This window comes from Bradyrhizobium sp. USDA3516, assembly GCF_057651995.1.
In genome coordinates this window covers 1-112686 of record NZ_JBYGYN010000007.1, presented here as the reverse complement: position 1 = coordinate 112686, position 112686 = coordinate 1, and the positions used below count along the sequence as shown (strand labels likewise).

At 64.9% G+C, this 112686-nt stretch carries 108 protein-coding genes and 1 tRNA gene (1 of these 109 only partly in view); 48 read left to right on the top strand and 61 right to left on the bottom strand.

All coding sequences use genetic code 11. The features are described 5' to 3' along the window. The 7 genes from AC24YW_RS22295 to AC24YW_RS22265 all read right to left on the bottom strand — a co-directional run. Positions 1-903: the 5' portion of a PhoH family protein gene (locus AC24YW_RS22295; RefSeq protein ID WP_487484721.1), read on the bottom strand. It extends 93 nt beyond the left edge of the window; only the first 903 of its 996 coding nucleotides appear in the window; it begins with the start codon at positions 901-903; its stop codon lies beyond the left edge, outside the window. Between the two features lie 64 nt (positions 904-967). Continuing rightward, positions 968-2362: a tRNA (N6-isopentenyl adenosine(37)-C2)-methylthiotransferase MiaB gene (gene miaB / locus AC24YW_RS22290; RefSeq protein WP_487484720.1), complete on the bottom strand. Its 1395-nt coding sequence runs from the start codon at positions 2360-2362 to the stop codon at positions 968-970. A gap of 192 nt (positions 2363-2554) precedes the next feature. Further along, on the bottom strand, positions 2555-3241 hold the full coding sequence (locus AC24YW_RS22285; RefSeq protein WP_487484719.1) for an HAD family hydrolase: 687 nt from the start codon (positions 3239-3241) through the stop codon (positions 2555-2557). 4 nt (positions 3242-3245) lie between these two features. Then, the gene (locus AC24YW_RS22280; protein WP_487484718.1) at positions 3246-3701 is read right to left on the bottom strand and encodes a Fur family transcriptional regulator; all 456 of its coding nucleotides are present in this window, start codon (positions 3699-3701) and stop codon (positions 3246-3248) included. 38 nt (positions 3702-3739) lie between these two features. Further along, on the bottom strand, positions 3740-4225 hold the full coding sequence (gene rimI / locus AC24YW_RS22275; protein WP_487484717.1) for a ribosomal protein S18-alanine N-acetyltransferase: 486 nt from the start codon (positions 4223-4225) through the stop codon (positions 3740-3742). Then, the gene (gene tsaB / locus AC24YW_RS22270) at positions 4222-4917 is read right to left on the bottom strand and encodes a tRNA (adenosine(37)-N6)-threonylcarbamoyltransferase complex dimerization subunit type 1 TsaB (RefSeq protein ID WP_487484716.1); all 696 of its coding nucleotides are present in this window, start codon (positions 4915-4917) and stop codon (positions 4222-4224) included. Before tsaB ends, rimI begins: the two co-directional genes overlap by 4 nt. A 118-nt stretch (positions 4918-5035) precedes the next feature. Next, complete coding sequence (locus AC24YW_RS22265) at positions 5036-5677, bottom strand: carbonic anhydrase (protein ID WP_487484715.1); 642 nt, start codon at positions 5675-5677, stop codon at positions 5036-5038. A gap of 102 nt (positions 5678-5779) precedes the next feature. Here AC24YW_RS22265 and AC24YW_RS22260 point away from each other — a divergent pair, with 102 nt between their 5' ends. Beyond that, positions 5780-6661 (top strand): HpcH/HpaI aldolase/citrate lyase family protein, encoded by an 882-nt coding sequence (locus AC24YW_RS22260; RefSeq protein WP_487484714.1) that lies wholly within the window; start codon positions 5780-5782, stop codon positions 6659-6661. Positions 6662-6812: 151 nt separating this feature from the next. Here AC24YW_RS22260 and AC24YW_RS22255 read toward each other — a convergent pair whose 3' ends face one another. Beyond that, positions 6813-7568 (bottom strand): SDR family NAD(P)-dependent oxidoreductase, encoded by a 756-nt coding sequence (locus tag AC24YW_RS22255; RefSeq protein WP_487484713.1) that lies wholly within the window; start codon positions 7566-7568, stop codon positions 6813-6815. A 210-nt stretch (positions 7569-7778) separates the two neighbouring features. Here AC24YW_RS22255 and AC24YW_RS22250 point away from each other — a divergent pair, with 210 nt between their 5' ends. Further along, complete coding sequence (locus AC24YW_RS22250; protein WP_487484712.1) at positions 7779-8672, top strand: AraC family transcriptional regulator; 894 nt, start codon at positions 7779-7781, stop codon at positions 8670-8672. Positions 8673-8683: 11 nt separating this feature from the next. After that, positions 8684-9457 carry an N-acyl homoserine lactonase family protein gene (locus AC24YW_RS22245; protein WP_487484711.1) on the top strand — a complete coding sequence of 258 codons (774 nt, stop codon included), beginning with the start codon at positions 8684-8686 and terminating at the stop codon, positions 9455-9457. Between the two features lie 10 nt (positions 9458-9467). Here AC24YW_RS22245 and AC24YW_RS22240 read toward each other — a convergent pair whose 3' ends face one another. From AC24YW_RS22240 to AC24YW_RS22225, 4 genes are all read right to left on the bottom strand, one after another. Then, positions 9468-9887: a hypothetical protein gene (locus tag AC24YW_RS22240; protein WP_487484710.1), complete on the bottom strand. Its 420-nt coding sequence runs from the start codon at positions 9885-9887 to the stop codon at positions 9468-9470. A gap of 231 nt (positions 9888-10118) precedes the next feature. Then, positions 10119-10904: a glycosyltransferase family 32 protein gene (locus tag AC24YW_RS22235; protein WP_487484709.1), complete on the bottom strand. Its 786-nt coding sequence runs from the start codon at positions 10902-10904 to the stop codon at positions 10119-10121. Between the two features lie 80 nt (positions 10905-10984). Beyond that, positions 10985-11590, bottom strand: a complete 606-nt coding sequence (gene leuD / locus AC24YW_RS22230) for a 3-isopropylmalate dehydratase small subunit (protein ID WP_027573022.1) — start codon at positions 11588-11590, stop codon at positions 10985-10987. Between the two features lie 159 nt (positions 11591-11749). Continuing rightward, a complete protein-coding gene (locus tag AC24YW_RS22225; RefSeq protein ID WP_487484708.1) occupies positions 11750-12148 on the bottom strand; it encodes a metallopeptidase family protein in 399 nt (132 codons plus the stop codon). A 157-nt stretch (positions 12149-12305) separates the two neighbouring features. Between AC24YW_RS22225 and AC24YW_RS22220 the strand changes: the two genes are divergently transcribed. The 3 genes from AC24YW_RS22220 (at position 12306) to AC24YW_RS22210 (ending at position 13561) form a co-directional block, all read left to right on the top strand. Continuing rightward, on the top strand, positions 12306-12581 hold the full coding sequence (locus AC24YW_RS22220; RefSeq protein ID WP_487484970.1) for a hypothetical protein: 276 nt from the start codon (positions 12306-12308) through the stop codon (positions 12579-12581). 26 nt (positions 12582-12607) lie between these two features. Further along, on the top strand, positions 12608-12868 hold the full coding sequence (locus tag AC24YW_RS22215) for a hypothetical protein (RefSeq protein WP_487484707.1): 261 nt from the start codon (positions 12608-12610) through the stop codon (positions 12866-12868). Between the two features lie 180 nt (positions 12869-13048). Continuing rightward, entirely contained in the window at positions 13049-13561 is a 513-nt protein-coding gene (locus AC24YW_RS22210; protein WP_487484706.1) for a hypothetical protein, read from the top strand. Between the two features lie 136 nt (positions 13562-13697). Here the strand turns inward: AC24YW_RS22210 and leuC are convergent, their stop codons facing one another. The 6 genes from leuC to ffh form a co-directional block, all read right to left on the bottom strand. Beyond that, entirely contained in the window at positions 13698-15104 is a 1407-nt protein-coding gene (leuC, locus tag AC24YW_RS22205) for a 3-isopropylmalate dehydratase large subunit (protein WP_487484705.1), read from the bottom strand. Positions 15105-15428: 324 nt separating this feature from the next. Beyond that, complete coding sequence (rplS, locus tag AC24YW_RS22200) at positions 15429-15809, bottom strand: 50S ribosomal protein L19 (RefSeq protein ID WP_130221017.1); 381 nt, start codon at positions 15807-15809, stop codon at positions 15429-15431. 110 nt (positions 15810-15919) lie between these two features. Beyond that, positions 15920-16663, bottom strand: a complete 744-nt coding sequence (gene trmD / locus AC24YW_RS22195; RefSeq protein ID WP_487484704.1) for a tRNA (guanosine(37)-N1)-methyltransferase TrmD — start codon at positions 16661-16663, stop codon at positions 15920-15922. Positions 16664-16790: 127 nt separating this feature from the next. After that, positions 16791-17348 (bottom strand): ribosome maturation factor RimM, encoded by a 558-nt coding sequence (rimM, locus tag AC24YW_RS22190; protein ID WP_487484969.1) that lies wholly within the window; start codon positions 17346-17348, stop codon positions 16791-16793. 6 nt (positions 17349-17354) lie between these two features. Next, positions 17355-17687 carry a 30S ribosomal protein S16 gene (gene rpsP / locus AC24YW_RS22185; RefSeq protein ID WP_212082134.1) on the bottom strand — a complete coding sequence of 111 codons (333 nt, stop codon included), beginning with the start codon at positions 17685-17687 and terminating at the stop codon, positions 17355-17357. Positions 17688-17786: 99 nt separating this feature from the next. Continuing rightward, the gene (ffh, locus tag AC24YW_RS22180) at positions 17787-19334 is read right to left on the bottom strand and encodes a signal recognition particle protein (RefSeq protein WP_487484703.1); all 1548 of its coding nucleotides are present in this window, start codon (positions 19332-19334) and stop codon (positions 17787-17789) included. Positions 19335-19766: 432 nt separating this feature from the next. Here ffh and AC24YW_RS22175 point away from each other — a divergent pair, with 432 nt between their 5' ends. Further along, a complete protein-coding gene (locus AC24YW_RS22175; protein WP_487484702.1) occupies positions 19767-20831 on the top strand; it encodes an MBL fold metallo-hydrolase in 1065 nt (354 codons plus the stop codon). A 162-nt stretch (positions 20832-20993) separates the two neighbouring features. Here the strand turns inward: AC24YW_RS22175 and AC24YW_RS22170 are convergent, their stop codons facing one another. Beyond that, positions 20994-21701 carry an SIMPL domain-containing protein gene (locus AC24YW_RS22170; RefSeq protein WP_487484701.1) on the bottom strand — a complete coding sequence of 236 codons (708 nt, stop codon included), beginning with the start codon at positions 21699-21701 and terminating at the stop codon, positions 20994-20996. A gap of 5 nt (positions 21702-21706) precedes the next feature. Beyond that, positions 21707-22465 carry a GyrI-like domain-containing protein gene (locus AC24YW_RS22165; protein ID WP_487484700.1) on the bottom strand — a complete coding sequence of 253 codons (759 nt, stop codon included), beginning with the start codon at positions 22463-22465 and terminating at the stop codon, positions 21707-21709. Between the two features lie 259 nt (positions 22466-22724). Between AC24YW_RS22165 and dapF the strand changes: the two genes are divergently transcribed. Together dapF and mtaB are read left to right on the top strand one after the other, a co-directional pair. Continuing rightward, the gene (dapF, locus tag AC24YW_RS22160; protein ID WP_487484699.1) at positions 22725-23600 is read left to right on the top strand and encodes a diaminopimelate epimerase; all 876 of its coding nucleotides are present in this window, start codon (positions 22725-22727) and stop codon (positions 23598-23600) included. Further along, positions 23600-24853, top strand: coding sequence for a tRNA (N(6)-L-threonylcarbamoyladenosine(37)-C(2))-methylthiotransferase MtaB (mtaB, locus tag AC24YW_RS22155; RefSeq protein WP_487484698.1), 1254 nt, complete (start codon positions 23600-23602; stop codon positions 24851-24853). Before dapF ends, mtaB begins: the two co-directional genes overlap by 1 nt. Before the next feature lie 169 nt (positions 24854-25022). On the opposite strand, the gene AC24YW_RS22150 is transcribed toward mtaB, so the two are convergent. Both AC24YW_RS22150 and AC24YW_RS22145 read right to left on the bottom strand, forming a co-directional pair. Then, entirely contained in the window at positions 25023-26132 is a 1110-nt protein-coding gene (locus AC24YW_RS22150) for a DUF2336 domain-containing protein (protein ID WP_487484697.1), read from the bottom strand. A gap of 301 nt (positions 26133-26433) precedes the next feature. Further along, positions 26434-27135 carry an RluA family pseudouridine synthase gene (locus tag AC24YW_RS22145; RefSeq protein ID WP_487484696.1) on the bottom strand — a complete coding sequence of 234 codons (702 nt, stop codon included), beginning with the start codon at positions 27133-27135 and terminating at the stop codon, positions 26434-26436. Between the two features lie 57 nt (positions 27136-27192). Here AC24YW_RS22145 and ftsY point away from each other — a divergent pair, with 57 nt between their 5' ends. From ftsY to AC24YW_RS22130, 3 genes are all read left to right on the top strand, one after another. Beyond that, the gene (ftsY, locus tag AC24YW_RS22140; RefSeq protein ID WP_487484695.1) at positions 27193-28137 is read left to right on the top strand and encodes a signal recognition particle-docking protein FtsY; all 945 of its coding nucleotides are present in this window, start codon (positions 27193-27195) and stop codon (positions 28135-28137) included. A gap of 122 nt (positions 28138-28259) precedes the next feature. Beyond that, positions 28260-28862, top strand: a complete 603-nt coding sequence (locus AC24YW_RS22135) for a septation protein A (protein WP_487484694.1) — start codon at positions 28260-28262, stop codon at positions 28860-28862. Between the two features lie 304 nt (positions 28863-29166). Continuing rightward, on the top strand, positions 29167-30363 hold the full coding sequence (locus AC24YW_RS22130; RefSeq protein ID WP_487484693.1) for a hypothetical protein: 1197 nt from the start codon (positions 29167-29169) through the stop codon (positions 30361-30363). Between the two features lie 33 nt (positions 30364-30396). Here AC24YW_RS22130 and AC24YW_RS22125 read toward each other — a convergent pair whose 3' ends face one another. The 5 genes from AC24YW_RS22125 to ccmA form a co-directional block, all read right to left on the bottom strand. Next, positions 30397-30990 carry a DsbE family thiol:disulfide interchange protein gene (locus AC24YW_RS22125; RefSeq protein WP_487484692.1) on the bottom strand — a complete coding sequence of 198 codons (594 nt, stop codon included), beginning with the start codon at positions 30988-30990 and terminating at the stop codon, positions 30397-30399. Continuing rightward, positions 30987-31172, bottom strand: a complete 186-nt coding sequence (ccmD, locus tag AC24YW_RS22120) for a heme exporter protein CcmD (protein WP_487484691.1) — start codon at positions 31170-31172, stop codon at positions 30987-30989. Before ccmD ends, AC24YW_RS22125 begins: the two co-directional genes overlap by 4 nt. Further along, positions 31169-31942: a heme ABC transporter permease gene (locus AC24YW_RS22115; RefSeq protein ID WP_487484690.1), complete on the bottom strand. Its 774-nt coding sequence runs from the start codon at positions 31940-31942 to the stop codon at positions 31169-31171. Before AC24YW_RS22115 ends, ccmD begins: the two co-directional genes overlap by 4 nt. Positions 31943-32033: 91 nt before the next feature. After that, positions 32034-32702: a heme exporter protein CcmB gene (ccmB, locus tag AC24YW_RS22110; RefSeq protein WP_487484689.1), complete on the bottom strand. Its 669-nt coding sequence runs from the start codon at positions 32700-32702 to the stop codon at positions 32034-32036. 280 nt (positions 32703-32982) lie between these two features. After that, positions 32983-33585, bottom strand: a complete 603-nt coding sequence (gene ccmA / locus AC24YW_RS22105) for a heme ABC exporter ATP-binding protein CcmA (RefSeq protein WP_487484968.1) — start codon at positions 33583-33585, stop codon at positions 32983-32985. Positions 33586-33827: 242 nt separating this feature from the next. Between ccmA and acnA the strand changes: the two genes are divergently transcribed. The 3 genes from acnA to AC24YW_RS22090 all read left to right on the top strand — a co-directional run bounded on the left by acnA (position 33828) and on the right by AC24YW_RS22090 (position 38483). Continuing rightward, positions 33828-36548 (top strand): aconitate hydratase AcnA, encoded by a 2721-nt coding sequence (gene acnA, locus AC24YW_RS22100; RefSeq protein ID WP_036008823.1) that lies wholly within the window; start codon positions 33828-33830, stop codon positions 36546-36548. Between the two features lie 230 nt (positions 36549-36778). Then, the gene (locus tag AC24YW_RS22095) at positions 36779-37555 is read left to right on the top strand and encodes a DUF1223 domain-containing protein (protein ID WP_487484688.1); all 777 of its coding nucleotides are present in this window, start codon (positions 36779-36781) and stop codon (positions 37553-37555) included. Positions 37556-38111: 556 nt separating this feature from the next. Further along, entirely contained in the window at positions 38112-38483 is a 372-nt protein-coding gene (locus AC24YW_RS22090) for a DUF2794 domain-containing protein (protein ID WP_487484687.1), read from the top strand. 110 nt (positions 38484-38593) lie between these two features. Here the strand turns inward: AC24YW_RS22090 and AC24YW_RS22085 are convergent, their stop codons facing one another. From AC24YW_RS22085 to AC24YW_RS22070, 4 genes are all read right to left on the bottom strand, one after another. Next, the gene (locus AC24YW_RS22085; RefSeq protein WP_487484686.1) at positions 38594-39124 is read right to left on the bottom strand and encodes an N-acetyltransferase family protein; all 531 of its coding nucleotides are present in this window, start codon (positions 39122-39124) and stop codon (positions 38594-38596) included. 231 nt (positions 39125-39355) lie between these two features. After that, a complete protein-coding gene (locus AC24YW_RS22080; RefSeq protein WP_275519134.1) occupies positions 39356-40147 on the bottom strand; it encodes a Bax inhibitor-1/YccA family protein in 792 nt (263 codons plus the stop codon). Between the two features lie 281 nt (positions 40148-40428). Further along, entirely contained in the window at positions 40429-42996 is a 2568-nt protein-coding gene (locus tag AC24YW_RS22075; protein WP_487484685.1) for an ABC transporter permease, read from the bottom strand. After that, positions 42993-43712: an ABC transporter ATP-binding protein gene (locus AC24YW_RS22070; protein WP_057026565.1), complete on the bottom strand. Its 720-nt coding sequence runs from the start codon at positions 43710-43712 to the stop codon at positions 42993-42995. Before AC24YW_RS22070 ends, AC24YW_RS22075 begins: the two co-directional genes overlap by 4 nt. A 55-nt stretch (positions 43713-43767) precedes the next feature. Here AC24YW_RS22070 and AC24YW_RS22065 point away from each other — a divergent pair, with 55 nt between their 5' ends. The 12 genes from AC24YW_RS22065 to AC24YW_RS22010 all read left to right on the top strand — a co-directional run bounded on the left by AC24YW_RS22065 (position 43768) and on the right by AC24YW_RS22010 (position 57834). Then, entirely contained in the window at positions 43768-44403 is a 636-nt protein-coding gene (locus AC24YW_RS22065; protein WP_487484684.1) for an arylesterase, read from the top strand. Positions 44404-44576: 173 nt separating this feature from the next. Further along, on the top strand, positions 44577-45113 hold the full coding sequence (gene thpR, locus AC24YW_RS22060) for an RNA 2',3'-cyclic phosphodiesterase (RefSeq protein ID WP_027572985.1): 537 nt from the start codon (positions 44577-44579) through the stop codon (positions 45111-45113). Between the two features lie 179 nt (positions 45114-45292). Next, entirely contained in the window at positions 45293-46480 is a 1188-nt protein-coding gene (gene zapE, locus AC24YW_RS22055; RefSeq protein ID WP_487484683.1) for a cell division protein ZapE, read from the top strand. A gap of 247 nt (positions 46481-46727) precedes the next feature. Further along, entirely contained in the window at positions 46728-47696 is a 969-nt protein-coding gene (mdh, locus tag AC24YW_RS22050; RefSeq protein WP_027572983.1) for a malate dehydrogenase, read from the top strand. A 204-nt stretch (positions 47697-47900) separates the two neighbouring features. Beyond that, positions 47901-49100, top strand: coding sequence for an ADP-forming succinate--CoA ligase subunit beta (sucC, locus tag AC24YW_RS22045; RefSeq protein WP_036008785.1), 1200 nt, complete (start codon positions 47901-47903; stop codon positions 49098-49100). Between the two features lie 4 nt (positions 49101-49104). After that, positions 49105-49584 carry a DUF1579 family protein gene (locus tag AC24YW_RS22040; RefSeq protein WP_487484682.1) on the top strand — a complete coding sequence of 160 codons (480 nt, stop codon included), beginning with the start codon at positions 49105-49107 and terminating at the stop codon, positions 49582-49584. Positions 49585-49619: 35 nt separating this feature from the next. After that, a complete protein-coding gene (gene sucD / locus AC24YW_RS22035) occupies positions 49620-50504 on the top strand; it encodes a succinate--CoA ligase subunit alpha (RefSeq protein WP_487484681.1) in 885 nt (294 codons plus the stop codon). Positions 50505-50641: 137 nt separating this feature from the next. Continuing rightward, positions 50642-53599, top strand: coding sequence for a 2-oxoglutarate dehydrogenase E1 component (locus tag AC24YW_RS22030; RefSeq protein WP_487484680.1), 2958 nt, complete (start codon positions 50642-50644; stop codon positions 53597-53599). Positions 53600-53760: 161 nt separating this feature from the next. Continuing rightward, complete coding sequence (odhB, locus tag AC24YW_RS22025) at positions 53761-55002, top strand: 2-oxoglutarate dehydrogenase complex dihydrolipoyllysine-residue succinyltransferase (protein ID WP_487484679.1); 1242 nt, start codon at positions 53761-53763, stop codon at positions 55000-55002. Between the two features lie 54 nt (positions 55003-55056). Continuing rightward, the gene (locus AC24YW_RS22020) at positions 55057-55818 is read left to right on the top strand and encodes an SDR family oxidoreductase (RefSeq protein ID WP_487484678.1); all 762 of its coding nucleotides are present in this window, start codon (positions 55057-55059) and stop codon (positions 55816-55818) included. 50 nt (positions 55819-55868) lie between these two features. After that, positions 55869-57269 carry a dihydrolipoyl dehydrogenase gene (lpdA, locus tag AC24YW_RS22015; protein ID WP_487484677.1) on the top strand — a complete coding sequence of 467 codons (1401 nt, stop codon included), beginning with the start codon at positions 55869-55871 and terminating at the stop codon, positions 57267-57269. A gap of 34 nt (positions 57270-57303) precedes the next feature. Further along, the gene (locus AC24YW_RS22010) at positions 57304-57834 is read left to right on the top strand and encodes a hypothetical protein (protein WP_487484676.1); all 531 of its coding nucleotides are present in this window, start codon (positions 57304-57306) and stop codon (positions 57832-57834) included. A gap of 136 nt (positions 57835-57970) precedes the next feature. Here the strand turns inward: AC24YW_RS22010 and AC24YW_RS22005 are convergent, their stop codons facing one another. Beyond that, the gene (locus AC24YW_RS22005) at positions 57971-58558 is read right to left on the bottom strand and encodes a DUF4337 domain-containing protein (RefSeq protein WP_487484675.1); all 588 of its coding nucleotides are present in this window, start codon (positions 58556-58558) and stop codon (positions 57971-57973) included. Between the two features lie 117 nt (positions 58559-58675). Between AC24YW_RS22005 and AC24YW_RS22000 the strand changes: the two genes are divergently transcribed. Further along, positions 58676-59245: a hypothetical protein gene (locus AC24YW_RS22000; protein ID WP_487484674.1), complete on the top strand. Its 570-nt coding sequence runs from the start codon at positions 58676-58678 to the stop codon at positions 59243-59245. A gap of 3 nt (positions 59246-59248) precedes the next feature. Here AC24YW_RS22000 and AC24YW_RS21995 read toward each other — a convergent pair whose 3' ends face one another. After that, the gene (locus AC24YW_RS21995; protein ID WP_487484673.1) at positions 59249-60214 is read right to left on the bottom strand and encodes a tyrosine recombinase XerC; all 966 of its coding nucleotides are present in this window, start codon (positions 60212-60214) and stop codon (positions 59249-59251) included. Positions 60215-60327: 113 nt separating this feature from the next. Between AC24YW_RS21995 and AC24YW_RS21990 the strand changes: the two genes are divergently transcribed. Beyond that, on the top strand, positions 60328-62532 hold the full coding sequence (locus AC24YW_RS21990; protein ID WP_487484672.1) for a primosomal protein N': 2205 nt from the start codon (positions 60328-60330) through the stop codon (positions 62530-62532). Positions 62533-62747: 215 nt separating this feature from the next. On the opposite strand, the gene AC24YW_RS21985 is transcribed toward AC24YW_RS21990, so the two are convergent. Then, on the bottom strand, positions 62748-63245 hold the full coding sequence (locus tag AC24YW_RS21985; RefSeq protein WP_487484671.1) for a septal ring lytic transglycosylase RlpA family protein: 498 nt from the start codon (positions 63243-63245) through the stop codon (positions 62748-62750). A 658-nt stretch (positions 63246-63903) separates the two neighbouring features. Between AC24YW_RS21985 and AC24YW_RS21980 the strand changes: the two genes are divergently transcribed. The 5 genes from AC24YW_RS21980 (at position 63904) to AC24YW_RS21960 (ending at position 69074) form a co-directional block, all read left to right on the top strand. After that, positions 63904-64464, top strand: a complete 561-nt coding sequence (locus tag AC24YW_RS21980; RefSeq protein ID WP_260373365.1) for a F0F1 ATP synthase subunit delta — start codon at positions 63904-63906, stop codon at positions 64462-64464. Next, positions 64464-65993, top strand: coding sequence for a F0F1 ATP synthase subunit alpha (gene atpA, locus AC24YW_RS21975; RefSeq protein ID WP_487484670.1), 1530 nt, complete (start codon positions 64464-64466; stop codon positions 65991-65993). The genes AC24YW_RS21980 and atpA overlap by 1 nt, the downstream gene beginning before the upstream one ends. Before the next feature lie 173 nt (positions 65994-66166). Further along, positions 66167-67039: a F0F1 ATP synthase subunit gamma gene (locus tag AC24YW_RS21970; RefSeq protein WP_487484669.1), complete on the top strand. Its 873-nt coding sequence runs from the start codon at positions 66167-66169 to the stop codon at positions 67037-67039. Between the two features lie 83 nt (positions 67040-67122). Further along, positions 67123-68556, top strand: coding sequence for a F0F1 ATP synthase subunit beta (gene atpD / locus AC24YW_RS21965; RefSeq protein WP_025032831.1), 1434 nt, complete (start codon positions 67123-67125; stop codon positions 68554-68556). A gap of 110 nt (positions 68557-68666) precedes the next feature. Beyond that, a complete protein-coding gene (locus AC24YW_RS21960; RefSeq protein WP_487484668.1) occupies positions 68667-69074 on the top strand; it encodes a F0F1 ATP synthase subunit epsilon in 408 nt (135 codons plus the stop codon). A 165-nt stretch (positions 69075-69239) separates the two neighbouring features. Here AC24YW_RS21960 and AC24YW_RS21955 read toward each other — a convergent pair whose 3' ends face one another. From AC24YW_RS21955 to proB, 10 genes are all read right to left on the bottom strand, one after another. Then, the gene (locus tag AC24YW_RS21955; protein ID WP_487484667.1) at positions 69240-69743 is read right to left on the bottom strand and encodes an RNA pyrophosphohydrolase; all 504 of its coding nucleotides are present in this window, start codon (positions 69741-69743) and stop codon (positions 69240-69242) included. 105 nt (positions 69744-69848) lie between these two features. Beyond that, positions 69849-70355: an RNA pyrophosphohydrolase gene (locus tag AC24YW_RS21950; RefSeq protein ID WP_487484666.1), complete on the bottom strand. Its 507-nt coding sequence runs from the start codon at positions 70353-70355 to the stop codon at positions 69849-69851. Positions 70356-70431: 76 nt separating this feature from the next. Then, positions 70432-71652, bottom strand: a complete 1221-nt coding sequence (locus tag AC24YW_RS21945) for a divergent polysaccharide deacetylase family protein (RefSeq protein ID WP_487484665.1) — start codon at positions 71650-71652, stop codon at positions 70432-70434. Positions 71653-71795: 143 nt separating this feature from the next. Then, positions 71796-73157, bottom strand: coding sequence for a S41 family peptidase (locus tag AC24YW_RS21940; protein ID WP_487484664.1), 1362 nt, complete (start codon positions 73155-73157; stop codon positions 71796-71798). After that, complete coding sequence (locus tag AC24YW_RS21935; protein WP_487484967.1) at positions 73154-74569, bottom strand: murein hydrolase activator EnvC family protein; 1416 nt, start codon at positions 74567-74569, stop codon at positions 73154-73156. The genes AC24YW_RS21940 and AC24YW_RS21935 overlap by 4 nt, the downstream gene beginning before the upstream one ends. A 32-nt stretch (positions 74570-74601) precedes the next feature. Continuing rightward, the gene (rlmH, locus tag AC24YW_RS21930; RefSeq protein WP_036008734.1) at positions 74602-75084 is read right to left on the bottom strand and encodes a 23S rRNA (pseudouridine(1915)-N(3))-methyltransferase RlmH; all 483 of its coding nucleotides are present in this window, start codon (positions 75082-75084) and stop codon (positions 74602-74604) included. Between the two features lie 93 nt (positions 75085-75177). Continuing rightward, positions 75178-75534 (bottom strand): ribosome silencing factor, encoded by a 357-nt coding sequence (rsfS, locus tag AC24YW_RS21925; RefSeq protein WP_024338888.1) that lies wholly within the window; start codon positions 75532-75534, stop codon positions 75178-75180. 208 nt (positions 75535-75742) lie between these two features. Continuing rightward, complete coding sequence (locus AC24YW_RS21920) at positions 75743-76387, bottom strand: nicotinate-nucleotide adenylyltransferase (RefSeq protein WP_036024650.1); 645 nt, start codon at positions 76385-76387, stop codon at positions 75743-75745. A gap of 19 nt (positions 76388-76406) precedes the next feature. Further along, positions 76407-77714 (bottom strand): glutamate-5-semialdehyde dehydrogenase, encoded by a 1308-nt coding sequence (locus AC24YW_RS21915; protein ID WP_487484663.1) that lies wholly within the window; start codon positions 77712-77714, stop codon positions 76407-76409. A gap of 163 nt (positions 77715-77877) precedes the next feature. Continuing rightward, a complete protein-coding gene (proB, locus tag AC24YW_RS21910) occupies positions 77878-78999 on the bottom strand; it encodes a glutamate 5-kinase (protein WP_487484662.1) in 1122 nt (373 codons plus the stop codon). Between the two features lie 216 nt (positions 79000-79215). On the opposite strand from proB, the gene AC24YW_RS21905 reads away from it, so the two are divergent. Next, a complete protein-coding gene (locus AC24YW_RS21905; protein WP_487484661.1) occupies positions 79216-80181 on the top strand; it encodes a Bug family tripartite tricarboxylate transporter substrate binding protein in 966 nt (321 codons plus the stop codon). Positions 80182-80315: 134 nt separating this feature from the next. Here the strand turns inward: AC24YW_RS21905 and AC24YW_RS21900 are convergent, their stop codons facing one another. The 3 genes from AC24YW_RS21900 to AC24YW_RS21890 all read right to left on the bottom strand — a co-directional run bounded on the left by AC24YW_RS21900 (position 80316) and on the right by AC24YW_RS21890 (position 83776). After that, positions 80316-81950, bottom strand: a complete 1635-nt coding sequence (locus AC24YW_RS21900; RefSeq protein WP_487484660.1) for an alkaline phosphatase family protein — start codon at positions 81948-81950, stop codon at positions 80316-80318. 217 nt (positions 81951-82167) lie between these two features. Then, positions 82168-83208 carry a GTPase ObgE gene (gene obgE, locus AC24YW_RS21895; RefSeq protein WP_487484659.1) on the bottom strand — a complete coding sequence of 347 codons (1041 nt, stop codon included), beginning with the start codon at positions 83206-83208 and terminating at the stop codon, positions 82168-82170. Between the two features lie 85 nt (positions 83209-83293). After that, positions 83294-83776: a MaoC family dehydratase gene (locus AC24YW_RS21890; RefSeq protein WP_487484658.1), complete on the bottom strand. Its 483-nt coding sequence runs from the start codon at positions 83774-83776 to the stop codon at positions 83294-83296. 271 nt (positions 83777-84047) lie between these two features. On the opposite strand from AC24YW_RS21890, the gene AC24YW_RS21885 reads away from it, so the two are divergent. Further along, positions 84048-84962: a DMT family transporter gene (locus AC24YW_RS21885; RefSeq protein WP_275519167.1), complete on the top strand. Its 915-nt coding sequence runs from the start codon at positions 84048-84050 to the stop codon at positions 84960-84962. A gap of 31 nt (positions 84963-84993) precedes the next feature. Here the strand turns inward: AC24YW_RS21885 and AC24YW_RS21880 are convergent, their stop codons facing one another. From AC24YW_RS21880 to rplU, 3 genes are all read right to left on the bottom strand, one after another. Then, a complete protein-coding gene (locus AC24YW_RS21880; protein WP_487484657.1) occupies positions 84994-85587 on the bottom strand; it encodes a GNAT family N-acetyltransferase in 594 nt (197 codons plus the stop codon). Positions 85588-85735: 148 nt separating this feature from the next. After that, complete coding sequence (gene rpmA, locus AC24YW_RS21875) at positions 85736-86005, bottom strand: 50S ribosomal protein L27 (protein ID WP_197962363.1); 270 nt, start codon at positions 86003-86005, stop codon at positions 85736-85738. 103 nt (positions 86006-86108) lie between these two features. Next, positions 86109-86489, bottom strand: coding sequence for a 50S ribosomal protein L21 (rplU, locus tag AC24YW_RS21870; protein WP_487484656.1), 381 nt, complete (start codon positions 86487-86489; stop codon positions 86109-86111). 332 nt (positions 86490-86821) lie between these two features. Here rplU and AC24YW_RS21865 point away from each other — a divergent pair, with 332 nt between their 5' ends. Then, the gene (locus tag AC24YW_RS21865) at positions 86822-87952 is read left to right on the top strand and encodes an ROK family protein (protein ID WP_487484655.1); all 1131 of its coding nucleotides are present in this window, start codon (positions 86822-86824) and stop codon (positions 87950-87952) included. Between the two features lie 377 nt (positions 87953-88329). Beyond that, a tRNA-Ser gene (locus AC24YW_RS21860) sits at positions 88330-88419 on the top strand. Positions 88420-88452: 33 nt separating this feature from the next. On the opposite strand, the gene AC24YW_RS21855 is transcribed toward AC24YW_RS21860, so the two are convergent. Beyond that, positions 88453-89364, bottom strand: a complete 912-nt coding sequence (locus tag AC24YW_RS21855; RefSeq protein ID WP_487484654.1) for a LysR family transcriptional regulator — start codon at positions 89362-89364, stop codon at positions 88453-88455. A gap of 111 nt (positions 89365-89475) precedes the next feature. Here AC24YW_RS21855 and AC24YW_RS21850 point away from each other — a divergent pair, with 111 nt between their 5' ends. The 4 genes from AC24YW_RS21850 (at position 89476) to AC24YW_RS21835 (ending at position 94408) form a co-directional block, all read left to right on the top strand. Further along, the gene (locus tag AC24YW_RS21850; RefSeq protein WP_487484653.1) at positions 89476-91116 is read left to right on the top strand and encodes an FAD-dependent oxidoreductase; all 1641 of its coding nucleotides are present in this window, start codon (positions 89476-89478) and stop codon (positions 91114-91116) included. A gap of 47 nt (positions 91117-91163) precedes the next feature. After that, on the top strand, positions 91164-92144 hold the full coding sequence (locus AC24YW_RS21845) for a Bug family tripartite tricarboxylate transporter substrate binding protein (RefSeq protein WP_487484652.1): 981 nt from the start codon (positions 91164-91166) through the stop codon (positions 92142-92144). 381 nt (positions 92145-92525) lie between these two features. Further along, the gene (locus AC24YW_RS21840) at positions 92526-93797 is read left to right on the top strand and encodes a DUF2157 domain-containing protein (protein ID WP_487484651.1); all 1272 of its coding nucleotides are present in this window, start codon (positions 92526-92528) and stop codon (positions 93795-93797) included. Continuing rightward, a complete protein-coding gene (locus tag AC24YW_RS21835) occupies positions 93794-94408 on the top strand; it encodes a GDYXXLXY domain-containing protein (protein WP_487484650.1) in 615 nt (204 codons plus the stop codon). Before AC24YW_RS21840 ends, AC24YW_RS21835 begins: the two co-directional genes overlap by 4 nt. A 79-nt stretch (positions 94409-94487) precedes the next feature. Here the strand turns inward: AC24YW_RS21835 and AC24YW_RS21830 are convergent, their stop codons facing one another. Continuing rightward, a complete protein-coding gene (locus tag AC24YW_RS21830; protein ID WP_487484649.1) occupies positions 94488-95381 on the bottom strand; it encodes a DUF7946 domain-containing protein in 894 nt (297 codons plus the stop codon). A 149-nt stretch (positions 95382-95530) separates the two neighbouring features. On the opposite strand from AC24YW_RS21830, the gene AC24YW_RS21825 reads away from it, so the two are divergent. Then, complete coding sequence (locus tag AC24YW_RS21825) at positions 95531-99217, top strand: class I SAM-dependent DNA methyltransferase (RefSeq protein WP_487484648.1); 3687 nt, start codon at positions 95531-95533, stop codon at positions 99215-99217. A 36-nt stretch (positions 99218-99253) separates the two neighbouring features. Here the strand turns inward: AC24YW_RS21825 and AC24YW_RS21820 are convergent, their stop codons facing one another. Both AC24YW_RS21820 and AC24YW_RS21815 read right to left on the bottom strand, forming a co-directional pair. Beyond that, positions 99254-100561, bottom strand: coding sequence for a phosphoribosyltransferase (locus AC24YW_RS21820; protein WP_487484647.1), 1308 nt, complete (start codon positions 100559-100561; stop codon positions 99254-99256). A gap of 3 nt (positions 100562-100564) precedes the next feature. Beyond that, a complete protein-coding gene (locus AC24YW_RS21815; protein ID WP_487484646.1) occupies positions 100565-101614 on the bottom strand; it encodes a hypothetical protein in 1050 nt (349 codons plus the stop codon). Positions 101615-102143: 529 nt separating this feature from the next. Between AC24YW_RS21815 and AC24YW_RS21810 the strand changes: the two genes are divergently transcribed. The 3 genes from AC24YW_RS21810 (at position 102144) to AC24YW_RS21800 (ending at position 104948) form a co-directional block, all read left to right on the top strand. Further along, on the top strand, positions 102144-103262 hold the full coding sequence (locus tag AC24YW_RS21810; RefSeq protein ID WP_487484645.1) for an FAD-dependent oxidoreductase: 1119 nt from the start codon (positions 102144-102146) through the stop codon (positions 103260-103262). 424 nt (positions 103263-103686) lie between these two features. Beyond that, positions 103687-104547 carry a DMT family transporter gene (locus AC24YW_RS21805; protein ID WP_487484644.1) on the top strand — a complete coding sequence of 287 codons (861 nt, stop codon included), beginning with the start codon at positions 103687-103689 and terminating at the stop codon, positions 104545-104547. Positions 104548-104663: 116 nt separating this feature from the next. Continuing rightward, entirely contained in the window at positions 104664-104948 is a 285-nt protein-coding gene (locus AC24YW_RS21800) for a hypothetical protein (protein WP_487484643.1), read from the top strand. Between the two features lie 15 nt (positions 104949-104963). Here the strand turns inward: AC24YW_RS21800 and AC24YW_RS21795 are convergent, their stop codons facing one another. After that, positions 104964-106178 carry an EAL domain-containing response regulator gene (locus AC24YW_RS21795; RefSeq protein WP_487484642.1) on the bottom strand — a complete coding sequence of 405 codons (1215 nt, stop codon included), beginning with the start codon at positions 106176-106178 and terminating at the stop codon, positions 104964-104966. Positions 106179-106638: 460 nt separating this feature from the next. After that, positions 106639-107802: a hypothetical protein gene (locus tag AC24YW_RS21790; protein ID WP_487484641.1), complete on the bottom strand. Its 1164-nt coding sequence runs from the start codon at positions 107800-107802 to the stop codon at positions 106639-106641. A 334-nt stretch (positions 107803-108136) separates the two neighbouring features. Between AC24YW_RS21790 and AC24YW_RS21785 the strand changes: the two genes are divergently transcribed. Next, positions 108137-108778 (top strand): helix-turn-helix transcriptional regulator, encoded by a 642-nt coding sequence (locus tag AC24YW_RS21785; RefSeq protein ID WP_487484640.1) that lies wholly within the window; start codon positions 108137-108139, stop codon positions 108776-108778. Between the two features lie 56 nt (positions 108779-108834). Here the strand turns inward: AC24YW_RS21785 and AC24YW_RS21780 are convergent, their stop codons facing one another. The 5 genes from AC24YW_RS21780 to AC24YW_RS21760 all read right to left on the bottom strand — a co-directional run bounded on the left by AC24YW_RS21780 (position 108835) and on the right by AC24YW_RS21760 (position 111360). Beyond that, positions 108835-109083 (bottom strand): hypothetical protein, encoded by a 249-nt coding sequence (locus AC24YW_RS21780; protein ID WP_197955230.1) that lies wholly within the window; start codon positions 109081-109083, stop codon positions 108835-108837. 150 nt (positions 109084-109233) lie between these two features. After that, a complete protein-coding gene (locus tag AC24YW_RS21775; protein ID WP_487484639.1) occupies positions 109234-109608 on the bottom strand; it encodes an Hpt domain-containing protein in 375 nt (124 codons plus the stop codon). A 156-nt stretch (positions 109609-109764) separates the two neighbouring features. Then, a complete protein-coding gene (locus AC24YW_RS21770) occupies positions 109765-110463 on the bottom strand; it encodes a Crp/Fnr family transcriptional regulator (RefSeq protein WP_487484966.1) in 699 nt (232 codons plus the stop codon). A gap of 187 nt (positions 110464-110650) precedes the next feature. After that, on the bottom strand, positions 110651-110971 hold the full coding sequence (locus AC24YW_RS21765) for a Crp/Fnr family transcriptional regulator (protein WP_487484638.1): 321 nt from the start codon (positions 110969-110971) through the stop codon (positions 110651-110653). 20 nt (positions 110972-110991) lie between these two features. Beyond that, entirely contained in the window at positions 110992-111360 is a 369-nt protein-coding gene (locus tag AC24YW_RS21760) for a hypothetical protein (protein ID WP_487484637.1), read from the bottom strand. 393 nt (positions 111361-111753) lie between these two features. On the opposite strand from AC24YW_RS21760, the gene AC24YW_RS21755 reads away from it, so the two are divergent. Then, entirely contained in the window at positions 111754-112176 is a 423-nt protein-coding gene (locus AC24YW_RS21755) for a response regulator (RefSeq protein WP_487484965.1), read from the top strand. Positions 112177-112686 lie beyond the last annotated feature (510 nt).

The following is a 112686-nucleotide window of genomic DNA, read 5'->3' as shown; positions in this document are numbered from 1 at the left end:
GAAATGAACCTGGGCGATGCCCTCGACGCCGCTCAGGAGGCGGGTCGCCTCGGCCAGGCCCGAGGTCTGGCCGTTCGGCAGGTCGATCTGTGAGGGATCGCCCGTCACGATCATGCGGCTGTTCTCGCCAAGACGCGTCAGGAACATCTTCATCTGCATCGACGTGGTGTTCTGGGCCTCGTCCAGGATGATGGCGGCGTTGGTCAGCGTGCGGCCGCGCATGAAGGCGAGCGGCGCGATCTCGATCTCGCCGGTCTGCAGCGCGCGCTCGACGATGCGCGCATCCATGAGATCATAGAGCGCATCGTAGATCGGCCGCAGATAAGGATCGACCTTTTCGCGGAGATCGCCGGGCAAGAAGCCGAGCCGCTCGCCGGCTTCCACTGCCGGGCGCGACAGGATGATCTTGTCGACCTCCTTGCGCTCGAACAGCTGCGCGGCATGCGCAACCGCAAGCCAGGTCTTGCCGGTGCCGGCCGGGCCGATGCCGAACACCAGCTCGTGGCGCTTGAGCGCGCGGATGTAGGAATCCTGCGCCGCCGTGCGCGCCCGCACCGGACGCTTGCGCAAATTGATGCTGTCGAAGGCTGATTTGGCCGATTTGGCGTCGAACTCGAACAGCGAGCCTTGGGCGATCACGGCGCGGATGGCGCCCTCGACCTCGCCCTGGTCGAGATCGTGGCCCTTCGCGGCCTGCGCGTACAGCATCTCCAGCACGCGGCGCGCGGCGTCGCAGCCGTCGCGGGTGCCGCCGATCGTGATGTGGTTGCCCTTGGAATCGACGACCACGCCGAGCCGCCGTTCGATCTGCGCCAGATGCTGGCCGTACGGGCCGACCAGCGCGGAAGCGGCGCGGTTGTCGTCGAAGTCGATGACGACCTGAGTCTCGGGCGGAACTTGCATGTCGCGGTCAAATTTGCGGCTGGGAGCGAACGAAGACGAATCCGATGCGCTTTTGGGCAAGGGTTCAGGCTCCACTGGCTTGCGATAAAGCGGGCTCGCGCGCCTTGCGCGGCGTCACGAGCTCGCCGAGAAAACTGTAGCGCTCGAGGCTGTCGATTCTGACAGGCAGGATCTGTCCGATGATGTCGGGCGGGGCCATCACATGGGCGGGCTGGAGGTAGGCAGTGCGGCCCACGATCTGGCCGTCTTTGCGCGCCGGACGCTCGAACAGCACGTCGACCGTTGAGCCAATCGCGGCCTTGTTGAAGGCCGATTGCTGGCTGTCGATCAGTTCCTGGAGCCGCTCCAATCGCTGGTCCATCTCGGCGGGGGACACCGTCTCCTGCATATCCGCGGCCGGCGTTCCCGGCCGGGCGGAGTATTTGAACGAATAGGCCGCAGCGTAGCCGATTTGCGTGACAAGCGCGAGGGTGGCGAGAAAATCTTGCTCGCTCTCTCCGGGGAAGCCGACGATGAAATCCGATGAAAAAGCAATGTCTTGGCGTGCGGACCGGAAACGGTCGATGACCCCGAGGTAATCATCGGCGGTATGTTTGCGGTTCATGGCCGCCAAAATGCGGTCCGAGCCCGACTGCACCGGCAGGTGCACGAAGGGCATCAGGGCACCGAGATCGCGATGGGCCGCGATCAGGCTGTCGTCGACGTCGCGGGGGTGGCTGGTCGAATAACGCAGCCGCGCAATGCCGCGAATCGTCGCCAGATGTTCGAGCAGCCGCCCGAGCGGCCAGGTTTTTCCGTCCGGCCCCTCGCCGTGATAGGCGTTGACGTTCTGCCCGATCAGCGTGAGCTCGCGCACGCCGTTGTCAGCGAGCCGCTTCACGTCGTCGACAATCTTCGCCACCGGGCGCGAGACTTCGGCGCCGCGCGTATAGGGCACGACGCAGAAGGTGCAGAACTTGTCGCAGCCTTCCTGCACCGTGACGAAGGCGGAAATGCCGCGGGCGCGGATCGCGTCCGGCTTCGGCTGGGCCAGGAAGCCGAACTTGTCCGCGGCGGGAAATTCGGTCTCGATCGCGCGGCCTTCGCCCTCGGCGCGCTTCAACAGCTCCGGCAGATGATGATAGCTCTGCGGGCCCACCACGACGTCGACGACAGGCGCGCGGCGCACGATCTCCTCGCCCTCGGCCTGCGCTACGCAGCCCGCCACCGCGATTTTCATCGTGCGGCCCGCACGCGCGGCCTCGTCCTTGGCGACGCGCAGGCGGCCGAGCTCGGAATAGACCTTCTCGGAGGCCTTCTCGCGGATATGGCAGGTGTTGAGGATGACGAGGTCGGCATCCTCCGCGCTATCAGTCTCCACGAATCCTTCCGGGGCCAGCGTGTCCACCATGCGCTGGGCATCGTAGACGTTCATCTGGCAGCCATATGATTTGATGTGCAGCTTGCGCGGCGGCGTCATGGAACCCGAAATGGAGGTGGGAGGACGGCCCTCAAATATAGGCTGGGGGGCCAAAAATCCAGCGAATGGAGCCATTTCCACCCGTCATTCCGGGGCGCGACGCAGTCGTGACCCCGGAATCCAGAGGTTTTATTGCGAGATTCCGGGTTCGCACGCGTCGCACGTGCCCCGGAATGACCCAAGTGCCCGAAATTACCCCGGTAGGGCGTCGGCGTCGGTCTCGACCCGTCGCACCAGCTCCGGCAATTGCCGCATATCGTCGAAGGTCAGGTTGGCGCCTGCGGCGCGCAACCGTTCGGCGTGGCCCGGCGGGCAGTGGCCGCCGCCGTGAAAGCCGAGCACGATCATCCCGGCGGCGCGCGCGCCTGTCACCCCGGGGACGCTGTCCTCGACCACGAGGCACCGCTCCGGTGCGACCTTCATCTGCGCGGCGGCGAACAGGAACAGATCGGGCGCAGGTTTGCCGCGCGCGACTTGGCTCGCGGAAAAGATGTTCGGGGCGAGCAGGTCGTAGAGCCCGGCGCAAGTCAAGCCGTGGTGGATCTTGTCCGGCGTGCCGCTCGACGCAACGCATTTGGGCAGATCGATCGCGGCGATGGCTGCCGCGACATGGATGATCGGCTGCAGATCGCTGGCGTAGAACTGCAGCGTGGCCGCATTGATCTGCTGCTCGAGATCGTCGGGAAGACTGCGGCCGATTTCCTGTTCGACCATCCGCCGCGCGTCTTTCTCGGACACGCCGAGGAATCGGATCAGCACCTGCTCCGACGTGATCGGATAGCCGTGCCGCGTCAGCACGTCAGCATGCGCGCGACAGGAGATCACCTCGCTGTCCACGAGCACGCCGTCGCAATCGAAGATGATGAGGTCGATGGGCACTAAATCAATTCGTTGGCTTGTCGTCGTCGAGCGGGACGCAATAGAGCTCGAGCCGGTGATCGACCAGGCGATAGCCGAGCTTGCGGGCGATCTCCGCCTGCAGCTTCTCGATCTCCTCCGAGGTGAACTCGATCACCTTGCCGTCGCGCAGATTGATCAGGTGGTCGTGATGGCTGTCGCGCATCTGCTCGTAGCGCGCGCGCCCTTCGCGGAAATCATGGCGCTCGATGATGCCGGCGTCCTCGAACAGCTTCACGGTGCGGTAGACCGTCGAGATCGAGATCTTGTCGTCGACCGCGACGCAGCGCCGGTACAGTTCCTCGACATCGGGGTGATCGGCCGCCTCCGCCAGCACGCGGGCGATGACGCGGCGCTGCTCGGTCATGCGCATGCCCGTGGCGGCGCAGCGCGCCTCGATATCGGACGCCTTGGATGCAGAAGAATGTTTCAGTGTGGTCATAGCGTTGTCTGCCTGGCGGGCGCTTTCTGCCACCGATGTTACGACAAGTCGCGTCGCATCAGAAGGGCGTTCAATTGTTCCCCGTCGGGCTGCTTATAGTAGCGATCGCGGCGCCCGACCACCACGAATCCGGCTCGATCGTAAAGCCGCCGCGCCGGCTGGTTGTTTTCCTCCACTTCCAGAAATATCGTGCGCACACCGCGCCCGGCGAGGTGGCCGAGATGGGTCATCAGCAGCGTACGGGAGAGGCCGCGGCCGCGATAAGCTCCGTCCACCGCGATCGAGAGGATTTCCGCTTCGTCCGCGCCGATCCGCGACACCGCAAAGCCGATCGTTTTCCGGCCGAGCCGCAAGCGATGCACCAGCGTGTTGCGCTCGCTCATCATGCTCTCGAACTCGCCTTCGCCCCAGCCGTGCGCGAACGAGGCGCCGTGCAGCTGCGCGAGGCGCGCGGCATCGCGCATGGTCGCGGGCTCGACGGCGGCGGTGCCGCCGCCCCACCACTCCCACAGCCATCCCATCATGATGTCGCGGCTCGTGCGGCGAGCGGCGTCGGTGCCGCCGGCTTGGCGTCGGGCGCTTTCAGATAGAACGGCCGCGCCGGATTGGTGTCGGGATTGGCCGCCGCGCCGAGCCAGGCGACCCAGCCGATGTCGGGCGCGGGCTGCGCGTCGACCGCGACCGGTTGCGGTCCGTCCTTCGGCCAGCGATCCGCGAGGATCCCGGCGGCATTGCCGACCAGATGCGGCGCGCCGAATTGCGAGGCCGCGATCGCCGCGTCGATGGAGGCGACAGCCGGCCGCACCAGCTGGCTGCCGTCGCCGGCGACGATCTGGAAATAGACGTGGTCGTGCCGGGCATCGATCGCAGAGATCACCGGCGCCGTTCCGCTCTGGCCGACGACACCGGCGGCATAGGCCGACAGCGTCGTCAGCCCGACCGCCGGCCGTTTCGCCGCCAGCGCAAGGCCACGCGCCGCCGAGATGCCGACGCGCAGGCCGGTGAAGCTGCCGGGCCCGACGGTGACGGCGATGCGGTCGAGCGAAGTGAAGGCGAGGCCGGCGGATTGCATCACGCGCGCGATCATCGGCATCAGCGCCTCGGCATGGCCGCGCTTCATCAGCTGCGATTCCCGTGCGAGGAGCGCGCCGGCGTCGGTATCGAGAACGGCGGCCGCGCAGGCTTCGAGCGCAGTATCGATGGCAAGGATCAGCATGATGGAGCAAATGGCGAGTGGCGATTGGAGATCAGTCTAGCGAACCAGGCGCCTGTCCGCCATTCGTCACGCACGATTTGCAGGCCCCGACATGTCCTGTTTCGCCCGGCGAGCAGGATTATCCCTCGCGTGCGTTCCTGAATTCCTTGGCCGCCTTGTCCAGCACGAACAGCGATCCCTCCGCCACGCCGAAATAGGCGCCGTGGGTCTCCATCTGGCCGCTCTCCACGGCCTTGCGCACGAACGGGAAGGTCATCAGGTTTTCCAGGCTGCGGAACACGGCGGCCTTCTCGATGCGCTCGACGAATTGCGCCATGGTCTCGTGATCGCGCTGTTCGACCACTTCGCCCGGCTTGATGAACATCTGCATCCAGCGGCCGATGAAGTCACCGGGCGTGAGCGGCTCGATCTTGTCGATGAAGGCGCGGATGCCGCCGCATTGGGCGTGGCCGAGCACCACGATGTGCTTCACCTTCAGCACCGTCACCGCAAATTCGAGCGCGGCCGAGACGCCGTGAGCGCCTTCGTCAGGCTGATAAGTCGGCACCAGATTGGCAATGTTGCGGACGACGAAGAGCTCGCCCGGCCCCGCGTCGAAGATCACCTCGGGCGAGACCCGGGAGTCGCAGCAGCCGATCACCATGGTCTCGGGCGACTGCCCTTTCACCGACAGCTCGCGGTAGCGGTTCTGCTCGGTCGGCAGCCGCTGGGTGGCGAAGGCCTTGTAGCCTTCCAGCAAATGCGTCGGGAATGTCGTCATGGCCCATGCCTAATCACATACCGCCAAGGCCGACAAGCCTTTCGAATGGGCAGGCCAAATGCTATCGGCTGGGGGGACGACAGACCAGGAAGGAACGCCCGCATGACCCGCCCGCGCCGCAGCCATCTGTTCATGCCTGGCTCCAACCCGCGCGCGCTGGAAAAGGCGCGCAATCTGGCCGCTGACGGCCTGATTCTCGACCTCGAGGATTCCGTCGCCCCGGAGGCCAAGGCGGCGGCGCGGGACGGCATTGCGGCGGCGATCGCCGCCAAGGGCTTTGGCCGGCGCGAGATCCTGATCCGGACCAACGGCCTCGACACGCCGTGGTGGCCGGACGACGTCGCCATGGCCGCCAAGGCCTCGCCGGACGGCATCCTGGTTCCAAAAGTCTCGAGCGTCGAGGATCTCCAGACCATCGGCCATCACCTCGCCGAGCTCGGTGCCGGGCCGACCGTGAAAGTCTGGGCCATGATCGAGACGGCGCGCTCGGTGCTGCACGCCGAGGAGCTGGCGACCGCCGCCCGCGATCCGAAGACGCGCCTCACCGGTTTCGTGTTCGGCCCCAACGACATCTCGCGTGAGACGCGGATCCGGATGCTGCCGGGCCGCGCCGCGATGATCCCGATGATCACCCATTGCATCCTGGCGAGCCGCGCCCACGGCCTCGAGATCCTCGACGGCCCCTACAGCGACATCGCCAATTCCGATGGTTTCGCCACCGAATGCGCGCAAGGCCGCGACCTCGGCTTCGACGGCAAGACCCTGATCCACCCTTCCCAGATCGAGGCCTGCAACGCCATCTTCACCCCGCCGGAGGAGGAAGTGGCCCGCGCGCGAAAGATCATCGCGGCGTTCGAACTGCCGGAGAACGCCGCGCGCGGCGCGATCCGCCTGGATGGTGCGATGGTGGAACGCCTGCACGCCGACATGGCCCGGCGCACGATCGCGATTGCCGACGCGATCGCGGCGATGGGGAAGGGCTGAGGGCAGGGCCATCGCATATGGTGCACACGGTGCGGCGGCATCGGCACTGGGCTCCCTCCCCGGCTTGCGGGGGAGGGTTGGGGAGAGGGCTTCTTCCGCGTCGGGATTGCGGAAGATTTCCCTGCGTGGCGAGAGCCTTCACCCGCAGCACTCAGATCGTCTGGCCGCCGGACACCTCGATCCGCTGCCCCGTGACCCAGCGATTGTCCGGACCGAGCAGGCTTGCGACCATCGGTCCGATGTCGTCGGGCACACCGACGCGGCCAAGCGCGGTCATTTGCGCGAACTGCTTGTTCAAATCCGGCATGTCGCGGACGGCGCCGCCGAGGAAGTCGGTCTCGATCGCGCCCGGCGCGACGACGTTGGCGGTGATGCCGCGCGCGCCGAATTCTCTTGCCATGTAGACGGTCAGGACCTCGACGGCGCCCTTGGCGGCGGAATAGGCCGAGAAGCCGGGGAAAGACACGCGCGTCAGCCCGCTCGAGAAGTTGACGATCCGGCCATTGTCGCCGAGCAGCGGCAGCAAGGCCTGGGTCAGGAAGAACGGCCCCTTGACATGGGTGTCGAACAGCGCGTCGAACTGCTGCTCGGTCGTCTCGGCAATGGCGGCCATTTCGCCCTGGCCGGCATTGTTGACGAGATGATCGAACCTCTCGGTGTGCCAGTGCTCCGCCAGCACCGACCGGACTTTTGCGGCGAACGCCGGAAAGCTCGATACGGCGGTGACGTCGAGCTGGAGCGCGACCGCTTTTCGGCCGAGCGCCTCGATCTCGGTGACGACCTCGCGGGCGGCGGCGGCGCCGCTGCGATAGGTCACGATGACGTCGCCGCCGTGACGCGCGATGGCGATTGCGGTATTGCGGCCAAGGCCCCGGCTGGCGCCGGTGACGAGCGAAATGGTGGGCATTTGCGGCTTCCTCATGAAGTTTCAGTGGGGCCTTTCTGCCTGTGATCGCGCATCCGATGTTGCCGGATCCTGTGATCGTCTTGCCTAATCCTCCAGGACTGCGGCCGGCGACAGGTGCGACCCACCTCAGACTTGCCTGGAGCTCTCGACTTCTTGCCCGATCGCCCCTCGGCAATTGCCCGCGTGCCTGGCTCGGCCTAGATTGGGCCCGTGACCGAAACACTGCTCCAGATCGCCAGCAATTACGCCGCAGCTCGCGCCGACGACAAAGGCGTTGCGTCCACGCCGTTCGCCGGCATCTCGATCATCCGTGAGACCGCGCCGAGCGCGCTCCAATTTGCGATCTGCAAGCCCCTGGTCGCCCTGGTGCTGCAAGGCGCCAAGCGTGTTGCGGTCGGTGCGACGTCGTTCGACCTCGGTGCGGGCGATTCGCTGGTGATCTCGAGCGACGTGCCGACGGTCAGCCAGATCACGCGCGCCACAGCCGCGGTGCCCTATCTGTCGCTCGTCGTCGAGCTCGATCCCATCGTCATCGAGGGGCTGGTCGTCGAGATGGGGGCGGCGCCTTATGTTCCGTCCCAACCGCTGCGGGTCGAGCCGACGGAGCCGGATGTGCGCGACGCGGCGCTGCGGTTGTTGCGCCTGATCGACCGGCCCTCGTCCGCCTCGATCCTCCAGAGCCAGGTGCTGCGGGAGCTGCACTATTGGCTGCTGGCCGGTCGGCACGGTGGCGCCATCAGGGCGCTCGGTATCGCCGACAGCCATGCGCAGCGGATCGGCCGTGCGGTTGCGGTCATTCGCACCGATTATGCCAGGCCTTTGCGTGTCGACCGGCTCGCCAAGGCCGCGGGCATGAGCCAGTCGGCCTTTCACCTGCATTTCCGCAGCATCACGTCGCTGACCCCGCTTCAGTTCCAGAAGCAGCTTCGTCTGATCGAGGCGCGCCGCACCATGCTGGCCGATGGCGCGAGCATCGCAGTCGCCTCGCATCGGGTCGGTTACGAAAGCGTCACGCAGTTCACGCGGGAATATTGCCGGTTGTTCGGCATGCCGCCCGGGCGCGACATGCGCGAGGCGAAGCGGCGCGTCGAATCGGCGGCCTGAAGAGTTCTGAAATGGCGACAATCGACAGGATCTACATCCTCGACGGAGGCATTGCCGAGGTCGAAGACGGTTCGATCTATTCTCCCGGCATCAATGTCGGCATTCCCATGACGCTGAGCTGCAATGCCTATCTCATCCGTCACCGCGGTGAGTGGCTGATCTGGGATACGGGAATAGCGGATGAGCTGGTGCAGTATCCGGAAGGGCGGATCATCGCACACGGCATCCGCGGCATCGTGCGCCGCCCTCTCGCGGATCAATTGGATGAAATCGGGGTGCGGCCCCGCGATATCGGCACGATCCTCCTCTCTCACGCGCATTTCGATCACGTCGGCAATGTCCACCTGTTCGAAAACGCAAGATGGATCGCTCAAGCCGCCGAGTTCGGAGCCATGTTCGGGCCGGAACCTGACGAGTTCGGCTACTCGCTTCAGCACTACAGGATGTTGAAGGAACGGCCTTACGAGATCGTCGATGGTGATCACGACATATTTGGCGACGGCGCAGTGCGCATGATTTTCACGCCGGGCCATACGCTGGGGCATTGCTCGCTGATGGCAAGGCTGCCGCGGCGCGGCGCCGTGCTGCTGAGCGGCGACGTCGCGCACAACCGGGACAACCTCCGGCACATGCGCGTGCCCTCGTTCAATGCCGACCCGCAGGCGACGGTTGCGTCGATGGCCAAGGTGGTCGGGCTGCTACGCGCCGAGAACGCCGAAATCTGGATCAATCACGATACGGCGCAAAGCCAGGGGATGGCTTACGCGCCGAAGTGGATCGAGTAACGCAGGTGCCTCACCGCGGCGCGAGGTCGGTACGCTCGAGCGTCTCCAGCGTCGAGGCGTTGGCGCAATAGCCGTGGTAGTTCTCCGCGGCGGTGCCGTCGGCGAGATCGCGGTCGCACCGTCCCTTGCTAATGCAGAGCGCGCAGGTCCGCTCCATGTCGCGCAGCAGCAGGGGCTGCGCGCGGCCGAGCGCCTCAGTGCTGATGCCGAGCTGCTCGAGCATCTTCGGCAGCTCGTCGGCGGCGTGCCGGCCGTGACGGACCAGCTCCTCCAGATCGTCGGGCGCGATCCTGAGATCATTGGCGATCCGGTCGAAATCGGTGCGGTCGAGCTGCCGCATCTCGTTGATCTCGCGGCGGTGCTTCAGCCAGTTGGCAAAGGACTCGATGAGATCCTGGACGATGGGATAGGGCCTGGTTGCGGTGCTCATGGAAAGCTCCATTCGGACGAGCGGAATTGAAGCGAGATAAGCACAATGATGCAGACGCGCGTTGCGCTGGATCAAATGGGAAATGCGGTCAGGACATGGCTCTCGTGCCCCGGACGCGGCGCAGCACGGAGTGGTGCGCCGCTGAGCCGGGGCCCATCGCGCCGCTTGCTGGGTCCCGGCTCAGCGGAGCAGCGTTACACGCTGCACCGCGTCCGGGACACGAGCGAAAGCTTATCTGAACCGCTCCGCCGCCCAGGCATACAGGCTGCCCGGTATCGGCTTCTCGCCGCCGCGTCCCTTGGGCGAGATGTGCAGGCCGATGATGGCGGGGTCGGTGACGAGCCCGAGATAACTCGACGGATCGAAGAACAGCGTTGGCTCGGCGTGCACGGCGTAGAACGACTGCTTCGGCAACGCGTTCTGCAATTCACCGGTGCGGCGCGCCAGCGCGGTGAGCGCCGCGGGCCCGTAGATCGCGACGCGAATATCCGCGAGCCGGTTCGAGCCGCCGCGCAGGCGGCGCATCATGAAGGTGATGCGGTGGCGCAGCGACAGCCAGTCCGGCGTCAGCTCCTCCTGCTCCATCAGCTCCGCGAAGGCGGCAACGATGCCGTGCGCGGGCGGCAGATAGAGCACGGAATTGCCGAGCTGGCGCGGCCGCTCCCAGGCGAAATAGGGCTTGGCCGGATCGATCTCGACGGGCCTCAGCAGCAGCACGTCGGCGTCCAACCAGAGGCCGAGGCCCTTTGCCATCAGCTTCATGCGGAAGAAGTCGCTGAACTGCAGAATGGTCCAGTCGCGCCAGCTGCCGTTTGGCTGCGGCGGCCGCAGGCGCTCGGAGAAGGCGTGCGGCAGGATCGCCTCGGCCTCCGCGTTCGCGACGCCTGCGGGCAATCCGGGAATGGGATCGAAGCTGTAGACCGTGACCTTGTGGCCGGCAGCCAATTGCGAGCGCAGACAGGTCTGGCGCAGCGCGTCCATCGGGCCATGCCAAAAGGTGACGATCTCGGGCAGCATGCGTGCAGCTATACGGGATAAGCCAGGCAAACAAAAAGCCCCGGCGCTTGCGGCACCGGGGCTCGAACGGAAATCTGATATCAGGCCCAGGCGCGCTCGCGCTTGAGCTTGTCCTCGTAGGAGTCGATCGAGGCCTTCTTCTCCATGGTGAGACCGATGTCGTCGAGGCCGTTGATCAGGCAGTGCTTGCGGAACGGATCGATCTCGAACTTGACCTTGCCGCCGTCGGGACCGCGGATCTCCTGGTTCGGCAGGTCGATCGTCAGCGTCGCATTGGCACCGCGCTCGGCGTCGTCGAACAGCTTGTCGAGGTCCTCTTGGCTGACGCGGATCGGCAGAATGCCGTTCTTGAAGCAATTGTTGTAGAAGATGTCGCCGAACGAGGTCGAGATCACGCAGCGGATGCCGAAGTCGAGCAGCGCCCAGGGCGCATGCTCGCGGCTGGAGCCGCAGCCGAAATTGTCGCCGGCGACCAGCACCTTCGCATTGCGATAGGCGGGTTGGTTGAGCACGAAGTCCGGGTTCTCGCTGCCGTCATCCTTGTAGCGCTGCTCGGAGAAGAGCCCCTTGCCAAGGCCGGTGCGCTTGATGGTCTTGAGGTACTGCTTCGGAATGATCATGTCGGTGTCGACATTGATGATCTTCAGCGGCGCCGCGACGCCTTCCAGCGTGGTGAACTTGTCCATGGTTGCGCTTTCTGGTTCAGGGAACCGGCTATTTATCGCGATCGAGGGGCGAATCCTAGGCCGAATTCGGCAGGTCTCGTCTGCCTTGAGAGATCAAGCCACGGGATGATGCGCTCCCTCCCCCGCGCGCGGGGGAGGGAGCGCACCGCCGCTGTGGCGTTACTCCGCCTTTGCCTCCATCGCCTCCATATCGCCGTCCGACAGGCCAAAATGGTGGCCGATCTCGTGGATCAGGACGTGGCGGATGATGTGGCCGAGGCTTTCGTCGTGTTCGGCCCAATAGTCCAGGATCGGGCGGCGGTAGAGCCAGACCATGTTGGGCAGCCGTGCCACGTCGCCGAAGCTCTGCTGCGGCAGGCCGACGCCCTGGAACAGGCCGAGCAGGTCGAACTCGCTCTCGCATTCCATCTCGTCCAGGACCTCCTCGGTCGGGAAGTCCTCGACGCGGACGATCACGCCCTCGCAGAGTTTACGAAATTCCGCCGGCAGGCGCTCGAACACATCGTGAGCCATCGCTTCCATCTCGGCGAGCGAAGGCGCTTTCAATTCCGTCCACATGAGCACCTCTTAGCGCGGGTTTCCCGCTGATGCATCTGGCTTTATAAGCGCGGCGAGGTTGACGGGCGCCGCCAAAACGGGGAGCGTGGGGCGATCGATGGGACGGTTCAGGGTGGGCGGAAAAATGCGAGTGAAAACAGCGCTGACTCTACTGTGCATGGGGTTGTTTTCGCAGTTTTGCGCCGGTGCCGAGGCGCAGGCCGCCAGTTCCGAAATCCGTATGGCCCAACTGGTCGCGCCGGACGATGTCCCCCCGCCGCGCAAGCGGCCGCGCCTGCGCGTCACGCCCTATTACAGCCCGGACGGGGTCTATCCCCGCTACAATCCCGGCCCCGACGCGGTTCGGGTCTGCAACGCCACCTATGTGCAGGAGTACCGGCCGAGCGGCACGGTGATCGTGCCGCGCGTGAGCTGCTACTGGCGCCGGGGCTGACGTCGCGGCGACCTCGTGAGGGTGTGATGGCGAGATGGATCGCATTGGCAATTGCCGTCGCGCTGGCCGCCGGACTGCCTCGCGCATCCGCCGCGCCAAGGGCGATCATCCCGGAGGCATCGGCAAGGATCGCGGTTTTCGATGTGCGACGACACGGGCGGACATACGACATCGCACGGCCTGCCGTGCGCCGCGATCCGCGCTACTACGTGCGGCCTGTCCACTATCGTCCCTATCCCTACGGCGTCCCCGCACCGTTCGTCTTCACCTACGGGCCCTTCTGGTAAGACGCCGCGCCGGCTTTGCGATCGCGCGAGGCACGGCGTCGCATCGCGGCGCTGCGCTCGTTCATTCATGGCGCGTTCACATCGATGTCCGCAACTTGGCCCCGGGAGCGACGGCAATTGAACGGCAATGCCGCGGCGCGAGGCGTCGCAGCTCTGCCGTCCGGATTCAGGGAGGATTCCATGCTGAGGATGTTTGGCCGCCGGGCTGTCCCGATGCGCCTGCTCGGGCTTGCGGCCGCCGCGACGCTGATGCTGTCGGCCGGCACCGCGCGTCGCGCTGAAGCGCTGAGCTTGATCAATCCGGCGACGTCACCCGCGGCGAAGGCCGCGACCGACGATCTCGTCACGCAGGTTCGCCGTGGCGGGCACGGCGGACATGGCTTTCACGGCGGAGGTTTCCGTGGAGGAGGCTTCCATCGCGGCGGCTTCCGCGCCGGGCCGGCCTTCCATCACAGGCATGTCGGTTATCGCCATCACGGCTTCCGCTACGCTGGGCATGGCGGCTATCACCGTCACTGGCACCATCACCGCCCGTATGTCCGCCATCGCCACTTCTACCGGCCATATTATGTCGGCGGCTATTATCCCAGGTCCTATTATCCGCGCCGCTGCCGGATCATCTGGACCTATTACGGCCCCCGCCGCGTCTGCCACTGGCCCCGCTGGCACTATCCGCGCCGCTACTATTGGTGATGTGAGCTAGTCGAGACGCGTCATGGCCGGGCATAGCCGTCCGAAGGACGGCGTCGCTTCCGCTCGCCTATGTCCCGGCCATCCACGTTCTTGGAGCGGCATAGGTCCCGTGGATGTCCGGGGCAGTTGAACCGGCTCAGCGCCAGTCCCTGACGTCGACGAAATGACCCGCGATCGCCGCCGCCGCCGCCATCGCCGGCGACACCAGATGGGTGCGGCCCTTGAAGCCCTGGCGGCCCTCGAAATTGCGGTTCGAGGTCGAGGCGCAGCGTTCTTCCGGCCTCAGCTTGTCCGGGTTCATGGCAAGGCACATCGAGCAGCCCGGCTCGCGCCATTCGAAGCCGGCCTTGATGAAGATCTTGTCGAGGCCCTCGGCCTCGGCCTGCTCCTTCACGATGCCGGAGCCCGGCACGACCATGGCGTTGACGTTGGCATTGACGGTCTTGCCCTCGGCAATCTTCGCCGCGGCCCGCAAGTCCTCGATGCGGCCGTTGGTGCAGGAGCCGATGAAGACGCGGTCGAGCTTGATGTCGGTGATCTTGGTCCCCGCGGTGAGGCCCATGTATTTCAGCGCGCGATGCTTGGAGATCCGCTTGGCCTCGTCCGCGATCTTGTCGGGGTCGGGCACGATGCCGGTCACCGAGATCACGTCCTCAGGGCTCGTGCCCCAGGTCACGATCGGCGGCAGCTTTGCAGCATCGAGGCGCAGCTCGTGGTCGAAATGCGCGCCCTCGTCGGAGCGCAGTTTCTCCCAATAGCGCATCGCCGCGTCCCAGTCCGCGCCCTTCGGCGCCTTGGGACGATCGCGCAGGAAGTCGAACGCCTTCTGGTCGGGCGCAACGAGGCCGGCGCGCGCGCCGCCTTCGATCGACATGTTGCAGACCGTCATGCGGCCTTCCATCGAGAGCGCGCGGATCGCCTCGCCGGCATATTCCAGCACGTAGCCGGTGCCGCCGGCGGTGCCGATCTCGCCGATGATGGCCAGGATGATGTCCTTGCCCGTCACGCCATCAGGCAACTTGCCGTCGACCGTGACGCGCATGTTCTTCGCCTTCTTCTGGATCAGCGTCTGCGTCGCCAGCACATGCTCGACCTCGGACGTGCCGATGCCGTGCGCGAGCGCGCCGAACGCGCCATGCGTCGAGGTGTGGCTGTCTCCGCAGACGATGGTGGTGCCGGGCAGGGTAAAGCCCTGCTCGGGGCCGATGACGTGGACGATGCCCTGGCGCTTGTCGAACTCGTTGTAATATTCGATGCCGAATTCCTTGGCGTTCTCGGCCAGCGCCTTGATCTGCTCGATGCTTTCAGGGTCGGGATTAGGCTTGGTGCGGTCGGTGGTCGGCACGTTGTGGTCGACGACGGCGAGCGTCTTCTCGGGCGCGTGGACCTTGCGCCCCGTGGCGCGCAGGCCTTCGAACGCCTGCGGCGAGGTCACCTCGTGCACCAGGTGGCGATCGATGTAGAGCAGGCAGGTGCCGTCCTCGGCTTCGTGCACCAGATGGTCGTTCCAGATCTTGTCGTACAGGGTGGTCGGCTTGGACATGAGCGTCAGCTCCGGAGAATGTGTGTCAGCGATGAGCGCGGCAGGCCGCGCGGGCAACAAAATCGTCAGCGCAGCTTTCAGGCTGCGCAGCTAAGCTCTGACGTTGCCGAGGTCGCGAAGCGTCCGAAGAACCGGCCAGGCAGCCGCGAGCGATCGTCGATGACGATGCGCTGGATGGGGGCGAAGCTGGTCGGATCTGGAAACATTCTAGGAATATATAGCAGGCCGAATTGGAAGCGCGAGAGCTTTGACATGCACGGCTGACGCAACAAAAAAGCGCGGAGCCGAGCCCCGCGCTTTCGAAAGCTTGCCTGGTGGCGGAGCTTACTCGCCGACGGCGGCCTGGCGGTCCTGCTTCTCGACGATGCGGGCCGACTTGCCGCGCAGGTTGCGGAGATAATAGAGCTTGGCGCGACGCACCTTGCCGCGGCGCACCACCTTGATCGAGTCGATCATCGGGGAGAGGAGCGGGAACACGCGCTCGACGCCCTCGCCATAGGAGATCTTGCGGACGGTGAAGCTCTCGTTGAGGCCACCGCCGGACCGGCCGATGCAGACGCCTTCATAGGCCTGCACGCGGGTGCGGTCGCCTTCGACGACCTTCACGTTGACGATCACGGTGTCGCCGGGGGCGAATTCCGGGATGTCCTTGCCGGCGGACAGCTTGTCGAATTGCTCCTGCTCGAGCTGCTTGATCAGGTTCATGGGTAAATCTCCATCGGCGCGCCCAGCCCTGGAAACGGGGGGCTGCGCAAAATTCGTCTATCCAGCCATTGCGGATTTGGCCGCTCCTATAAGGCAAGCCGGAGCGTTTGTCACCCGTCTGTCTTGGTTTTTGGCGTTTTTTGGCCGCTTCCCCGATTCGCGGCCTTTTCCCACAAATCCGGGCGCCGGGCGGCCGTCAGGGCCTCGGATTCGGCCCGCCGCCACGCCGCCACCTTGGCGTGGTCGCCGGAGGTGAGGACGGCAGGGATCGGAACCCCCTCGAACAGCTGCGGGCGGGTGTATTGGGGGTACTCCAGCAGGCCGTCCGAGAAACTTTCCTCGGTTCCCGAGGCCTCCTTGCCCATCACCCCCGGCAGCAGCCGGACGCAGGCGTCGATCAGAGCCAGCGCCGCGATTTCGCCCCCGGACAGCACGTAATCGCCGATCGAGACCTCCTCCAGGCCCCGTCCGTCGATCACCCGCTGATCGATGCCCTCGAACCGCCCGCAGACGATGAGCGGGCCGGGACCCTGGGCGAGCTCTGTAACGCGAGCCTGGGTCAATGGCCGACCCCTCGGACTCATCAGCAGCCGCGGCCGATCAGGGGCGATCTCGGCGGCATCGATCGCCGCCGCCAGAACGTCCGCCCGCAGCACCATACCCGGGCCACCGCCGGCCGGCGTGTCATCGACGCTGCGGTGGCGGTCGGTCGCGGAGGCCCGGATGTCCCGCGCCTCGATCTGCCAGAGCCCGGACGCGAGCGCCCGCCCCGCCAGGCTCACGCCGAGCGGCCCCGGAAACATCTCCGGAAACAGCGTCAGCACCGTCGCGCGCCAGGGTGAGGGGTTGGTCATTCGATCTCGGTTCTCGTCGTCCCGGACAAGCGCGCCTCAACCGCGCGCAGATCCGGGACCCATAACCACCGCAGCCCGTTTTGCGATGGCTGGAGCGATCAGCTTAGCGAAAAATTCCGGCCTGTGGTTATGGGTCCCGGCCTTCGGCGGGACGATTCGCGGAGGGATCTTCGTCCCGATCGCCCTCGATCTCCTGCGGCAGCGCGATCACGACGCGGCCGCCCTTAAGATCGACCTCCGGCACCACCGCATTCGAGAACGGCAGCAGCATCGTCGGGCCGTTGAGGGGCGCGATTTCGATGATGTCGCCGGCGCCGAAATTATGGATCGCGACGACGCGGCCGAGCGCATCGCCATCTGTGGTGACGGCGGCGAGCCCGATCAGATCGGTGTGGTAATATTCGTCCTCGTCCGTCGCGGGCAGTTTTTCGCGCGCGACGTAGAGCTCGATGCCGTTGAGACGCTCGGCCTCATCGCGGGTCGCGACACCCTTGAACGTCGCGACCAGATGATCTTTGGCCTCGCGCACCGCTGCGATCTCGAACTGGCGCCTGCCGTCCTTGGACGACAGCGGACCGTAGCGTCTGATGGCAAAGGGATCCTCGGTGAAGGTCCACAGCTTGACCGCACCGCGCACCCCATGCGCGGCGCCGATCCGCGCGACGCAGACCAGCGCCGACATGATCTAGCCTTAGCCCTTGGCGGCGGCTTCGGCCTGCGCCTTGCGCTCCTTGCGCGGCACGGCCTTCTCGGGGTTGTTGCGGGCTTCGCGCTTCTTGACGCCGGCAGCGTCGAGGAAACGCGCGACGCGATCGGACGGCTGCGCGCCCTTGGCGAGCCAGGCCTTCACCTTGTCCATGTCGAGCTTGAGGCGGGTCTCGTTGTCCTTCGGCAGCAGCGGGTTGAAATGGCCAAGACGCTCGATGAAGCGGCCATCGCGCGGAAAGCGCGAATCGGCGACGACGACGTGATAGACGGGACGCTTCTTGGTGCCTGCGCGGGCGAGGCGGATAACGACGGACATTCAGTTCTCCTTGAAAGTGTGGTTTGCAAAGTACGTTTTGTTCGGTTGATTGGTATTCCGCGTTGCACGAGATGCTGACGATCCCGTGCGACGAATTCCTCATTTCTTTTTGCCGGGAAAACCGCCCAGACCCGGAAGAGTCGGCTTGCCGCTGAGGCCCGTAAGCCCCGGCAAATTCGGTAGGCCCGAGCGAAGCCCAGGCGGCAGATCCTTCGGCAAATTCGGCAGGCCCTGCCCGCCCCCGCTCTGCATCTTTTCCTGCATCGCCTTCATCTCTTCGGGCGAGGGCATCTTCATGCCGCCGCCAAAGCCCATCGCCTGCGCGATGCCGGCGAGCGGGCCGCGCTTGCCTGAGCCCATGGCCTTCATCATGTCGGCCATGTTCCGGTGCATCTTCAAGAGCTTGTTGACCTGCTCGACGCTCTGGCCGGAACCTGCCGCGATGCGCTTCTTGCGGCTCGCTTTCAGCAGGTCCGGATGACGGCGCTCGTCGCGCGTCATGGAATCGATGATCGCGACCTGGCGTTTCAGAATCTTGTCGTCGATGCCGGCCGCCGCGATCTGGTTCTTCATCTTGGAGATGCCGGGCATCATGCCCATCAGCCCGCTGATGCCGCCCATATTGGCCATCTGCAGCAGTTGCTCGCGCATGTCATTGAGGTCGAACTGACCCTTGCGCATGCGCTCGGCGGTGCGCGCGGCCTTCTCGGCGTCGATATTGGCGGCGGCGCGCTCGACCAGCGAGACCACGTCGCCCATGCCGAGGATGCGGCCGGCGATACGGTCGGGGTGGAAGTCCTCCAGCGCGTCGGTCTTTTCGCCGGTGCCGATCAGCTTGATCGGCTTGCCGGTGACGGCGCGCATCGACAGCGCGGCGCCGCCGCGGCCGTCGCCGTCAACGCGTGTGAGCACGATGCCGGTGAGGCCGACGCGCTGATCGAACGAGCGCGCCAGATTCACCGCGTCCTGGCCGGTGAGCGAGTCCGCAACCAGCAGCACCTCATGCGGATTGGCCGCGGCTTTGATTGCAGCCGCCTCCGCCATCATCTCTTCGTCGAGCGTGGTGCGGCCGGCGGTGTCGAGCAGCACGATGTCGTAGCCGCCGAGCTTGCCGGCTTCCAGCGCGCGTTTCGCAATTTGCGGCGGCTGCTGGCCCGCCACGATCGGCAGCGTCGGAATGTCGAGGTCGCGGCCGAGCACGGCCAGCTGCTCCATCGCCGCCGGGCGGTAGACGTCGAGCGAGGCCATCAAGACCTTGCGCTTGTCGCGCTGGACCAGGCGGCGGGCGAGCTTGGCGGTGGTGGTGGTCTTACCGGAGCCCTGCAGGCCGACCATCATGATCGGCACCGGCGGCACGGAATTGACGTCGATGGTCTGGCCTTCGCTGCCGAGCGTGCTGACCAGCTCGTCATGAACGATCTTGACCACCATCTGGCCGGGGGTGACCGACTTGACGACGGTGGCGCCGATCGCCTGCTCGCGCACGCGCTCGGTGAAGCTGCGCACGACTTCGAGCGCGACATCAGCCTCCAGCAGCGCGCGGCGCACCTCGCGCATCGCGGCGTCGACGTCCTTTTCGGTCAGCGCACCGCGCCCCGTCAGACGATCGAGAATGCCACCAAGCCGTTCCGACAGATTGTCGAACAATGCCGTTGTCCTTTTTTACCTCTCCCCGCCTGCGGGGAGAGGTCGCCGCCCTCTTGGGCGGCGGGTGAGGGGGTACGGGACCATCGACGCGCACCCTGCGCGGAGAGAGCCCCTCACCCCGACCCTCTCCCCGCAAGAGCGGGGCGAGGAAGAAGAAATCCAAACACCTTTGCGCCCGAGGGCGCACAGCGCTGTCGGGCGTTGACCTCCGGCCCTAAGGCCGGTCGGCGGGTCGAAAAGAAAGCCTTTCCGAGAAAGTGGCGGGGTTAAACGCCGCTCCCGCCCAAAAGTCAAGGAAAGTTAGGGCGCCGGCTCGCCCTTGGTAAGGCAAGGTTTTGAAAACGTGATCCTTTTGTCGCGGTTCCTTTTCCGCCCGCCCCGCCCATATAGGCGGTGATGTCTTACCACCTCCACCATCCCTAGAAGCCCGCCGTGCCGATCACCCGCCGCCGCCTGTTCGGATTGCTTGCCGGAGCCGGTGCGCTGGTCGCCGTCCCCTCCCTCTGGATATCCCGCATGAAAACCTATGACGGTCCCGTCTCCGACCATTTCGACGGCATGACCTTCTTCGATCCGGACGGGTCCCCGCCGAAATCGCTGCGCGAGGTGCTGCGTTGGCAGCTCGGCGGCAGGCGGAAGCGCGCCGAATGGCCCGACTGGGCGCCCAGCCCCCATGCCGATACCCCGCCGGCGCGGGTCGATGGCGACAAGGTGCGGCTCTCCTTCGTCGGCCACGCCAGCTGGCTGATCCAGACCGGCGGCCTCAACATCCTCATCGATCCGGTCTGGTCGGAGCGGGTCTCGCCGGTCGCCTTCGCCGGGCCGAAGCGGCACAATGACCCCGGCATCGCCTTCGAGAAGCTGCCGAAGATCGATGTCGTGCTGGTCTCGCACGGCCACTACGACCATCTCGATATCGCGACGCTGTCGCGGCTCACCAAGAATTTCGCCCCGCGCGTCGTCACCCCGCTCGGCAACGACGTCACCATGCGCAGCTGGGATTCCACGATCAAGGTGGAAGCGTTCGACTGGCACGATCGCGTCGAGCTCGGCCAAGGCGTCGCGGTGCATCTGGTGCCGACAAGGCATTGGACTGCGCGCGGCCTGTTCGACCGCAACAAGGCGCTGTGGGCGAGCTTTGTCCTGGAGACGCCGGCCGGAAAGATCTACGTGGTCTGCGATTCCGGCTACGGCGATGGCCGCCATTTCCGCCGCGTCGCCGAGAAGCACGGCAAGCTGCGCCTGGCGATCCTTCCCATCGGCGCCTACGAGCCGCGCTGGTTCATGCGCGACCAGCACATGAATCCGGAAGACGCGGTGAAGGCGTTGGCCGATTGCGGCGCGGAAGCCGCACTCGGGCATCATCACTTCACGTTCCAGCTGACGGACGAAGCGATCGACGCGCCGGCCAAAGCGCTGGTGGAAGCGCTCGATGCGGCGAAGATTCCGCAGGAAAGATTCGTCGCGATGCTGCCGGGGCAGGTGGTGGAGATTTAGGTCTCGCCGCGCACGCCGCTCGTGCCCCGGACGCAGCGCAGCGTCACTTTGACGGTGCGCTGCAGAGCCGGGGCCCATGTCGCCGTGTCGCACCGTGCAATATTCTGGGTCCCGGCTCTGCGCAGCAGCGTTTCACGCTGCAGCGCGTCCGGGACACGAGACCTATTGCTCTTTCGGCTTGATCGCCCAGCTCACATTCACCGTCACCGTCAGCGTCTCCTCGCCCGGCGCGACCGCGGCCTGCGGGGCTGCGGCCATTGGTGCTGCCATGCGGCCCTTGAACAGCGGCACAGGGCCGCCGCCCTCGGTGACGCTGAGCGGCGCGCCCAGCGTCACACCGGCCGCCTTGGCGTAGATCTCCGCCTTTCGTCGCGCATCCGCCACCGCCTGCTCGCGCGCATCATCCAGCAGCTTCGAGGCCTGCGTCACCTCGAACGAGATATTGCCGATGTCGTTGGCGCCGGCGCTGACCAGCGTGTCGATGATGCCGGCGACCTTTGTCACGTCGCGGATCTTGACGGTGACGCGGTTGCTGGCGCGGAAGCCGACCACCGGCGAGGCGCCGGTGGATTTGTTCTGGCCGTATTGCGGCTGCAGCGACAGCCGCGAGGTCTGGTAATCCTTCTCGGCGATGCCTGCGCCCTTCAGCGCCAGCAGCACCTTGCCCATCGCGGCGTTGTTGGCATCGGAAGCCTCCTTCGCCGTCTTGGCGTCGCTGGCGACGCCGGCATCGATCTGCGCGAGATCGGGCGCCGCGGACACCGAGGCTTCGCCGCTCACCGAGATCGCGGAAGGAAAATCCTCGGCGCGCGCGGGCGCGGCGAGCAGCGTGGCGGCGAGGACGGCGGCAAGCAGGGCAGGCTTTTTCATCAGTTTCACTTCAGTGGCACGAAAACATTGATCACGAGCTTGTCCTCGGCCGTCTTCAGGGGATCGGTGAGGTACTCCTCGATGAAGGTGTCCTTGGCTTCCAGCCTCTTGTCATCGAGGTGGTTGGTGATCGCCTCATAGGTGTTGTCCATGTTGTCGTAGGAGCCGCGATGGACGAATTTCAGCGCCTTGCCTTCCGGCGATTTGCCGATGCTCATGTCCTTGGACAGGTTCTTCGGGTCCTGATCGACCGGAATCTCGGCAAGGAAGGTGAAGCCGGTATCGTCGGTCGAGGTGTAGACGATCATCGAATTGCCCGATGGCTTGATGCCCTGCTTGTCCAGCAGCGCGTTCAACGCCTTGAAGGCATCGATCAGCGTGTCGAAGGCGGAGTCCCAATTGGCGGTGCCCTTGACCATCACGACCTTCTTCGGCTCGAGCGTGGTCTCGAGGCCGAAGGGATCGGCGGTCTGAACCGGGGCCGGGGTCGCGGCGGCCGCCGGCGGCGGGCTAGGCGAGGCACTGGCGGCGGGCGCTGGCGATGCTGCAGGAGCGGGTGAGGCGCTCGCGGCAGGCGAGGGGGTTGCCGCGGGAGCGGGCGAGGCACTTGCAGCCGGAACGGGCGAAGCCGACGGGGCCGGCGACGGACTTGCCGATGCGGCCGGCGCCGGGCTCGCGGTCTGCGCCAACGCACCGGATAGCCCATGCGACAAGGCCGCAGCCGGGATCAGCGCGGCCAGCACAAGACGACGAAAAGTGTTCATTTTATTCTCCCCGAGGCCCGGCGTCGTCGGGCCTCAATTCATCAAGGCCTTACCCACCAAGGCCTTAACCCGGCCGCGCGTCCCGGTTCGCGCGATCCGCGCCGTTCTAACACGCGAGCGCCGAATTCGTCCCATGACAGATGCGTCATGGCACGTTCCCTTGGCAGGCACGTTGGCCCATGTCCCGGTCCGTGGCGGCAAATCACTGGCCAAGCGGCCGAGGATCGCCATATAAGGCAGGCGAAATTCGGGAATTTTCATGAGCGCGCTGGCCAACCACGCATTTGCCAAGATGAACGGCATCGGCAACGAGATCGTCGTCGTCGACTTGCGCGATTCGGCGGCCAAGGTCACCCCCGACGACGCCCGCGCCGTGGCGTCCCCGAACGGCGGCGTGGCTTACGACCAGCTCATGGTGCTGCAAAAGCCCCGGCTCGACGGCACCGAGGCCTTCATCAGCATCTACAACAATGACGGCTCGGAGGCCGGCGCCTGCGGCAACGGCATGCGCTGCGTCGTGCGCCGCATCTTCGAGAAGACCGGGCAGACCAGTGCGACCTTCGAGACCGCCGCCGGCCTGCTCAATGCCTGGCAGGGTCCGGCTCCCGATCTCTACACCGTCGATATGGGCGCGCCGAAATTCGGCTGGCAGGACATTCCGCTGGCGGAAGAGTTTCGCGACACCCGCTACATCGAATTGCAGATCGGGCCGATCGACAATCCGATCCTGCATTCGCCCTCGGTGGTGAGCATGGGCAATCCGCACGCGGTGTTCTGGGTCGACAACGTCAACGCCTACGATCTCGGCCGCTTCGGTCCGCTCCTGGAAAACCATCCGATCTTCCCCGAGCGCGCCAACATCACTCTCGCCCACATCGTCGATCGCGAACACATCACGATCCGGACCTGGGAGCGCGGTGCCGGCCTGACCAAGGCCTGCGGGTCGGCCGCCTGCGCCACGGCGGTCGCCGCCGCGCGGCTGAAGCGCGCCGAGCGCAAGGTCGAGATCACCTTGCCCGGCGGCAAGCTCGGCATCGAATGGCGCGAGCGCGACGACCACGTGCTGATGACGGGCACCGCGACCTTCGAATATGAGGGCAGCTTCGATCCGGCGCTGTTCGCGCCGGTGGCCTGATGGCCGTCGACATCGTCACCTTCGGCTGCCGCCTCAACGCCTTCGAGGCCGAGGTGATCCGCAGCAAGGCGGAAGCCGCGGGTCTTTCCGACACGATCGTCATCAACAGCTGCGCCGTCACCAACGAGGCGGTGGCGCAGGCGCGCCAGTCGATTCGCAAGCTGAAGCGCGAGCGCCCCGAAGCGCGCATCGTCGTCACCGGCTGCGCGGCGCAGACCCAGGCTGCGATGTTCGCCGACATGGCCGAGGTCGATCGCGTCGTCGGCAATGACGACAAGATGCGCGGCGAAGCGTGGCAGGAGACGCGCGACGCTTTCGATCTTGGCGCCAGCGAGAAGATCGCCGTCAGCGACATCATGGCCGTGAATGAGATGGCGCCGCATCTCGCTGGCGGCTATGCGAGCGGCCTGCCGCGCGTCTTCGTGCAGGTGCAAAACGGCTGCGACCATCGCTGCACCTTCTGCATCATCCCGTTCGGCCGCGGCAATTCGCGCTCGGTGCCGATGGGCGCGGTGGTCGAACAGGTGCGCACCCTGGTCGAGCGCGGCCATGCCGAGATCGTGCTCACCGGCGTCGATCTCACCAGCTACGGCGCGGACCTGCCCGGCGCGCCGAAGCTCGGCCTGTTGACGAAGCAGATCCTGCGCCATGTGCCCGAGCTGAGGCGCCTGCGTATCTCCTCGATCGATTCGATCGAGGCGGATGACGACCTGCTCGATGCCATCGCCGAGGATGCGCGGCTGATGCCGCATCTGCACCTGTCGCTGCAGTCGGGCGACGACATGATCCTGAAGCGCATGAAGCGGCGGCATTCGCGCAGGGACGCCATCGCGTTCTGCGAGCAGGTGCGCCGGCTGCGTCCCGATGTCGTCTTCGGCGCCGACATCATCGCGGGCTTCCCGACCGAGACCGAGGAGATGTTCTCGCGCTCGCTCGACCTCGTCGAGCAATGCGACCTGACCTTCCTCCACGTCTTCCCCTATTCCCCGCGGCCCGGCACGCCGGCCGCACGGATGCCGCAGGTGGCGGGAGGCCTGATCAAGGAGCGTGCGCGACGGCTGCGTGCGGCCGGCGCAGCGGCGTTGCGGCAGCGCCTGCAAGCCGAGATCGGCGCGATGCGCGAGGTGCTGATCGAGAGCGACGGGCAGGGCCGCACGGAGCACTATCTGCCGGTGGCGATTGCGGGCGAGCAGGTCGGAAGCATCGTGCCACGATTGATTGCCGGCGTTAATCGCGAGCGGCTGACGACGTAAGCAGCTGCTCTTTTCCTTCTCCCCTTGTGGGAGAAGGTGGCGCGAAGCGCCGGATGAGGGGTTGCTTCAGCGTACTCAAACTGGAGTGTGGACTGGCGGACAGAGACCCCTCACCCGGCTCGCCGCTATCGCGGCGAGCCACCCTCTCCCACAAGGGGAGCGGGAAAAACTACAGCGCCCTTACCTGCCAGAACCGCAGCGTCCTCTTGGCGTTCTCCGCCGTCATTCTCGCAAAATGCTCCTGCGCCCTGGCGATGTCCGCGGGCTTCATCGCGCCTGTCGCGAAACGGCATTCGAGCACGGCCATGGTGGTCTCCCAGCTGAGCTGTGCGGCCTTGCACGGTACCAGCAGGCCGTCCTCGCGGAGGCTCTGCATCAGCGGTCGGATCACTTCGACCGTCGACCCTGATAATGCCGCCAGCGCCGCCGCCGTCTCCTCATAGCGCCGCTGTCTGGCGAAGCCGAGCAGCGTCGCCTCGTGGAGCTGACCGGTGGCTTTGAGGCCCGCAATAGCGCGTTTGGCACCTTCGAAATCGCGCGCCGCCGACATTTCGCGCTCGGCGCCGATGGCGACGGCGGCGATCGCGCTCTGGATCTCCTCGAACAGATGCGGCGGGGCGCGCGACAACAGGCGTGTGCGCACGGCGTCCGTCGCCGAGCGCAGCAATTGGCGGCGCAGCTCCGAGGGCAAGTCGACGCGGACGCCGACGCTGACCGCGAGCTCCGGATCGCTTTCGGCCTGGCCGATGATGATGGCAAATCCCTTTGCGGAGACGCGCGCGCCGGGATTGGCGGCCAGCCGCCGGCTGACGCTGGGATAGCGGCGCGCCAGCAGCGCGTCGGTGACGATTTCCTTCAGCCACCAGCGGCCGGCGACCGCGAGCAGATGCGGCTCGCCCTTGGCTGATGCGATCTTCACCAGCTCGCCGTCGTCGAGGCGTGCGGATTCCTGCAGCACGGGTCCGGCGATGCGGATCTCGTCATTGTTGGCGAGGCGGCGGATCACCGACGGCGGCGCCTGCGCGATCGGCGCCAGCTGCGCGCTGATCTCGGCCAGCGCGACGCGCGCGGCCACGTCGGCGATGGCGCGCAGCTCGATGGTGCCGATCAGGCGCTCGAGCACGTCGTCGAACAGCGCGATCTGCTCGTCGTCGAAATTGCCGGCGGAGGAGAGGAACAGCTCGGTGACGCGCCGGGCCGTCGCCAGGCCCCTTTCCGGCGAGCCGATCCGCAGTGCGGATTCGACCTCGTCGACGATCGATAGCCCGGCCTTGGTCATCGCGCGCGGCTCGTCCTGAGCGGTTACGGAAGCTTTTTCTAAGCAACCGTTATCATTAGAGACGAGCGCTGAAGGTTTGGTAAACCATGGGCGGGACGCGTCATTGCAGCGAGATGCCGCTGCGAATGCGGTGCGCTCCCGCCCCCGCCTGCGCAGGAGGGCTGGGGAGAGGGTGTCTCCACAACGGGACAATCCCCCAGAGGAGAGAGCCCTCACCCGCGCCGGAGCCTGTCATCGGGCGCGCCTTCGGCGCGACCCGGTGGGCGCGACCTCTCCCGCAAGCGGGAGAGGTGAACAGCGCCTACTCCCCATTCCACCCGCAGGCCCGGAGCTTCTCATGCATGTGCGGCGGGGCCGGCGCCACCACGCGGACCGGCTCCTTGTTCCGGGAGATCGGCACCACGATCTCGCGCGAATGCAGGTGCAGGCGCGGCTCGCCGAAGCGTGGGCCGTTGCCGTAAATGTTGTCGCCGAAGATCGGCCAGCCGCTCGCGGCCGCATGCACCCGCAATTGATGGGTCCGCCCGGTCACCGGTTCCATGGCAAGCCAGGTGAAATCGTCGCCCCGGCCCATCACCTTCCAGTTCGTAATCGCCTTCTGCCCTTCCGGATCCGGCTTCTGCCACCAGCCGCGCTCTGCGTTGAGCCGGCCGAGCGGCATGTCGATGGTGCCTTCTTCCTCGGCAGGCCCGCCTTCGACAACGGTCCAGTAGGTCTTGCCGATCTTTCCGTGCTTGAACAAAAGGCCCAGCGATGCCGTCGCCTTGCGGTGGCGGCCGAGCACGAGGCAGCCCGAGGTGTCCTTGTCCAGCCGGTGGGCCAGCACCGGCGGCCGCGGCAGGCCGAAACGCAGCGCGTCGAAGCAATCCTCCAGATTGGGGCCACCCTTGGGGCCGCGATGCACCGGCAGGCCGGCGGGCTTGTCGATCACCAGCATCAGTCCGTCGCGGTGGAGCACGCGGCCCAGGATTTCATCGGCGGTCAATTGGGGAACATCGAGCAATCGCAGGACTTTCGGTCAAGGCTTTCGTTTACGGGCCGGAACGGCTAACACGCCACCATGAATGATACCACCTCCGAGACCCCCAAGCTGAGCTGGTGGCGCCGCCTGTCCAACGGGCTGAAGCGCACCTCGTCCTCGCTCGGGACCGCGGTCGCCGACCTCGTCACCAAGCGCAAGCTCGACCGCGCCATGCTCGACGACATCGAGGACGTGCTGCTGCGCGCCGACCTCGGCACGTCAGTCGCGGTGCGCATTGCCGATGCCGTCGGCGCCGGGCGCTACGACAAGGCGATCTCGGCGGACGAGGTCAAGGACGTCGTTGCGACGGAGGTCGAGAAGGTGCTGTCGCCGGTGGCAAAACCGCTCGTGATCGATGCGGCCAGGAAGCCGTTCGTGATCCTCGTCGTCGGCGTCAACGGCTCCGGCAAGACCACCACGATCGGCAAGCTGTCGCAGAAATTCGCCTCCGAAGGCCGCAAGGTGATGCTGGCCGCCGGAGACACGTTTCGCGCCGCCGCCATCGAGCAGCTCAAGGTCTGGGGCGAGCGGACGAAGACGCCCGTCATCGCGGGCGCGCAGGGCTCGGATTCGGCGAGCCTTGCCTTCAACGCGCTCACCGCGGCGAAGGAGCAGGCCATCGACGTGCTGCTGATCGACACGGCCGGCCGCTTGCAGAACAAGGCCGAGCTGATGAACGAGCTCGAGAAGGTCGTGCGCGTGATCCGCAAGGTGGATGACACTGCGCCGCATGCCGTGCTGCTGGTGCTGGATGCGACCGTCGGTCAGAATGCGCTGTCGCAGGTCGAGGCCTTCCATCGCACCGCAGGGGTCACCGGCCTCGTGATGACCAAGCTCGACGGCACCGCGCGCGGCGGCATCCTGGTGGCGCTCGCGGAGAAGTTCAAGCTGCCGGTGCACTTCATCGGCGTCGGCGAAGGCGTCGACGATCTCGCGCCCTTCACCGCGCGCGACTTCGCCCGCGCCATCGCCGGAATCGAATAGCGTCATCCTTCGAGACGCCGCTTGCGCGGCTCCTCAGGATGAGGTCGTGCCACACCTAAGGTCCTCATCCTGAGGAGACCGCGAAGCGGTCGTCTCGAAGGATGGGAGAGACGGAAGAGAGAATGGACAAGACCCAGCCGCATCCGCTGTTCAAGCTCGCGACCGAGCTCGGTCCGCTGCTCGTGTTCTTCTTCGTCAACGCAAAGTTCAATCTGTTCGCCGCGACCGGTGCCTTCATGGTCGCGATCGCGGTCGCGATGGCCGCCTCCTACATTGTGACGCGTCACATCCCGATCATGGCGATCGTCACGGGCGTGATCGTGCTGGTGTTCGGCACGCTGACCCTGGTGCTGCACGACGAGACCTTCATCAAGCTCAAGCCGACCATCATCTACGGCCTGTTCGCCGCAATCCTCGGCGGCGGCCTGTTGTTCGGCCGCTCCTTCATCGCCGTCATGTTCGACCAGGTGTTCAACCTGACGCCGCAGGGCTGGCGTATCCTCACCTTGCGCTGGGCGCTGTTCTTCGCCGGCATGGCGGTGCTGAACGAGATCGTCTGGCGCACGCAGAGCACGGACTTCTGGGTGAACTTCAAGGTGTTCGGCGTCACCCCGATCACGATGATCTTCGCCATCGCCCAGATGCCGCTGACCAAGCGCTATCATCTCGCGCCGGCCTCGCTGGAGAGAAGCGAGGCCGAGGCGGGGGATGTGAGCAAGGGATAGAGCGTTTTCGAGCGAAGTGGACGCCGGTTCGCGTCAAGAAAACGCGTCAAGACAGGAATCTAGAGCCCCGTTCCGATTCCATCGGAACGGGGCTCTAGTCGCCGGGGCGGCACCTGCCGCATCGCCTATTCACGCTAACGTGCACTCCGCGCCGCTGCCGGTCGGATCGCGCGCCGAAGCCGGACCGGCTACTTCATTGCTCCGTAACCGCAAGCCGAGATTATTCAGCGCTTTACCTTGCTGAAAGGTCGAGGGCGATAGCCTTTCCCCGTGAAGAGAGGATGGCACGCCGGAGGGCCCGGTGGTGAGCGCAAGACAGGACCAGACCGCTGAACACCTGATTCAGTATCTCCGGCAACTCGCGCCGCAGGTTCGGCGCCGCCTGCTTGCCGAGCTGGAGCGGCTGCATCTCCTCGGCGAGGACATTCCGCATTCCGAGCCGTTGATTGCGGCGCTGCGTGCCGAGTTTCGCAACACCGGCCAAAATCACTATCGCGTCGGAAACCCGTCACGCTACTTCTTCGAGCCGCTCGAGCCGGTGCTGGTGGACAGCGCACCGGAGCGCGCCAATAGCGGGCAGATCGCCCGCGGATCACTCGCACCGATCTGGAGCCTCGTGACGGAGCAATTGCTGCGCAGCATGGCGGCCGACTACATCGCCAATGCGACCAAGGCCATCTCTGCCGACAAGCAGGCCGAGGCGCGGCAGATGGCCCAAGCCTTCCAGAAGAAGGTCCTGACCTCGCTCAACGGCCAGCTCGGGTCCGCCGAGGGCGCAGCCCGCATCCACGATGGGCTGATGGCCTATACCAGCGCGCATGCGACGTTCGACGACCTGAAGAAGATGCTGCGCTACCTCGACATGCAGCGGGAGCTCGACGATTTCGGCCGTGCGCTCGCACCGAAGATCGCCCGGCTCGAGGGCGCGAGCCTCGACAAGGTCCTCGGCCAGTTGAGCACGCTGAGGGCCAAGCGTCCCGATGCCGTGCCGTTCGCGCTCACGATCCTGGCAAAGCATCTGGAGACCCCCTGGGAGCTGCTGTCCGTCGCGATCGCTCCCGTCGACGACCGGGCTGCGGCGCGGGTCGCGGCGGGCCCCTTCGCGATCGCGGTGCCGATGGTGCTCGATCAGATCGAGGAGAACCATCACCTCTTGCTCTTTGCGCTCAGGAACAACCGTCCGGTGCGAGCCAAGGAGATCGTCGGCGAGATCTACCGGATCGAGCAGGCGCTGAGAGCTCAGATCGAGCTCAAGGGGTCGGGCTGGGCGCAGCGCCTGGATGACCTGATGACGGAAGTCCACGCCGCCGTCGCGGCGGAGGTCAGCACGATCCCCGGCGATCACCGCCACTTGACGCACATTCTGGAATCGCCGCGGCTGCGCCCGGACGATTCCTTCGGCCACAAGGTCGGCCAAATGTTCGGGAAGGGCTGGGATGCCGTCGCGGGCTTGCTCGCTGGCCACGCCGACACGACCAATCGCGGCGACGGCGCTTCGTGACTTCGCTCCGTGGCGCGGCTCGTGCGCAGCAGATCAGCTTCCTGCCTTCAGCGCCTTCTCCAGCTCCGGCATCAGCACGGCCTTGAGATTTTGCGGCGTGATCGGCCCGACCAGCTTGTAGACGATGGTGCCCTCGCGCCCGACGACGAAGGTCTCCGGCACGCCATAGACGCCCCATTCGATCGAGGCGCGGCCGTTGGCGTCCACGCCGACGTGGCCGAACGGGTTGCCGTAGCGGCCGAGGAAGCGGCGCGCATTGTCGGCCGCGTCCTTGTAGTTGATGCCGACCAGCTGGAAGCGCTTGTCTTTTGCCAGTTCGGTCAAAAGCGGCGCTTCGTCATGGCAGGGCACGCACCAGGACGCCCAGACGTTGACGAGGCTGATTTGGCCCTTGAAGGCGGCGGGATCGAGTCCCGGCACCTGCGCGCCGTTGTCCTGCAACCCCTGGAGCGGCGGCAGCACGGTCTGCGGTGCGGGCCGGCCGATCAGCGCGGAGGGAATCCGCGAGGGATCGCCGCTGCCAAGCCGGAACCAGAACAGAAGCGCAAGGCCGATGAAGACGATCAGCGGCAGCATCACCAGGAAGGTGCGGCGCTGCGGCGGAGCGGTGGCAGGTTGGTCGCTCATCGCGGCTTCGTCGCGCTGCGGACCGACCGGCGGGTGATGCCGCGCTGCTCCAGCTCGCGCAGGCGCTGCGTCTGGCTGCGGTAATCGAGCATGACCCAGCCGATCAGGATCGCAACCACGAGGGCGGCAGCTGCGTAAGACGCCACGATGAAAGAGGCATAAGGACCGAGCGACATCGTCATGCAGCCCCAGCTTCTTTTGACGCGGTTTCCACTTCGCTCGAAAACGCCATGCGACTGGCCTGCATCATCTGCAGCGAGCGGACACGGCGGCGCAAGATTTCGTTGCGCATCGCGGCGAGGTGCAGCGTGACGAACAGCAGCGTGAAGGCGACCGCCATCACCAGCAGCGGAATCAGGAACGACTTGTCCAGCGCCGAGCCGCCCATGCGCATCACCGAGGCGGGCTGGTGCAGCGTGTTCCACCAATCGACCGAGAACTTGATGATCGGCAGGTTGATGGCGCCGACCAGGGTCAGCACCGCGGCGGCGCGCGCCGCACGCGAGGGATCGTCGACGGCGCGCCACAGCGCCATCAGGCCGAGATACATCAGGAACAGGATCAGCACCGAGGTCAGCCGCGCGTCCCATTCCCAATAGGTGCCCCACATCGGCCGGCCCCAGAGTGAGCCCGTGAGCAGCGCGAGGAAGGTGAAGGCGGCGCCGATCGGCGCTGCGGCCTTGGCGGCGACGTCGGCGAGCGGATGGCGCCACACCAGCGTGCCCAACGATGCGATGCTCATCACGCCCCACACGAACATCGCGAGCCAGGCATTGGGAACGTGGATGAACATGATCTTGACGGTGGCGCCCTGCTGATAGTCGTCGGGCGCGAGCGCAGCTTGATAGAGACCGATCGTGAGCAGGATGATTGTCGCGGCCGTCAGCCACGGCAACACCCGCGTTGTCAGCGCGAGGAACCGCGTGGGGTTGGCGAGGTCGATCAGCGTCATGGTATCCTGATAATCACCGGGGGCCGCTCAGGCAATCAGCACGAAAGTCCGTGGCGAAAGTTGATCGGGGTCAAGGCCGGCCCGGTCCATTTCAATCGAGACCATGCCGCAGGCTCGCTGCCGCCGCGAACGGGCCGATCACGAGGCTGACCAGCGACAGCGCGCACAGGATCGAGAACGGGGCGCCGAAGGTCAGGGGGCCGACGATCACCGCCTGCGAGGCCGCAACCCCGAAAATCAGCACGGGAATCGACAGCGGCAGCACCAGCACCGCCATCAACAGGCCGCCGCGATGCAGCGTCACCGCCAGTGCCGCGCCGATCATGCCGGTGAAGGTTAGCGCCGGCGTGCCTGCCAGCAGCGTCAGCGCCACCGCGGCCGTGGCGACCATGTCGAGGTTGAGCAACAGGCCGAGCACGGGGGTTGCGACAATCAGCGGCAGGCCGGCGGCGAGCCAATGCGCCAGCGCCTTGGCGGCGCAGGCGAGTTCGAGCGGCGTCCGGCTCATCGTGATCAGGTCGAGCGAGCCGTCCTCATGGTCGGCCATGAACAGCCGGTCGAGGGTCAAAAGGCTCGCCAGCAGCGCGCCGAGCCAAAGGATCGCAGGTCCCAGCCGCGATAGCAGCGCCAGATCCGGCCCGACCGCGAACGGCATCAGCACCACCACGGTCAGGAAGAACAAGACCCCGATCAGCGCTCCGCCGCCGACGCGAAGCGCAATCCTGATGTCCCGGCGGATGAGGGCGGCAAGGGCGGTCATGGGGGGCTCCCCTTGTGCCTCGAAGGCGGTGCGCTCCCTCCCCCGCTTGCGGGGGAGGGCGGGGGAGAGGATCTCTCGACGACGAAGAGTCCCCCAGACGAGAGAACCCTCACCCGGCGCCATAGCCGATGCAAAGCATCGGCGCTTTTAAGGGACGGCGGCCGAGGGCCGTCTATGCCGGCCTCTCCCGCAAGCGGGAGCGAGGGAGCCCGCGGCACTGGCTGCGCACTGTATATGAGAGCCGCGCGCGGCCGCTTGGAAAGCTGAGGGTGCAGCGGAATCACGCCGCACCCCCGATCCGCAGCTCCCGCGATTCGATCCCGAGCGGGGCATGCGTCGCCGCGACGATCATGCCGCCGGCGGCCAGATGCGCGCGCATCAGGCCGGCGAACATGTCCTGACCGGCGACGTCAAGCGCATTGGTCGGCTCGTCCAGGAGCCAGACCGGGCGGCGGACGGTCAGCAGCCGCGCCAGCGAGAGCCGGCGGCGCTGTCCCGCGGACAGGAATCCGGCGGGCAGATGGGTGGCGTGGTCGAGGCCGACCTCGGCGAGGCTCTCGGCCGCGTCGAAACGCTCCCCGCCGAGAAAATCAGCCCAAAACGTCAGGTTTTCGGCCACGCTCAGCGCCGGCTTCAGGGCATCGCGATGGCCGAGATAGTGGCACTGCTCGGCCAGGGTCAGCTCACTATGGCCCCCCTCCAGCGTGATCGTCCCGTCGGCCGGCACGAGCAGGCCCGCGATCAGCCGCAGCAGCGAGGTCTTGCCCGATCCATTGCGCCCCATCACCGCCACCGCCTCGCCCGAGTCGGCCGCGAAATCGAGCCCGGCGAACACCTCGCGCCCGCCCCGCACGCATCTCAGCCCGTGACCTGACAGCCGCATCTCGCCTTGGTTCAGTCCGCTCACAGCCGGGCCTCAGGAAATCTTGGGGTAGCGCATGGGAATTTTTGGCTCGCGAATTGCTGCGGCACGATAGTGGCTGTGGCGGCGCGGTTAGAAAGCTTCTATAAGCCCGGAACTACTTGATGCAGCAACTCAACCTGCCCCCTGCAAGCGGCCCAGCCTGATACGCTAACGGTGTTAAAATACCCTGCCGGGTATAACTAACAATTGGGATCTCCTACATGACCTCGCTCGACAGCTTCAAATGCAAAAAGACTCTCAAGGTCGGCGCCAAGACCTATGTCTATTACAGCCTGCCCACCGCCGAGAAGAATGGTCTGAAGGGAATTTCGAAACTTCCCTATTCGATGAAGGTCCTGCTCGAGAATTTGCTGCGCAACGAGGACGGCCGCTCGGTCAAGAAGGAAGACATCGTCGCGGTGTCGAAATGGCTGCGCAAGAAGTCGCTGGAGCATGAGATCGCCTTCCGCCCGGCGCGGGTGCTGATGCAGGACTTCACCGGCGTGCCCGCGGTGGTCGACCTCGCCGCGATGCGCAACGCGATGCAGAAGCTCGGCGGCGAGCCTGAGAAGATCAACCCCTTGGTGCCGGTCGACCTCGTCATCGACCACTCCGTGATCGTGAACTTCTTCGGCGACAACAAGGCCTTCGGCAAGAACGTCACCGAGGAATACAAGCAGAACCAGGAGCGCTACGAGTTCCTGAAGTGGGGCCAGAAGGCCTTCTCGAACTTCTCCGTCGTGCCGCCCGGCACCGGCATCTGCCACCAGGTCAATCTCGAATATCTGGCCCAAACCGTCTGGACCAAGAAGGAGAAGATGACGGTCGGCAAGAAGACCGGCACCTTCGAGGTGGCCTATCCCGATTCGCTGGTCGGCACCGATTCGCACACCACCATGGTGAACGGCCTTGCCGTGCTCGGCTGGGGCGTCGGCGGCATCGAGGCGGAAGCCTGCATGCTCGGCCAGCCGCTGTCGATGCTGCTGCCCAACGTCGTCGGCTTCAAGCTGAAGGGCGCGCTGAAGGAAGGCGTCACCGCGACCGACCTCGTGCTCACCGTGACGCAGATGCTGCGCAAGCTCGGGGTGGTCGGCAAGTTCGTCGAGTTCTTCGGCCCCGGCCTCGACCACCTCTCGGTCGCCGACAAGGCGACGATCGCCAACATGGCGCCCGAATACGGCGCGACCTGCGGCTTCTTCCCGGTCGATGCCGCCGCGCTCGATTATCTCAAGACCTCCGGCCGTGCCTCGGCCCGCGTTGCGCTGGTGCAGGCCTATGCCAAGGCCCAGGGCCTGTTCCGCACCGCCAAGTCGCCCGACCCCGTGTTCACGGAAACGCTGACGCTGGACCTCGGCGACGTCGTGCCGTCGATGGCCGGACCGAAGCGCCCCGAGGGGCGCATCGCGCTGCCCACCGTCGCGGACGGCTTCTCGCTCGCGCTCGCCAGCGAGTACAAGAAGGCCGAGGAGCCGGCCAAGCGCTTCCCCGTCGAAGGCAAGAACTTCGACATCGGCCACGGCGACGTCGTGATCGCCGCGATCACCTCCTGCACCAACACCTCGAACCCGAGCGTCCTCATCGGCGCCGGCCTGCTCGCGCGCAATGCGGCTGCGAAGGGCCTCAAGGCCAAGCCGTGGGTGAAGACCTCGCTCGCCCCGGGCAGCCAGGTGGTCGCCGAATATCTCGCCAATTCCGGTCTGCAGCCCGATCTCGACAAGGTCGGATTCAACCTGGTCGGCTTCGGCTGCACCACCTGCATCGGCAATTCCGGTCCGCTGCCCGAGGAGATCTCGAAGTCGATCAACGACAACGGCGTCGTCGCGGCCGCCGTGCTCTCCGGCAACCGCAACTTCGAGGGCCGCGTCTCGCCGGACGTGCAGGCGAACTATCTGGCCTCGCCGCCGCTGGTGGTCGCCTACGCGCTCGCGGGCAGCGTCACCAAGAACCTCGCCACCGAGCCGCTCGGCGAGGGCAAGGACGGCAAGCCGGTGTATCTGAAGGACATCTGGCCGACGACCAAGGAGATCAACGCCTTCATGAAGAAGTTCGTGACCGCGTCGATCTTCAAGAAGAAATATGCCGACGTGTTCAAGGGCGACACCAACTGGCGCAAGATCAAGACGGTCGAGAGCGAGACCTATCGCTGGAACATGTCTTCGACCTATGTGCAGAACCCGCCCTATTTCGAAGGCATGAAGAAGGAGCCGGAGCCGGTCACCGACATCGTCGAGGCGCGCATCCTCGCCATGTTCGGCGACAAGATCACCACCGACCACATCTCGCCGGCCGGCTCGATCAAGCTCACCTCGCCCGCCGGCAAATATCTCAGCGAGCACCAGGTGCGCCCCGCAGACTTCAATCAGTACGGCACGCGCCGCGGCAACCATGAAGTGATGATGCGCGGCACCTTCGCCAACATTCGCATCAAGAACTTCATGCTGAAGGGCGCGGACGGAAACATCCCCGAGGGCGGCCTGACCAAGCACTGGCCCGACGGCGAGCAGATGTCGATCTACGACGCCGCGATGAAGTACCAGGAAGAGAAGGTGCCGCTGGTGGTGTTCGCCGGTGCCGAGTACGGCAACGGCTCCTCGCGCGATTGGGCCGCCAAGGGCACGCGCCTGCTCGGCGTGCGCGCCGTGATCTGCCAGAGCTTCGAGCGCATCCACCGCTCCAACCTGGTCGGCATGGGCGTGCTGCCGCTGACCTTCGAGGAAGGCACCTCCTGGCAGTCGCTGGGGCTGAAGGGCGACGAGAAGGTGACCATCCGCGGCCTCGTCGGCGACCTCAAGCCGCGCCAGAAGCTGACCGCGGAGATCGTCTCCGGCGACGGTTCGCTGCAGCGCGTTTCGCTGCTCTGCCGCATCGATACGCTGGACGAGCTCGACTACTACCGCAACGGCGGCATCCTGCACTACGTGCTGCGCAAGCTCGCGGCGTAAACGCGGATTTGTGAATGATGGCTCACTGCGAAGTGAGTAGAAGCCTTAACGAAGGCGGCCTATCAAAGGCCGCCTTCGCGCGTTTGCGGTACGCTTCAGATGGGCCCGCCCGGCGGAAAACCTCCCTTTGGACGGTGGCCCGGATGGATGAATGTACCGCGCCCCGTAAGACTACGGTGACCATCCGGCGATAAGATTCCCCTCGATAGCAACGGTGTGCGGCGTTCGACATGACGACAATGACGGCTTCCCCTCTGATTCCACGTTGGTCCGGTGCCCTCTGGTCGGGAGCTCTCGGCATATGTGCGATCATCGCCGTCATTCGTCCTGCCGAGGCTGAACCCCGCGCCGTTGTCGAATTGTTCACCTCGCAGGGCTGCTCCTCCTGCCCGCCCGCCGACCAGATCATCGGCGATCTCTCCAAGGATCCCTCCGTCATCGCGCTGAGCATGCCGATCGATTATTGGGACTATCTCGGCTGGAAGGACACGCTGGCGGATTCGCGCTTCTCTGCACGGCAGCGTGCCTATTCGCGCATGCGTGGCGACCGCGAGGTCTACACGCCGCAGGTCGTGGTCAACGGCTCCAAACACGTCGTCGGCAGCGACCGTGCCGGCATCGAGCGCGCTATTGGCGCGGCCGACAAGGGTGCCGGCGTGATGAGCGTGCCGGTGACGATGTCGCTCTCGGGCAAGCAGATCAACGTGTCGGTGGCCGCAAGCAAGGAGCCCACGGTCTCGCGCGGCGAGGTCTGGATCTGCTCGATCGCGAAGTCGGTGCCGATCGCGATCACCCGCGGCGAGAACAAGGGACAGCAGGTCACCTATCACAACGTGGTGCGCAGCCTGCTCAAGGTCGGCGACTGGACCGGCCGTCCGGAGAGCTGGACGGTGCCGATCGAGAACCTCACGCGCGACGGCGTCGACGGCGCGGTGGTCTATGTCCAGGACGGCAGCCGGGAGAAACCGGGCCCGATGCTGGGTGCGGCGTACACGTCGCTGCACTGAAGCAAGCAGAACGTATCAGCGATTGATGCTCGTCATTCCGGGGCGCGCCTCTTGGCGCGAACTATGGTGCGCAATTGCGCACCTGAGAATCCATGGCTTAGCTTGTAAAATGGATGGATGGATTCCGGGCTCGCGCTTCGCGCGCCCCGGAATGACAGCGCGCCGGAAACATCGTGGCACAAACAAAAAAGGACCAACTTGCGTTGGCCCTCCTTGTCGTGCGTACAGACCCGATCCTGTTCGACCCCGGGGGGCTGGGGGCTGAGGAATCCGGAACCGAAAGGACCGGGTCAACGCACGTCAGTCTTTTCGCAGCGCAGGGCGGCAGGCGGTTGGCGGAAAAGCGGCGATACTATGATTCCTGCTAACGATCCCGTGACGGTTTGCCGCGACGGAGTTCCACCCCTGCGTGTGCCTCGATGCGCTTTCGATTCGATGGGTCGAGCCCCCTTGCGATGCGGAACGGTTGGCGCAATCATGCAATTGTCATGAACGCGGTTCCGGGGACGGTCTTTGCGGACGCGGGTCATAGCCGTGCGATGAGGAGGCGCTTCCCATGAGTCTGACGTCGGAGGATGCCGACCCGAGCGAGCAGCGCGCGGCGGCGCGTCCCGCCGCGGCGCATGCGCAGCCGAACCGGGTGACGTTCGACCGGCTCGAGCTGCACCGGATTCTCAATCTCTACGGCCGGATGGTCGCCGACGGCGAGTGGCGCGACTATGCCATCGACTTCCTGAAGGACCGCGCCGTGTTCTCGGTCTATCGCCGCGCCTCGGAAGTGCCGATCTATCGCATCGAGAAGGACCCGCGCCTCGCGCGCAAGCAGGGCATGTACAGCGTGATCTCGGCGACCGGCCTGATCCTGCGCCGCGGCCACGAGCTCGAGCGGGTGCTGCTGGTGATCGATCGGAAATTGGCGGTGGTGTAGCGACACGAGCGGTGCCGTAGGGTGGGCAAAGCGAAGCGTGCCCACCACCAGAGATCGGAAACAGATCGTGGGCACGGCGCGTTGCGCCTTCGCCCACCCTACGAGACTGACTATTTCCCCGGCACCGTTCTCGCGCCCTCGCCGAGGTCGCGCTGCATCATCACCGTGTCCAGCCAGCGGCCGAATTTCAGCCCGACACTGGGATGCGTGCCGATCATCTTGAAGCCGCACCTTGTGTGCACGCCGATCGATCCGGCATTGGCGGAATCGCCGATGACAGCGATCATCTGGCGAAAGCCGCGCGCCTCGCATTCGGCGATCAGCCGTTCCAGCAGCTTCGAGCCGACGCCGCGGCGGTGGAAGGAGGGATCGAGATAGATCGAGTTCTCCACCGTGAAGCGATAGGCCGGCCGCGGCCGGTAGGCGCCGGCATAGGCATAGCCGGCCACGCGCCCGTCCAGCATGGCGATGAAATAGGGGTAGCCGCCGTCGATCAGCGCGCGATAGCGGCGCGTCATCTCGGTGAGGTCGGGCGGCTCCAGCTCGAACGTCGCCGTGCCCTCGCGGACGGCCTGCTGGTAGATGGCGGTGATGGCGGGGAGGTCGGCCTCGGTGGTGGGCCTGATATCGGGTGCAGACATGGCGGGGAAGATTAGAGGCTTCGCGAGGCCGCTGGAAGGGGGACTCGGCGCATCCCACATCCTCCGTCCTAGCGAGGAGCCCTTGCGACGAAGCAATCCAGAAATGCATCCGCGGAGGGACTCTGGATTGCTTCGCTGCGCTCGCAATGACGGTTTGCGGCCGTCACCGCGTCCCAAACAAAAACCCCGGCCTCTCGGCCGGGGTTCGTGTCCGTTCTCTCGTCTCAGAGCTTACTCGCGCTGGCCGAGGAGCTGCAGCAGCAGCGTGAACAGGTTGATGAAGTTCAGGTACAGCGACAATGCACCGGTGATGGCCGAACGCTCTGCGATGTCACCGCCGGCCGAGGCATAGCCGTAGATGTAGTCGTTCTTCAGCCGCTGGGTGTCCCAGGCGGTGAGGCCCGAGAACACCAGCACGCCGACCACCGACACGATGAACTGCAGCATCGAAGAGGCCAGGAACAGGTTCACCAGGCTGGCAAGAACGATGCCGATCAGGCCCATGAACAGGAACGAGCCCATCCCGGTCAGGTCACGCTTGGTGGTGTAGCCGTAGAGGCTCAGCGCACCGAAGGTCGCCGCGGTGATGAAGAACACCCGCACGATCGAGGTGTGCGTGAACACCAGGAAGATCGACGACAGCGAGATGCCCATCAGCGCCGCGAACACCCAGAACAGGATCTGGGCGGTCGAGGGGGCCAGACGGTTGATGCCCGCCGAGATCGCGAACACCATCGCGAGCGGCGCCAGGATGAACAGCCACTTCAGGGGGCTGACGAACATGGCGTAGCCGAACGGCGTCAGGAACACCTTGCCGACGCGGACGGCGTCCGCCGTCGGAACGTCGGTCACGGCGGCCATGTAGACGCCGAGCGCGGCAAGGCCGGTGATCGCCAGGCCAATGGTCATGTAGTTGTAGATGCGCAGCATATAGGCGCGCAGGCCGGCATCGACCGTCGCGGCGTCAACACGCCCGGCGGCCCTGCCGAAAGGAGAAGCGTAGTTACGGTCTAGGTCCGACATGGTCGAATTCCCGTTGGTTGGTCCGGTCCGGCAAGAGGGTCGCCATGCCGCCCGGTTCGTCAAATTCTATCTCGGAGACCGCTGCCAGCCGACTTAACTTTGGCTCACAATCGGGACTCCGAACCCATCCGATATGTGGGAAACTAACACATTCGCCGCAACCTTCCACGCGCGGCTGAATGTCGCCCTCGGCGTCAATCCTGACGCGAAGCTGACGTGCGACGTGGTTAATCGCGGAAACCGGGCCGATTCCGGCCGGCCCGATCGGCCGCTACATTTTGTCACAAATTTCGCAACACCGTGGCGGGCTTTTTGTTCAATGCCAGCAGCGTGCCGGCAAGCCCCAGCCCGACGGTGACGACCAGCGCGGCGGCGACCACGCCGGCGGCGCTGCCGGCCTGCCAGACGAAGCTCAGCGTCATCAGCCGCGTCACGATCAGCCAGGCAGCTAAGCTGCCCGCGATCACCCCGAACACTGCGGTGGCAAGGCCGATCAGCAGGTATTCGAGGGCATAGGCGCCGAGCAGCCGCAGCCGCGTCGCGCCCAGGGTCTTCAGGATCACCGCGTCATAGACCCGGTGGCGGTGGCCGGCGGCGAGCGCCCCGCCCAGCACCAGGATCGCCGAGATCAGCGTCACGGCGCTGGCGCCGCGGATCGCCAGGGCCAGATTGGTCACCACGGAGCCGACCGTCTCCATCACCTCGCGCACGCGCACGCTCGTCACCATCGGATAGGCGTCAGCGACCTCCTTGATGATCTTGCCGTCGCCCGCCTTTCCGCCCCCTTCCGTCAGCGTCGCGATGTGGGTGTGCGGCGCGCCCTTGAAGGCGTTGGGCGAGAACACCAGGACGAAATTGATGCCGAGCCCCTGCCAGTCGATCGTGCGCAAATTGCTGATCCTCGCCGGGATGTCGCGGCCGAGCACGTTGACCACCACCTCGTCGCCGAGCTTGAGGCCGAGCCCGTCGGCGATCTTCTTCTCCATCGAGACCAGCGGCGGGCCGGAATAATCGGCGCGCCACCATTCGCCCTCGACCACCTTGGAGCCCTTCGGCAGCTCGGCGGTGTAGGTCAGGCCGCGGTCGCTCTGCAGCACCCATTCGGAATCCGTGGTCGGCTTGAGCTCCTCGGCGCGCACCCCGCGCGCGGCGACGATGCGCCCGCGCAGCATCGGCACGTCCTCGATCCTGGCGCCGGGGGCGATCTGGCGCAAATACGCGTCGAACTGCTCGGCCTGCGCGCTCGGAATGTCGATGAAGAAGAACGATGGCGCCTGGTCGGGAAGCGCCGCCAGGAACTGCCGGCGCAGATTGCCGTCGATCTGGGTGATGGTGACGAGCACGGCGAGCCCTAGGCCCAGCGACAGCACGACGGATGGCGTCAGCGCGCCCGGCCGGTGAATGTTGGCGATCGCAAGCCGCAGCATCGGCAGCCGCGTGCGCGGCAGCCGTCGTGCGATCGTCATCAGCAGAGCGGCGATGCCGCGCAGCAAGGCGAACACGACCACTGAGGACGCCACGAACACCGCGGCGATGCGCCGGTCGAACGACAGGCCGATCACGACCGCGATGAGAAGTGCGATCACGACGGCCATGAACACGAGATAGCTCGCGCGTGGCCGGTGCCATTCGGAGCTGACGGTGTCGCGGAACAGGGCCGCCACCGGCACGTCGTGCGCGCGCGCGAGCGGCCACAGGCCGAAGGCGAGCGCGGTGAGGAGGCCGTAGAGGAAGGACAGCGCGAGCTCGTCGGCATGCACGGCCGGCACCACCGGCAGCGGCAACAGCTTGCCGAACAGGCCGACGATGGCAAAGGGCATCGCGGCGCCGAGCGCCAGGCCGATCACGGACCCGATCGCGGCCAGCAGGACCACCTGCGCCAGGTAGATGCCGAACACGTCCCGGCCGGTGGCGCCGACGGCCTTGAAGGCGGCGATCACCTCGAGCTTGCGGTCGATGTGACTCTTGACGGCATTGGCGACGCCGACGCCGCCGACCAGCAGCGCGGCAAGGCCGACCAGGGTCAGGAACTGCGTGAAGCGGCTGATGTTGCGTTCGAGCTGCGGCGAGGCGTTGGAGCGGCTGCGGATCTCCCAGCCGGCCTGCGGCGCGGCGCTGCGCGCATCCGCGATGAAGGTTTCGGTGGCGCGCTCGTTGTTCGCGGCCTCCGGCAGCTTGACCCGGTAGACCCAGCGCACCAGGCTACCCGGCTGGATCAGGCCGGTGGCGCGCAAGGCCGCCTCGCTGATCAGAAAGCGCGGCCCGAAGCCGATGCCGCCGGCGAGCTTGTCGGGCTCGGCCTCGACGGTGGAGCGGATCTGGAACGTCGCCGACCCGATGGTGACGCGGTCGCCGGTCTTGAGAGAGAGCCGCGCCAGCAGCGTCGGATCGGCGGCGGCGCCGAACGCGCCGTCACGTTCCGCGAGCAGATCGGTCATCGGCAGCTTTGGTGCCAGCGTCAGCTGTCCCAGCATCGGATAGGTGTTGTCGACCGCCTTCATCTCGACCAGCGCCAGCTTGCCGTCAGCCGAACGTGCCATGCCGCGCAAGGTCGCGGCGGCCGACAGCGTGCCGCGCGAGCGCAGGAACGCGACCTCTTCCGGCTTGGCCTCGCGCTGGAACAGCACGAAGGAGACGTCGCCGCCGAGCAGCGTGCGGCCTTCGCGCGCGAGACCGTCGCTCAGGCTCGCGGACACCGAGCCGACGCCGGCGATCGCCATCACGCCGAGCGCGATGCAGGCGATGAAGACGTAGAAGCCGCGCAGGCCGCCGCGCAATTCACGCAAGGCATAGCGCAGCGACAGCGCGACGGCGTTCGGCTTCGCGAACGATTCGGCCACGGCGCTCATGCCGGTGCGGACTGGGTGTCGATGCGCCCGGAGCGCAGGCGGATGACGCGATCGCAGCGATGCGCGAGCGAGGAATCGTGCGTCACCAGCACCAATGTCATGCCGCGCTCGGCGTGCTTGCTGAACAACAGATCGACGATCTGCTTTCCGGTCGCTTCGTCGAGATTGCCGGTCGGCTCGTCGGCGACGAGGATCGCGGGATCGGGTGCCAGCGCCCGTGCGAGGGCGACGCGCTGCTGCTCGCCGCCGGACAGCTGCGTCGGATAATGATGCAGGCGGTCGCCGAGCCCGACCGATTGCAGCTCCTCTGCCGCGCGCTTGGCGGCATCGGGGTTGCCGGCGAGCTCGAGCGGCACCGCGACGTTCTCCAGCGCCGTCATGGTCGGGATCAGGTGGAAGGACTGGAAGACGATGCCGACCTGGCGGCCGCGGAAGCGCGCCAGCGCGTCCTCGTCGAGGGCATTGAAAGGCGTGCCATTCACCACCACCTCTCCGCTATCAGGACGCTCCAGCCCCGCCATCACCATCAGCAGCGTGGATTTGCCCGAGCCTGACGGGCCGATCAGGCCGATCGTCTCGCTCCGGCCGACCCGCAGGCTGATATCCTTGAGGATGTGAACGCGTGCCGCGCCCGTGCCCAATGAGAGGTTGACGTTGGAGATGGCGATGGTGTCCGCGGTAGCGGCGAGCGAAGAGGGATCGATGCGAGTGTCCATGGTCCGGTCATATGGCAAGTCCGCACGCGGGGTCGAGAGGCGTTACGGATTGTTCATGCACATAGCCGTGTTGATGCTCGCCGTCATGACGATGGCGAACTCGGCTTGGGCTGGCGCGACAAAACCGGTCAAGCTCGTCGTCCTCGGCGATTCCCTGAGCGCGGGCCTTGGCCTTCCGGCCCAGCAGGCGTTCCCCCAAAAGCTTCAAAAAGCCTTGCAAGCCAAAGGCATAGAGGTCGACATGACCAATGCCGGGGTGTCCGGCGACACCACCTCGGGCGGCCGCGACCGGCTCGACTGGTCGGTGCCCGATGGAACTGACGGCGTCATCGTCGAGCTCGGCGCCAACGACGCGCTGCGCGGCATCGATCCCGACGTGGCACGCGCCGCGCTGACCGACATCGTCCAGCGGCTCAAGGCGCGAAAGATTGCAGTCATGCTCTGCGGCATGCTGGCGCCGCCGAATTACGGCGCCGAATATGCCGCGCGCTTCAATTCGATTTATCCGGATCTGGCCAAGACATTCGACGTGCCGCTCTATCCGTTCTTCCTCGAGGGCGTCGCGGCCGAGGCCAAGCTCAACCAGGCCGACGGCATTCATCCGACCGCTGAAGGCGTCGACATCATCGTCGGCAGGATCATGCCCATGGTGGAGGCATTCATTGGCACGATCGCTGAGCAACGGCGTTGAAAACCAGGCAACGCCAACCCTAATTCCCAGGGTTTTACCGGGGTGAGGCGCGGTGCGCTTCGCAGGGTCACACAACTGCGATAGGAATCAGGGTACCGGTGATTCGTCGCCGGCTCTAATTTGGATATGATCCTGCTCTAAGGATCGTAGCCAAGCATCGGGAGTGCGAAACGATGCCGCGTTTGTTCACGGGTCTGGAAATTCCGGCCGAGATCGGCCAGTCGCTTTCCAACTTGAGGGGCGGCCTCCCCGGCGCCCGCTGGATCGATCCCGAAAATTATCACGTCACCCTGCGCTTCATCGGCGATATCGACGGCGCTTCCGCCAACGAGATCGCCTCGATGCTGTTTCGCGTCGACCGCAAGCCGTTCGAGGTGAAGGTGCAGGGGCTCACCAGCTTCGGCGGCCGCAAGCCGCGCGCAGTGGTCGCCACCATCGCGCCGAGCAAGCCGCTGATGGAATTGCAGGCCGAGCTCGAGCGCATGATGCAGCGGATCGGCCTCGACCCGGAGGGACGCAAGTTCATCCCGCACGTCACGCTCGCGCGGCTGCACGACGCCTCCGATCGCGACGTCGCCGACTATCTCTCGCTGCGCGGCTATTTCCCGAGCAAGGCGTTCATGGCCGAACGCTTCGTGCTGTTCTCCTCGCGCGCATCGACGGGCGGCGGCCCGTATGTGGTCGAGGACGCCTACGAGCTGTGTGAGTAGCACCGCTCTCGTGCCCCGGCCGACGAGCCGGGGCCCAGCGTTCCGCGATGAACGAAATGGTGGGTCCCGGCTCTGCGCAGCAGCGTTGCACGCTGCAGCGCGTCCGGGACACGAAACCGCATACCTCTGACCTCATTTCACGGCTTGCAATTTCCGCCCGTCTCTGGCGGTAAAGGGCCATGCTCTCGACCCCCGGTTCCCCCTTCAGCGAGGCCTACCAGGCCCAGATCGCCTCCGGCGCGATCGAGCCCGATGCCGCGCAGGCCGAGGTCGCCGCAGCCTATGCGGCGCTGGACCAGCGGCTGGCCACTTACAAGCCCGCCCGCAAGCAGGGCCTGCTGAGCCGCCTGTTCAGCTCCGGCGACAAGGACGAGGTGCCGCGCGGGCTCTACATCCATGGCGAGGTCGGCCGCGGCAAGACCATGCTGATGGATCTGTTCTTCCAGCACTCGTCGGTCGAGCACAAGCGCCGCGCGCATTTCCACGAGTTCATGGCCGACGTGCACGAGCGCATCTACGATTATCGCCAGAGCATCGCGCGCGGCGAGATCGCAGACAGCGACGTCATCGCGTTGACCGCCACGGCGATCTTCGAGGAGAGCTGGCTGCTCTGCTTCGACGAATTCCACGTCACTGACATCGCGGATGCGATGATCCTGGGACGGCTGTTCGCGAAACTGTTCGAGTTCGGCACCGTCGTCGTCGCGACCTCCAACGTCGCGCCCGACGATCTCTACAAGGGCGGGCTGAACCGTTCGCTGTTCCTGCCCTTCATCAAGCAGATCACCGACCACATGGACGTCGCGCGGCTCGATGCGCGCACCGACTTCCGCCTGGAGAAGCTGCAGGGCGTGCCGATGTGGCTGACACCGGCCGATGGCGACGCGGACGCCGCGCTCGATCGCGCCTGGAAGCGGATGACGGGCGGCGCCAAATGCCGCTCGCGCGACATTTCGATCAAGGGCCGCATCCTGCACGTGCCGTGCTCGGCCCATGGCGTGGCGCGTTTCTCGTTCGCCGACCTCTGCGAGCAGCCGCTCGGTGCATCCGACTACCTCAGGCTGGCGCACGACTATCACACCATCCTGGTCGACCATATTCCAGTGATGGACCTCTCCCAGCGCAACGCGGCCAAGCGTTTCATCACCCTGATCGATACGCTCTATGACAACGCCGTGAAGCTGATGGCCTCGGCCGACGCCAATCCGATCTCGCTCTACCTCGCGACCGATGGCGTTGAGGCCATGGAATTCAAGCGGACCGCCTCGCGCCTGATCGAAATGAGCTCGGAATCCTACCTGGCGCTGGCTCACGGCCGCAAGGATTCCACCGCCAGCGGCTCAACCAAGGGCCTGGTGGAGACTTAAGTCCTATCTCTGCAGTCATTCTGGGGGCGCGTGCCAGCGCGAGCCCGGAATCCATCGTGCCTCCAACTCTGTCGCCCGATGGATTCCGGGCTCGCGACGTTCGTCGCGCCCCGGAATGACAGGGCTGTGTGCCCGAGGCCGCGCCAAGCCCGACAATTGGGCATTGGGCGACTTGAACGGGGGAGGCGAAAGGGATAACCACCCGTCTCAGTTTTCCCCTCCTTACGTGTCTAAAGGACAGGTTCACATGGCGCGCGACAAGATTGCTTTGATTGGCTCCGGTCAGATCGGCGGAACGCTGGCTCACCTCATCGGCCTGAAAGAACTGGGCGACGTCGTGATGTTCGACATCGCCGAGGGCGTGCCGCAGGGCAAGGCGCTCGACATCGCGCAGTCCTCGCCGGTCGACGGCTTCGACGCCCACTACACCGGCGCGAATTCCTACGAGGCGCTGGACAACGCCAAGGTCTGCATCGTCACCGCCGGCGTGCCGCGCAAGCCCGGCATGAGCCGCGACGACCTCCTCTCCATCAACCTCAAGGTCATGGAGCAGGTCGGCGCCGGCATCAAGAAGTACGCCCCCGACGCCTTCGTCATCTGCATCACCAACCCGCTCGACGCCATGGTCTGGGCCCTGCAGAAGGCGTCCGGCCTGCCGCACAAGAAGGTGGTCGGCATGGCCGGCGTGCTGGATTCGGCCCGCTTCCGCTACTTCCTTGCCGACGAGTTCAACGTCTCCGTTGAAGACGTCACCGCCTTCGTGCTCGGCGGCCACGGCGACACCATGGTGCCGCTGGTGAAGTACTCCACCGTCGCCGGCATCCCGCTGCCCGACCTCGTCAAGATGGGCTGGACCTCGCAGGCGCGCCTCGACGAGATCGTCGACCGCACCCGCAACGGCGGCGCCGAGATCGTCAACCTGCTCAAGACCGGCTCGGCCTTCTACGCCCCGGCGGCCTCGGCGATCGCCATGGCCGAGAGCTATCTGAAGGACAAGAAGCGCGTGCTGCCCTGCGCCGCCTATCTCAACGGCGAATACAGCGTGAAGGACATGTATGTCGGCGTGCCCGTCGTGATCGGCTCCAAGGGCGTCGAGCGCGTGGTCGAGATCGAGCTCGCCGGCAAGGACCGCGAGGCCTTCGACAAGTCGGTCGGTGCCGTGCAGGGCCTGGTCGATGCCTGCAAGAAGATCGCACCCGATCTTCTCGGCCGCTAAAGGCAAAGCATTACCCGCCGAAGATCGAAACCCGGTCTTCGGCGGTTTCACTTCCGGACCCGGCTGACCGGGGTGGGGTTCCGGTTCGGCAGAGATCTCGAAGTGAAAGAATCCGGGTTGCAGTTCCTGTGGTATATGGTATGCCAGCCACAAGACTGAGGTGGGCCCATGAGGTCACCGCCCGCGGGTTCAGGGAGCGACCATATGAATATCCATGAATATCAGGCCAAAGCGCTGCTGCATGAATTCGGCGTTCCGATTTCGCGCGGCGTAGCGGTTCTCAAGGCCTCGGACTCCGACGCCGCCGCACGACAGCTTCCGGGCCCGGTCTGGGTGGTGAAGAGCCAGATCCACGCCGGCGGCCGCGGCAAGGGCAAGTTCAAGGAGGCCTCGGCCGGCGACAAGGGCGGCGTCCGCATCGCCAAGTCGGTGGAAGAGGTCAACGAATTCGCCAAGCAGATGCTGGGCGCGACGCTGGTGACCGTGCAGACCGGACCTGCCGGCAAGCAGGTCAACCGCCTCTACATCGAGGACGGCTCCGACATCGACAAGGAATTCTACCTCTCGATCCTGGTCGACCGCGAGACCTCGCGCGTCTCCTTCGTGGTGTCGACCGAAGGCGGCGTCAACATCGAGGACGTCGCGCACAACACGCCCGAGAAGATCGTCACCTTCTCGGTCGATCCTGCGACCGGCATCATGGGCCATCACGGCCGCACCGTCGCGAAGGCGCTGAACCTGTCCGGCGACCTCGCCAAGCAGGCCGAGAAGCTCACCGCCCAGCTCTACGCGGCCTTCGTCGCCAAGGACATGTCGATGCTGGAGATCAATCCGCTGGTCGTCACCAAGCAGGGCGAGCTCCGCGTGCTCGATGCCAAGGTGTCGTTCGACGACAACGCCCTGTTCCGCCATCCCGAGATCGCGGTGTCGCTACGCGATCTGACCGAGGAAGACGCCAAGGAAATCGAGGCGTCGAAATACGATCTCAACTACGTCACGCTCGACGGCAATATCGGCTGCATGGTCAACGGTGCCGGTCTCGCCATGGCGACGATGGACATCATCAAGCTCTACGGCATGGCGCCGGCGAACTTCCTCGACGTCGGCGGCAGCGCCAGCAAGGAGAAGGTCGCGGCCGCGTTCAAGATCATCACCGCCGATCCGAACGTGAAGGGCATCCTGGTCAACATCTTCGGCGGCATCATGAAGTGCGACGTGATCGCCGAAGGCGTCACGGCTGCGGTTCGCGAGGTCGGCCTCAGCGTGCCGCTGGTGGTCCGCCTCGAAGGCACCAATGTCGAGCTCGGCAAGAAGATCATCCGCGAATCCGGCCTCAACGTGGTGCCCGCCGACAATCTCGACGACGCCGCGCAGAAGATCGTCAAGGCCGTCAAGGGAGGCTGACGCCATGGCCCAGGACCATCTCGCCGCATCATCTCCGCTCCCCGAGCACGCGCGTCTTTCCGCGTTCGCCGGCGAATGGGATGGTGAGGAGATGGTCTTCCCGTCGCGCTGGACGGCGGGCGGGCCGGCGACCTCGCGCACCGTCGCGCGCATGGATCTCAACGGGTTCTATCTGATCCAGGACTCGGTCCAGATGCGCGATGGCAAGCAGGTCTTCGCCACCCACGGCCTCTTCACCTTCGACCGCGACGACCGGACCTACAAATTGTTCTGGTACGATTCGCTCGGCTACACGCCGCCCTCGCCCGCCTCGGGCGGGTGGGTCGGCAAGACCCTGACGCTGGTGCGCGGCTCGCTCCGCGGCAATGCGCGCCACGTCTACGAGATCCTCAATGAGGATTCCTACTCGTTGAAGATCCAGTTCTCGCCGGACGCGGAAGGCTGGGCCGACGTCCTCACCGGCGTCTACCGCCGCATCCACTGACCCTCTCACTCTGTTAGTTCGCGAAAGCAGACCTCATGTCCATCCTGATCGACAAGAACACCAAGGTCATCTGCCAGGGCTTCACCGGCAAGAACGGCACCTTCCATTCCGAGGCTGCGATCGCCTACGGCACCAAGATGGTCGGCGGCACCTCGCCGGGCAAAGGCGGCTCGACGCATCTGGGGCTGCCGGTGTTCGATACCGTGCGCGAGGCGCGTGAGAAGACCGGCGCCGACGCGTCGGTGATCTACGTGCCGCCGCCGGGCGCGGCCGACGCGATCTGCGAAGCCATCGACGCCGAGGTGCCGCTGATCGTCTGCATCACCGAGGGCATTCCTGTCATCGATATGGTCCGCGTGAAGCGCTCGCTGGCCGGCTCCAAGTCGCGCCTGATCGGGCCGAACTGCCCGGGCGTCATGACCGCCGGCGAGTGCAAGATCGGCATCATGCCCGCCAACATCTTCAAGACCGGCTCGGTCGGCATCGTCTCCCGCTCGGGCACGCTGACCTATGAAGCGGTGTTCCAGACCTCCCAGGAAGGCCTCGGCCAGACCACTGCGGTCGGCATCGGCGGCGACCCGGTCAAGGGCACCGAGTTCATCGACGTCCTCGAAATGCTCCTGGCCGACCCCAAGACCGAATCGATCATCATGATCGGCGAGATCGGCGGTTCCGCCGAGGAGGACGCAGCCCAGTTCCTCAAGGACGAGGCCAAGCGCGGCCGCAAGAAGCCGATGGTCGGCTTCATCGCCGGCGTCACCGCCCCTCCCGGCCGCCGCATGGGCCATGCCGGCGCGATCATCTCGGGCGGCAAGGGCGATGCCGGTTCCAAGACCGAGGCGATGAAATCCGCAGGGATTACAGTGTCCCCGTCGCCTGCCCGCCTCGGCCACACCCTTGCCGAAAAGTTGAAAGGCTAATTCACTTCTTCGTGCTTTTCCGGGCGAAGTTTCGCAGCAAATAGGGTAAAGGGTGCCTGTCGCGTCGAGCCCTGTCGGGGGAGCTCGGCGTCAGCGCCGTTTGTTATGCGCGAACCGAAATCGCCAGGAACTCAAGTATGTCTCGCCAGGACGCGAACGCAGCCTTTGCCTTGTCATCCTTTTTGCAGGGCACCAACGCCACCTACATCGACGAAATCTACGCCCGCTACCAGAAGGACCCGTCCTCGGTCGACGCCGAGTGGCAGGAGTTCTTCAAGAGCCTGAACGACGCGCCCGCCGACATCAGCAAGAACGCGGAAGGGCCGTCCTGGGAGCGCGACAACTGGCCGCTGACCCCGAAGGATGATCTGACCTCCGCCCTCGACGGCAATTGGGCCGAGGCCGAGAAGACGGTCGGTGCCAAGATCGCCGCCAAGGCGCAGGCCAAAGGCGCCGACATCTCCTCAGCCGACCTGCTTCAGGCCACGCGCGACTCCGTTCGCGCCCTGATGCTGATCCGCTCCTACCGCATGCGCGGCCACTTCCACGCCAAGCTCGACCCGCTCGGCATCGAAGCCCAGCGCAACCGCGAAGAGCTCGATCCGCGCACCTACGGCTTTTCCGAGGCCGATTTCGACCGCAAGATCTTCCTCGATCACGTGCTCGGACTCGAATACGGCACGATCCGCGAGATCACCGCGATCTGCGAGCGCACCTACTGCCAGACGCTCGGCGTCGAGTTCATGCATATCAGCAACGCCGCGCAGAAGGCCTGGATCCAGGAGCGCATCGAGGGACCCGACAAGGAGATCTCGTTCACGCGCGAAGGCCGCAGGGCCATCCTGCAGAAGCTGATCGAAGCCGAAGGCTTCGAGAAGTTCTGCGACACCAAGTTCACCGGCACCAAGCGCTTCGGCCTCGATGGCGGCGAAGCGCTGATCCCCGCGCTCGAGCAGATCATCAAGCGCGGCGGCAATCTCGGCGTGAAGGAAATCGTGCTGGGCATGCCGCATCGCGGCCGCCTCAACGTGCTCACCCAGGTGATGGGCAAGGCGCACCGCGCGCTGTTCCACGAGTTCAAGGGCGGCTCGGCCAATCCCGACGCGGTCGAAGGCTCGGGCGACGTCAAGTATCACCTCGGCGCCTCCTCGGACCGCGAGTTCGACGGCAACCGCATCCATCTGTCGCTGACCGCCAACCCCTCGCATCTCGAGATCGTCGATCCCGTGGTGCTCGGCAAGGTCCGCGCCAAGCAGGACCAGCACGGCGATCCCCCTGATATGCGCATCTCCGTGATGCCGCTCCTGATGCACGGCGACGCCGCGTTCGCGGGTCAAGGCGTGGTGGCGGAGTGCTTCGGCCTGTCGGACCTGAAGGGCTACCGCACCGGCGGCTCCGTGCACTTCATCGTCAACAACCAGATCGGCTTCACCACCTATCCGCGTTACTCCCGCTCCTCGCCCTATCCATCGGACGTGGCGAAGATGATCGACGCGCCGATCTTCCACGTGAACGGCGACGATCCGGAAGCCGTCGTGTTCGCGGCCAAGGTCGCGACCGAATTCCGGCAGAAGTTCCACAAGCCGGTCGTCATCGACATGTGGTGCTACCGCCGCTACGGCCACAACGAGGGCGACGAGCCGGCCTTCACCCAGCCGGTGATGTACAAGCGCATCGCGGCCCATCCCTCGACCCTGACGCTCTACTCCAAGCGCCTGATCGCGGAAGGCGTCGTCACCGAGGGCGAGGTCGAGAAGCTGAAGGCGGATTGGCGCGCCCGGCTTGATGCCGAGTTCGAGGCCGGCACCTCCTACAAGCCGAACAAGGCCGACTGGCTCGACGGCAAGTGGGCGGGCTTCAAGATCGCCGATCAGGAAGAGGACGCGCGGCGCGGCGTCACCGGCGTCGACATCGCCACGCTGAAGGACATCGGCCGCAAGATCACCAAGGTGCCGGACGGCTTCCGCGTTCACCGCACCATCCAGCGTTTCCTCGATAACCGCGCCAAGGCGATCGACACCGGTACCGGCATCGACTGGGCGACCGGCGAGGCGCTGGCGTTCTGCTCGCTGCTCAACGAAAACCACCACGTCCGGCTATCCGGACAGGATTCGGAGCGCGGCACCTTCTCGCAGCGCCATTCGGTCCTGATCGACCAGGAGGACGAGAGCCGCTACACGCCGTTCAACCACCTCGGCCACGAGCAAGGCCATTACGAGGTCATCAACTCGCTGCTGTCGGAAGAGGCCGTGCTTGGCTTCGAATACGGCTATTCGCTCGCCGAGCCGAACACGCTGACGCTGTGGGAAGCCCAGTTCGGCGACTTCGCCAACGGCGCGCAGGTCGTGTTCGACCAGTTCATCTCCTCGGGCGAGCGCAAATGGCTGCGCATGTCCGGTCTCGTCTGCCTCCTGCCGCACGGCTATGAGGGCCAGGGTCCGGAGCACTCCTCGGCGCGCCTCGAGCGGTACCTGCAGATGTGCGCGGAAGACAACATGCAGGTGGTCTATCCGACCACGCCGGCGAACTACTTCCACGTGCTGCGCCGGCAGCTGCATCGCGAGATCCGCAAGCCGCTGATCATGATGACGCCGAAGTCGCTGCTGCGCCACAAGCGGGCGGTGTCGCGGCTCGAAGAGCTGGCCAAGGGCACGACCTTCCACCGCATCCTCTACGATGACGCCCAGATGCTGCCGAACGAGGCGATCAAGCTCGTCCCCGACGAGAAGATCCGCCGCATCGTGCTCTGCTCCGGCAAGGTCTATTACGACCTCTACGAGGAGCGCGAGAAGCGCGGCATCGACGACATCTACCTGATGCGTGTCGAGCAGCTCTATCCGGTGCCGCTGAAGGCGTTGGTGGCCGAGCTGTCGCGCTTCAAGAAGGCCGAGATGGTGTGGTGCCAGGAAGAGCCCCGCAACATGGGTGCCTGGCACTTCATCGAGCCCTATCTGGAATGGGTGCTGAACCAGGTGAACGGTGTGAGCCGGCGTCCGCGTTATGTCGGCCGCGCCGCCTCCGCCGCGACCGCAACGGGTCTGATGTCCAAGCATCAGGCTCAGCTGAAGGCGTTCCTGGACGAAGCACTGAGCTGACAAGTTTTTATGACGCTGTCGTGCCCCGCGAAGGTGGGGCATCCAGTACTCCGCGGCGCTCGTTCTTGTCACGAAGGCCTCGGCGTACTGGATTGCCCGCCTTCGCGGGCAATGACGGTTTAATTCATGACCGCGACCTGCGATCCCTTGAGGAAAAGACCATGACTGAAATTCGTGTGCCGACGCTCGGCGAATCCGTCACCGAGGCCACCATCGGCCGCTGGTTCAAGAAGGCCGGCGACCCCGTCGCCGTCGACGAGCCCCTGGTGGAGCTAGAGACCGACAAGGTCACCATCGAAGTCCCCGCGCCGTCCGCGGGCACGCTGAGCGAGATCATCGCTGCCGATGGTGCGACCGTTGCCGTGGGCGCGCTGCTCGGTCAGATCACCGAAGGTGCCGGCGCAGCCAAGCCCGCCGCCGCGCCGGCCAAGGCTGTTGCGCCTGCCGCTGCCGCCGCTGCGCCAGCGCCGGCTCCCGCGGCCGCGAAGGCGCCGCCGGCCGATGCGCCGCTCGCACCGTCGGTGCGTAAGCTCTCGGCCGAGACCGGCATCGACGCCTCGACCGTTCCGGGCTCGGGCAAGGACGGCCGCGTCACCAAGGGCGACATGCTCGCCGCGATCGAGCGCGCCGCCTCCGCGCCGACCCCGGTCAACCAGCCCGCCGCTGCCGTGCAGGTCCGCAGCCCCTCGCCGGCCGATGACGCCGCCCGCGAAGAGCGCGTCAAGATGACTCGGCTGCGCCAGACCATCGCACGCCGCCTCAAGGACGTGCAGAACACCGCGGCCATGCTCACGACCTTCAACGAGGTCGACATGACCAACGTGATGGCGCTGCGCGCGCACTACAAGGATGCGTTCGAGAAGAAGCACGGCTCCAAGCTCGGCTTCATGGGCTTCTTCACCAAGGCCGTCGTGCAGGCGCTCAAGGACATCCCGGCCGTCAACGCCGAGATCGACGGCACCGATCTGATCTACAAGAACTATTACCACATCGGCGTTGCCGTCGGCACCGACAAGGGCCTCGTCGTGCCCGTGGTGCGCGACTGCGACCACAAGTCGATCGCCGACATCGAGAAGGGCATCGCCGATTTCGGCCGCCGCGCCCGTGACGGCCAGCTCAAGATCGACGAGATGCAGGGCGGCACCTTCACCATCACCAATGGCGGCATCTACGGCTCGCTGATGTCGACCCCGATCCTGAACGCGCCGCAGTCCGGCATCCTCGGCATGCACAAGATCCAGGAGCGGCCGATGGTCGTCGGCGGCAAGATCGAGGTGCGCCCGATGATGTATCTGGCGCTGTCCTACGATCACCGCGTCATCGACGGCAAGGAAGCCGTCACCTTCCTGGTCCGCGTCAAGGAGAGCCTGGAAGATCCGGCGCGCCTGGTGCTCGATCTCTGATCCCCGATGCTTTGCGAGCGCCGTCGCGACTGATGCGACGGCGCGTGTCGAACCATGGAGGCGCGCGTGACGGATAAAGTCGTTGTCATCACCGGCGGCAGCCGCGGCATCGGGCGGGCGACCGCGCTTGCGGCGGCCGCGCGCGGCTACCGCGTCGTGGTCGGCTATGCCAGCAACAAGAAGGCCGCCGACGAGGTGGTGGCGCAGATCGCGGCCAGCAACGGCAATGCCATCGCGGTGAAATGCGATGTCGCCGAGGAAAGCGACATCCTCAATCTGTTCAAGGAGGCCGACAAGTTCGGCACCCTCGGCGCGCTCGTCAACAATGGCGGCATCGTCGGCACGAGCGGCGTGCGCGTCGACGAGATGTCGGCCGAGCGCATCCAGCGCGTGCTGGCAGTCAACGTCACCGGCTCGATCCTTTGTGCGCGCGAAGCGGTGAAGCGGATGTCGACCAAGCATGGCGGCCAGGGCGGCGTCATCGTCAATCTGTCGTCGGTTGCGGCCAGGCTCGGCGCACCCAACACCTATGTCGATTATGCCGCGTCCAAGGGCGCCATCGATTCCTTCACCACCGGCCTCGGCTATGAGGTCGCAAACGAAGGCATCCGCGTCGCGGGCATTCGCCCCGGCCTGATCGATACGGAAATCCACGCCTCGGGCGGCGAGCCCGACCGGCACCACCGGCTGGCTCATATGGTGCCGATGAAGCGCGTCGGCACAGCCGATGAAATCGCCAACGCCATCCTCTGGCTGATGTCGGACGAGGCCTCCTACATCACCGCCGCTACTCTCGATGTGTCCGGCGGCCGCTGACGGACCGGCGGCCGCATCTCCTCACGCCTAACCTTACGGGACTTTCTCTCATGGCTACCTACGATCTCGTCGTCATCGGCACCGGACCTGGCGGTTATGTCTGCGCGGTACGCGCGAGCCAGCTCGGCATGAAAGTCGCCGTGGTCGAAAAGAACGCAACGCTCGGCGGCACCTGCCTCAACGTCGGCTGCATGCCGTCGAAGGCGCTGCTGCACGCCTCCGAGATGTTCGAGGAAGCCGGCCATTCCTTCGCCAAGATGGGCGTCAGCGTTTCCGCGCCGAAGCTCGATCTGCCCGCGATGATGAACTTCAAGCAGCAGGGCATCGACGGCAACGTCAAGGGCGTCGAGTTCCTGATGAAGAAGAACAAGGTCGACGTGCTCAAGGGCACCGGCAAGATTCTCGGCTCCGGCAAGGTCGAGGTCTCCGCCGACGGCAAGTCGCAAGTGGTCGAGACCAGGAACATCGTGATTGCCACCGGCTCCGACATCGCGCGCCTCAAGGGCATCGAGATCGACGAGAAGCGCATCGTATCCTCGACCGGCGCGCTGTCGCTCGACAAGGTCCCCGGCAAGCTGCTGATCGTCGGCGCCGGCGTGATCGGCCTCGAGCTCGGTTCGGTGTGGAAGCGACTCGGCGCTGAAGTCGTCGTCGTCGAATTCCTCGACCGCATCCTGCCCGGCATGGACGGCGAAATTGCCAAGCAATTCCAGCGCATCCTGGAAAAGCAGGGCTTTGCGTTCAAGCTCGGCGCCAAGGTCACCGCGGTCGACACCTCGGGCAAGACGCTGAAGGCGACGATCGAGCCCGCCGCCGGCGGCACCGCGGAGACGCTGGAAGCCGACGTCGTGCTCGTCTGCATCGGCCGCGTGCCCTACACCGATGGCCTTGGTCTCAAGGAAGCCGGCGTCGCGCTGGACGCGCGCGGCCGGGTGCAGATCGATCCGCATTTCGCCACCAGCCTGAAGGGCGTCTATGCCATCGGCGACGTCGTTGCAGGCCCGATGCTCGCGCACAAGGCCGAGGACGAAGGCGTTGCGGTCGCCGAGATCATCGCAGGGCAAGCCGGCCACGTGAATTACGACGTCATCCCGGGCGTCGTGTATACCACGCCGGAAGTGTCCTCCGTCGGCAAGACCGAGGAGGAGCTGAAGCAGGCGGGCGTGGCTTATACGGTCGGAAAATTTCCCTTCACCGCCAACGGCCGCTCCAAGGTCAATCAGACCACTGACGGCTTCGTGAAGATTCTCGCAGACGCGAAGACCGATCGCGTGCTCGGCGTGCACATCATCGGCATTGAGGCCGGTGAGATGATCCACGAGGCGGCCGTTCTGATGGAGTTTGGCGGCAGTGCGGAAGATCTCGCGCGCACCTGCCACGCTCATCCGACCCGCTCGGAGGCCGTCAAGGAAGCCGCGCTTGCGGTCGGCAAGCGGGCCATCCATATGTAGCCACGCGCCCAGCGCCAAACCGGGCGGGAAACACATGCTGCGCCGCCTTCTTCAACCGGTCTGGGTCCTGCTTGCGATCATCTTCCTGATCGAAGCCTGGCTGTGGGACCATCTCGAGCCGATCGTCGCCAAGGTCGTCGCGGCCATCCCGCTCGCGCGATTCAAGCAGTGGCTGACGGCGCGCGTCGATGCGCTGTCGCCGGCCATGACGCTGGTCGTGTTCGCGGTGCCCGTCGTCCCGCTGTTTCCGCTCAAGCTGGTCGGCCTGTGGCTGCTCGCGCACGAATACTGGACCGGCGCGTTGTTCACGATCGTGTTCGGAAAGCTCGTCGGCGTCGGCGTCACCGCCTTCGTGTTCGACGTCACGCGCGCCAAGCTTCTGGAGATGCACTGGTTCGAGCGGATCTACGATCTGGTGCTGAGGGTTCGCGCCAAGGCCGCGGAGCTGGTCGACCCGATCAAGCGCCGCATCCGCGGGCTGCTCGCCGGCGACGGCGAAGGCTGGTCCTATCGCACGCTGCGCATGATCCAGCGCTTCAGGAAGAGCGTGCACCAGGCGCGGTGAGCTTGAGTGGGCTCGCTTTTTCCTCCGTCATTGCGAGCGAAGCGAAGCAATCCAGAAACTTTCTCCGGAGGCAGTCTGGATTGCTTCGTCGCTTCGCTCCTCGCAATGACGCGGAAAGAGCAAACGCTCGCTACCCTCAATGCAAATGCAGCAGATGCGGCCACCACAGGCCGAGCGCGGTCATGATCAGGCCGGCGATCGTCAGCACGCCGCTGACATAGGCGAGCGCCAGCATGCCGGTGATGATGGTGGCCGAGGCCAGCACGATGCCGATCTGGAAGGCGGCCGAGGCCAGCTCGAAATGATGGTATTTCGCGGTCGCCTCGTCGCGCGCGTGCTCGGCCTGCTTGGCCTTCGCCGCGAGCTGTTCGGTACCCTCGCCGGTCTCGGGCTCGGAGCGGTAGCGCTGCGCCGTCTTGGTCCAGTCGTCGATCTGCTTCTGCACTGTGGGCTTCTGCGCCTCGCTTGCCTCGGCCAGCGTCAGCTTGCCCTGTTCGGCCGCGGTCACCACCACGGTGCGGCGGATGCTCTTGGCCTGGAAGAATGCCCAGAGATTGGCGGCTTCGACGTTCTTGCTGATCGATTCGGTCTGGGACGCCTTGCCAAGAGTCTCCGAGATCGCCAGGAACAGCGCCAGCACCGCGATCAGAAGCGCGATCTTCTTGTTCGAGCCGGACGCGTGTTCGGCGTGCTCGGCATGCTCCATGCTTTCATGTGCGCCCATAGATCTCTCCTACATCTTTACCAACGATTGACCGAACCTCGCGACCGGCGCAAGTACCAACCTCCGTGGCGATTGCAATTAATGGTTTTGCGTCCAGGACCATTCTAGTCCTGTGGCATGACCACAGCGGAATTCATTGCAGCCTGCTTCTGGCCTTTCGTCGTCATCGCGGTGCTGACGCTGTTGAAGGTCCGCAACACTGATGTCTCGTGGTTTGTTGCATGGCTCGTAGTCGCTGTTGGCATCATCTATGCCGTCCTGCTGGTATTTTATGACAAGAGTTCGATGATTGCGGTCAACGACGTCCATATTGGCGGAGTCGTTCTTGGCTTGGCCATCGTGTGCCATCGGCTTCTCGTGCTCGATCTTCAAGGGTCATTGCAAGACAGGATGAAAGCGCTTGGCGTGACGATCTTGGCTATCGCGCTTGGTAGCGGGTTAGCCTGGATGACCGGGCGGATGCTCTATCTGGACTACTTCTCGCCCCGGCTCGTGATCGAAGGCCGCGTCGACAAACCAAGGACGTCGGGTGGCCGCAGAACCGACTACCTCGTCGACATCGGAGGGCGAACAGTGAAAGTCACGGCGCCGCTCTATGAACGCCTCGAGAAATTCAGGCCGATGGTCCGCGTCGAAGTCGGACGCGGATCGGACTACGTCTACGATATCGAATATCTCGCCAACTAACCATCAGCGCCGCGGATGGGCGCTGGCATACACTTCCAGCAAGCGCTCCGAATCGATTCCGGTATAGACCTGCGTGGTCGAGAGCGAGGAATGGCCGAGCAATTCCTGGATGGCGCGCAAGTCCCCGCCGCGCGAAAGCAGATGCGTGGCGAAGGAATGGCGGAGCGCGTGCGGCGTGGCGCTGTCGGGCAGTCCGAGCGCGCCGCGCAGCCGCTCCATCGCGAGCTGGATGATGCGCGGGCTGAGCGGCCCGCCGCGCGCGCCGACGAAGATCGGGCCATCCGCCGGCAGCGGATAGGGGCACATCGAAACGTACTCCTGCACCAGCGCGAGCACGTTCTGCAGTACCGGCACCATGCGGGTCTTGTTGCCTTTGCCGGTCACGACCAGCACGTCGCCTTCGCCGGGACGCGGCACCTCGCGGCGCTTCAAGGAGAGCGCTTCGGAGATGCGCAGGCCCGAGCCGTAGAGCAGCGCCATCACCGCGGCATCGCGCGCCAGGATCCACGTCTCGCGCTCCTCGCCGGCGCGCTCGTCGGCATCTGCAAGGCGTTTCGCCGATGCCATCGGCAGCGGCTTCGGCAGGCTCTTGGCGACCTTGGGCGCACGGATCGCCGACAACGCGCCGACCTTGCCTTTGCCCTCGCGCTCCAGAAAACGTCCGAACGAGCGCAGGCCCGCCAGCGCGCGCATCAGGCTGCGGCCGGCAATGTCGTCGGCCCGGCGCATCGCCATGAAGGCGCGCACGTCGGTCGCCTCCAGCGCCGCGAAGCGCTCGAGCGTGACGCGCTCGCCCCAATGCGCACAGAGGAAATCCAGGCATTGCCTTAAGTCGCGGCCATAGGCCTCCAGCGTCTTCGGCGACAGCCGCCGCTCGGCGCCGAGATGCGCCAGCCAGCGCGCCATCTCCTGCGCGATCGAGGGATCGGCGCTGGCGAGCTCGATTGGTGGGGCGGCCGCTTTGCTCATGCGCTCTGGACGTGGTGATTCCGCACAGTATATCGCATCACACCAGTTTACTGTTCGCTAAGGCCGCCGCGCGGCGCTAGCCTCGAGGCCTCAAGGTTCCGATTCCCCCGCTCATGGACCAATCGCCGCGCAACACCACCGCCCCCGCCACTCGCATGGTCGACGTGCTGGTGCCGGTCGCGCTCGACCAGACCTATTCCTACAAGGTGCCGCGCGGCATGGAGCTGAAGGCGGGCGACCTCGTCGGTGTGCCGCTCGGTCCGCGCGAGGTGCTGGCCGTGGTCTGGGGCGAGAACGCCAATCCCGATCCGCGCCTGCACAACCGCCTCAAGGAGGTCAGCGAGAAGCTCGACCTTCCGCCGCTCAGGCCGGAGCTGCGCCAGGTGGTGGACTGGGTCGCCAATTACACGCTGAGCCCGCGCGGCATGGTGCTGCGCATGTGCCTGCGCATGGGCGAGAATCTCGGCCCGGAGCGGGTGCGCGCCGGCGTGCGCCTGACCGGCGATCCGCCGAAGCGTCTGACGCCGGCGCGCCAGCGCGTCATCGCTCTGCTGTCGGACCGGCTGCTGCACGGCAAGTCCGAGGCGGCCAAGGAAGCCGGCGTCTCCGCGGGCGTCATCGACGGCCTCGTCGATGAAGGCACGCTCACGGTGGAGCCGATGCCGCCGCCACCACCCCCGCCGGCGCCCGATCCGGAATTCGGCCGGCCGGATTTTTCGCCGCTGCAGCGTGCCGGCGTGGATGCGATGCGCGCACTCGCGGCCAACGGCACCTTCCACGTCGCGCTGCTCGACGGCGTCACCGGCTCGGGCAAGACCGAGGTCTATTTCGAGGCCGTCGCCGAGGTGGTCCGCCGCGGCAAGCAGGCGCTGATCCTGATGCCGGAGATCGCGCTGACCGGCCAGTTCCTCGACCGCTTCGCGCAGCGCTTTGGCGTGCGGCCGATCGAATGGCACTCCGAACTCACCCCGCGCACCCGCGCGCGCAATTGGGCCGCGATCTCCGAAGGTTCGGCGCCGGTCGTGGTCGGCGCGCGCTCGGCGCTGTTTCTCCCTTACGCCAATCTCGGCCTCATCGTCGTCGATGAGGAGCACGACCAGGCCTACAAGCAGGACGATGGCGTGCACTACCACGCCCGCGACATGGCTGTGGTGCGCGGGCACATCGCAAAAATCCCGGTCGTGCTGGCCTCCGCGACGCCGTCGGTGGAATCCGAGGTCAATGCGCGCAAGAGCCGCTATCAGCGCATCGCGCTACCCTCGCGCTTCGGCGGCCAGCACATGCCGCATATCGAGGCCATCGACCTGCGCCGCGAGCCGCCCGCGCGCGGCCGCTTCATCTCGCCGCGGCTTGCCGGAGAGATCCGGACTGCGATCGAGCGGCGCGAGCAGGCGCTGCTGTTCCTCAATCGCCGCGGCTATGCGCCGCTGACGCTGTGCCGGGCCTGCGGCCATCGCTTCGCCTGCACCATCTGCGATGCCTGGCTGGTCGATCATCGTTTCCGCCAGCGCCTGGTCTGCCACCATTGCGGCTTCTCGATGCCGCGCCCGCATATCTGCCCGAACTGTTCGGCCGAGGAATCGCTGGTCGCGGTCGGCCCCGGCGTCGAACGCCTGCAGGAGGAGGCGGCCGCGCTGTTCCCGCAAGCGCGCACCATGGTGCTGTCAAGCGATCTCATCACCTCGATCGAGACGATGCGAAGCGAGCTGGCCGAGATCGCGGAGGGCCGCGTCGACATCATCATCGGCACGCAGCTCGTCGCGAAAGGTCACAACTTCCCGCGGCTCAATCTGGTCGGCGTGGTCGATGCCGATCTCGGCCTTTCCAACGGCGATCCGCGCGCGGCCGAGCGCACCTGGCAATTGCTCAACCAGGTGATCGGCCGCGCCGGCCGCGAGCAGGGCCGCGGCATCGGCTATCTCCAGACCCATCAGCCCGATCATCCCGTGATGCGGGCGCTCGTCGCCCGCGACCGCGAGGCCTTCTACGACAGCGAGATCGAGCTGCGCGAGAAGACGCTCTATCCGCCGTTCGGTCGGCTCGCCAGCCTGATCATCTCCGCCGGCGACCGCCCGGGCGCCGAGGGCTTCGGCCGCAAGCTCGTCGCGCTCGCGCCGCGCGACGAGCGCGTCGTCGTGCTCGGCCCCGCCGAAGCGCCGCTCGCAGTCATCAAGGGCCGCTATCGCTTCCGCATCCTGGTGAAATCGGCGCGCGGTTTCGACCTGTCGGACTATTTGCGCAATTGGCTCGCGGTCTGCCCGAAGCCGACGGGCAACCTGAAGCTGGAAGTGGACGTCGATCCGCAGAGCTTTTTGTAGGGCACTGTCATTCCAGGGCACGCGAAGCGTGAACCCGGAATCCGTTCAACCACCAACTCTGCCGCCCGGTGGATTCCGGGCTCGCGCTGCGCGCGCCCCGGAATGACGGCGGACCAAACAAAAAAGCCCGCGGTCCCCCAAGACCGCGGGCTTGTCTCGTTCGCGCAGCAAACTGATGAAAACTGCGCGTCGCTTCGTGGCGCTCGAAGGCGCCTTTAGGAGACGACTTCCGCGGTGACGCGGCCGACGCCGCGACTGGTGAGGCCGATGGCGCGGGCGGCACCCGTGGAGAGGTCGAGCACACGCCCGCGAATGAACGGGCCGCGGTCGTTGATGGTGACGACGACGCTCTGGCTGCCATGGGTGACGCGCAGCTTGGTGCCGAAGGGCAGCGAACGGTGCGCCGCGGTCATGGCGTTCTGGTTGAAGCGCTGGCCCGAGGCGGTCTTGCTGCCGGACTCATTGCCGTAAAAGGACGCCATGCCGGAGAAGCTGCGGCCCGTGCCGGAGGTCGGCGTCATCGACGCATTGGCATTGCGCCAATCGGTGGTCGTGTTGGCCTCGGTCTGGGCGTGGTGGCGGTGGTGATGCCGGTGATGCCGGGATTTGGCGGAAGCTTCGGTGGCAGTTCCACCGACGAGGAGAGTTGCGGCGACGAAAGCAATCGCCGTACGCGGCCGGGTCACAAAGCCCAGCGTCTTCAAAGACAGCATTTATTGGTCCCTAAGCTAGTATTGCCACATATGTGGCAAGTGGAGCCCCCATCAGTTTGTGAGCGGGTTGGCGTTTCGATTCCCAATGAGGCGTGAATTGGGCAGTAAATCCGGTATGTGTCGTCATGAAATATCTTGTTACCGTCTCGGGATATTCGGCCGATGTTCCGTAATCTTCGCCTTTAACGATTTATTAACCTATCTATTACTTGCGAATACCGTAGAGCGAAGTCATCGCCCCCAGCATTTAGAATTCGATAAGTATTCGGCACCTGGAACTGGCGGGAACGGATTCACGCCTCAGCGATCCGTGTTCATGGCCGCCATGCGCTGGGGGCAGGAACCAATGGAGGGTGCCGCGGCACGACCGGCGCTGATTTCCGCCATGTGGCAGGTCGCCGCCTCGGCCCGCCCCTCAACGCGCGATGTGTCGCGCGGCTGCGACGAACTGGCGACAGAACCTCATGCCTTTAATTTGGCGTCATGTTGCACCTGCGCGCCTGCTATGTTAGCAAAGCCGCGATTTTAACGAGCCCGGCACCTCCCGTGCTGGTCGAAAATCGAAGTCCCGCTTGAATTCCAAGGGCTTGGATCGCTAGGCGCCGCTTCGTGGCGACGGTTTTTCCCTTGCGAGTTTGACAGCAAAAAGAGCGCGTCTGTGGCTGCAGAAGATACGTCCGTTTCAGGTGTGTCCGGCCGTTATGCAACGGCCTTGTTTGAACTGGCCCGCGACCAGAACGTGGTCGACGCGGTCAAAGCCGATCTCGACAAATTCGATGCCCTGTTGAACGAGAGCGCCGATCTGAAGCGCCTCGTCCGCAGCCCGGTGTTCGCGGCCGACGCCCAGTCCAAGGCCCTCTCGGCCGTGCTGGACAAGGCCGGGATCGCCGGCATCGCCGCCAACTTCCTGAAAGTGCTGACGGCCAACCGTCGCCTGTTCGCGGTGGCCGACGTCATCCGCGCCTACCGCGCGCTCGTCGCCAGGTTCAAGGGCGAGACGACGGCCGACGTCACCGTGGCGGAAGCGCTCTCGGACAAGAATCTCGATGCCCTCAAGGTCGCCCTGAAATCGGTGACCGGCAAGGATGTCGCGCTGAACGTGAAGGTTGATCCCTCGATCATCGGTGGCCTCGTCGTCAAGCTGGGCAGCCGCATGGTGGATGGTTCGCTTCGCACCAAACTCAATTCGATCAAGCACGCGATGAAAGAGGCAGGCTGATGGACATCCGCGCCGCGGAAATTTCCGCGATCCTCAAGGACCAGATCAAGAATTTCGGCCAGGAAGCTGAAGTCTCCGAAGTCGGACAGGTGCTGTCCGTCGGCGACGGTATCGCCCGCGTCTACGGTCTGGACAACGTCCAGGCCGGTGAAATGGTCGAGTTCGAGAACGGCACCCGCGGCATGGCGCTGAACCTCGAGACCGACAACGTCGGTGTCGTTATTTTCGGCGCCGACCGCGAGATCAAGGAAGGCCAGACCGTCAAGCGCACCCGCGCCATCGTGGACGCGCCGGTCGGCAAGGGCCTGCTCGGCCGCGTCGTCGACGCGCTCGGCAATCCCATCGACGGCAAGGGCCCGATCCAGGCCGACAAGCGCATGCGCGTCGACGTCAAGGCCCCCGGCATCATTCCGCGCAAGTCGGTGAGCGAGCCGATGGCGACCGGCCTCAAGGCCATCGACGCCCTGATCCCGATCGGCCGCGGCCAGCGCGAGCTGATCATCGGCGACCGCCAGACCGGCAAGACCGCGATCGCGCTCGACACCATCCTGAACCAGAAGCCGCTCAACGCGCAGCCGGACGAGAGCATCAAGCTGTACTGCGTCTACGTCGCAGTCGGCCAGAAGCGTTCGACCGTCGCCCAGTTCGTGAAGGTGCTGGAAGAGCAGGGCGCGCTCGAATATTCGATCGTCGTCGCCGCCACCGCCTCCGATCCGGCGCCGATGCAGTACATCGCGCCGTTTACCGCCTGCACCATGGGCGAATTCTTCCGCGACAACGGCATGCACGCGGTCATCATCTATGACGATCTGTCCAAGCAGGCCGTCGCTTACCGCCAGATGTCACTGCTGCTGCGCCGCCCGCCGGGCCGCGAAGCCTATCCGGGCGACGTGTTCTATCTGCATTCACGTCTGCTCGAACGCGCGGCCAAGCTCAGCAAGGATCACGGCTCGGGATCGCTGACCGCGCTGCCCGTCATCGAAACCCAGGCCAACGACGTGTCGGCCTACATTCCGACCAACGTCATCTCGATCACCGACGGCCAGATCTTCCTGGAAACCGACCTGTTCTTCCAGGGCATCCGTCCCGCGGTGAACGTCGGTCTGTCGGTGTCGCGCGTCGGCTCGTCCGCGCAGACCAAGGCTACCAAGAAGGTCGCCGGCAAGATCAAGGGCGAGCTCGCGCAGTACCGCGAAATGGCGGCGTTCGCGCAATTCGGCTCCGACCTCGACGCCTCGACCCAGCGCCTGCTCAACCGCGGTTCGCGCCTCACCGAGCTGTTGAAGCAGCCGCAGTTCTCGCCGCTGAAGATGGAAGAGCAGGTCTGCGTGATCTGGGCCGGCACCAACGGCTACCTCGACCCGCTTCCGGTCAACAAGGTGCGCGCGTTCGAGGACGGCCTGCTCTCGCTGCTGCGCGGCAAGCACGTCGACATCCTCAATGCGATCCGCGACAGCCGCGATCTCTCCGACGACACCGCCGCCAAGCTGAAGTCGGTGGTCGAAGGCTTCGCGAAGTCCTTCGCTTAAACGCCGATATGGCCGGGCTAAAGCGCGAAGCGCGCCTTCGCAACTGATGTCCCGGCCATCCACGTCTAACGGCGTGCGTGGCAGCTACGTGGATGCCCGGGACGAGCCCGGGCATGACGAATGGATAGGGTTGCGGTCGGACCAAAGGGTCAAGCCGCCGGGGTGAACGAAGAATGGCGTCACTTAAAGACATGCGCGTCCGCATCGCCTCCACCAAGGCGACGCAAAAGATCACCAAGGCCATGCAGATGGTCGCCGCCTCCAAGCTGCGCCGCGCGCAGACCGCCGCGGAAGCGGCGCGTCCCTATGCCGACAAGATGAGCGCGGTGATCTCCAACATCGCCAGCGCCGCGGCGGGCTCGCCCGGCGCACCAGTGCTGCTGGCCGGCACCGGCCGGGACCAGGTTCATCTGCTGCTGGTCTGCACCGGCGAGCGTGGCCTCTCCGGCGCCTTCAACTCCTCGATCGTGCGCCTCGCCCGCGAGCGCGCTCTGGCGCTGATCGCGCAGGGCAAGGAAGTGAAATTCTTCTGCGTCGGCCGCAAGGGTTACGAGCAGCTCCGCCGCCAGTTCGACAAGCAGATCGTCGAGCACATGGATCTGCGCAGCGTCCGCCAGCTCGGCTTCGCCAATGCCGAGGAGATCGCCAAGAAGGTGCTGGCGCGGTTCGACAATGGCGAGTTCGACGTCTGCACGCTGTTCTATTCGCGCTTCAAGTCGGTGATCGCGCAGATCCCGACCGCCCAGCAGATCATCCCGCTGGTGGTCGAGGAGGGCGCTGCCGCCAACACGACGTCTTACGAATACGAGCCGGAAGAGGACGAGATCCTCACCCGCCTGCTGCCGCGCAACCTCGCGGTCCAGATCTTCCGCGCGCTGCTCGAGAACAACGCCTCGTTCTACGGCGCGCAGATGAGCGCGATGGACAACGCGACGCGCAACGCCGGTGAGATGATCCGCAAGCAGACGCTGGTCTACAACCGCACGCGTCAGGCGCAGATCACCAAGGAACTGATCGAAATCATCTCGGGTGCCGAGGCCGTCTGATCAAGGCGCTTCAGTACCCACTACACGCAACATCCCGGTCGGATTGACCGTGGTCTAGAAGTTCGGATCGAAGGAGACATTCAATGGCAGCCCAGGTCGGTCGCGTCACCCAGGTCATCGGCGCCGTCGTCGACGTGCAGTTCGAAGGCCACCTCCCGGCCATTCTCAATTCGCTCGAGACCAAGAACGGCGGCAACCGCCTGGTGCTCGAAGTCGCCCAGCATCTTGGCGAGTCCACCGTGCGCACGATCGCCATGGACACCACCGAGGGACTGGTCCGCGGCCAGGAAGTGACCGACACCGGCGCGCCGATCCGCGTTCCCGTCGGCGAGGGCACGCTCGGCCGCATCATCAACGTCATCGGCGAGCCGATCGACGAAGCAGGTCCCGTCAAGACCGAAGGCCTGCGCGCCATCCACCAGGAAGCGCCGACCTACACCGACCAATCCACGGAAGCCGAAATTCTCGTCACGGGCATCAAGGTCGTCGACCTCCTGGCGCCCTATGCCAAGGGCGGCAAGATCGGCCTGTTCGGCGGCGCCGGCGTCGGCAAGACCGTTCTGATTCAGGAGCTGATCAACAACGTCGCGAAGGCGCACGGCGGTTACTCCGTGTTCGCTGGCGTCGGCGAGCGCACCCGCGAGGGCAACGACCTCTATCACGAGTTCATCGAGTCCAAGGTCAACGCCGATCCGAAGAACCCTGACCCGAGCGTGAAGTCGAAGTGCGCGCTGGTGTTCGGCCAGATGAACGAGCCGCCGGGTGCCCGCGCCCGCGTCGCGCTCACGGGTCTGACCATCGCGGAAGACTTCCGCGACAAGGGCCAGGACGTGCTGTTCTTCGTCGACAACATCTTCCGCTTCACCCAGGCCGGCTCGGAAGTGTCGGCGCTGCTCGGCCGTATTCCTTCGGCGGTGGGTTATCAGCCGACGCTCGCCACCGACATGGGCGCGCTGCAGGAGCGCATCACCACGACGCAGAAGGGTTCGATCACCTCGGTGCAGGCGATCTACGTTCCGGCCGACGACTTGACCGACCCGGCGCCGGCGACCTCGTTCGCGCATCTTGACGCGACCACCACGCTGTCGCGCTCGATCGCCGAAAAGGGCATCTACCCGGCGGTGGACCCGCTCGACTCGACCTCGCGCATGCTCTCGCCGCTCGTCGTCGGCGAGGAGCACTACGCGGTCGCCCGTCAGGTCCAGCAGGTGCTGCAGCGTTACAAGGCGCTCCAGGACATCATCGCCATTCTCGGCATGGACGAGCTGTCGGAAGAGGACAAGCTGACGGTGGCTCGCGCCCGCAAGGTCGAGCGCTTCATGTCGCAGCCGTTCCACGTCGCCGAAATCTTCACGGGCTCGCCGGGCAAGTTCGTCGACCTCGCCGACACCATCAAGGGCTTCAAGGGCCTGGTCGAAGGCAAGTACGACCACCTGCCGGAAGCCGCCTTCTACATGGTCGGCACCATCGAAGAAGCCGTCGAGAAGGGCAAGAAGCTCGCCGCTGAAGCGGCTTAATTCTCGGTGTCATTGCCGGGCTTGACCCGGCAATCCATCAAGAAAGAGTTTTGGTGGATGGACCCGCGGGTCAAGCCCGCGGGTGACAAGCGGAAAACAACGGATAGCTCATGGCCACTTTCCATTTCGATCTCGTCTCTCCGGAAAAGCTCGCCTTCTCGGGCGAGGTCGACCAGGTCGACATTCCCGGCGTCGAGGGTGATTTCGGCGTGCTGGCGGGACATGCGCCGGTCGTGGCTGCGATCCGGCCGGGCATTCTCACCGTGACCACCGGCGGCCGCCACGAGAAGATCATCGTGCTCGGCGGCCTTGCCGAAGTCTCCGACAAGGGCCTGACCGTGCTCGCCGACGTCGCGACCTCGCTGGCCGAGCTGGACCGCACCCAGTTCGCCGAGACGATCGCGGAGATGGAAGAGAACCTGAAGGAGCATGAGGGCTCCGAGCTCGATCAGGCCATCGAACGGCTCGATCACTTCAAGAGCATCCAGCACCAGCTCAGCTCCACGGCCATGCACTAAGCCCCGGGGCACCGCTCCGGGGCTCGAACTCCAAATTCCTGAACGGTTTCAGCGCTCGTCACGGTCGTGGCGGGCGCTGAAATCTTCATTGCGCAATCGCTGTCGCCTAATTAATCGCGGCGCGTCGGGCACTTAGCTACTGTGCATGGGGTTGTTTTCGAAAGCTCAGCTTGCGAGGTGCGCAAACTCTCGCGCCACGGCCCGATAGACCTCACGCCGGAACGGCACCACGAGGTCGGCGACGCTGTCGAGATGCTCCCAGCGCCAGGCGTCGAACTCGGCGGGCTGGCCGTTGCGCGGCGTCAGCGGATCGATCTCGTCGTCGTGGCCGGTGAAGCGCAGTGCGAACCATTTCTGGCGCTGGCCGCGAAACTTCGCCAGCCGGTGCGACTGCGGTCCGTCGTAAGGCGGGAATTCATAGGTGAACCAGTCGGTCTCGCCGAGATAGTCGGCGCTGACGACATTGGTCTCCTCCCAGAGCTCGCGCATCGCCGCATCGCGCAGATTCTCGCCCTCGTCGACGCCGCCCTGCGGCATTTGCCAGTCGAGTCCCGGCAGAATGATCTCGGGCCCGTCGCCCTTGAAGCGGTGGCCGATCAGCACGCGGCCGTCGGCGTTGAACAGCGCGATGCCGACGTTCGGGCGGTAGGGTTTCTGATGATCAGTCATGCGGTCGCTTCTTTGGATCGTCATTCCGGGATGGTCCGAAGGACCAGACCCGGAATCTCGAGATTCCGGGTTCGTGCTTTGCACGCCCCGGAATGACGATGCAAATCACCCCTCCGCCAGCGCAGAAAATTCCTGCACCACGCGCTCATAGACCGGGCGCTTGAACGGGATGATCAACTCAGGGAGATTCTTCATCGACTCCCAGCGCCAGCTCACGAATTCCGCCTTGTGGCCGCCGCCGCCGGGATGCTCGACGTCGATCTCGCTGTCCTTGCCAGTGAAGCGCACCGCGTACCATTTCTGGCGCTGGCCGCGGTAGCGGCCCTTCCAGGCGCGCCCGGCAACGGTGCGCGGAATGTCGTAGGTGAGCCAGTCCGGGACCTCGCCGAGCCGCTCGACCGAGCGCACGCTGGTCTCCTCGTAGAGCTCGCGCTTGGCCGCTTCCCAGGTATCCTCGCCGGGATCGACCCCGCCCTGCGGCATCTGCCAGACATGGGTGTCGTCGACATGCTCGATGCCGCCGGCGCGGCGGCCGATGAACACAAGTCCCTTTGGATTGATCAGCATTACACCGACACAGGTCCGGTAGGGCAGATCCTCGTAACGCGCCATTCCGCCAGACCTCTTGCCTGCATCTTGGGAAGGCATGCCGGCCCCGCGAGAGCCCGTGCCGAACCAATTCGTTGATTTAGCTGGATTTTGATTTCAGCATCGCGGTTGTCAATGGCACCAAAAGGATACCTCGGTCGCCCAATGTCTTGCTCCAGGCGCTGATGCGGTCGATCGAGACGGGCAGGGCGGAGGCCGTGCCGACGGCGATGCCGCGCTCGCGCGCCGTCGATTCCAGCTTGTTGAGGGCGCGGTCGATCTCGGTCGCCGTCGGCACCGCATCGATAGCAATGTCGCCCTTGCCGAACGGCACGGCCTGGTTGGCCGCGGCCTGGGGCGCGATGCTGCGCGGCGAGGAGCCGTCGTCGAAGAAGCCGAGGCCGCGCCTGGCCGCCTCGCGGATGATCGGCTGCATTGCCGGCTCCGTCGCGATGAAGCGGGCGCCCATGAAATTGGTGAGGCCGGCATAGCCCTGCATCCGGCTGAGGTGCCAGTACAGGCGGTCCATGTTCTGGTCGGGGCTGAGTGAGGTCAGAAGCGTCTGCGGCCCCGGATCGTTGTCGGGGAAATCATAGGGCTCCATCGGGATCTGGAGGAAGATCTCGTGGCGCTGCGCCCGCGCCCGCTCGGCGAGCTTGCCGGGGTCGGAACCGTAGGGCGTGAAGGCCAGCGTCACCGCCGGCGGCAGCTTCATGATGGCGTCGAGGGTCTTGGCGGCGCCGACGCCGAGGCCGCCGATCACGATGGCGACCACGGGCATCTTGGCGGCCTTGGCGCGGTCGGCGTCCGCCGCATAGACGTTGAACGGCCTCAGCCCGTCGGCCGCCACCGGGATCATGCCGTAGCGCGATTTCTCCAGCAGCTTTGGATTGATCCCGGCCATGACGGGCGGCGGGGAGGAGGCCTCACCCTTGTCAGCAGCATCGCTCCCGCCGATCACCACGTCGTGGCGGGCCCCGGTGGAGCCGTCAATCATGGTGATGGTCTTCTGCTCGCCGGGCGCGGCCTGCTTCGGCGCCTCCTTGGTCTCGTGCTTGCCCTCCGGCTTGCTCTCTGCGCCGTGGCCGGCCGCGGCCGGCTTCTCGTCCGTGGCAGTGGGAGCGCGGATCGCGAGCCTGGCCATCGGCTCGCCGCCGAGCGGATCGGTGTTGAAGATGGCGAAGCCGGCAAAGGTAACCAGGAACAGGCCGAGCACGACGGCGAACAACTGCATGGCAGTGAACGGCAGCCGCAGCCGGCGTTTCCGGCGCGGCTTGTCCTGTCCGAGCGGGGCGCTCAGATCATCGGCCGTCTCAGTCATGCGCGATCCCGAATCACTCGTGCCGACGATACCACGGCGGGGTCAAGCGGCGGCAGGCCGGGAGAGGCCGGAGATCCCTGGAGTTCCAAGCAAAAAGGGCGGCTTCAGGAAGCCGTTCTTTCGAGATCGCGCCTTGCGCCGACTCAATTCGCCGCTTTGGGCTTGTCGGCCGCCGCCTTGTTGTCGCCGCCCGGGGTCGGCGCGGCGGAGGCGCTGTTCTTGATGCCGTGGAGCAGGTCGCCGGCGAGCTTGAGCGCCTTGTCGTCCTTGGCGTCCGGCGGGACGTAGGACTGCGAGCCCGTCTTCTCGTCGCCGTCGTTCTTCAGATGGCCGCGCAGCGAAGCCTCGCCCTTGGTGTCGGTGCGCGACTTCAGCTCGTCCGGCACGTCTTGGAGCACTTCGATGTCGGGCACGATGCCCTTGGCCTGGATCGACTTGCCCGACGGCGTGTAATAGCGCGCGGTGGTCAGCCGCAGCGCGCCGTTGCCGCTGCCGAGCGGAATGATGGTCTGCACCGAGCCCTTGCCGAACGAGCGCGTGCCGACGATGGTCGCGCGCTTGTGGTCTTGCAGCGCGCCGGCGACGATTTCCGACGCCGAGGCCGAGCCGCCATTGACCAGCACGATGACCGGCCTGCCCTTGGTGAGGTCGCCCGCATGCGCGGCGCGGCGCTGGGTCTCCTCGGCATTGCGGCCGCGGGTCGAGACGATCTCGCCCTTCTCGAGGAACGAGTCGGAGACGGTGACCGCTTCCTCGAGCAGGCCGCCCGGATTGTTGCGGAGGTCGATGATGAAGCCCTTGAGCTTGTCGCCGCCGATCTGGTTCGTGAGGTTGCCGATCTCGCGCTTCAGCCCTTCGGTGGTCTGCTCGTTGAAGGTGGTGATGCGGATATAGCCGATGTCATCCTGCTCGACGCGTGCGCGCACCGAGCGGACGCGGATGTTGTCGCGCACCAGCGTGACGTCGAGCGGATTGTCCTGGCCCTTACGCATGATCTTGAGCTTGATCTTGGTATTGACCGGGCCGCGCATCTTCTCGACCGCCTGGTTCAGGGTCAGGCCCTGCACCGCCTCGTCGTCGAGATTGGTAATGATGTCGTTGGCCATGATGCCGGCGCGCGAGGCGGGCGTGTCGTCGATCGGCGAGACCACCTTGATCAGGCCGTCCTCCATCGTGACCTCGATGCCGAGGCCGCCGAACTCGCCGCGGGTCTGCACCTGCATGTCACGGAAGCTCTTGGCGTCCATGTAGCTCGAGTGCGGATCGAGGCCGGTGAGCATGCCGCTGATGGCGGATTCGATCAGCTTGGTGTCGTCGGGCTTCTCGACGTAATCGGAGCGCACGCGCTCGAACACGTCGCCGAACAAATTGAGCTGGCGATAGGTGTCCGCGGTGGCGGCTCGCGCGCTGGAGCCCATGAACACCGCGCGCGGCTGGGTCACGAACAGCGTCAGCGCCGCACCGGTGGCGGCGCTGAGGAGGATTACTGAAGTCTTGCGCATCATCCGCGAACCTTCTCGCCTTCATTTGCGGCCCACCATGGGCCTGGATCGATTGGAGTGCCGTCTTTACGGAACTCGACATACAGCACAGGTTGACTCGCATTGGTGGCGAGAATGGAGGCGACCTGAGAGGTCGACCCCATGGTCGCGACCGGCTCCCCCGTGAGCACAAACTGCCCGATGTTGACCGAAATGCGCTCCATCCCGGCGATCAGGACATGATACCCGCCCCCGGCATTGAGGATCAAGAGTTGTCCATAGCTGCGGAATGGGCCGGCATACACAACCCAGCCATCACACGGCGTCGTGACCTGGGCGCCGGGCTTGGTCGCCAGGGAAATGCCCTTCTGGACGCCGCCGATCCCGTCGGAACCGCCAAAGTCCCTGATCTTGTTACCGTTAACCGGCAGCGGCAGGAGGCCCTTGGCCGAGGCGAAGGCGATCGCCGGGGTGGTGCGGGACTTGTCCTTGAACGCGCCCGGGCCCTGTTTGGCACTGGCGGCCGCGTTTGCCGCCGCCAATTTGGCCTCCTTGGCCTCGGCCTGCCTCGCGGCCTCGGCGGCCTTCTCGGCTGCCTTGGCGGCAGTTTGCAGATCCTGCTCCATCTTGGCGATCAGGCCCTGGAGATCGCCGACCTGCCTTGACAGCGCGATCGCGCGCGCGCTTTCGGCGTCGAGGTCTTTTTCCCGTGCGGACTGCTGACGCTGCCGTTCCTCGATCAGGGCGGTGAGCCGGGTCTGGTCGCTCCTGACCTTGTCGCGGTCGGAGGCGAGCTGATCGCGCTCGGTGGCGATGGTCTTGCGCAAGGCCACGAGCTCGCCGAGCTCGCTTGCGATCTTCTCGGCGCGGCCGCGCAATTCCGGCACGACGGCGCCGAGCAGCATCGCGGTGCGCAAGGATTGCAGCGCATCCTCGGGCCGTACCAGCAGCGCCGGCGGCGTGCGGCGGCCGGCGCGCTGCAAGGCCGCCAGCACCTCGACGATGTCGGCGCGGCGCGAATCCAGCGAAGCGCGCATCTGTTGCTCGCGGCCGTTCAGCGTGCGCAGCCGCGCCTCGGCCTCGTCGATCTTGGTTTCCACGGTGCGCACATTGGCGGCGGTCTCGATCAGCTGCTGATTGAGCTGGGTGCGGTCCTGGCCGAGCGCGGTGATCTCGGCCTTCAGCTTGGCCTGCGCTTCTTCCGCGCTTCGTTGCCTCGCGCGCGCGGCCTCCAGCTCCTGCTCGCGCTGCTTGATCACCTCGGGCGAGACGGCCGCGGTCTGCGGCGGCGGCGCAACTGTCTGACCTTGCGTCTGAGCTTGCGCGAGGCTTTCTTCGGCGAAGAGGCTTGCTTCGGCGAAGAGGCTTGCTTCGGCGAAGAGGCTTGCGCCGGCGAGGCCGGTGATCAGCAGCAGGTTGAGGAGCGGCGCTCGCATCGTGTCGGCAAAGGTGCTCGTTGTGGCGCGCATCATGCGCGGTGATAGGGATGGCCGGCCAGGATGGTGGCGGCCCGATACAGCTGTTCCAGAAGCATGACGCGGACCATTTGGTGCGGCCAGGTCGCAGAGCCGAACGCGATCGCGAGCTTGGCCTTACGGCGCAATTCGGGCGAAAGTCCGTCCGCCCCTCCGATCACGAAGATAGTATGTCCGGCGCCCTCGTCGCGCCAGCGCGCCAGATGCCGTGCGAATACGGTGGACTCGAGATTCTGGCCGCGCTCGTCCAGCGCCACCAGGATCGCCTTGTCAGGAATATGCGCGGAGATCGCCGCGGCCTCTTCGGCCATCCGCGTCGCGGCGTCGCGCGCGCGGCTTTCGGGAATTTCGTGGATGCCGAGCTCGCGGAATCCAAGCTTGCGGCCAGCCTCCTCGAACCGCTCGAAATAGCGGTCTGCAAGCTCCCGTTCGGGGCCCTGCTTCAGCCGGCCCACCGCAATGACAGCAACACGCATGATCTTAGGAGTCGCGTTGACGAGACCGCGCGCAACAGGCGCGCGCACGACGCTAGCATGCGCGTCAGCCGATTCGAAATCGGCCAGTTGAGCCTAGATCGCCTTCGCCGCCCCTGGGCCCTGCGTGTACAACCGCTCGAGGTTGTAGAACTCGCGGACCTCGGGTCTGAACACGTGCACGATCACGTCGCCGGAATCGATCAGCACCCAGTCGCAATTGGGCAAGCCCTCGACATGGATGTTCTTGATGCCGTTTTCCTTGAGGCTCTTGGTGACGTTTTCCGCGATCGCGCCGACGTGCCGGTTCACCCGGCCGGTGGTGACGATCATGTAGTCGGAGTACGCCGATTTGCCGCGAAGGTCGATGGTGACCGTCTCTTCCGCCTTCATGTCCTCGAGGCGGGAGAGGATCAGGCTCAGCGTCTTGTCGGCGTCGGGTTGCGCCTTCAAGGCCGCAGCTTTGGTCGATGTTTTACGCGTAGGCTTGGCAACCTTGGGTAAAACAGGCTTGGACAATACAGATGCGGTCAGGGACCATTCCTTTCACTGTATCGCGAACGCCGAATCCGGCGCCCACTGGTTACACTACATCATGTGGGGTTAAGGGTTTCAATATGCCAGAGAGACCGAAATCCCCACCAGGTCCGCACACTTCGTCTCACTTCGTACCTTTCCAGCTTCCGTCCGGGTTCCGTAGGCCGGTCGAGGAGAGATTCAGCTTCAATCCGGTCAGGAACACCCAGGCGGGTGCTGGCCGATCTGCAAGCTGAACTGCCTTGTTCTCGGGCAGGCGGTAGCGCGATAACGCCTGGGCTGCGGGCGAGCCGAGCGCGCGAAAACTCTGCGGGGGGCGATCGATCACAGCCATCGGCACTTGGGCGGCGATGCGCCGCCAGTCCTGCCAGCGATGGAATTGAGCGAGATTGTCGGCGCCCATGATCCAGACAAAGCGCAAGCCCGGGAAGCGGCGGCGCAAGGTGTTGATCGTGTCGATAGTATAGCGGGTGCGAATGACGGATTCGAGACAGCTCACCTCGATGCGCGGATCATCGGCGACCTCGCGCGCGGCCTGCATGCGCTCGCCGAGCTCGTGCAGCGTGCCGTTCTCCTTGAGCGGATTGCCTGGCGTGACCAGCCACCAGACGCGATCGAGCTGCAATCGCTTCAGCGCGAAGCGGCTGATCGCGCGGTGCGCCTGATGCGGCGGGTTGAACGAGCCGCCGAGCAGGCCGATGCGCATGCCCGGCGTCGAGGGCGGAACCGCTTGCGCCACGAAGCGCGGCACGACGAGATTGTTGCTCAATGCCCGCGCCTCGCGACGTCTACGGCCGGGTCTGTCCGGTGCCGCGGACGCGATATTTGAAGCTCGTCAATTGCTCGGCGCCGACCGGCCCGCGGGCGTGGAAGCGGCCGGTGGCAATCCCGATCTCGGCGCCGAAACCGAACTCGCCGCCATCGGCAAACTGCGTCGAGGCGTTGTGGAGCACGATCGCGGAATCGACCTCGCTCAGGAACTTGTTCGCCGCAGCTTCATCCGCGCTCACGATTGCATCGGTGTGATGCGAGCCGTGGTCCTGGATGTGCGCGATCGCGCCGTCGACGCCGTCCACCACCTTCGCCGCGATGATCGCGTCGAGATATTCGGTGTCCCAATCCTCCTCGCTCGCTGGCTTGACGCGCGCATCGGCCTTCTGTACGGCCTCGTCGCCGCGCACCTCGCAGCCGGCATCGAGCAGCATCTCGACCAGCGGCTTCAGGTTCGCAGCAACGGCGGCACGATCGACCAGCAGCGTCTCGGCCGCACCGCAGACGCCGGTACGTCGCATCTTGGCATTGAGCACGATCGACTTCGCCATGGCGAGGTCGGCGCTGCCATCGACATAGACATGGTTGACGCCTTCGAGATGCGCGAAGACGGGCACCCGCGCCTCCTGCTCGACGCGCGCGACGAGACTCTTGCCGCCGCGCGGCACGATGACGTCGATGGCGCCGCCCAGACCCGACAGCATCATGCCAACCGCGGCGCGGTCGCGCGTCGGCACCAGCGTGATCGCAGCTTCCGGCAGACCGGCTTCGCGCAGGCCCTGCACCAGGCACTCATGGATGGCACGGCAGGAGCGGAAACTGTCGGAGCCGCCGCGCAGGATCACGGCATTGCCCGACTTCAGGCACAGCACGCCGGCATCGGCAGCGACGTTCGGCCGGCTCTCGAAAATCACGCCGACGACGCCGAGCGGCACGCGCACGCGCTCGATGGACATGCCGTTCGGCCGCTGCCAGCGCTCGATGACGACCCCGATGGGATCGGCGATGCCGCGCACGATGCCGATGCCTTCGGCCATGCTCTCGATGCGCGCCGGGGTCAGCGTCAGGCGATCGATGAAGGCGGAGGTGGCATTGCCGGCGGCGCGGGCCTCGGCGACGTCCTCGGCATTGGCGGCCAATATGGCGGCGGCGTTGGCACGGATCGCCCGCTCCATGGCTTCCAGCGCCCGGTTCTTCTGCTCCGGCGGCGCCAGCGCCAGCACGCGCGCGGCAGCGCGGGCACGGGTTCCGAGATCGGACATCAGCGCCAGGAGATCGCCAGCTCGATCGGCATTGCCGTCAACGGCTTTGAGGGGGGCGGCCATGGGAATTCAACCTTCTGCTAAGGCGGTGTCCTAGCACGGAAATCCCGCTTTTGCGAAGGGCGGGGAGGGTATGGCTGGGGTTCGGGTAGCGGGCCGGCTGGGCCTCTGGCCTAGCTCCGGCGTGATGGCCGGGACAAGCCTGGGCATGACGGCTTGTTCGGCCCTACCCGCCCACCACCAGATCGTCCCGGTGGATCATTTCCGCGCGGCCGCTGATGCCGAGGATGGTCATCACGTCGGGGGAGGAGCGGCGCTTGATCCGCTCGGCATCATCGGCGTCATAGGCGACCAGGCCGCGGCCGACCTCGCTGCCGTCGGGGCCGCGCACGATCACGGCATCGCCGCGGGCGAACTGGCCCTCGACCTTGACCACGCCGGCCGGCAGCAGGCTGGCGCCGGCGCGGAGCGCCGTCACGGCACCGGCGTCGATGGTCAGCGTGCCCCTCGGCTCCAGCGTGCCTGCGATCCAGCGCTTTCGCGAGGTGATGGGATTGGCCGGCGTCAGGAACCAGGTGCAGCGGCCGCCATCGGCGATCGCCTGCAAGGGATGCTCGATCTTGCCGGAGGCGATCAGCATATGCGTGCCGCCGGTCGTGGCGATCTTGGCGGCCTCGACCTTGGTGCGCATGCCGCCACGCGACAGCTCGGACTCGGCATCGCCCGCCACCGCCTCGATTTCCGAGGAGATGCCGTCGACGACGGGAATGAGCTTTGCGTTCGGGTTGTTCTTCGGCGGGGCGTCGTAGAGCCCGTCGATGTCGGACAGCAGCACCAGCAGGTCTGCGCTCGCCATGGTCGCGACCCGCGCGGCGAGGCGATCATTGTCGCCATAGCGGATCTCGGTGGTCGCCACCGTGTCGTTCTCGTTGATCACGGGGATCGCGCGCCATTCCAGCAGCTTGCCGATGGTGGAGCGGGCGTTGAGATAGCGGCGGCGCTCCTCGGTGTCCTGGAGCGTCACCAGGATCTGGCCGGCGCCGATGCCGTGCGCCCCGAGCACCTCCGACCAGATCCGCGCCAGCGCGATCTGACCGACCGCGGCCGCGGCCTGGCTCTCTTCAAGCTTCAGCGGGCCGCGCGGCAATTTCAGCCGGCTGCGGCCGAGCGCGATCGAGCCGGAGGAGACGACGAGGACGTCGCGTCCTTCCTGGTGCAGCTTGGCCATGTCGTCGGCGAGCGCGGCGAGCCAGGATGCGCGCACCTCGCCCTTGTCGGAATCCACCAGCAGCGCGGAGCCGACCTTGACGACGATGCGGCGGAATTGACTGAGTTCGGGGCTGGCCATGTAAATATGTGGGTTGGCGCGCTTGGGCGATCTGCTCTTGCATTGGAAACGGCGGAGCGAGAGGGCGGCGCCGGTGAGGCCTGCTTTTGCAGCAGGACGAGGGCCGGCGCAAGGCGGCCGGAATGGTAAACGGCGCGGTCCGATCTCGTGTTTGGCCTTGTTTCGGACGCCAGTGCGGTTCTAATGCCGGCAATGAAATGGTCGGGAGGGAAAAGCATGGATCGCCGCACATTCATGGCCGGATGCCTCGGCCTGCCGCTGTTCGCGCCGGCGGGCGGGGCGCAAGCGCAGGCGGGGCTGACGAAGATCATCTTCCCGTTCGCGGCCGGAGCCGGTGGCGACACGCTGTGCCGGCTGCTCGCGCAGGAGATGGCGCCGGTGCTGCAACGGACCGTGGTGGTCGAGAACCGCACCGGCGGCGACGGCCTGATCGGCATCAAGGCGGTGAAGGGCGCAAGCCCCGACGGCAGCATGGTGCTGGTGACGACAGGGCCTACGATGTACCTGCTGCCCATGGTCGAGGCGACGCCGAGCTTCGACACGGCCAGGGATTTCATGCCGGTCTCGTTGCTGGCACGGTTCGAATTCGCGCTGGTGATCGGCCCCGGCATCGATGCTGCCGATCTCAAGGCGTTCGTGGCGTGGTTGAAGTCGCATCCGGACAAGTCGTCGTTCGGCGTGCCCAGCAACGGCACGATTCCGCATTTCATGGGCTCCAGGCTCGAGAAGGATTTTGCCATTCCCCTGACCCGCGTGCCCTATCGCGGCAGCGCGCCGATCCTCAACGATCTCGTCGGCGGCCACATCTCGTTCGGGATCACCACGCTGGCGGACGCGCTGCCGCAGCATCGCGCCAAGGGCGTGAAGATCATCGCGGTCGCGAGCGCGGAGCGTTCGCCGTTTGCGCCCGACGTGCCGACGCTGAGGGAGAGTGGCATCGATCTCGTTGCTGACGCCTGGTACGGCATGTGGCTTCCCGCTGGCAGCCCGCCGGAGTTTGCGAGCAAGCTCGGGGCCGCCGCCGCAACGGCGCTTGCCAAGCCGGAGGTGAAGGAGAAGCTGACGGCGATCGGGATGATTCCGGTCGGCAGCAATGCGGATGGATTAAAGAAGGAGCTCGCCGCGAACATCGCGCTGTGGCAGCCGATCGTGAAGGCGACGGGCTACAAGATCGAGAATTGAATCTCCGCCGCGCCTGTACTCCATCGTCATGGCCGGGCTTGACCCGGCCATCCACGTGCGTCCGCGCTCGCCGTAAGACGTGGATGCCCGGGTCAAGCCCGGGCATGACGAGCTGAGAGAACTGCGCTCCGGACTCACATCTTCGCGCGCTGGGCGATGCCGTCCTTGATCGCGGCAAGCTCTTTCTCATCCCAGATGCCGATCAGGACGCCGTTCTTCACCTGCAGCTGATTGTCCGCATAGGCCGCGATCTTCTCGCGCGGCGTGGTGATATGGCCGCTGGGATGCAGCGCCCAGTCGAACAGCTCGGCCTGCAGCCGCGCGATGATGTCGGCGCAATCGGGGTCGTCACCGCGATCGACATATTCCTCCGGATCGGTTTCGAGGTCGTACAGCATCGGGCGAAAGCCGGAGGCGTGGATGTATTTCCAGCGGCCGTCGAACACCATGAACAGGCGGCAGCGTTCGATCGGCTGGTTCAGCTTCAGCCGCACGTCCTGCATGGAATAGTCATACTCGGAGAACGCCACCTTGCGCCAATCCGGCGGCGTGGGCCCGCGCAGCAGCGGCAGCAATGACCGTCCTTCGAGGATGTGGCCCGGCACCTTGCCGCCGAAATAATCGACGAAGGTCGGCGCGAGATCGATTCCCTCGACCAGTGCGTCGCTGCGCGTGCCGCGCGTGGCGTCGGCTTCCTTTGAGGGATCGATGATGATCAGCGGGATCTTCGCCGATTGTTCGTGGAACAGGTCCTTCTCGCCCATCCAGTGATCGCCGAGATAGTCGCCATGATCGGAGGTGAACACGATCATCGTGGTGTCCAGGAGATCGCGTTCCTCCAGAAACTTCATCAGCACGCCCATCTGGTCGTCGATCTGGGTGATCAGGCCCATATAGGTCGGGATCACCTTCTCGCGAGCATCGTCGCGCGCCATGTTGCGGGAGTAGCGCATGTCCATGTAGGCGCCGAACACCGGATGCGGATTCTGCCGCTCGCGCATCGAACGGATCGCCGGGATCATGTCGGCGGTCGAATACATGCTGGCATAGGGCTCGGGCGCGATATAGGGCCAGTGCGGCTTGATGTAGGAGAGATGCAAACACCAGGGACGGCCGTCGGTCTCGGCCTCGCTGATGAAGTCCATCGCGCGCCGCGTCATGTAGGGCGTCTCGGAGTGCTCATCGGGCACGCGCGCGGCCTTGTCGGCATGCACCAGCAGCCAGCCGTTCTGCAATGAGCCGTCTTCCGCCGCGCCGGAATTGGCCCAATGCTCCCAGGGATTGGTGGCTTCAAAACCGTGCTTACGCAGATACTCGTCGTATTTCGGCCGGGGCCGCCCGGTCGGATGCAGGCCGTCGTCGCGCTCATAGGGCTCGAATCCGCATTCGGCGACATGCACGCCGATGACGGATTCCGGCGGGATGCCGAGCGCCTTCATGCCTTCGATATCGGGGGCCATGTGGGTCTTGCCGACCAGCACGTTGCGCACGCCGATCTTGTTGAGATGATCGCCGAGCGTGGGCTCACCGACCCGCAGCGGCCAGCCGTTCCAGTGCGAGCCGTGCGAGCGCATGTAGCGGCCGGTGTAGAACGACATCCGCGACGGACCGCAGATCGGCGATTGCACATAGGCCTTCGTGAACAGCACGCCGCGCTTTGCCATGGCGTCGATGTTCGGCGTCTTCAGCGTGGGATGTCCGGTGCAGCCGAGATAGTCATAGCGAAGCTGGTCGCACATGATCCAGAGAACGTTCTTCGCGCGCGCCATGCGTCATCCCTGCAGTTTCTTGATTGTTCGATGCTGCGCTATCGCGGGCGCGAAGACAAGCCAGCGCTCAAGTTCGGCTGTGCCACCAGGACCGAACCTCATCCTGCGGAGCCCGCGCAGCGGGCGTCTCGAAGGACGGCCGCAGGTGAGGGCCGGGCCATCATGGTCCGAGACGCGGGTTCCGCGCTCCTCACCATGAGGGTCTCTCAGCGATCTATTAAGCCGACCAGGGCTCCGCTTCCGCCGCGCTCTTTGCTTTCGCCGACACCGGGCTCTCGCCGATGACGTCGGCCAGCGCGCGCAACGCTTCCTTGACGCCCTGGCCGGTCGCGCCTGACAGCAGCAGCGGCGTCTTCTTGGCGGCGCGCTTCAGGCGGTCCTTCTGCTTCTTGAGCTCGTCCGGCTCGACCGCGTCGATCTTGTTCAGCGCCACGATCTCGAGCTTGTCGGTGAGCTGGCCGCCATAGGCATCGAGCTCGGTCCGCACCGTCTTGTAGGCCTTGCCGGCATGCTCGCAGGTGGCGTCGACGAGATGCAAGAGCACGCGGCAGCGCTCGACATGGCCGAGGAAGCGGTCGCCGAGGCCGGTGCCTTCATGCGCGCCTTCGATCAGTCCGGGAATGTCGGCCAGCACGAATTCGCGGCCGTCGGCATTCACGACGCCGAGCTGCGGATGCAGCGTGGTGAAGGGATAGTCGGCAATCTTCGGCTTTGCGGCGCTGACTTTGGAGAGGAAGGTTGACTTGCCGGCATTGGGCATGCCGACAAGGCCAGCATCCGCGATCAGCTTCAGCCGCAGCCAGATCCAGCGCTCTTCGCCGGGCTGGCCGGGATTGGCATTGCGCGGTGCGCGATTGGTCGAGGACTTGAAATGCGCGTTGCCGAAGCCGCCATTGCCGCCTTCGGCCAGCACGAACTTTTCGCCGACCTTGGTGAAGTCGTGGATCAGCGTCTCGCGGTCCTCGTCGAAGATCTGCGTGCCCACGGGAACCTTCAGCACGATGTTCTTGCCGTTGGCGCCGTGGCGGTCCGAGCCCGAGCCGTTCTCGCCCTTTTGGGCCTTGAAATGCTGCTGGTAGCGGTAGTCGATCAGCGTGTTGAGGCCGTCGGCGACCTCGATGATGACATTACCGCCGCGGCCGCCATTGCCGCCGGAGGGGCCGCCGAATTCGATGAACTTCTCGCGGCGGAACGCCACGCAGCCGTTCCCGCCGTCACCGGAGCGGATATAGACCTTTGCTTCGTCGAGGAATTTCATGGGCCATAGGTAGGCCAGCCGGCCCCCTGCGGCAACCCGGATTGGTGCGCAAATCGGCCGAAATTCCGCGAATTGGGGCCCTTGCTTAACCCGTCGGCCGCCGCCGGATCAGGAATTTCTGCGTGCCCTCGAGCACCAGCTCCTTGCGCTGGTTGAACACGGTGCTGCGCAGCGTCACCACGCCGGTGGTGCGCCCCGGCACGAGCTCAATGACTTCCAGGGCAGGATAGAGGGTGTCGTCGGCGAACACCGGTTTGAGGAACCGGCTCGACTGCTCGAGGAAGCCGACCAGGGAGTCCTCGACCATGAACGGAAACAGGCCGGCGCCGGGCGCGGTGTGGATCAGGGTCTGGAAGCCGTGGGCGAGCAGATGCGGCATGCCGCGGGCGCGGCAATATTCCACGTCGTAGTGCACGGGATGGGTGTCGCCGCTCGCGGTCTGGAATGCGGCGAATACCGCCGAAGTCTGGGTGCGGCTCGGCAGCACGAAGCGTTCGCCGACGACGAAATCCTCAAACCAGCGTTGCGTCGGGATCATGCGATGCAGGGCCGGATCGAAATCGGTCATGGCTTAGCTCTCTTCTTGGCTCTCTCGTCGATATGGCCGGTATCGCTACCGCGATGCGAAGAGTGCGACAATCCGTTCAATTCGGCGTTGTGGGCTTGTCCCGGCGGCTCACGTCATTAAAACGACCGCAAGCGACACTATGCGCCGATTTCCTGATGCTCTCTCCGCGTCATTGCGAGCGCAGCGAAGCAATCCAGACTGCCGCCGCGGAAAGATTCTGGATTGCTTCGCTGCGCTCGCAATGACGAGATCTCGGATCCAGACTCATTCAATGCCCCTGTTCAAGAATCTCTCCGCCTATGACGATCGCTCCGCGCGCCTGGCCGGCATCGGACTCATGGTGCTGTCGATCTTCATGTTCTCGTTCGGCGATGCCATGGGCAAGTTCCTGGTCGGGACCTATTCGGTGGGGCAGCTCTTGTTCCTGCGCGCCTGCGCGGCGCTGTTGCTGCTGTCGCCGCTGATCTGGAAGCAGCGTCACCAGTTTCTGCATCTGGAGCGGCCGGGGCTGCAGCTGGTTCGCGTCGTGCTGTCGACGCTGGAGGTCGCGGCCTTCTTCCTCGCCACCGTCTATCTGCCGCTCGCCGACGTCATCACCTATTATCTCGCCGGCCCGATCTTCGTCACCGCGATGTCGGCGATCTTTCTGGGCGAGAAGGTCGGCTGGCGGCGCTGGACCGCGATCCTGATCGGGTTCTGCGGTGTGCTGATCGCACTCCGCCCCTCGGCGCAGACGGTCAGCCTGCCGGCGCTGATCGCGCTCGGTGGCAGTCTTTCCTTCGCAACCCTGATGCTGATCACGCGCAGCCTGCGCAAGACGCCCGACATCGTGATGGCGTCCTCGCAATTCGTCGGCACGTTTTCGCTGGGCGCGGTGCTGTCGGCGTTCAATTGGGTGCCGCCGACGCCCGGCAGCCTCGTGATCTTCGCGCTCGCCGGATGCGTTTCGGTGACGGCGCTGTTTTGCGTCAACCGTTCGCTCAAGCTCGCCCCGGCCAGCGTCGTGGTGCCCTATCAATATTCGATGATCGTCTGGGCCGTGATCTTCGGCTTCGTCGTGTTCGGCGACGTGCCGTCGATCGCGACACTCGTCGGCGCCGCAATCATCATCGGCGCCGGGTTCTACATTTACCTGCGCGAGCGCGATCTGGGACGTGAGAGCGACGAGGTCAATCCGCCGGCGTAACTCTTACCCTCCCCCTCCAGGGGAGGGTAAGTTACCGCACCCTCCTCGCACTGCTCCAGCTCTTCAGCGAGGCCCACACGCCGCGCGAGAGGCGGAAGCAGTCGACGGGCGTCGAGGATCCCAGCGCCAGGAAGCGGTGCAGCTGCACGCCGGTCCACTGGAAGCCGCACTTCTCCAGCACCTTGCGCGAGGCCGGATTGGTGACGCGCGCGCCGGCGTAGAGGTGCTCGTCCTCGAACTCCTCGAAGAAGAAATCGATCGCGCCGCGCGCGGCCTCGGTGGCGAAGCCCCGGCCCCAATGCTCGACGCCGAGCCAGTAGCCGAGCTCGGCATTGCCGGGCCTGGAGCAATCGACACCGACCATGCCGACCGGCCCGCTATCGTGCTCGATCAGGAACACCGTCTCGCTGCCGAGCCCGGCGGTGGCGCGGATGAATTCGGCGGCGTCGTCCTGCGAATAGGGATGCGGCAGGCGGCGCGTGTTCTCGGCGACGCGGCGGTCGTTGGCGAGCCGGACGATGGCCCTGACGTCGGCCAGCGTCGGTTGCCGCAAGGTCAGCCGCTCGGTGGCGACGACGCCGGGTCTCGCCTCGGCCAAGGTCACGCTCGAGAAATCCTGCAACATGTCCGGCTCCGTGAAAGTCACTAATTCAAAGTGAGCAAAGAAAAGGGGAGGCCGGTTTCCCGCCTCCCCTTGGAGCCTTCGATCTCTTGCGATCTCTAGGACTCCGCCGGTTCAGTCGGGACCGGCGGATTCCAATTTGATCCACCGTCTATTCAGCAGCCTCGGCAATCGGGAGCACCGATACGAAGGTGCGGCCGCCTGCTTTGGCCTGGAACGCAACGCGGCCCTCGATCTTGGCGAACAGAGTGTGGTCCGTACCCATGCCGACATTGAGGCCGGGATGCCAGGTCGTGCCGCGCTGACGCGCAATGATGTTGCCGGGCGTGACGATCTCGCCGCCGAACGCCTTGATACCGAGGCGTTTGCCCTTGGAATCGCGACCGTTGCGCGATGAACCGCCTGCTTTTTTGTGAGCCATGGCTCGTCTCCGAAATCCTGCGTAGTTCTAGGTCAATTCCTTGACGGAATCATTTCAAAATCTCTCACGCATCAATTCGTGAATTGGCGTGATCGGTTCTGCGTTACTCGGCGGCTTCCGCTGCCGGCGCCGCCTTCTCCTTCTTCGGACGCGGCCCCTTGGTGGGCTTGGCGCCGTCGGTGAGAATCTCGCTGACGCGCAGCACGGTGATCTCGTCGCGATAGCCGCGCTTGCGGCGCGAATTCTTGCGGCGGCGCTTCTTGAAGGCGATGACCTTGGGGCCGCGCTTGTGATCGAGCACCTCGACCGCGACGGACGCGCCTGCGACCGTCGGAACGCCCAGCACCGGCGTGTCGCCGCCGACCACCAGAACTTCATTCAACTGCACGATCGAGCCGACTTCGCCTTCGATCTTGCCAACTTCGAGAACATCATCCGGCACGACGCGGTATTGCTTGCCGCCGGTTTTGATGACTGCGAACATCGTTCTTTCTCCGTGTTCAATCCCGGCCTCGGGACGCCAAGCGTCCGGGTCGGCTTTTTGTCAGTCGCTATGGGTTTATCTGCGTTTTGTGCGGGTGGGAGTTATCCCTTTGAAAACCCACGCAAAAACAAGCGGCGCGAGAAACGCCCCGCGCCGGCTGTGGGATTTATAGCGGCCGAGCGCGCCAAGTCAAGGACAACCGCCGGAAAAGGCCCGGATTTGAAGGCTTTGGCCGCGCTGAAAGCGCGCAGCCGAATCTCGGGCGGGCTTTGCAACAAACGGGTTCCCACGCAGTTGTCTCGGCCGGAACAGGCAAGCGGGCAAGGGCTCTCATGGCAACAGACGAACTGGTCAAAACAACGGGCATTGCCCAGCATGGCGCCGAGCGGCTGCCGTCGGTCGATGTCGACAGCTTCAACATCGAGATCAAGGACGAGGACGGCTTTCTCGGCGACCGCGCCAGCAAGGGCGCGTTCCGGGAGGTCCTCGAGCGCTGGCGCAAGCCGCTGCGCAAGACGGGGGAGGACCCGTTCGGCAAGATGCCGACGGAGGAGATCAACAAGAAGACGCTGGACGCCATCCTGGTCGGCGACGACACCGAGGCCTCGGCCGTGGTGCACAGCGCGATCGAGGATTTCTCCCAGGAGCTCGCCTATGTCACCCGCCGCTTTCTCAAGACCAAGGCCTGGGCCAAGACCGAGCGCATCGTCGTTGGCGGCGGCTTTCGCGATTCCAGGCTCGGCGAGCTCGTGATCGCCCGCGCCGAGATCATCCTGAAATCCGAGGATTTCAAGATCGACCTGCAGCCGATCCGCCATCACCCTGACGAAGCCGGCCTGATCGGCGCGCTGCACCTCGCGCCGTCCTGGATCTTCGAGGCCCATGACAGCATCCTCGCCGTCGACATCGGCGGCACCAACATCCGCTGCGGCGTGGTGGAAACCGGCTGGAAGAAGGCCAAGGATCTGTCCAAGGCCAAGGTGGTCCATGCGGAGCTGTGGCGTCACGCCGACGACGAGCCGACGCGCGAAGGCGCGGTGAAGCGGCTGACCAAGATGCTGAAAGGGCTGATCACGGAAGCCGAGAACGAAGGCTACAAGCTCGCGCCGTTCATCGGCATCGCCTGTCCCGGCGTGATCAACCCGGACGGCTCGATCGAGAAGGGCGCGCAGAACCTGCCCGGCAATTGGGAAAGCAGCAAGTTCAACCTGCCGGCGAGCCTGATCGAGGGGATTCCTGAGATCGGCGAGCACGACACCGCGATCCTGATGCACAATGACGGCGTGGTGCAGGGTCTCTCCGAAGTGCCGTTCATGCAGGACGTCGACCGCTGGGGCGTGCTCACCATCGGCACGGGCCTCGGCAATGCCCGCTTCACCAACCGCCGCAAGGAGAGCGGAAAGGACAAAGACCGGGATTCCACGGAGAACGGCAAGAAAAAGGGTAAGGCGGACAAGGAGTAACCTTGACCGGTTAGGTTAAGGGACGGATTGCGTTGCGGGCCGGCTGCCGCACGCTAGGGTCGAATCGTCGCTTCCACTCGGCCGGCGAAGCCGCCCTTCACGGCCAGTATTTCAACGAGCGGCACGGGACCGCCAGTGTTTACCGCGTCTGGCGGTCCCACCCCCTGTTTCCGAACGTGATTTGAATCCCAGAAGGGCGCCCGAGACAAGCGCGCCAAAGCCGCAACTGGCCGCCCATTCCCTGCGATCATGACGGAAAGCCGGGACAGCGGGCGAAAACAGGCAGCGGATTTTCCCTTTCGCGCCTTGTCTGGCCCGCCATCCTCGCCTATTAACGCCCCCAACCACAGGGGCCCGGCTCCTATATGGCGCCTTCAGGAGAGGTGGCAGAGTGGTTGAATGCACCGCACTCGAAATGCGGCATAGGTGCAAGCCTATCGGGGGTTCGAATCCCTCCCTCTCCGCCAGTTAACCATCAGCTTCTCGATAGCTCCGCAAAATCAGCCTGATGCCTGCGCTCCTCGCGCCGCCAGCACCATCCGCGCCGTCGCCACGAAGGCCTGCGCCGCCGGCGACAACGTTCGGCCCTGGCGCTGCAGCAGCGACACGGGCCGGGTGAGGGCGGGGCGCACCAGCGGTCTTGCGATCAGTGTCGGGAACTGGTCGGCCGGCAGCATCGTCGCGGGCAGGATGGCGAGACCGAGGCCCTGCGCCGTCATGGCGAGGGCGGTGTTGATCAGGGTCACTTCGTAAGTCGGATCGAGGCGCTTGCCCTGCGCGCTCAGGGCCTGATCGATCTGCATGCGGATGCGTGTCTCGCTGCGCATCGCAATCGTCGGCAGTTGCACCAGCTCGTCCCAGGTCAGGGACCGCCGCGCGGCGAAGTCCGCGGTGCGGCGGCCGATCGCGCTCAGGCGGCCGCTCGTCAGCGTCTCGATCGTCATGTCCGCGAATTCGCCCTCCGCGCTGCCGATCGCGAACTCGGCATCGGTCGTGCTCAGGCGCGGGACGAGATCGTCGGCGGCGACATCGCGCATGTCGATCTCGATGTCGGGATGGCCAGCGCGGAATTTCGCCAGCACCATGGGCAGCAGCGCCGACGCGGTGCCGGCCGAGGCGAGAAACACGACCCGGCCGGCGCGGGCCTGCGCGAGATCACGCATGCGGCGCGACAGGCCTTGCGCATCGCTCAGCATGCGCTCGGCCGCGGCGAACGCTTCGCCCGCGGCCAGCGTCGGCTGCACCGAACGCGTGGAGCGGTCGAACAGCTTGACGCCGAGCTGGGCCTCGAGCTGCTGGATCAACAGGCTCGCCGCCGATTGCGTGATGCCGAGCTCGCGGGCGGCCCGCGTGATGCTGCGCGTCCGGTACACCCCGGTGAAGACCCGCAACTGGCGCAAGGTGACATTCATAGCGAACGCTCATGAATTGATGAGTTCTTTCCGACTTATCGCATGAACGGACCTGCAATAAAATGCAGGTTGTGCGGGGCAACGAATCCCGCGGCGATGAAGGAAACGAGCATGAGAGCACAAGTGCTGGTGGTGGGGGCCGGGCCCGTCGGATTGACCGCGGCGATGGACCTCGCTTCGCGCGGAATCGATGTCGTCGTCGCGGAAATCCGTCACGCCGGCGATCCGCCCAGCGTCAAGTGCAATCACGTGTCGGCGCGCTCCATGGAGATTTTCAGGCGGCTCGGCGTCGCCGCTCGCTTGCGCGATGCGGGGCTCCCTGCGGACTTTCCCAACGATTGCTCCTATCGGACCACGGCGACCGGGATCGAGCTTTGTCGCATCGACATTCCCTCGCGCGCGCGCCGCTACAGCGCGACCGGTGGCCCCGACACCTGGTGGCCGACGCCCGAGCCGCCGCACCGGATCAACCAGGTCTATCTCGAGCCGATCCTGTTCAGCCATGCCGCGGCACAGCCGCGCATCAAGATCCTGGCGCGCACGGAAATCACCGACATCGCGCAGCACGACGATCATGTCGTCGCGCTGGCGCGCGATCTCGACAGCGGAGATTCGCTCCGCATCGAAGCCGGCTTCGTGATCGGCTGCGACGGCAGCCGATCCCTCGTCCGCAAAGCGATCGGTGCCAGCCTGTCCGGCACGCCGGTGATCCAGCGCGTGCAGTCGACCTTCATCGAAGCGCCGCAGCTGAAGGAGCTAATGGGAGCGCACAAGCCGGCCTGGATGGTGCTCTCGCTCAATCCGCGCCGCTCCGGCACCGTGGTTGCGATCGACGGCCACGACCGCTGGCTGATCCACAATCATCTCAAGCCCGACGAGCCCGAGTTCGACTCGGTCGATCGCGACTGGGCCATCCGTGTCATCCTCGGCGTCGACGAGCGCTTCGAGTATCGCGTGCTCAGCAAGGAGGATTGGGTCGGACGGCGCCTCGTGGCCGATCGCTTCCGCGATCGCAGGGTCTTCATCTGCGGCGACGCCGCGCATCTGTGGATGCCCTATGCCGGCTACGGCATGAATGCCGGCATTGCGGACGCCGTCGATCTCTGCTGGCAATTGGCGGCGCATCTGAACGGCTGGGCGCCGGCTGCGATCCTCGATGCCTACGAGGCGGAGCGACAGCCCATCACCGAGCAGGTGTCGCGCTTTGCGATGGATCATGCGATGAAGATGATGGCGCAGCGCGGCGACGTACCTTCGGAGATCGAGGACGACACGCCGCGCGGCCACGCGGCGCGCGCGGCGCTGGCGAAAGCGGCCTACGATCTCAACGTGCAGCAATATTGCTGCGCCGGCCTCAACTTCGGCTATTATTACGACGCCTCGCCGATCATCGCCTATGACGGCGAGACGCCGCCACCGTATGCGATGGGCAGCTTCACGCCCTCCACCGTGCCGGGCGCCCGCGCGCCGCATCTGTTCCTGCGCGACGGACGCTCGCTCTACGATGCCTTCGGCCCCGGCTACACCTTGCTGCGGTTCGACCCGGCCATCGACGTGACGCGGCTGCAGGACGCCGCCAAGGCGCGTGGCGTGCCGCTCGCGCTGGTCGACGTCGCGCCGGAGGAGGCGAACGGCGCCTACGCCGAAAAGCTCGTGCTGGCGCGGCCCGACCAGCACATCGCCTGGCGCGGGCAATCCGCGCCGGAGAATCCGCTGGGCCTGCTGGCACGTATCACCGGCGCTGCGGCGTAACACGACGAACAAACCGACTTTCAAGAACAGAACGCAAGGAGGAGACCGTGTTTCACGTCGCAAGGCGCCACATCCTGGCCGCGCTGACGGCCGCTGCTTTCGTAGTGTTGCCGCCGGCGGCGGCCCGCGCCGCCTATCCCGAGCAATTGATCAAGATCATCGTGACCTTCCCGCCCGGCGGCAGCGCCGACACGGTCATCCGCGCGCTCGAGCCGCTGGTCACCGCCGAGCTCAAGCAAGGCCTCGTGATCGAGAACCGCGCCGGCGCCGGCGGCAACATCGGCATGGCCGCGGTCGCGCAGGCCAAGCCCGACGGCTACACGCTCGGCGTGGCGCCGGCCGGCGCGCTGACGGTGAATCCGCACCTCAACGCCGCGATGCCGTTCGCGCTGAAGGATCTCGCGCCCATCACCTTGCTCGCGGAAATCCCCTTCGTGCTGGTCGCATCCGCGAATGTCCCCGCGCGCACACCAGCGGAGACCATCGCGCTCGCCAAGGCGAAGCCGGGTGGGCTCTCGATCGGGCATGGCGGCAATTCGACGGCGATGCATCTGACCGCCGCGCTGTTCACGCAGAGAAGCGGGATCGCGATGGAGCTGGTGCCGTATCGCGGCACGGCGCCGGCGGCGGTCGACGTTCTCGCAGGCCATGTCCCGTTCGCGGTGCTGGATATTCCGGCATCGCGGCAATTGATCCTCGAGGGCAAGCTCAACGCGATCGGCGTCTCCTCCGCGCGCCGCCTGGCGTCGCTCCCCGATGTGCCGACGCTGGCCGAGAGCGGCATGGCCGGTTTCGAATCCGTCGGCTGGTTCGGGCTCGTCGCTCCCGCCGGCACGCCCGCGGATGTCATCGCCCGGCTGAACGAGGCCTTCACCAAGGCGCTGAAGGATCCTGCCGTGGCCGAGAAGATCCGCACCCTCGGCGCCGAGCCTGCGCCGACCTCGCCCGAGCAGTTCGGCCGCTTCATCGACAGCGAAAGCACGAAATGGGGCAAGCTGATCAGCGAGGCCGGCATCAAGGCAAACTAGAGCGGAATGGCTTCAGGTCGAATCGATTGTCGCGGCTCGTGATGGGCAGAAATGCCGCGGCATCGGCAGTGTGCCTCCCCCGCTTGCGGGCAGGGCTATCGCATTTGAAAGTTTTCCCTGCGGCCATCCTTCGAGACGCCCGCTTTAGGCGGGCTCCTCAGGATGAGGGCGGAGTGCGCGGCAGCAGTTTCAGCGGGCACTGACGCTGATTAGCCTCATCTTGAGGAGGCGCGTCAGCGCCGTCTCGAAGGACGAGGCGTGCGCTCCGCTCGCGCAAAGCCCACATGCGTTTCGCCCCCACCGCGCGTGGTTGAACCCACGCCCCGCGCGATCCGACCAAGCCATGTCCCGCGCTCCTGCGGGCCAGGTGATTCCACGACGATGTTCGACAAATCCTACCGGCAGCGCCTCGACGCCGATCTTGCGCGATGGGAGGCCGACGGCGTGATCGCGCCGCAGGCGGCCGCCGCCATCCGCACTGCACTGCCGCCGCTTCCGCCCGGCATCGGCATCGCCGTGGTCGTCGGCATCCTCGGCGGCCTCCTGATCGCGGCCGCGTTCCTCGCCTTCGTGGCGGCGCACTGGACCGAGATCGCGCGCCTGGCGCGGTTTGCGATCCTGCTCGCGGGCCTCGCCGCCGCCGGCGGTCTCGGCGCCTGGTTTGCCGCGCGCGGCCGCGACGTTCTCGCCGATCTCTGCGCCAGCGTCGGTGCGATCATCTTCGGTGCCGGCATCGCGCTGGTCGGCCAGATGTATCATCTCGGCGAGGACTTTGCCGGCGGCATGCTGCTGTGGTCGATCGGCGCGTTTGCCGCGGCGCTTCTCACCGGCTCGCGCGGCGCGCTCGCGGTCGGTCTCGTCGCCGCCTCGATCTGGACCTGCATGCGGACCACCGATACGCCTGACATCCTGCATCTTCCGCTCCTCATCGTCTGGCTCGTCGCCGCCGCACTCGCCTTCGCCTGGAATTCGCGTGTCGCCGCTCATCTCGTCGCGCTCGCGCTGCTGCCGTGGTGGATCGCGACCGCGCTCCGCTTCGAATTCGAGGGCACGCAGCCGTCCTTCGTGCTCGCGAGCGGTGCGGCGCTGCTGTTCGGCGCCGGCCTCGCGATCGCCGCCGCGCCGTCGCCGCGCGCGCTCCGGCTAGGCACTGTCCTGTCGACTTACGGCGCGTTTTCACTCGCCATCGCCGCGTTCCTGGAGGTGACGACGGTCGACGATCTCGTCCGCTTTCGCGAAGGGTCCGTTGCGGGCCAGCCGCTTTGGGCGATCGCGTGCGGAAATGCCGGCGTGATCCTCGCGTTGACGTCGGCTGCAATCACCCGGCGCAAGGGTGAACTCCTCGCAGCAGCTGCGATCGCCCTGGTCCTGCTCGCGGCGCCGGTCTGGCCGGCATCCATGGCCGGCGAATCCTGGCTCGCCTATGCCGCGCTGCTCTGCGCCATGCTGTGCCTCGTCGTATCAGGCATGCTCGACGATGTGCGCCCGCGCATCGTCGCCGGCTGGCTCGGCATCGCCGGCGTGATCGCCGGCATCACCTGGGCCGTGAAGGGCTCGCTGCTGCGCCGCTCGGCCTTCCTGGCCGTCGCGGGCGTCGCGGCCGTCGCCTTTGCCACGGCGCTTAACCGCATGCTGCCGAGGGCCGCGCGATGAAAGGGCTGATCACGTCGCTGACCGCGTTCTGGCAGCGCATCCCCAAAGCCGTGCTGTTCGGCATCGCCGTCCTGCTGCAATCAGCGCTCCTGGTGCTGATGGTGGCCGACCGCATGCAGATCCTGCGCGAAGGCGTCGAGGTCACCCTGCAGACGCAGCCGGTCGATCCCCGCGATCTCCTGCGCGGCGACTATGTCGTGCTCAGCTACGAGATCTCGCAAGTGCCGGCAGGCAGCCTCAAAGGCAAGGTAGCCGATGCGCGCCACCCCAACGTCTTCGTCAAGCTCGCGCCCAATGCGAACGGCCTCTATCAGGCGGTCTCGGTGCACGCCGAGCCTGTCCCTGTCACCGCGCCCGAAGTGCTGATCCGCGGCCGCGTCGGAAATTACGGCGGATCCTGCGGCGACGACCGCCGCCGCTTCTGCGACAAGCTGCCGATCAAATACGGCCTCGAAAGCTATTTCGTGCCCGAAGGCGAGGGCAAAAAGCTCGAGGACGCCCGCAACCAGCAGAAGCTCCGAATCGTCGCCGCCGTGCTGCCCTCGGGACGGGCGGCGATCAAGCGGCTGCTGCTGGATGGAGAGAAGGTGTACGAGGAGCCGTTGTATTAGGGGGGAGTGACGTTGGGACGATCGATTGCCGCGGCGCTCGCTCTCCTCTCCCGCTTGCGAGCGACTTGCGTACTGGCCTTTAGTGTCCCTGTGTCTTGCCACGCTTCTTCGGCACTATTTTCGCGGCAGTAATGAAAAGTCGGTGCAGCCTGCCGTCCTTCATCGTCGGTTGAGCCAGAACGCGGAGAACGGCCCCCTCGTCGAGCGCCTTCGTATAGACATTGTGAGGTGCATCGAGAGTGGCATCGGCGATCTTTCCAGAAACGATCTTGTTTTGGTCAAGAATCTCAATTCGGCAAGCGCCGTTTGTCTTGAAAACGCCTTGGATTTTCACGTCGTAGGTGACCGGATCACCTAGTGTAAGTTGCTCCGGTGAGCGCAGTACTTCGGCCGCTGGCTCGTCGATGACCGCTGAGCTGCGGCTGCTGCCGATTTGCAGCGACCGCACCGTTCTTCCGACTGGCTCGGGTATTTGTCTTAACGACGCTCTATTCTCCCGATGAAGTTCGTTAATGATCTTCATCAGCGCTGCTTTGTCGCGCATCTGTCCGCGTAAAACCTGCTGGGCAAAATCGTTGTGTGCCATCGCTAGTTCGTGAATCTTATCGACAGCGTTGTTGGCATCCTTCTTCTTCCCAAGGGCCTTCTCGATTACAGCGCCCACCAAAAGCTCAGTAAGCTTCTTTCCGACGGTCAATAAGATTGGGGTATAGAGCGGCATCTGGCCGGAAGTAACGACGGCGAATATCTCCTGGACGAGACCATTCTCCTTGCTGGGCCCCACGCAAAATCGGATTTGGTATGACCGCGGATCATGGGTGATCTCTTCGTGAAATATCTCGTGACAAACGCTGTTAGCGAGCTTAGTCACCCCAATCAGCGACTTGCCGAATTGCTGCGCGTCAACGAGATGCTGATCCGCGAGAAGACCCCGGTAAGTTACAGGTATCGCGTCGAAGATTGGCCCCTGCATTCCTTGTATGCCCCCCGTCGGACAATGATAGTTGCCGCTGCGACTTTCGTCTACCTTGAGATGATTGTACTTTGAGTTGGAGCGAGAATCGCTGCAATGCAGAAGCGGTGCTATTGCTATAGGGACTTAGGGGCGAATACCTTGGGAGTATGGGGCAACAGGTGATTGACGGTGCGAAGCTAGAAGCGTTGATCGCTGCGGCGAGTGCGTCCGGTGGAGCGGAGAGAGCTAATTATCAGCTTTTTATTGAGCGGTTGTGCGGTGCGCTCGGCCTGCCTGGCCCCGATCTGGCCAGGGAGGAGAACTCCTTAAATGACTACGTCTTCGAACGTCGCGTTGACTTCAAGCATCCGGATGGGACCACTACCTCCGGCTTTATAGATTGCTATCGCAAGAATAGCTTCGTGCTTGAAGCAAAGCAATCTCGGAAGCGCCAAAAGGCTAGGCTCGCGGCTGACCAATTGCTGCTTCTTGGTGAAGACGAGCAGCAATTCAAGTCAGGGCACGCTCTGCGTGGGACACGCGGTTGGGACCAAGTGATGCTTGCTGCTCGCAAGCAGGCAGAGGATTATGCTCGCGCTCTTCCTGTCGAGCACGGTTACCCACCATTTCTGCTCGTCGTGGACGTAGGTCATGTGATCGAAGTCTATGCTGACTTCTCCGGCCAAGGGAAGAACTACGCACACTTCCCGGACCGCCAATCCTACCGGATCAGCATGGCGGATTTGCGCGATCCCAGCGTTCAAGCGCGCTTGCAGGCAATCTGGAACGACCCTCGGTCACTCGATCCAACGCGGATTTCAGCAGAGGTCACGAGGGACATTGCCGAGCGTCTCGCCAAGATCGCGAAGCGGTTGGAAGAGAAGTACGACGCTAAGGACGTGGCGGAGTTCTTGATGCGCTGCCTGTTCACCATGTTCGCAGAGGACGCCAAACTCATACCCGAGAAAGGGTTTCACAAGCTGCTCGGGCAAATGAGAGACACGCCCAAGCATTTCGTCGCGGCGCTGGAGAGCCTTTGGGCCGTGATGGACCAAGGTGGCTATGCCCCGCACCTCAATGTCACTCTGAAAAAGTTCAACGGCTCACTGTTTAAGAAAAGATCGGCATTTCCTCTCGATAAGGAGGACATCAACGAACTTTGGATTGCTGCTAGCAAGGATTGGTCGAATGTCGAGCCGGCGATCTTCGGTACGCTGCTAGAACGTGCGTTGAATGCACGTGAGCGATCCAAATTAGGAGCGCACTACACACCGCGAGCCTATGTTGAGCGCCTCGTCGTCCCAACGATCATCGAGCCGCTGCGCGCCGACTGGGAGCTTGTTCAGGGCCAAGTAAAGGAATTACTGGACCAAGGGAATCATCGTGGGGCTCTGGCCACCGTGCTCAAGTTTCATCGCAAACTGTGCACGACGCGTGTTCTCGATCCGGCTTGCGGCACAGGCAACTTCTTATACGTTAGCCTTGAGCTAATGAAGAGGCTCGAAGGCGAAGTGTTGGAAGCCATAACGAGTCTCGGCGGACAACCAGATCGCTACGGTGACTTTCCGGAAGACGCTGGTAAAGACCTCGTCGGGCAGCGTCTAGCAAGAACTGGTGGCCGTTTCACCGTCGATCCTCATCAGTTTTATGGCCTTGAAATCAACCCGCGCGCTGTGGTTATCGCCGATCTCGTGCTTTGGATTGGTTACTTGAAATGGCAGCTCAAGACGGGCGGGCCAGATGCCATCCAAGAACCAGTCTTAGACGTATATGGGACCATCAGGGAACAGGACGCCGTCATCGCCTACGATCGGCAGGAGTTGCTGCGCGACGCTAGCGGGCGGCCGTTGTCACGATGGGACGGAACTACCAAGAAGTATCACCCGATCACAGGCGAGGAAATTCCCGATCCTGATGCAAGAGTGCCAGTATACACTTATGTAAATCCAAGGCGCGCTTCGTGGCCGGAGGTTGAATTCATTGTTGGCAATCCGCCCTTCATCGGCGGCAAGGACATGCGTGCGGAGCTTGGTGGCGGGTATGCCGAAGCCTGCTGGGCAGCGCGTCCGCATCTTTCCGGGGGAGCCGATTTCGTCTTGCACTTCTGGGACGAGGCTGCGACCCGGCTGTTACGCAAGCCACTGCAGGGTCAGTTGAATCCATTGCGGCGCTTTGGCTTCATCACAACAAACTCGATCACGCAAACGTTTTCTCGTCGTGCGATTGAGCGGAGCATGGCGGCGAAGGAGCCTTTGTCCTTGGTATTCGCTGTGCCCAACCATCCTTGGATGAAGGCGTCCGATCGAGCAGCCGTACGCATCGCTATGACCGTTGCGGAGAAAGGAGAGCGGGAAGGAGTGTTGGCGGAAGTTGTGTCTGAAGCGGGGTTAAGTACAGACACTCCCCAGGTTGGATTGGAGACGCGTGCCGGAAAAATTCGAGCCAATCTCTCCGTAGGAGCAGACCTCGCGTCCGCGAGAGCTCTTCTTGCCAACGACCTATTGTCTAGTCCGGGTGTAAAGCTCCATGGAGCGGGCTTCATCGTCACACCAACGCAGGCGAAAGCGTTAGGGCTTGGAACAGTTAACGGCTTGGAGAGCCACATCCTCAACTATCGCAATGGGCGTGACGTTGCGCAGCGTCCACGCGGCGTAATGGTAATCGACTTATACCCGCTGGAAGCGGAGGAAGTCCGCACGCGTTTTCCGGCTGTCTATCAACACGTACTGGACAATGTGAAACCAGAGCGCGATCACAACAACCGAGCTAGCTACCGCGATCTGTGGTGGATTTTTGGTGAACCGCGAAGGGATTTCCGTCCGGCACTAGTAGGTTTGCGGCGATACATCGTGACCGTCGAGACGACCCGGCACAGGACATTTCAATTTCTCGATGCCAGTATCAGGCCGGACAATATGCTTGTTTGCGTCAGTCTAGACACGGCAGAGCACTTGGCTGTTTTGTCGTCACGACTGAACGTGGCCTGGGCTATCGCAACGGGCGGGTGGCTCGGGGTGGGTAACGATCCACGATACTCAAAGTCGCGGACCTTTGATCCGTTTCCATTTCCACTCGCGGTTGATCCGACACTTTCATCGGCCAATCCGCTATTCGCCCAACAGGAACGGCTAAGGGGGCTTGGCGAGCGCTTAGATAGCTTCCGCAAGCAGCGACTAGCTGAGCATTCTTTCCTCACGATGACCGATCTCTACAACGCGCTGGAACGATTGCGTGAAGTGGAAAACGGCTGCACCGTGCCTCCGCTGACCGACGCAGAGCGCGACATGCACCAGGCTGGCCTAATATCGGTTCTGAAAGAAATTCATGACGATATCGACCGAGCCGTGCTGACATCCTACGCTTGGGAAGATCTAATCCCGTTGCTGGTCGGTCGGCCCGGTGCAACGCTACCCTCGCTTCACAAATTACCGGAACAAGAGAAGGCAGAGGAAGAACTTCTGACTCGGCTTGTAGAGCTCAATCAACAGCGAGCAGCCGAAGAGAAGCGTGGGTTGGTTCGGTGGTTAAGACCGGAGTATCAGATAGCAAAGCTTGGCGTGAAGGCATCCAAACAGGAGAGCGAACACGTCGGAATGCTGGACATCGAACTGCCAGACGCGGCCGAGCGACCGAAATGGCCGGCGGACGGTCTGGAACAGCTTAGGTTCGTGCGAGACTTCCTCTTTAAGGCGCCAGCACCCATTCTACCAGCCGCTATAGCAAGCGGATTGGAGGGAAAGAATACGGCCAAGCGTCGGCAGCGCATCGCGGAGGTCTTGGAAACGCTGGTTGCTACGGGTCTAGCACGGGTTGGCGAGTACGAGGGACAGCGAAGATACTTCTTGCCGAGATAAATCGAAGAAAGGACAGGCGCGTGGGCAATGGGGACGCTAGGTGACGTCCTGCCGATTGAGGGCAGCCTGAAAACGCCTAACCATCCGCTCAAAGATATCCTTAGACACCTTGAGCTCGTCCTGCGCATTTCCGAGGACGTAAGCATCCTTCAGCCGCCGGAACGCGGCGTCGCCCCCACTCTTCCAAGGAACACGTACTCCAATGTTCAATGCCATGTTCGGCATGTAGAGAACCTGGTCGCCCAAACGTTGCTTTGCAGCGCCGGTACCAACGATCACCATTGCGCGGATCTCGGCAGCCGGAAACTTTGTATGGAGGAATTGAATTGCTTCCGACATGGCGCCGCCGCTGCGAGCAATATCGTCCACGACTACGATTTTCCCGGGCGCGGCTTTTCTTGTTCTAACATCGGAGAATTGCCAACCGTGAAGCCTGCGGACCAGCGCATGGTCAAATTTCAGATCACTTCCAAATTCAGCGTCGAGGAGTTTGCCCACGACTTCGCCACCACGATCCAGGCTAACGAGAAGGTCTGGCTTGTAGTCGATGAGACGACTGCCGAGTAATGCAAGCCCATCGATCGCCCGCGTTTCGACAACGACGTCCTCATGTTCTGCCAACAAATGGGGATCGTAAATGGAGGGTTTGTGAATGATCTCGTTTCGAACTTCTCGCATTATCGCATGGAATTGAGCCTCTAGGACCAGAGATTCGGCGTCCACTCTTTTCCACTGGCGCTCCAAAAGGAGATCCCAGGATTCAAGCAACATGGACGTCGTACGCGCTCTCAGAAACGATCGAAAGAGTTTCGTGTGTACTGACGATTCTAGAAACTCCAAGAACCGTCCTCGGATCAATCCCGCATTGCCGATTGTTGCCTCTATATCGGAGAGGCACTCGACCAACAGAGCGCCCAATCGAGTTGCCGCAACTTCAATTAGTTGTTCGGATACTCGCATTTCCGACGGATTAGCACCCGCTCTTTCCCGAGTAGGCGCAAATGGTGCTTCCCAGCCTGTATGCACTACAGGCCGCAACGGCGAGGCCTCTTCCACTTTCTTGGAATTTTGGCGGGCAAGAACCCTTCGGTTCGCTTCGGCAAGCATATCTTTAGCTTCACGGATCGAAGCCGTCCCTTTCGCTAGAGCAGCCTGCGCCATCGATTCGGATACGCCTTCTCCGAGCAACTTCTTGGCGTGAGCCGCCGCATCTGCGACGTCCGTTGCAAGCGAGGAGAGTTGTCCTTCCGATAAATTTTCGAGGTTCTGACGCGCCTTGTCATCAAGTCGACGTGTTGCCGGCACGTACGCAAGGATGCTGTCTATTAGATCAGACTTTGACATGCGTCAGTGCCTAACGTCCCCGACAGCGGAAAATAACCCTTCGATTAGTCCCTTCAACGCCTGGGCCATGCGCGAAGTGCCTTCCAAAACCAGGTCTCGTTCGTCGCTTTCCAGCAGTCTATCTTCAAATTCTAGTTTTACGTTACCAACGGCCTCCCGGGCAGCCTCACTTATTGCCGCATCGGCTTCTTTCGCTAACCCCGAAAGCTCTTCGAGTCGCTTCTCAAGAACGATCCCGGCGATGGCCGGCCCTTCGAGGGCCTCGATCAATCCCTCAAGCTCGGCATGCAATTCTTGATCCTGATCGGCTCCGATGAGCAAAAGCAGAGAAAGAGCACGTTTCATAGCCTTGAGGGAGTCTGGGGACCCGCGGCCGACACCGCTTGCGGCATACTTCGCCGTCTCTCCCTTTAGGAACCTAAGATAGAGGTGAATTTCCTCGGCCGCAAATAAGTTGCGGGGAGGTCCGGACGCTGAAATGACTGCTTCTTGATGAACAAAGCTGCGCGCCAGCGCGGGGCCCGTCATATTTTCTTTTACTTTCAATATCATAGTTGTGGTCGGCATAAGCCCGAATCTGGGAACCTTCCAGAGAAAATCAAGCTTCACGTAGGTCACGGTGTCGTTGGCGGACTGTGAAAGAGAGGCCACGAGGTCATTAAAGGGCGCATTGTACCGAGTGCCGTTCCAATTCACGCGAACAAGAAGGCGCTCCACGCTCGTCCCCAGACGTTGCGCAATCAAATCTGGCAGTAAAGTAATGGCCAACGGATAATATTCGCAAAAATCCAAGTCGGAGATAGGAACGGACTTGCCTAAGAACGTGGCGCTTCCGCTTAGACAGATCGGGTGACCATCCTGGATGCGAATATCTGTCGCTGTCGCAACCATGTCGTCGAGTTCATCCCGTCCCGGAAAAACGCTAACCAGATTAAAAGGAACGTAGACGCCCAAACTGCCGATCGAACGTTTCAAGTATCCGACATTTTCCGGGTCTATTTCGAATGCCTCGTCTACGTCAGTGCGTTGCGCGAGCTGCGCGCGAATACGCACAATGGACTCCACGAGCTTCCGATCATCCGGCGTAGGATCGGATTTGAGAACGGCTCTGAGGAAGGCAAGTGGTGGTATCGGGCTAAGTTCGTCGTTTTTTGGAGACACTTGGCAATTTTCCGCGAAGACGTTCAAGAATGGTTTTGAATATAGGTCGCCGGATGGCCCGGCCTCGAGTTGACGTGGGGAAGTCTTGGAAGAGACGAACAAGGTCGAAGAGCCCGTCCGTGACGCCATAATACCTACAACTTTAGGTTCGAAAAAGCCCTATCTGAACCTGCCCCGAGACGTCCAAAAGTCTATCCTAATGGCTTTCCCGCCGTACTACGGGGCGCATCGCGGACCCGTTGTAAAGCGCCGGCCCTGTTGCTTTGAACGCCCGTCATAGCTCCAAAAAGCGAGTGGATGCGCGCGACGAAGATGGCATACGACGTGCTCCCGCAAACCTTGCAAACCCGCGACATCATCACGATGATCTCCGCATCGTAGCATCGCTCGCGAGGCCTTCATGCGAAAATGCGAAGTCGCCGTGCTGGGTCTGGGGCTCATGGGCGGAGCCGCGCTGGGCGCATTGCTGGATGCCGGCGTCGATGCGCTCGGCTTCGACCCTGTCGCAGCAGGTTCGGATCGCGGCTCGTCACATGGGTCATGTCGCATTTTCCGTCGCTTCAATTTCGAAAACCCCAACTACACCAGCCTGAGCGACGAGGCTCATGCCGGCTGGATCCGGCTGCAGAGCGAAAGCGGTCAAACAATTCTGACGGAAACCCCTGTTCTGGAGGCCGGCCGCCCCGGCTCCGTCATGGTGGCGTCCTCGCGCGCGGCCGCGATCGCGAAAGGGCGCCCGGACCCGATGTTGACCGCGGCTCAAGCGAACAAGGAATTTCCGGCTTTCACCCTGCCGGGCGACTGGGACGTCGTCGTGCAGGACGGTGGCGCGATCCTGCGGACCGAGGTCGTCATGAAGCTGATGCGCGCACGCGCGGGGAACCGCGTGATTGCGGAACGCGCGAGCTTCATGCCGCACCACGACGGCGTGTCGATCCGCACTGATACCGAAGAGTTCTTCGCTGAGCGCGCGATTCTGGCGCTTGGCCCATGGCTCGGTCGCGCACTCCCGCCACTCGCCGCGCTGCTGAACGTGACCCGACAGGCGGTCGGCTGGTTCGCACCTAGCAGCCCTGACAGCGTGGCGCTCGGTCGTTTCCCGATCTTCATTCTGGACCGAGGTCCGAACGATACGGTCTACGGCTTTCCGGACTTCGAACAGCGCGGCGTCAAAGCTGCGCCTCACAACCACGGGCCCGTGGTCGGCCCCGACGATTGGGGTCCGCAGGCCTCCGATGCCGAGCTCCGCCCGATCGGCGAAGCATTGGCCGCCCTCGTCCCCGGCGCGGCCGGGCCGATCATCGATCGCGACGTTTGCCTCTACACCAACACCGCACCCGCCGACCGCCGGCTAGACGCGGGCGAGGAATTCATCATCGATCGCTGGCCGGAGTCCCGCCTGATCGTCTGCTCCGCGTGTTCGGGCCACGGTGCGAAGTTCGCGCCGGCCATCGGGCAAAGGCTTGCTCGCCTTGCCACCGATCCGTCCTATCAGGCCGAACCCTTCTTTCAGCTTTCGCGCTATTCTCAATTCGCCTGAGCGGGTGCTGGATGTTGCGGTGACAGTGCACGAAACGCGCACCGTCCGGCGACAGGCGCCTTCAAGAGACCCGGGCCAAAGCCCTGCCTGTCCGACCTCCTGCGATGATGCCACTATGCTCCTGTTTTGCCCGACGAAGCAAATGACAGGAGACGTCATTCGGAATGGGCGATACCGCTCGCGCCAATCTCGTCGGCTCGAAGGCGCGCCGGACAAGCGCGTCAAACCACGCTCCCCCGACTTTTTGGCTCCCGAAACCCCGCCCGACCCGCACTCAGCCCAGCCCCCCACCTAACCCATTGATCTTGCAACCCCCGTCTACTGTGCATGGGGTTGTTTTCGAACTTTTGTTGTTCCATGCCATCACGCGAGGCGTTCAACCGCCCCGGCAACCGATCCGCCGTTCCCACCAAGCGAGACCAACATGCACTCTTCCGCCAGCGGCTGGGGCAACGGGCTTCTCGGCGTCGTCATCTTCAGCGGCTCGCTGCCGGCGACGCGCGTGGCGGTCGGCGGCTTCTCGGCGCTGTTCCTGACCTCGGCGCGCGCGGTCATCGCCGCGCTGATCGGGGCTTTGGTGCTCGCCGTGCTCAGGCAGGCGCGGCCGCAGCGCCGTGATCTCGCCTCGCTCGCCATCGTCGCCATCGGCGTCGTGGTCGGCTTTCCCTTGCTGACGGCGCTCGCGCTGCAGCACGTCACCTCCGCGCGCTCCATCGTCTTCATCGGCCTGCTGCCGCTGTCGACTGCGATCTTCGGCGTGCTGCGCGGCGGCGAGCGGCCGCGGCCGCTGTTCTGGCTGTTCGCTGGTCTCGGCAGCGCCACGGTGGCCGGCTTTGCCCTCACCGGTGACGGCGCGGCCTCGCTCAAAGGCGATCTCTTGATGGTCGCGGCGATCGTGCTGTGCGGCCTCGGCTATGCCGAGGGCGCCGCGCTGTCGCGCCGGCTCGGCGGCTGGCAGGTGATCTCCTGGGCGCTGCTGCTCGCGCTGCCCCTGATGCTGGTGCTCGCGGTGTTGACCTGGCCGCCGGCCTGGAGCGGCATCTCCATGCCCGCCTGGATCGGGCTCGCCTATGTCTCCGTCTTCAGCATGTTCGTCGGCTTCATCTTCTGGTACCGCGGGCTCGCCCTCGGCGGCATCGCCCGCGTCGGCCAGCTGCAGCAGCTGCAGCCGTTCTTTGGCCTCGCGCTCGCCGGCCTCCTGCTCGGTGAGCCGGTCGCGGGGAGCATGATCGCCGCGACGGCCATCGTGGTCGCCTGCGTCTTCTTCGCACGGCGCTATGCCTGAGCCTGTCGCTTCACGCCCGCCGCCCTTGTCATGCGACCGCCAAACCTTGATCTAGATCAACGCCTGTCCCGGCGCGGTGTCCGCCTCTAGATGCATCAAAAGCGAGGGAGGACGTCATGCGACAGGGTACCAGATTGTGGTTGGCGGGCGCCGTTGTCGTCTGCGCAGCATTGACCTCGGTGCAGTGGTCGGCAGAGGACGGGCTTTCAGTCGCGATCCAGAGCGCGGAAGCCCGCGTCGGGCGGCCGGCGACGCCGGCGAGTGTCGCGGGCGTCGCGCGTCGAACGACGCGCCGTGCCGTGGTCGGGGGAGCGGCCGTCGGTGCAGCCGCCGCCGGAGCCGCCGTCGTGGCGCCGGCCTGCGTCCGCGTGCTGGTCAACGGCGTCTGGGTCTGCCGCTAGCGTAAGGGCAGCGCCTCACGCCTGGCCCATCACGGTGCGCGTCAGCACGGCCTTCGCGAACTTCTTCAGCGGCATCGGCTTGCCGAACAGAAAGCCCTGCACGACGTCGAAGCCGATCTCGCTCGCCGCGACGAGGTCGGCGCGGCTCTCGACGCCCTGCGCCACCGCGCGCGCGCCAAAAGTCTGCGCCAGCTCGACGATGTGACGGCACACCGTGCGCTTCAGCCGGTCGCCGCCGCTGCCGGTGACGAAGTGCCGGTCGGCCTTCAGCTTGACGAAGGGAATCTTGTCGAGGTCCATCAGCTGTGGCCAGTTGGCGCCGAGATTGTCGATCGACAGGCCGATATTGTGCAGGCCGACCTCGCGCGCGACCTCGGCCAGCAGATCGAGCTCGCGGATCGCCTCCTCGCTGTCGATCTCGACCGTCAGCCCGCCGAAGGCCGGATGCGTCGGCACGCGGCGGCAGAGATCGCGCACCGCCTGCGGCTCCCTGAGATAGGCGGCGGGAAGATTGATCGACAGGTCGACCGGGCTTTGTTGCTCCAGAAGATAGTGCCAGTCCTGCACGGCGCGATCGATCACGAATTCCGACAGCTCGCGAAAATGCGGATCGTGCGGCTCCGGGATGAAATAGGCCGGCGGCACCACGCCCCAGGTCGGATGCCGCATCCGCACCAATGCCTCGGCGCCGCTGCGCACCAGCGTGCGCGCGTCGATCTTGGGCTGGTACCAGAGCTCGAGCCAGCCGGCATGCAAGGCCTCGCCGACATGCACGGCCGGGCTCGGCGCCGGCTCCTCCGGCAGCAGCATCGCAACGCGCTCGCGCAGCGTCTCCGCGGCAAAGGGCGTCGTCAGCGGCGGCAGCATGGCAAGGCCATATTCGTCGCCGACCTGCCGCACGGCTTTGACGATGATCGAATCGCGGGCGCCGACGGCGAGAACCCGGCCGGCGAATGCCTCGCGCACGAGGATCTCGAGGAAACGTCCCGGCTCGATGCCGTCGGCGGCGACGCCGAGCAGGATCAGGTCCGGCAATTCGCTCGCGAGCACCGTCTTCAGCTCCTCCGCGCTGGCGCATTCGCAGGTGACGAAGCCGAGATCCTCGAGGATCTCGCTGAGGAACGCGCGCAGGTGACGCTTGCTGTCGGCCACGCAGGCGCGCGGCGTCACCTTTCGCCGTCCGAAGGTCACAGGCCTTCGTCCGGCGAGCTCAACCATCCCATCGTTCATCCTACACCACTCCCGTTCCGTGACGGTTTCTTAAACGCGGAGCGTGGGTTCAAATAAGGAGAGCTTCACATCGTTCTTGAATTATCTGAGTAACGTTAAGCGCTGCAATTCGAGCTAATTTGTCGATGAAATCTTCGATGCGCGCGCGGTTGTCCCGCGGCGGCGATGAAGCCGGCGCAGCGTCGATCGGCGGCGGCCTTCATGTTGCGACCACCCGCGGTGCGCGCATCGCCGCCTTGCGCTCGTGACGGTTCTGCGACAACGAATCCGTGTCGGCGGCCAAGAATGTGAAGCACCTCACACGCGCATTGCCGCACTCGCGCTAAAGCTCCCCCGAGCTGGTGGAGGGCTGTCGAGGATACAGCTATGTCGATGCGGCGAATGATGTATTGGTGGTTCAGGTTCGTGCTGTCAGGGCGATTCATCGATCGCTTCCTGTGCCTGCCGCGCTAGCCGCGGCCTAGGTCTGCCCGATCAATTTGCGGAACGCCGCCGCACCGTCCTGCACCACGTCGCGTCCCTTCCAGGCCAGATAGGACAGCTTGCCGCCGAGCGTGTCGTGGCTGCGCAGCCGCCGCGAGCCGAGAATGTGGCCGACATTGGCAGGGAAGCGGCTCACCTCGGCGGAGACCAGCGCCGCGATCGCGTCCATCAATTGCTGGAGGCGGACGCCCCATTCGCATTGCTCGATGCCGTCGATGCGGACCTTGAGCGCATATTCGGTGTCGTAGATCTCGGTGAGCAGGTCGCGGGCGATCAGCACCCGGTTGTGCCGGAGCGCGACACGAAGCGCGAGGCGCTTGTCGTCGAGCCGGTCGAGGACCATGTGAACGACGCACGCATAGGGGGCGGCGGCGACGTCTGCGGCGGCCTTGCTCGCAGCCGCCTTGGTGGCAAGCCGCACCAATTGCCAGGACGTCCTCAGGCGTCGCGCCACCAGGGTCAGCGCGAAGGGCAGCGCCTGGGGATGGGCCTTCTTGAGGGCGTCGAGCTGCGCGGTGATCTGGACGACCTGGCCGTCGTCGAACTTGGCGATCTTGTCGGGCAGCTTCGCGTTGAACTTCGGCAGTGCATCGCCGGCGCGCAACACATGCAGCATCTTCACGACGTCGTCGAAGGCGGTGCGCGAGGCCGTATATTGCCCGAGCTTGGCGCGCGCGGATTCGGCGCTCTCGGGCGAGGCGAGGGTGCTCTCGAGGACCTTGACGACCTTGATCTGGAAGGTCGAGGCGATCTTCTGGACTTCCTTCGGGTTGTTGGCCGCGACCTGGTCGTTGATCGCCTTGATGTAGTCGCGCGCCATCGTCGGCAAAAGGTCGCGGCAGATCCATTCCCAGATCGGGGTGAGGGTGTTGCGCGAGATCCGCCCCATGTTGGCATGCTCGGGCGCGCCGTCGATCAGCAGCAGCTCGAGCGGCGCGAAGAAATAGCGCGACGGGTTGGTGGCGCGCCCCTGGGTCGAACCGTCCTTGCGGAATTCGGCGCGCAAGCGGCTCTGGATGTCGGCCGAACCCGGCATCTCGATGCCGCACAGCTCGAGCCGTTCGAGCTCGCTGAGCAGACAGCTGCGCGACAGCGGCGTCAGCCTCTGCAGAAATTCCGATAGCCGATCGATCTCGTCCATGGCACGCAATCTTTCGCAGCGGGGCCCGCGGGCTTGCGGGCCCAATGCGTGGAGGCATTTGCGCGCTCTCAACCTCCCTAGAGAAGCAAGTCACCGTTAATTAATCCGTAAAATCCGGGGGCGGACGTCGGAGCAAGGCGTCCGCCGAGGAGCTTTCCCCTTCGCAGCCCAGGATTTCGGCAGAAAACTCAACCGCTGCATGGTCGCGTGCGGCATCGCGCAAGCACAAATTGTGCCTAAGCCGCTATTTTATCGCAATACAGCCTAAATCACCGTAGTCTTACGGAGCAGAAAGTTAACCACAGACCCGTCCCGGTTCCGCTAAACGAGTGACATGGGGTCACAGAATGATACGGCCACCGATTCGCGGCCGTCGGCATGGCACGAAAGCAGCGCTGCTTCAGCCGAAGAGCCCGATTTCGCCCGCCTGAGCGCCTTGCGTGCCAAGGCGGCCGACGAAATGGCGGCTGCCATCGCCCGCGAGCTCAACGGCCCCCTGACTGCGCTGCTGCTCTACATGGGCGAGATCAAGCATCACAGCGATCAGCTCGTCCCCGTGACCGGCGATCGCGCCTATTTGCAGCGGGTGGTGGAGAACGCGCTGGCCCAGACCGAGCGCGTTTGCGGCCTGGTCAAGCAGCTCGCCGGCCCGCCCAAGGGCGGCTCCAAGGGCGGCTCCAACAGCGGCTTGCCGAGCCCGTCCGAAGAGGCAGAATCGAAGGCCGCCCGCATGCTGCAGCCACCGCGGCCGCCGAGCGCCGATCTGCTCGGCCCGTCGGGCCAGAAGCGGCTGACCAAGCGCGAGCGCGAGGTGCTGAGGCTGATCAGCGAAGGCTACTCGAACAAGCAGGGTGCGCTTCGCATGCAGATCAGTCCGCGCACCTTCGAGAGCCATCGCGCCGAGGCGATGCGCAAGCTCGGTGCGCGCAACACCGCGGACCTCGTCCGTGCGGCGCTGCTGCATTCGATCGACTGAGCCGGGCCGGTTGCCCGCCGTCGGGCGAGACCCGAAAATTTGGAATTCCGTGGCGCTCAGAAATAATCTTCGGCGAACGGACGTGCGCGCGAGACGGGACGCAGCGGCTTGATCTCTTCCTTCGGCGCGCTCGGAATGATGGTGATGGTCCAGCGGGGAGGCATGCTCGATTCCTGCTCCAGCACCGAGCGCACGAAACCGGTCACCGTCGACTCGCCGGCCTTCACCGTCGCCATCCGGCCGTTGAACTGTGCGATGCGGAAGCGACGAACCTCCTTCTGGTCTGCGGTCTCGTAGGTGAACATGGAAAACCCTCCTGGTTTTCCGGGACTATCGCCAGCTATGATTAGCCATCCATGAAAATCGCAAACCGTAGAAGTACGGCGGGAATGCACGCCCGGGTAGTTCGGAGCGTCTTCTCGCGAGGTCGTACGACGAGGCGCAAGAAAAAGGGGCTAGCCTTGCGGCTCCTGCGCGTGCGCGGCGGCATAGGCCGCATCCATCAGGTCCAGGAGCGCGCGGAATTCGGCATCGCCGAGGCTCTCCACCGTCTTCTCCAGCCGCAGCGACAGTGCGGCGAGCCTGAGATAGCCGAACGTTCCGGCCGCGCTCTTCAACGAATGCGCTTCGCGCGCGATCCTGGCGTGGTGCTGCGCGGGCGACAGCGTTCGGAACGATTGCAGGCGCGCGCAGGTCTCGCTCCAAAACACGTCGCGCACTTCACCGGCACCGTCCTCGCCGATCTCGCGCACCAGCGCTTCATATGCGCGCGGCTCGCGCGCGGGTTCGGCATCGAGTGCCTTCGCAAGCGCGACGGTGTCGTCAAACATGGCCTTGCCTGCCTTGATCCCGGTTCATTGTCGCGCGGCACGTCACGGCGCGAGGCATGTCGCGTGTGTACGGCCTTCGAATTTCAGTTCCGGTAGCAGGATGGCCGGTGTTTGCAGGCCGCCATTAGCCCGCGGTTTACCAAGCGAGCGCGGCGTTCAGTGCGGGCCGAGCAGCCGGTCGTACTGGGCCTTCACGGCGGCGTAGCATTCGCATGCCGTCTGGCGCAGCCCGTCGAGGTTGGTGATCTGGATGTGTCCGCGGCTGTAGTGGATGAAATTGGCCTGCTGCAAGGAGTTGGCGACCAGCGACACGCTGTTGCGCCGAGCCCCGATCATCTGGGCCATGGTCTCCTGGGTCAGCAGCAGGCGCGACTCGCCCGACAGGTCATGAGCGTGCAACAGGCAGCGCGAAAGCCGCGACTCCACCGGATGGGCGGCGTTGCAGCCGGCGGTCTGCTGCACCTGGGCGTAGACCGCCAGCCCGTGACGCGTGAGCTGCGTGCGCAGGACGCTGCTCTGGTCGGCGGCCATGCGCAGGCGGTCCAGATCCATCACCGAGGCAACGCCGGGAACCAGCACGATGGCGGTGTTCAACGCACATGCATCGCCTACGATGGCGAGCGTTCCGAGCAGGCTGGCGCGGCCGATCATGGCGACTTGCACATGCTCGCCCTTGGCCAGTTCAACCACCAGCGAGATGACGCCGCGGTGAGGAAAATACGCGCGCCTGAGCGTCTCTCCGGTCTCAACCAGCACCGTCCCGTGGGGCAGATCCACGGTTCGCAGGTGCGGTCGGATCATTTCATAATCGTCCGCCGACAATGCGGACAGGAAACCGTTGGACGGACGCGCCATGCTTTCCAAAGCTGCCTCCTCCGTAACCCTGCACCTGCGAATCCCAACGCCCGTGTTCACGTCGTGCGCGAGTAATTCCATCATCTTCGCGGCGGGATATATTGGCAATTGAGACAAGTTGTCCGGCCCAGGCGAAGCATCGCCGCTGCGTGCACGTCGGCATACCGGGATCGCATCGTGCTTCCCGTCACGCCCCGGCTCCCATCAGGCGCAGGTGGTGGGCCTTCACCGCCGAATAGCAGCCGCAGGACGTCGTCAGCAGCGCCTTGGCATCGACGATCTCGATCTGGCCGCGGCGGTAGCGAATGATGCCGGCACGCTGCAGCGCATGCGCGACCAGCGAGATCGCGTTGCGGCGGACGCCGATCATCTGCGCCAGCGCCTCCTGGGTCAGCGGCAGGACTTGGCCGTCGGAAAGGTCGCGGGCGCGGAGCAGCCAGCGCGCGAGCCGCGCCTCGACCGGATGCGACGCATTGCAGAGCAGCGATTGCTGCGCCTGCGCAAGCATGACCTGCTCGTGGCGGACCATCAGCTGGCGAAAGCGTGCGCTTGCCGTCGCGACCGCGCGGAAAACCCCGCTCTCGATGATGGAAGCAGCTTCTGGGAACAGCACGAGCGCATCGATCGGCGAGATGCCGTCGGCAAGGGCTGCACCGGCCCCACCACGCTGTCGCGGCCCGGCATCGCAATTCCGATCGTCTGTCCCTCGGACAGGCTCACCCTGACCGAAACCGATCCACCATGCGGGAAGTAGACGTGTCTCGGCGCAATGCCGACCTCGCCCACGACAGACTTGCTGACCATTTCAACCGTCGCGAGGTGCGGAAGCAGCCGATCGAAATCCGCCGCATCGAGCAGGTTCAGCAGCTGGTTGGGCGGGCGGCCGCTCACGGTCATTCAAGTCATCCGGAAGGTTCGATGGACGCTGGGCGGCGCGGCCTTCGTCACTCAGTTGCACGGTGGGCAAATACTAACCTGAAGGTTGTGGCATCGTCCATATACCCGTTAGAGGGCAGACAGCCTGTCTCATTTGCGGCGGAATTAAGAAGAGCACACTGATTCGTTGACGAGGCGGCCGTCCTGCAACCATTGCGCAGGAAAAAGCGGTAAGGGGGCCTCAGGAGTCGGAAGGCATTGCAGTCGCGCTGGTCATCGGGCCGGCTCGCGTCGCCTCGACCGCTTCCGCAAGAATGTAGGTTTCATCTCTCATCGAAGGTAAAGGAGAAAGGCGTGCCCCACGGTTCGATTATTGAATCGCCGGAACGGGAAGCTCACTTGGGGCGAGACGATCTGCGCCATATTCTCGTCGTCGACGATGACCCGATGGTGTGCATGGCCATCGAGGTTTACCTCCAGCGCAACAATTTTCGGGTGACGATCGCCGAGGGCGGTGAAGCCGGATTGCGCGCCCTCGAGCACCAGCAGTTCGATCTGATGATCATCGACATTTTCATGCCGCACATGCGCGGGTTCGAATCGATCCGGATTTTCCACGAGCAGGCGCCGGTCATTCCGCTGATCGCGATGTCCGGCTACGCTTTCGCGAATTTGAACTCGCCCGCGCCCGATTTCCTGCGGATGGCGCTGGAGCTCGGCGCCGCGCGCTGTCTGCGCAAGCCGTTCACGCCGCACGCGCTGCTCGCCGCCATCAACGATTGCCTGGCAGAGCATCGCCCCCGCTCCGACATCGCCACGGCCGTGCAGCTCGGTTAGCGCGGCACAAGCGGCTTCGGCCGCTGGGTAACGCTTCGTTTACCTCAAGCGTGGACCGCGTAGATCGCGGCAACGCCCGAGAGCACGCGCGACGGGCGTGCGGCCAGCTGCGGCCGGCTCGCCTCAACCGCCGCTATCGTTCTTCACGAGCAGGCCTTTCCCACACGCCTCGTCGCGCAATTATCGGCTCGTTTACCGCCCGACTCCCGGGGTTGCGGCGCGCAGGAGGCTTTGCCGAAAAGCGCTGCGGTATGCAGCAGAACCGCAAACTTCGCTTCAATATCCGTAGTAGCACGGAGGATGAAATTAACGGGACTGTGAAAGGGGATGTCTAACGATCCAGGATAGGGCGTCCGTCCGTGCCAGGATGGCTCAGGCGTCGGGTTTAGGCCCAGGTCAGTAAGGCGTAGCTCATGGATGATCTGTTGCGGGAGTTTCTGACGGAGACCAGCGAGAGCCTGGACACCGTGGACAATCAGCTGGTGAAGTTCGAGCAGGAGCCGAACAACG

Coding starts and splice junctions, on each gene's coding strand:
- miaB (WP_487484720.1), bottom strand. CDS start 2,362: ATGACGCCGCCGCGCAAGCTGCACATCAAATCATATGGCTGCCAGATG.
- AC24YW_RS22280 (WP_487484718.1), bottom strand. CDS start 3,701: ATGACCACACTGAAACATTCTTCTGCATCCAAGGCGTCCGATATCGAG.
- rimI (WP_487484717.1), bottom strand. CDS start 4,225: ATGATGGGATGGCTGTGGGAGTGGTGGGGCGGCGGCACCGCCGCCGTC.
- tsaB (WP_487484716.1), bottom strand. CDS start 4,917: ATGCTGATCCTTGCCATCGATACTGCGCTCGAAGCCTGCGCGGCCGCC.
- AC24YW_RS22265 (WP_487484715.1), bottom strand. CDS start 5,677: ATGACGACATTCCCGACGCATTTGCTGGAAGGCTACAAGGCCTTCGCC.
- AC24YW_RS22260 (WP_487484714.1), top strand. CDS start 5,780: ATGACCCGCCCGCGCCGCAGCCATCTGTTCATGCCTGGCTCCAACCCG.
- AC24YW_RS22255 (WP_487484713.1), bottom strand. CDS start 7,568: ATGCCCACCATTTCGCTCGTCACCGGCGCCAGCCGGGGCCTTGGCCGC.
- AC24YW_RS22245 (WP_487484711.1), top strand. CDS start 8,684: ATGGCGACAATCGACAGGATCTACATCCTCGACGGAGGCATTGCCGAG.
- AC24YW_RS22240 (WP_487484710.1), bottom strand. CDS start 9,887: ATGAGCACCGCAACCAGGCCCTATCCCATCGTCCAGGATCTCATCGAG.
- AC24YW_RS22235 (WP_487484709.1), bottom strand. CDS start 10,904: ATGCTGCCCGAGATCGTCACCTTTTGGCATGGCCCGATGGACGCGCTG.
- leuD (WP_027573022.1), bottom strand. CDS start 11,590: ATGGACAAGTTCACCACGCTGGAAGGCGTCGCGGCGCCGCTGAAGATC.
- AC24YW_RS22225 (WP_487484708.1), bottom strand. CDS start 12,148: ATGTGGACGGAATTGAAAGCGCCTTCGCTCGCCGAGATGGAAGCGATG.
- AC24YW_RS22220 (WP_487484970.1), top strand. CDS start 12,306: ATGGGGTTGTTTTCGCAGTTTTGCGCCGGTGCCGAGGCGCAGGCCGCC.
- AC24YW_RS22215 (WP_487484707.1), top strand. CDS start 12,608: ATGGCGAGATGGATCGCATTGGCAATTGCCGTCGCGCTGGCCGCCGGA.
- AC24YW_RS22210 (WP_487484706.1), top strand. CDS start 13,049: ATGCTGAGGATGTTTGGCCGCCGGGCTGTCCCGATGCGCCTGCTCGGG.
- leuC (WP_487484705.1), bottom strand. CDS start 15,104: ATGTCCAAGCCGACCACCCTGTACGACAAGATCTGGAACGACCATCTG.
- rplS (WP_130221017.1), bottom strand. CDS start 15,809: ATGAACCTGATCAAGCAGCTCGAGCAGGAGCAATTCGACAAGCTGTCC.
- trmD (WP_487484704.1), bottom strand. CDS start 16,663: ATGACCAACCCCTCACCCTGGCGCGCGACGGTGCTGACGCTGTTTCCG.
- rpsP (WP_212082134.1), bottom strand. CDS start 17,687: ATGTCCGTCGTTATCCGCCTCGCCCGCGCAGGCACCAAGAAGCGTCCC.
- AC24YW_RS22170 (WP_487484701.1), bottom strand. CDS start 21,701: ATGAAAAAGCCTGCCCTGCTTGCCGCCGTCCTCGCCGCCACGCTGCTC.
- AC24YW_RS22165 (WP_487484700.1), bottom strand. CDS start 22,465: ATGAACACTTTTCGTCGTCTTGTGCTGGCCGCGCTGATCCCGGCTGCG.
- dapF (WP_487484699.1), top strand. CDS start 22,725: ATGAGCGCGCTGGCCAACCACGCATTTGCCAAGATGAACGGCATCGGC.
- mtaB (WP_487484698.1), top strand. CDS start 23,600: ATGGCCGTCGACATCGTCACCTTCGGCTGCCGCCTCAACGCCTTCGAG.
- AC24YW_RS22150 (WP_487484697.1), bottom strand. CDS start 26,132: ATGACCAAGGCCGGGCTATCGATCGTCGACGAGGTCGAATCCGCACTG.
- ftsY (WP_487484695.1), top strand. CDS start 27,193: ATGAATGATACCACCTCCGAGACCCCCAAGCTGAGCTGGTGGCGCCGC.
- AC24YW_RS22135 (WP_487484694.1), top strand. CDS start 28,260: ATGGACAAGACCCAGCCGCATCCGCTGTTCAAGCTCGCGACCGAGCTC.
- AC24YW_RS22125 (WP_487484692.1), bottom strand. CDS start 30,990: ATGAGCGACCAACCTGCCACCGCTCCGCCGCAGCGCCGCACCTTCCTG.
- ccmD (WP_487484691.1), bottom strand. CDS start 31,172: ATGACGATGTCGCTCGGTCCTTATGCCTCTTTCATCGTGGCGTCTTAC.
- AC24YW_RS22115 (WP_487484690.1), bottom strand. CDS start 31,942: ATGACGCTGATCGACCTCGCCAACCCCACGCGGTTCCTCGCGCTGACA.
- ccmB (WP_487484689.1), bottom strand. CDS start 32,702: ATGACCGCCCTTGCCGCCCTCATCCGCCGGGACATCAGGATTGCGCTT.
- ccmA (WP_487484968.1), bottom strand. CDS start 33,585: ATGCGGCTGTCAGGTCACGGGCTGAGATGCGTGCGGGGCGGGCGCGAG.
- acnA (WP_036008823.1), top strand. CDS start 33,828: ATGACCTCGCTCGACAGCTTCAAATGCAAAAAGACTCTCAAGGTCGGC.
- AC24YW_RS22095 (WP_487484688.1), top strand. CDS start 36,779: ATGACGACAATGACGGCTTCCCCTCTGATTCCACGTTGGTCCGGTGCC.
- AC24YW_RS22090 (WP_487484687.1), top strand. CDS start 38,112: ATGAGTCTGACGTCGGAGGATGCCGACCCGAGCGAGCAGCGCGCGGCG.
- AC24YW_RS22085 (WP_487484686.1), bottom strand. CDS start 39,124: ATGTCTGCACCCGATATCAGGCCCACCACCGAGGCCGACCTCCCCGCC.
- AC24YW_RS22080 (WP_275519134.1), bottom strand. CDS start 40,147: ATGTCGGACCTAGACCGTAACTACGCTTCTCCTTTCGGCAGGGCCGCC.
- AC24YW_RS22075 (WP_487484685.1), bottom strand. CDS start 42,996: ATGAGCGCCGTGGCCGAATCGTTCGCGAAGCCGAACGCCGTCGCGCTG.
- AC24YW_RS22070 (WP_057026565.1), bottom strand. CDS start 43,712: ATGGACACTCGCATCGATCCCTCTTCGCTCGCCGCTACCGCGGACACC.
- AC24YW_RS22065 (WP_487484684.1), top strand. CDS start 43,768: ATGCACATAGCCGTGTTGATGCTCGCCGTCATGACGATGGCGAACTCG.
- thpR (WP_027572985.1), top strand. CDS start 44,577: ATGCCGCGTTTGTTCACGGGTCTGGAAATTCCGGCCGAGATCGGCCAG.
- zapE (WP_487484683.1), top strand. CDS start 45,293: ATGCTCTCGACCCCCGGTTCCCCCTTCAGCGAGGCCTACCAGGCCCAG.
- mdh (WP_027572983.1), top strand. CDS start 46,728: ATGGCGCGCGACAAGATTGCTTTGATTGGCTCCGGTCAGATCGGCGGA.
- sucC (WP_036008785.1), top strand. CDS start 47,901: ATGAATATCCATGAATATCAGGCCAAAGCGCTGCTGCATGAATTCGGC.
- AC24YW_RS22040 (WP_487484682.1), top strand. CDS start 49,105: ATGGCCCAGGACCATCTCGCCGCATCATCTCCGCTCCCCGAGCACGCG.
- sucD (WP_487484681.1), top strand. CDS start 49,620: ATGTCCATCCTGATCGACAAGAACACCAAGGTCATCTGCCAGGGCTTC.
- AC24YW_RS22030 (WP_487484680.1), top strand. CDS start 50,642: ATGTCTCGCCAGGACGCGAACGCAGCCTTTGCCTTGTCATCCTTTTTG.
- odhB (WP_487484679.1), top strand. CDS start 53,761: ATGACTGAAATTCGTGTGCCGACGCTCGGCGAATCCGTCACCGAGGCC.
- AC24YW_RS22020 (WP_487484678.1), top strand. CDS start 55,057: ATGGAGGCGCGCGTGACGGATAAAGTCGTTGTCATCACCGGCGGCAGC.
- lpdA (WP_487484677.1), top strand. CDS start 55,869: ATGGCTACCTACGATCTCGTCGTCATCGGCACCGGACCTGGCGGTTAT.
- AC24YW_RS22010 (WP_487484676.1), top strand. CDS start 57,304: ATGCTGCGCCGCCTTCTTCAACCGGTCTGGGTCCTGCTTGCGATCATC.
- AC24YW_RS22005 (WP_487484675.1), bottom strand. CDS start 58,558: ATGGGCGCACATGAAAGCATGGAGCATGCCGAGCACGCCGAACACGCG.
- AC24YW_RS22000 (WP_487484674.1), top strand. CDS start 58,676: ATGACCACAGCGGAATTCATTGCAGCCTGCTTCTGGCCTTTCGTCGTC.
- AC24YW_RS21995 (WP_487484673.1), bottom strand. CDS start 60,214: ATGAGCAAAGCGGCCGCCCCACCAATCGAGCTCGCCAGCGCCGATCCC.
- AC24YW_RS21990 (WP_487484672.1), top strand. CDS start 60,328: ATGGACCAATCGCCGCGCAACACCACCGCCCCCGCCACTCGCATGGTC.
- AC24YW_RS21985 (WP_487484671.1), bottom strand. CDS start 63,245: ATGCTGTCTTTGAAGACGCTGGGCTTTGTGACCCGGCCGCGTACGGCG.
- atpA (WP_487484670.1), top strand. CDS start 64,464: ATGGACATCCGCGCCGCGGAAATTTCCGCGATCCTCAAGGACCAGATC.
- AC24YW_RS21970 (WP_487484669.1), top strand. CDS start 66,167: ATGGCGTCACTTAAAGACATGCGCGTCCGCATCGCCTCCACCAAGGCG.
- atpD (WP_025032831.1), top strand. CDS start 67,123: ATGGCAGCCCAGGTCGGTCGCGTCACCCAGGTCATCGGCGCCGTCGTC.
- AC24YW_RS21960 (WP_487484668.1), top strand. CDS start 68,667: ATGGCCACTTTCCATTTCGATCTCGTCTCTCCGGAAAAGCTCGCCTTC.
- AC24YW_RS21955 (WP_487484667.1), bottom strand. CDS start 69,743: ATGACTGATCATCAGAAACCCTACCGCCCGAACGTCGGCATCGCGCTG.
- AC24YW_RS21950 (WP_487484666.1), bottom strand. CDS start 70,355: ATGGCGCGTTACGAGGATCTGCCCTACCGGACCTGTGTCGGTGTAATG.
- AC24YW_RS21945 (WP_487484665.1), bottom strand. CDS start 71,652: ATGACTGAGACGGCCGATGATCTGAGCGCCCCGCTCGGACAGGACAAG.
- AC24YW_RS21940 (WP_487484664.1), bottom strand. CDS start 73,157: ATGATGCGCAAGACTTCAGTAATCCTCCTCAGCGCCGCCACCGGTGCG.
- AC24YW_RS21935 (WP_487484967.1), bottom strand. CDS start 74,569: ATGCGAGCGCCGCTCCTCAACCTGCTGCTGATCACCGGCCTCGCCGGC.
- rlmH (WP_036008734.1), bottom strand. CDS start 75,084: ATGCGTGTTGCTGTCATTGCGGTGGGCCGGCTGAAGCAGGGCCCCGAA.
- AC24YW_RS21915 (WP_487484663.1), bottom strand. CDS start 77,714: ATGGCCGCCCCCCTCAAAGCCGTTGACGGCAATGCCGATCGAGCTGGC.
- proB (WP_487484662.1), bottom strand. CDS start 78,999: ATGGCCAGCCCCGAACTCAGTCAATTCCGCCGCATCGTCGTCAAGGTC.
- AC24YW_RS21905 (WP_487484661.1), top strand. CDS start 79,216: ATGGATCGCCGCACATTCATGGCCGGATGCCTCGGCCTGCCGCTGTTC.
- AC24YW_RS21900 (WP_487484660.1), bottom strand. CDS start 81,950: ATGGCGCGCGCGAAGAACGTTCTCTGGATCATGTGCGACCAGCTTCGC.
- obgE (WP_487484659.1), bottom strand. CDS start 83,208: ATGAAATTCCTCGACGAAGCAAAGGTCTATATCCGCTCCGGTGACGGC.
- AC24YW_RS21890 (WP_487484658.1), bottom strand. CDS start 83,776: ATGACCGATTTCGATCCGGCCCTGCATCGCATGATCCCGACGCAACGC.
- AC24YW_RS21885 (WP_275519167.1), top strand. CDS start 84,048: ATGCCCCTGTTCAAGAATCTCTCCGCCTATGACGATCGCTCCGCGCGC.
- AC24YW_RS21880 (WP_487484657.1), bottom strand. CDS start 85,587: ATGTTGCAGGATTTCTCGAGCGTGACCTTGGCCGAGGCGAGACCCGGC.
- rpmA (WP_197962363.1), bottom strand. CDS start 86,005: ATGGCTCACAAAAAAGCAGGCGGTTCATCGCGCAACGGTCGCGATTCC.
- rplU (WP_487484656.1), bottom strand. CDS start 86,489: ATGTTCGCAGTCATCAAAACCGGCGGCAAGCAATACCGCGTCGTGCCG.
- AC24YW_RS21865 (WP_487484655.1), top strand. CDS start 86,822: ATGGCAACAGACGAACTGGTCAAAACAACGGGCATTGCCCAGCATGGC.
- AC24YW_RS21855 (WP_487484654.1), bottom strand. CDS start 89,364: ATGAATGTCACCTTGCGCCAGTTGCGGGTCTTCACCGGGGTGTACCGG.
- AC24YW_RS21850 (WP_487484653.1), top strand. CDS start 89,476: ATGAGAGCACAAGTGCTGGTGGTGGGGGCCGGGCCCGTCGGATTGACC.
- AC24YW_RS21840 (WP_487484651.1), top strand. CDS start 92,526: ATGTTCGACAAATCCTACCGGCAGCGCCTCGACGCCGATCTTGCGCGA.
- AC24YW_RS21835 (WP_487484650.1), top strand. CDS start 93,794: ATGAAAGGGCTGATCACGTCGCTGACCGCGTTCTGGCAGCGCATCCCC.
- AC24YW_RS21830 (WP_487484649.1), bottom strand. CDS start 95,381: ATGCAGGGGCCAATCTTCGACGCGATACCTGTAACTTACCGGGGTCTT.
- AC24YW_RS21825 (WP_487484648.1), top strand. CDS start 95,531: ATGGGGCAACAGGTGATTGACGGTGCGAAGCTAGAAGCGTTGATCGCT.
- AC24YW_RS21820 (WP_487484647.1), bottom strand. CDS start 100,561: ATGTCAAAGTCTGATCTAATAGACAGCATCCTTGCGTACGTGCCGGCA.
- AC24YW_RS21805 (WP_487484644.1), top strand. CDS start 103,687: ATGCACTCTTCCGCCAGCGGCTGGGGCAACGGGCTTCTCGGCGTCGTC.
- AC24YW_RS21800 (WP_487484643.1), top strand. CDS start 104,664: ATGCGACAGGGTACCAGATTGTGGTTGGCGGGCGCCGTTGTCGTCTGC.
- AC24YW_RS21795 (WP_487484642.1), bottom strand. CDS start 106,178: ATGAACGATGGGATGGTTGAGCTCGCCGGACGAAGGCCTGTGACCTTC.
- AC24YW_RS21790 (WP_487484641.1), bottom strand. CDS start 107,802: ATGGACGAGATCGATCGGCTATCGGAATTTCTGCAGAGGCTGACGCCG.
- AC24YW_RS21785 (WP_487484640.1), top strand. CDS start 108,137: ATGGGGTCACAGAATGATACGGCCACCGATTCGCGGCCGTCGGCATGG.
- AC24YW_RS21780 (WP_197955230.1), bottom strand. CDS start 109,083: ATGTTCACCTACGAGACCGCAGACCAGAAGGAGGTTCGTCGCTTCCGC.
- AC24YW_RS21775 (WP_487484639.1), bottom strand. CDS start 109,608: ATGTTTGACGACACCGTCGCGCTTGCGAAGGCACTCGATGCCGAACCC.
- AC24YW_RS21770 (WP_487484966.1), bottom strand. CDS start 110,463: ATGGCGCGTCCGTCCAACGGTTTCCTGTCCGCATTGTCGGCGGACGAT.
- AC24YW_RS21765 (WP_487484638.1), bottom strand. CDS start 110,971: ATGCTTGCGCAGGCGCAGCAATCGCTGCTCTGCAATGCGTCGCATCCG.
- AC24YW_RS21760 (WP_487484637.1), bottom strand. CDS start 111,360: ATGACCGTGAGCGGCCGCCCGCCCAACCAGCTGCTGAACCTGCTCGAT.